Raw genomic sequence first — 109504 nt, 5'->3', positions numbered from 1 at the left:
CCTGCAGGCCTACGGTGAAGCGCCGCGCCTGCGCAATGAAGTGCTGCGTGACGAAAGTACCCTCGACGAGCTGGCCCTCGGCGTGCCGGGCTCGCTGAGCAACCGGCCGCCGCCCCAGCCCCAGGACCCGGCGCAGGCCACCGATCCGGCCCAGGCGCAGGTCGCACAGAACGACCCACTGGCGCCGCAGAACAAGGCGGCCACCTCGCTGCGCAAGGAATCCAACCGCCAGCTCGACTACGACCAGAGCGTCACCCACGTCAAGCACGCGCCCTACAGCCTGCGTCAGCAGAGTATTTCGGTGGTGCTCAACGAGGCGGCGGCGCCCGAGGGCGGCTGGACGCCGGCGGCGCGTGCCGAGCTGGAGCGCTCGATCAAGAGTGCGGCCGGCTTCAACGAGGCCCGCGGCGACGTGCTGAGCCTGAGCGTGTTCCCCTTTGTGGTCGAGGCGGCCGCGCCGTTGACGCCCGAGCCCTGGTGGGAAAGCAGCAAGGTGCATGAACTGGTGCGCATCGGTGTGTTCGGCTTCATCTGCCTGCTGCTGTTGCTGTTGGTGATCCGCCCGGCGGTACGCAACCTGACCCGTGGCCCGCAGGCCGAGCTGTTGCCGGTGGAGGAGGGGCCAACGCCCGCGCAACTGGAGCGCCAGGCCCACGACGAGCGTCTGCTCGCGCGCATGGCCGAAGAGTCGCGGGTGGCCGGGCTGTTCAGCGAGCTGAACCCGCTCTCGGAAATCCGCCTGCCGGCCCCCGGCTCGGGCCTGGAACACCAGATCGAACACCTGCAGATGCTGGCGCGCAACGACCCCGAGCGCGTCTCCGAAGTGATCAAGCAATGGATCGGACGAAATGAAAGAGCAGCCAACCCCGTCGCCTGACGAGCCGGGCGCCGCCGGCAGCAACCTGCCGGTGCGTAGCCAGTTGCGTTCGATAAGCTCCATGGAGCAGGCCGCGATCCTCATGCTGAGCATGGGTAACGAGGTCTCCGCCGGTGTGCTGCGGCACTTTTCGCGCGAGGAAATCATCGGCATCAGCCAGGCCATGGCGCGCCTGTCCAACGTCAAGCTGCCGATGGTTTCCGATGTGATCGGGCGTTTCTTCGACGATTACAAGGAGCAGAGCAGCATCAAGGGCGCCTCGCGCACTTACCTGTCGGGCATGCTGAGCAAGGCGCTGGGCAGCGAGATCACCCGCAACCTGCTGGACAGCATCTACGGCGAAGAGATTCGCGCGCAGATGGCCAAGCTGGAGTGGATCGACCCGCGCCAGTTCGCTGCGTTGCTGGCCAAGGAACACCTGCAGATGCAGGCTGTATTTCTCGCCTTTCTGCCGCCGGGCATGGCCAGTCAGGTGCTGGAGTGCATTCCGCGCGAGCACCAGGACGAACTGCTGTATCGCATCGCCAACCTCAGCGAGGTCAATGGCGATGTGATTGCCGAGCTGGGTGATCTGATCGAGCGCAGCCTGTCGGTGCTGTCCACCCAGGGCGCCCTGGTGCGCGGGGTCAAGCAGGCGGCGGACATCATGAACCGCTTCAAGGGCAACCGCGACCAGATGTTCGAGCTGCTGCGCGCCCACGACGAGGAGTTGGTGGGCAAGATCGAGGAGGAAATGTACGACTTCTTCATCCTCTCCAAGCAGAGCAACGAAGTGCTCGAGGCACTGCTCGAAGCCATCCCGCTGGACGAGTGGGTGGTCGCGCTCAAGGGCGCCGAGCCAGCCCTGGTCAAGGCCATTCAGGGCGCCATGCCCAAGCGCCAGGCGCAGCAGATGGACGCCATCAAGCGCCGTCAGGGGCCGGTGCCGATCAGCCGCATCGAGCAGGTGCGCAAGGACATCATGGTCGTGGTGCGCGATCTGGCGGCCCAGGGCGATATCCAGTTGCAGTTGTTCCGTGAACAGACGGTGGAGTGAGAGCGCCCATGGATAAAAAAATCATCAAGGGCGGTGATCGCAACTGGCGGCCGTACCACTTTCCGCCGCGCTGCCGCGAGCCGCGTGGCGAGGTGTGGGATGGCGATCCGGTCAGCCGTCAGCGGGCGATTGCCGATGGCTTCCAGCAGGGCATGGACAAGGGCTATCAGGAGGGTCTGCAGCAAGGCCGTTCCGCCGGTCGCGAGGGCGGCTTCGCCGAGGGGCGCGAAGAAGGCTTGCGCCTGGGCCGTGAAGAAGGTCGCCAGCAGGGCCGCGAGGCCTTTGATCGGGTCAGTCAGCCCATCGACGGCATGCTCGACGAATTGCGCCGCTTCAGGACCGAACTGGAAGACAAGCGTCGTCAGGAGCTGCTTGAGCTGGTGAGCAAAGTGGCCAAGCAGGTGATCCGCTGCGAGTTGACCCTCAACCCGACGCAGTTGCTGTCTCTGGCCGAGGAGGCCCTGGCCAGCATGCCGGGCGATCCGGGCGAGGTGCAGGTGCTGCTCAACCCCGAGGAGTACCAGCGCCTGCGCGATCTGGCACCGGAGCGTGCCGCGCAGTGGCGCTTGCTGCCGGACGAGCGCCTGGGTCTGGGCGAATGCCGGGTGGTGACGGCTCAGGCCGAGGCCGACATCGGCTGCCAGCAGCGCCTGGATTCGTGCATGGACGCCCTGGCTGACCATCTCAAGCTGCCCCAGGACTAAGCCATGGTCCGCTCATTCCAGCTCGACGAGGCACTGCGTTCGCTCGACAGCGTCAAGCTGGCCAAGGTCAGTGGGCGCCTGGTGCGGGTTTCCGGGCTGCTCCTGGAAAGCCTCGGCTGCCGGCGCATGACCGGCCAGCGCTGCCATATCGAACAGGCCGATGGCACCCTGCTGGAAGCCCAGGTGGTCGGTTTCGACCGCGACATCACCTACCTGATGCCGTTCAAGAAGCCGGTCGGCCTGACTGCCGGCTCGCGGGTGTTCCCGGCCAATGACGAGGCGCCGCTGCGCATCGACGAGTCCTGGCTGGGGCGGGTGGTCAACGGCCTGGGCGAGCCGCTGGATGATCGTGGCCGCCTGGAGGGGCGCGACACCCTGCCGACCGAGTTGCCGCTGGTCAATCCGCTCAAGCGCCGCCCGGTCGAGGAATCGCTGGATGTTGGCGTGCGCGCAATCAACGCCCTGCTGACCCTGGGCAAGGGCCAGCGGGTGGGCCTGTTCGCCGGCAGCGGGGTGGGCAAAAGCGTGCTGCTGGGCATGATCACCCGACAGACCAAGGCCGATGTGGTGGTGGTTGGCCTGATCGGCGAGCGCGGTCGCGAGGTGCAGGAATTCCTCCTCCATTCCCTCGGCGAGGAAGGCCTGCGCAAGGCCGTGGTGGTGGTGGCGCCGGCCAACGAGTCGCCACTGATGCGGCTCAAGGCCGCCGAGCTGTGCCACAGCATCGCCGCGTATTTTCGTGACCAGGGCCACGACGTGCTGCTGCTGGTCGATTCGCTGACACGCTACGCCATGGCCCAGCGCGAGATCGCCCTGGCCCTTGGCGAGCCGCCCGCGACCAAGGGTTATCCACCTTCGGTATTCGGCCTGTTGCCGGAACTGGTGGAAAGCGCCGGCAACGGCGAGAGCGAGCGGGGCAGCCTGAGCGCCATCTACACCGTGCTGGCCGAAGGTGACGACCACCAGGACCCGATTGTCGACTGTGCGCGGGCGATTCTCGACGGCCACATCGTGCTGTCGCGCCGGCTGGCCGATGTCGGCCATTACCCGGCGATCGACATTGCTGCCTCGGTGAGCCGCTGCATGAGCCAGGTCAGCACGCCCGAGCAGCGCGGTGCGGCGCGGCTGTTCAAGGAATACTCCAGCACCTACGAGAAGATCAAGGAGCTGATCCCCCTCGGCGGCTACACCCCCGGCATGGATGCCAAGACCGACCGCTCGGTGCAGCTGGCGCCGCGTCTGGAGCGCTTCCTGCGCCAGGAGGTGGGCGAGGGTGCCGATCTGGACGAATGTATTCAGCAATTGCGGGGGCTGATGCAGCCATGAGGCAACAACTCGATGTGCTCGGCCGCCTGGCCAGCCTGCGTGGCAGCCAGGTGCAGCAGATGCTCGGGCGGGTCAATTACCAGCAGAACCTCTGCCAGCGCTATCGCAACAACATTACCGGCCTGTCGCGCCTGCTCGGCTTCGAGGTGCCACTGGGTACCAGCCTGCAGCGCGATAACCAGCAGCGTTACAAGGTCATCCTGCACAAGATGGTCGAGCTGCAGCGCAAGGAGCTGGGCCTGGCCGAGCAGACGCTGGCGCGCATCCAGGGCGAGTTGCTGGCGGCCATGCGCAGCGAGAAGATCGTCAGCCAGTTCCTCGACGGCAAGCTGGCCGAGTGGCAGGTCCAGCTGGCCCAGCAGGAGCAGAAGATCCAGGACGGCCTGGCTGCCCAGGCCTGGTGGCGGGCACAGGGTGCTTGACCTGTTGCTGCTGGCCAGCCTAAAGAGGGTGGGCGCGGCAGCCTGTGCGGGGCCGGCGAAAAAATAATTTAAGTGCCGGGGGCAGTCGGTCGCCTATCACTGGTAAGCCCCCTTGTAATGGTGATTCCCATGGAAATCAGCCGTACTCAACAAAGCATCTTTACCGCTCCGGTGGAGACTCAGGCTGCGCCGCGTCAGGCGCAGCCAGCACCGACGGTTGATACGCGCTCGGCGCAGCAGTTGGCCGATGGCCTGCCCCTGGAAAAGCTGCAGGCGGTGCTCGACAGCCTGCCGGTGGTCGACTTTGCCAAGGTCGCCGAGCTCAAGGCGGCTCTGGCCGGCGGTGAAATCAAGCTGGACAGTGCCAGCCTGGCGCAGAGCATGCTGAGCTATCACCGCGGTAGCGACGCGTGACACAAGCCGAGCGGTTGCTGGCCATCCTGGCGCAGGACGTGCGTGACGACCTGCAGGATTATCAGCGCCTGGAAGGCTTGCTGCCGGAGTTGCACCAGGCGCTATTGCGCCGCGACAGCAGCCAGATCGATCCGCTCAATGAGCAAATCACCGCCTGTTGCGAGCTGGTGCGTGCGCGTGCCCAGCGTCGCAGCAAGGCGCTGGCTGCGCTTGGCCTGGGGCAGGGCGCCCAGGCCATGCATGGCCTGTTGCAGAGATTCTCCGGGGTTGCCCGCCAGCAGCTGGAAAGTTGCTGGGTCGCGCTTGGTGAGGCGGCAAGCCGCTGCGCCGGCTACAACGAGCGCAATGGCCGCTTGCTGGCCATGCACCACGAAATCATCGAACAGCTGCTGGCGGACTCCACGCGCAGCGAGCTGTATGCGCCGCACGGTCACGCCTACTGAGCTGTACCGCCCTGTCATCTCGCAAGCGCAGTTGGCCTTGCTCCTCTGTAGTGATCGCTGCGCCTGGAAGTGATCTGCGGGTGCGTCGTGCGCACCACAAGCCCGTGGATTGCTCCAGGTGCGCACGGCGCACCCTGCGGGGGTGTTCCTCCGCTAGAGCTTAAGTCCATACCTCGCCCTGTCGCCCTTATAGAGAACGGATTGGCCCATCGTGGGCGGAAGACGCTTTTCCGCTTTTGTCGCGTGCGGCGCCGAGGGGAAAGGGTTCTTCACCTTGTACCAGCCTGCAAGCCTAGAGAAATGGGACTTTCAGGCCTTGGCACCAGTCTTGCTAAATCATCCTTATAGGAAGGTACCGTACCATGGCGATCGACACCGATTACGCAAAAAACATGGCCAGCCAGTTGGCCAACTACCAGGTGCAGGGTGCCTGGACGCGCGCGCAAAACAGCGAGAAGGCCTACCAGAGCCAGCTCAAGGCGGTGGGCACGCTGGACAGCGCGCTGAAGTCCTTTCGCTCAGCCGTGACCGGGCTGCGCTCGGGTGGCAGCAGCATGCTGATCAACTCGGCCACCTTCAGCCAGACCGGTTACGCCAGCGCGACCGTTTCGGCCAGCGCGGCGCCAGGTAACTATCAGTTTTTCGTCGAGCAACTGGCCAGCTCTCATCAGTTGGGCTTCAGCGGTCTGGCCAGCGTGCCGGCCAGCGGTATCTTGAAATTCCAGCAGGGTAGCGATGCGGCGCGGGCGTTCGAGGTCGATCTGGCGGGCGTGAGTGATGCCGATGGCGATGGCACGGTCTCGCTGAGCGAGCTGGCCAGTGCGATCAATGCTGCCCCCGACAACACCGGCATGACTGCCAGTGTGGTACGCAGTACCGATGCCAACGGTGATCCGCTGTACACCCTGCTGCTGAGCAGCAATGAGAGCGGCGCGGCCAATGCCATTACCGTCACCGACGGCGCCGGATTCCTCGGTGCAGCGACGGAGCTGTCAGCTGCCAAGGATGCCAGGGTACGCCTGGGTGGCGAGACCGGCATGTTGCTGACCAATTCCAGCAACACCTTCAGCAACATGATCGATGGCGTCAGCCTGACTTTCACCAAGGCCCATGCGCCCGGTGAAACGCCGCTGAGCCTGACCGTAGGCCAGGACAAGACGGCCACCGAGGCGAAGATGAAGAGTTTCATCGACGCCTTCAACACCCTGATGTCGACGTTCGACAGCCTGACCGCCAGCGGCGGCAAGGATAGCGAACGCGGCAGCCTGGCCGGCGACTCGAGTATTCGCTCGGTCGAAAGCATGCTCAATCAGGTGGTGCGCACCGCCTTTGGTGGCAAGAGCCTGATCGACTTCGGCGTCGCCGCCGATCGCAATGGCAAGCTGGCGCTGAATGCCGAACGTTTCGCCAAGGCGCTGGCCGCCGACCCGGCCGGGCTGGACAAGCTGTTCAGCGAAAAAGACAACCTGATCGACAGCATCGACAAGAACATTGCCGTGTACACCGGCAGCGTCAACGGCGTGATGAAGAACCGCAAGGAGTTCATCAATGCGCAGATCGGCCGGGTTCAGGATCAGTACGAAGCGCTCGACCGGCAATACGAAATCTATTACGGCCGCTACCTGCGCCAGTACACCAACATGATGGAAATCATGTCGTCCATGCAGCAGACCCAGGGAATGTTCGGATGAGCAATTACAACCTGAATGAATCCTACGACAGCTACCGCTCGGTCGACCTCGAGGCCCGCGCCGCCGCGGCCTCGCCGTACCAGCTGGTGCTGGTGCTGTTCGACGGCCTGCTCGACGAGCTGGCCCGTGCCCGCGGGCATATCGAGGCCAAGCGTTTCGAGCAGAAGGGCCGTTCGCTGGAAAAGTGCCTGAACATCCTCAACGGCCTGAGCAGCGCCCTGGATTACGACAACGGCGGCGAGCTGGTGCATGAACTGGCGCGCCTGTACGACTACTGCATCTATCGCCTGTCCGATGTCAGCGTGAGCCTGTCGCTCGAGGGACTGGACGAGGTGGTGAAGCTGCTTGGCACCCTGCGCGAAGGCTGGGACGCGGTCAATGCCCAACGCGGTTGAGTTGCAGCGCTTGCAGGCGCTCCACGAGCGTCTGACGCAGGCCCTGCAGAGCAAGGATTGGGCGTCTTTCGGCAGTATCGACAGTGCCATCCGCGAAACCCTGAAACAGCTCGACGGCGTGCCGCCGAGCGCCGAACTGCAGGCGGCCAGGCAGCGCCTCAAGCAGCTGCATGGGCGCGCTCTGCAGGGCTGTGAAAACGAGTGTGAACGCCTGCGCAAGCTGTTGACGGCGCACCTGCAATACGCCGAAGGCAGCGCTGCCTACCGGCAACTGAACGACTGAGAAGAGCACTGCAGACCTATGTTGCAACTGACCCCTACTCCCGCGTTGCCGGCCATCGGCGGCCCGCTCTCCGAGGCGCCACGCAGCGCGGCCAGCGATGCCGTGGAGGCGGGCGAGACGGCATTCGTGCTGGATGCGCCGGTCGAGGCTGGCCAACTGCCGGATGGCAACGCCGAGGCCCTGGTCGCGGCCACGCAGGGTGATGCACCGGCAGAGCTATTGCTGCCTGCCGGCGAGCAGGTGCGCGAGCTGCCGGTCGACGAGGTCGAAGCCTTGCTCGGCAGCCTGCTGGCGCAGCGCGATACCCAGGTGCAGGCCCGTGGCGAGTCCGTCCAGGACGAGGCGGCCGGTGCTGCTGCGGCGTTGCTGGCGACGGTTCAGGCGGCAGTGCTCGGCTTGTCGCCAGCCGGCAGCCGCAGTCCGTTGCGGGCAGGCCAGGACAATGGCGCGTTCGACCTCGCGCCGGCCGCCGGCCGCGAGCCGGTCGAGGCGAGCGCAGCGGTGCGCTCGCAGGCCATGCCCGCTGCGGTCGCTTTGCCGGACAGCGCGGCGCGCCAGTTGGCCGACCTGGCCACTGGCGCCGAGAGCGCGCCAGGCGACGCCGTTGCCCCGGTACTGGACGTGGCTGCCAGCGAGGGCAGTCCTGCACGGCCGCAGGCCGATACGGCCTTGCGCGCCGATCCGGCCAGTGCGTTGTCGCGCCCGGCGGCGCTGGAGCAGCGCCTGCAGCTGCAGGGGCCGGAAGCCAAGTGGGGCGAGCAGATGCTCAATGCCTTGCGTGACAGCGTCGAGCTGCAGCTCAAGCAGAACAAGCAGCAGGCCACCATTCGTCTCGATCCGGCCGAGCTGGGCAGCCTGGAGATCCGTCTGAACCAGGAGGGCGGGCGCCTGCAGATCCACATCAATGCCGCCCAGGGCGACGTCGCACGCCTGTTGCAGCAGACCAGCGAACGCCTGCGTCAGGATCTGATCGGCCAGCACTTCGTGCAGGTCGATGTACAGGTCGGCGCCGACAGTCAGTCCGGCCAGCGGCAGGCTCGCGAGGGGGCGTCCCTGTTCGCTGAAGAGGCGCCGCGAGCGGCTCTCGACGAGCAGGCCGATGGCGAGCGCGGCGCGCAAGGTGTGCGCAGCGACGTCCTGGTCAGCGTATGAGTTGCTGCCGGCGCTCCTGCCGGCAGTCCTGAAGAATTACCCACGTGGAGCTAAACCCCGTCATGGCGATGCAGCGCATCATTATCATCATGCTGATCCTCAATACCCTGCTGGCAGTCGGGGGTATCGGTTTCACCTTCACCCTGTTCCAGAGCGTGCAGCAGTTGAGCGCTGGCTCATCCCAGCAGGCTGCCGGCAGTCCGGGAAAAGGCCAGGCTGAGGAAGAGCAGGAGCCAGCCGAGTACCTGTTCCATCCCGTCGACAAGGTAGTCGTCAGCCTGGCCGGCGAGGACCGCGAGCACTACCTGGTGTTCGACCTGGTGCTGCAGGCCAATGTCGAAACCGACAAGAAGAAGCTCGAACAGATCGACCCGATGGTACGCAATTCGGCCGTCGCCCACTTCACCAGCATGAAGTTCCAGGAGCTGCGCGGCCAGGCCATTCCTCAGCTGCAGGCGGCCCTTGAGGCTGCGGTTCTGCATGATTTCACTGCTCGCAACCTGCTGGTGCCGTTCGAGCATGTGCTGATCAGCAAGATGATCGTGCAGTAGGACATGCGCCCATGACTGGCCTGGCAGTGCTCGACCACGACTACGGCTCCCCTGCGCAAACCCAGGGGCTGGATGCGGCTGCCGAGCGCAAATGGCTGCTGCAATACCTGCCGCTGGTCAAGCGCATCGTCCGCCAGCTGTCGCTGCAGGCCAGCCAGGTGATGGACCGCGAAGACATGGAGCAGATCGGCCTGATGGGCCTGCTCGACTGCCTACGCCGCTATGGCGAGCCGGATGAGCAATTCGGTCGTTTTGCCGCGCTGCGCATCCGTGGCGCCATTCTCGACGAGCTGCGCCGCCAGGACTGGCGCCCGCGCCAGGTGCGCCAGCAGGTGCACAAGGTGCGTGACGCCATCCGCGCCCTGGCGCGACAGCTCGGCCGGGTGCCCAGCGAGGAAGAGATCCGCCAGCACGCCGGGCTGGATGCGGAGGCCTATCAGGACTACCTGTGGGCGGAGTCGTCGGAGGCCATCGAAAGTCTCGACGAACTGTTGCAGGTCGGCGTCGAGAGCTTCGCCGACAACGCCGCGGTGGTGGAGGAGCGGGTACTCAGCGAGCGCCTGCTGGCCCAGGCCCTGGAACGCCTGGATGAGCGCGAGCGGCTGGTGCTGACGCTGTATTACCAGCACGAATTGAGTCTCAAAGAAATTGCGCTGGTGCTCGAAGTGAGCGACGCGCGCGTGTGTCAACTGAGCAAGCAGGCGCTGGCCAAGGCCTGCCGCTTCCTGAAAGAGGAACGTTAATCGTGTTGAAGGTATTGGGAGCGCTGATCATCATCGGCTGCGTGCTGGGTGGCTATGTCATGGCCCACGGCGAGCTGGCCATGCTCTGGCAACCGGCCGAAGTCATCATCATCCTAGGTGCCGGTCTGGGCAGCCTGGTAGTCGGCAACCCCAAGGAAGTGCTGCTCGAAATGTGCGTGCAGATCAAGGGCGTGTTCGTCTACAAGCGCCGTGGCGAGGAGTTCCAGCGCCAGTTGCTGATGCTCCTGTATGAGCTGCTGGAAACCGTCGAGGAGGGCGGTCTCAAGGCCCTCGACGAGCACATCGAGGAGCCGGAGCAGAGCGAGCTGTTCAGCAAGTACCCGCTGATCCTCAAGGAAGACAACCTGATGTTCTTCATCGCCGACAACTTCCGCCTGATGGCCATGGGCAAGATCAGTGCCCATGAGCTGGAGGGTTTCCTCGAGCAGGAGCTGGAGGCCATGGACCACGCGCTGATGCAGCCGGCACGCTCGCTGCACAAGGTCGGCGAAGCCATGCCCGGTTTCGGCATTCTCGCGGCGATCCTCGGCATCGTCATCACCATGGGCAATATCGGCGGTTCGGTGGCCGAAGTCGGTGCCCACGTGGCCGCGGCCCTGGTCGGTACCTTCCTCGGCATTTTCATGTGCTACTGCCTGATGGAGCCACTGTCCAACGCCATGGGTCAGCGGGTCAAGACCGAACTGTCGGCTCTGGAGTGCGTGCGCACCACCCTGGTCGCCCATGTGGCCGGCAAGCCGACGCTGCTGGCGGTGGACGCCGGGCGCAAGCTGATCGAACAGGACGTCAAACCCGCCTTCAAGCAACTCGAAATCTGGGTCAACCAGTACGAGGAAACAAGGGAGGCGGCATGAGAAAGCGCGGCGCAGATCACCAGGAAATCATCATCAAGCGGCGTGCCAAGAAGGGGCACGACGACTCGCATGGTGGCGCCTGGAAGGTGGCCTTTGCCGACTTCACCATGGCCATGATGGCGCTGTTCATGGTGTTGTGGATCGTGCAGCCGCAAAGCAAGGAAGAAAGCCCGACTACTGCCGAGATGTTCGCCAACCCGCTGGTCGACGGCGGCGCCGGGGTATTCGACGGCAAGAGCCGTTCGCCGCTCGATCTTGACGGCATCCCGGTGCAGGTCAGCAAGGTTGAGACTCAGGACAACGCCGCCATGAGTCCGCAGGACCCGGCCAGCGAGCAGCCGGGCGCCGAGGCGCCGCGCAAGCTGTATGGCACCCCGGCCGAACTGCAGGCCCTGGCCCAGTTGATGCAAAGCGTCGCCAGCCAGTTGCAGGCCGATGCCAATATCGCCGTTGACGTAGTGCCCCAGGGCCTGCGCATTCTGTTGCGCGACGACCAGCAGCGCTTCATGTTCGAGCGTGGTAGCACAAGGCTGACGCCGCATTTCCGCCAGCTCATGTTCGGCCTGGCGCAGGTGCTGGGCAAGGTCGAGAACAAGCTGATCATCAGTGGCCATACCGATGCCACGCCGTTTCGCAGTGCCCGTGGCTACGACAACTGGAACCTCTCCGGCGATCGCGCCCTGAGCGCGCGCAATGCCCTGGTCGAGTCGGGTATGTCGGCCGATAGCGTGCTGCAGGTGACCGCCCATGCCGAGCGCATGCCGCTGCGTCCGGAAGCGCCGGAGGATGGCGTCAACCGCCGGGTTGAGGTGCTGTTGCTGACGCAGCAGGCCGAGCTGCTGTATCGCCAGCTGTTCGGCGACAGCTATGCCCAGGCCCGGCTCAGCCAGAGCGGTGCGCACTTCACCAAGGAGGCGGGCAAGCCCTTGTGAGGGCATCCCGCGCCGCTGCCGCTTGCTGCTTCGCAACCCGGCGCGCGACCTAACGTGCCATTGCCCGCTCGCCTTCCGCTGGCTTGGCTGACTGGCATCTGGATGGCGGACTAACCAGGCTGCCCCAAGGCTAAAACGGTGGCACGGTACGACTGGGGCCGCGCCACACCAATCTTCTACCCCGGGACTGCAACCCAAGATGACCTCCTTTCTATCTCCCCAGGCACAGGCCAGCAGCGCCGCGCAGGCGTCCTCTGCCCTGGCGTCGCGCATTGACCAAGCCCTGAGCGAGAGCACCCTGGCCCTGCACAGTCAGCTCGAGGACCTCGTCGATCGTGCCATCGGCGACCTGCATTTCGAGCACAGGCTTGAGCTGGAACTGGCCGAAGCCGAGTGCGCTGAGCGGGCCCTTGAGCTGGTCGAGGCCCGGCAGGTTGCGGCCGGCTTGCAGGGGGAGCTGGCCGCGGCGCACAACCTGTTTGAAAGCGAGCAGCGTGCCCATGGCCAGGCTCTGGTGCAGCGCGCTGCCCTCGAGACCCGCCTGGAGAAGAGCGATCGCGAGCTCGACGAACTGGGCGCGCGCCTGGCGGCGGCCGAGCACGAGGCCGAGCAACTGCGCCAGACGCTGGAGCTGCAGACTCAGGAAGCCGCCAGTCGGCAGCAGGTAGCCGAGGAAGAGGCACGGCAATTGCGCGACGCCTTGAGCGCTGCCCAGGCCGAGGGTGAGACGCTGGCGCGTGCCCTGGCCGAGGCAGAGCAGGCGGCACAGCGCTCGCTGGCTGACCTGAGTGTGGCCGAGCGTGAGGCCGGGCAACTGCGCCAGGCGCAGGAGTTGCAGGCCCAGGAAGCCGCCAGTCGGCAGCAGCTGGCCGAGGAAGAGGCACGGCAACTGCACGACGCCTTGAGCGCTGCCCAGGGCGAGGGTGAAACGCTGGCGCGTGCCCTGAGCGAGGCCGAGCAGGCCGCACAGCGCTCATTGGCTGAGCTGGACGCCGAGCGCAACCTGCTCGAGGCCGAGCGGCGTGCTCATGCCCAGTCGCTGGTGGACAACGCCGCCCTGGAGACCCGGCTGGGTAAGGGTGTTCGGGAGCTTGAGGAACTGGGCGAGCGTCTGGCAGCGGCTGAGCGTAACGCCGAGCAACTGCACCAGGCGCATGCGTCGCAGGCGCAGGACAGTGCCGAGCGCAGCGCCCAGCAGCAGGCCGCCGAGGCTGCCCTGGCCCTCGCCCAGCAAGAGGCCAGCGAGTTGCGTGAGCTGTTGGGCGAGACTCGCAGCGCCCTGGCCGGGATGGAAGCCTGTGCCACGCAGGCCGAGAGTGCCGCCGAACAGGCTCGCCAGCAGTTCGATCGCCAGCAGGCGCACGCTGCCGAGGAATTGCTGGGGCTCCAGCAGCGGCATGACGCGGACATTGGCGTTCTCCAGCAGGAACTGCGCGAGAAGCGCGACGCCCTGGCCGCGGCTGATGCCGGCCTGGATGACCTTCGCAAGCGCCTGGCGCAGGCCGGGGCCGAGGTCGAGACGCTGCGTCGACACGGCGCTGAGCTGGGCGAGCAGGCGGCCGACAAGGACCAGCGTTTGCTTGAGCTGGGGCGGGCGTTGGCGCAGGCCGGCGAACGCGAACGCAGATCCTCGGCGCTGATCAGCGATGCGAAGGGCGTGCTGGCTGAATCCAAGCAGAATATTGCCCTGCTGGAGGTCAAGTTGCGCGATGCCCGCGAGGAGGCCAACAGGCTGCGGGCGGAGCTTGCCTGCGCTCGGGCGATTCAGGACGATTACTGATCCGGCCCGAATCAAGTGGGAAAGCGGGTTAAGCAGCGCGGCTACTGTAGGAGCCAGCTTGCTGGCGGTTCGGGGCGTGAAGAGCGTCGCCAGCAAGCGGGCTCCTACATAAACAGCCTATTGGCGGGCCGAATCTATAAAGGCGCCTGTCGCGTGTTCGTCAGGGCAGGCATTGGCGCAGCTGGGAATCGCTCACCCGACCCAGTTGCGAGCGGGCGATGCTCAACCAGTGCCCGCCACGCCCGGCCTGCAGGCAGAGCAGGGCCAGGGCTTCATCGTTCATGCTGATGTACAGCTCGGTGGGGCTGTCGGCCAGCTGCGCCAGGCGCGCCTCGATGGCTTGCCCCAGATGTTGTGCGGTCTGGCGCTGGGCGTTGTCGTAGCCCAGGTAGGTCGTGTGCAGCTGGCCCAGGGTGCGGCCGGCCCGCTCATCGGTGCGCAGCAGCAGGGCAGCCAGCAGCGTGCCGACCAGCAGCAGGCCGGCGCAGGCCCAGAGGCAGGCGCTACGCAGCGGCCCAGGCTGGGATTGCGCTTGTGGCGGGGCTTCGCTACCCGGCGTTGCTGTCGGGCTTGCCACGGTTGCCGATGCTGCGGCCTGCGGGCTGTCGGCTGGCTGGCTCGGCGCGGGCATCGCTGCCGTGTTCAGCAGGTACTGCGGGTTGATCAGGTAGCCGCGGCGCGGCAGGGTCTGGATGATCTGCCGTTCCTTTTCGTCGCCGAGTACCTGGCGCAGTACATACACCTGCTGGTTCAGGCTGCCCTGGCCGACCACGCGGTCGGCCCAGGCGAACAGCAGCAGTTCCTCGCGGGTCACCACTTCGCCCGGTGTTTGCAGCAGGCGCTCCAGCAGGCGGCTGCCGGAATAGCCCAGGTCGATACGCTGTTCGCCACCGGCCAGCTGCAGCTGGAAGCGCGTCGGGTAGAAATACACCAGGCAGTCGGGCCGACCCGTCTTCAAGATCAGGCAGGGCACGGCATTATCGCTGGGGCTTGGAGGGCTGTTACTGCTGTCGGTCATGGACTGCGTGAGCTGTTCTGATTGTGCTTGTGGGCGCGCAGGGCTTTGAGGTGGTGGCATTTTGGCGTCATGAAATTGGTGATGCAAGTCTCGTTTGCTGGGTGGCGGTGTGCTAGGCCGGGCTGCGCTGTTGCACAGAATAGTGGCTGAACCCGGATGCTGCTCTCAGCCAATTGCTGGTTGCAGGCGGCGTGACTTTTGTGTGTTGTCCAGGCGAGGTGCCAGGGTGCGCCATGGCTCAACCCCGCGCCGCCCATGAGCGTTGCGCTACCCAGGTATTTTCCACACGCAAAAAACCACGGCTCTGCACTGCAGAGCCGTGGCGATGGAGTTGGCCGGTTAAGCGGCCAGGGGCGTGCTTAGCCCAGCAGGGACATGACCATGCCCGGCATCTGACCCGCTTGCTTGAGCATCGAGATGCCCGACTGCATCAGCATGCTGTTCTTCGACATGTTGGCGCTTTCCATGGCGAAGTCGGCATCCATGATGCGGCCCTTGGCCATCTCGGTGTTGTCGCGCATGTTGGCCAGGTTGTTAGAAGTGTGGTTCAGGCGGTTGATGTTGGCACCAAAGGATGCACGCAGTTCGCCGAGAGAGTTCAGAGCTGTTTCCAGCACAGTAATAGTGCCGTTGGCATTCGTGTTGGCGGCGGTGGTTGCAACCTGAGTGCTAGCAATTTCGACACCTGGAGTGCCGGGAGTGGCGTAAGTGTCAGCTGCGTTGGTCAGCGCAGTGCCCAGGGCGGTCAGCTTTGCGGACAGATCCACGCTCATGGTTTCGCCGGCGCTGCTACCGATTTGGAAAACCATTGCTGCGGACATGGTGCCGCCACTGCCGTCGACAGTGGTGCCGTTACTGAACAGGGTTTTGCCAGCGTAGCGAGTGTTCTTGACGATGTTGGCCATTTCCTTGCCCAGTTCGTCATATTCGTTTTGCAGAGCAATCAGATCGCTGCCGCTGTTGGTGGCGTTGGCACCCTGGGTTGCCAGGTCTTTCATGCGCTGGACGATGTTGGTCATTTCGCTGAATGCGCCTTCGGCGGTCTGCAGCATGGAGACCGAATCGCCTACGTTGCGCATGGCTACGGCCATACCGCGGGAACCAGCGTTCAGGCGGGTAGCGATCTGCAGGCCGGCGGCATCGTCGGCGGCGCTGTTGATGCGGAAGCCGGTGCCCAGGCGCTGCTGATTGGTGCCCAGGGCGTTATTGCTCTTGCTCAGGTTGGTTTGGGTGACCAGAGCGGAGTAGTTGGTATGGATTGACAGAGCCATGATGAATTCCTTCCTGCGGGTTGCCTTGAGAGAAAGCTGGCTTCGTTTGCCTGCTGAAGGGGTAGAGCGACAATCACCAGCAGAGGCTTAAGCGGAATTTCATAATTTTTCTGGCGCCCAGCTTTTGGCGGGTGCGCGGATAGCTCTGCAACGGGCGTGACGGGCTGTTTGTTTGCAGGTGAGGTCCGACTAGGTTGCCTGCCTTCGCGGCTAAAGCCGCTTCCACATAGGGGAAGCTGGGTCACTCGTAACGGCTGCTGACCACGCCTTCCTCCATCACCTTGGCCTTGATCACCTTCTCGCTGGCCAGGTTGCGCACGCGAATCACCTCGCCGCGCTGGCCGTTTTCCAGGGCTTCGCCCAGGGTGCTGGCGGAGATGCCGTACTGGCTGGCCTGGATCTTCACCTGCTGGCCGCGTTTGACCAGCAGGGCCTCGCCGAGCAGGGCGGGGGTGAGTAGCTGGTCGGCGCGGATGCGCCGTTTGGCGCCCAGGCCGATGACCTCTTCCTCGCGGTGGTAGAAGCCGCGCCCCAGCTTACCCAGCGCCGCCTCCTGGCGCTTGAGCTGGGCGGCCTGCAGGGTCTGGCCACGCTCCACGGTCTGGCTGGCAAACAGCACGGGCAGGTACAGCTGTACCTCGACCAGGTAATCGACACTCCATTCGGGGTCGGCGGGGCAGTGCAAGGTGATGCGCTGGCGGCCGAGCGGCGCCTCGCCGCTATCGGCGTGGCGGGCCTGCAGGGGTAGCGGGCAGGGTCGGCTGGGTGTGCTGCCGATCAGGCTGCCACGCTCGCGGACAAGGCGCAGGCCCAGCCAGCCCTGGCGCTGGGCGTGGGCGGCGACCTGCTCGGCGAGTGCCTGGTCGACGCTTTGCTCGATCTGCTGCAGGAGCGTCATGGCTTGGGCGAAGGTCGTCGCCTGCAGCAGCAGGCTGCCGAGCAGCAGGCGGAAGGAGGCGGAAGCAACGCTTCCCCTTGTCCGTGCCGATGGCCGTGAAAACGGAAGCGGGGCGGCGTCTGGGTCTTTGTGCTTCTCGGTAAAAGCCTTATTTATCAACATCTTATATTTATCTTTCAGGTGGGCACGATTCCTGCTGATAGGCATCGGCTGAACCCGCAGCAGGAGGAAGGTAAGCAATGAGTATAAAGATCGACGACGTCATTGGTACGCATGCCAATGCCCTGGAGCTGCGTTCGCTGCGCAGCGAGATTCTGGCGGCCAACCTGGCCAACGAGGATACCCCGGGGTTCAAGGCGCGCGATCTGGACTTTGCCAAGGAGATGCAGCGGCTGGATCGCGGTGATGCCTTCGACAGTTCGATTGCCAGCTCCAACCTGCAGTACCGCCTGCCGAACCAGGCCTCGCAGGACGGCAACAGCGTCGAGCTGGCTGTCGAACAGGCCGAGTTCGCCCGCAATGCCACCGATTTCCAGACCAGTCTGACCTTCCTCACCATGAAGTTCCGCGGTCTCAAACAAGCCATCGAGGGGCGCTAAGCCATGTCGTTCGACGCCATCTACCGCATCGCCGGTTCATCCATGAACGCGCAGACCGTGCGCCTCAATACCGTGGCCAGCAACTTGGCCAACGCCGACTCCGCCGCCGGCACGCCGGAGCAGGTGTACCAGGCGCGCAAGCCGGTGTTCGCCGCGGTCTATGGCAACGACCAGCTCAGCCAGTCGGCCGGTCTGGGTGGCGCCCATGTGCAGGTGCTCGATGTGGTGACGGCCGGGCGCGAAGCCCAGCGCCGCTATGAGCCGGACAATCCGCTGGCCAATGCCGAGGGCTATGTGTTCTACGCCGACATCAACCAGATCGAGGAGATGACCGACATGATGTCGGCCACCCGCAGTTTCGAAACCGGCGTGGAAGTGCTCAACCGGGTCAAGAGCATGCAGCAGTCCCTGCTGCGCCTGGGAGAAGTCTGATGGCGCTGGTCAATGGTTCCAACCTGGGCAGCCAGACCATCGCCGGGGCTGACGAGCAGATTCGCGCCGGGGTGAATGTCAGCGATGCCACGCAGATGGAGAACAACTTCATCGACCTGATGGTGGCGCAGATCCGCAACCAGGATCCGACCAAGCCGGTGGACAGTACCGAGTTCCTCAACCAGTTCTCGGCCATGAGCCAGGTCAAGAGCCTGGAAAACATGACCAAGCTCAGCCAGAGCAACCTGGTGCTGCTGGACAATCTGCAGACCCTGGCCGCCGCCGGCCTGGTCGGCCAGCAGGTCAAGGTCGGGGCCGACAGCGTGACCCTCGATGGCAGCAAGATTTCCGGACAGCTGACGCTGGCCCATACGGCCGGCAGCGCCACCCTGCGTCTGACCGGCGCCAATGGCGTGACCCACGAGGTGGCGCTGGGCGGGCATGCCGCCGGCGCCCTGAACTTCAGCCTCGACCCGCGCGAGCTGGGCCTGAGCCCCGGCCGCTACAGCATCGAGGCGGTCACCGACAGCGGTGAGTACCCGACCATCGAGCTGGCCGGCGAAGTGACCAACGTGCGCGTTGGCAGTGATGGCCCGGTGCTCGACGTGGCGGGCATCGGCAGCGTGCCGTTCTACACCCTTACCGAATTCGGTCGCGGCGCGACCGGCAGCCTGCTGCTGTGATCCAGCCGCTTCCTTCCCCTTTGCACAGGTGACTGACAGATGAGTTTCAACATTGCCCTGACCGGCCTCAATGCGGTCAACGAACAGCTCAACACCATCAGCAACAACATCGCCAACTCCGGCACCACCGGCTTCAAGTCCTCGCGCACCGAATTCGGCAGCGTGTATGCCGACAGCCAGGCCATGGGTGTGGAAGTGCTCGGCCTGACCCAGAGCATCAGCCAGGGGGGCGCCCTGGTGGCCACCGGGCGCAGCCTGGACCTGGCCATCTCAGGTGGTGGCTTCTTCACCACCCGCGCCAGTAACGGTTCGATCCAGTACACCCGTGCCGGGGTGTTCGGCACCGACAAGGACAACTTCATCACCAGCGTCGGCGGCCAACGTCTGCAGGGTTATCCGGTGGATGCCAATGGCAACCTGCTGGTCGGCGCCCTCGGCGACCTGCAGCTGCAGACCGCCAACCTGCCGGCCAAGGCCACCGACAGCCTGGCGTTCGTCGGCAACCTCGATGCCAACGAGGCGGTGCCGACTGTGGCGCCATTCGATCCGGCCAACGTCGGCACCTACAACTCCAGCTACACCACCAAGGTGTTCGACTCCCTGGGTCGCGAACACACCCTGACCCAGTATTTCGTCAAGACCGCGGCCAACACCTGGGACACCCATTACTACGCCGACGGCGCCCCGGTCACCGCGCCGGCCGGTGCGGTGGCCATGACCTTCGATACCACCGGCGCCCTGACCGCGCCGGCCGGCCCGGTTGCCGTGAGCTTCAACGCGCCGGGGGCCAACGCCCTGAACGTTGCCGTCGATTACACCGGCAGCAGTCAGTACGGCTCGGACTTCGTGGTCACCACCAACCTGGCCACCGGCTATTCGGCCGGTGAGCAGACCGGCCTGGCGGTGGAGAAGGACGGCCGCGTGTTCGCCAACTACAGCAATGGCCAGCGCATGCTGCAGGGCCAGGTGGTACTGGCCAACTTCATCAACGCCCAGGGTCTGCGCAACGAGAACGGTACCGCCTGGAGCGAAACCGGCGAGTCGGGGCAGCCGCTGTATGGTGTGGCCGGCGTCGGTTCGTTCGGCAACCTGGCGGCCGGCACCCTGGAAAACTCCAACGTCGACCTGACCCAGCAACTGGTCAGCCTGATGGAAGGCCAGCGCAACTACCAGGCCAACACCAAGGTGCTGACCACCAACAAGGAACTGATCCAGGTGTTGTTTGGCGCCATCTGAGGACTGATCGCATGGACCGTTTGGGCTTTACCGCAATGACCGCCGCCAGCCGCACCATGAGTTCGCTGCAGCTGCGTGCGAACAATCTGGCCAACGCCACCACGCCCGGTTTTCGCGCCGACATGGAGCAGGCCGAGGCCGTCGCCGTGCAGGGTTATGGCTATGACAGCCGGCACCTGGCGCGCCTGCGCGACAACGGGGTGAACATGCAGGCCGGGGCGCTGATGGCCACCGGGCGCGACCTGGACATGGCCGTGCAGGGCCAGGGCATGATTGCCCTGGAAGGGCCGGAGGGCGAGCTGTACACCCGTCACGGCAGCATCCAGGTGGATGCCGAGCTGCGCCTGACCATCAATGGCCGGCCGCTGCTGGGTGAGGGCGGGCCGATCACCCTGCCGGAGTACGACAGCCTGCACATCGGCAGCGACGGCACCGTGTCGGTGATTCCGCGTGGCGACTACCTGATGGCTGAAGTCGACCGCATCAAGCGCGTGGACATTCCGGCGGCCAACCTGACCAAGGACAGCAGCGGCCTGCTGGTGACCCGCGACGGTCAGCCGGCCGAGGCCAGCGAAGAGGTGCGCCTGGTCAGTGGCTACCTGGAAGCGAGCAACGTGTCGGCCGTCGGCGAACTGGTGGCGAGCATGAGCCTGAGCCGTCTGTTCGAGACCCAGGTGAAGATGATGAAAGCGGCCGAGGACCTGTCCGAGGCTGGCAACCGCATGATTCGCGGGTAACCGGAGGTAGTTATGAGTTCGGCACTTTGGGTCAGCAAGACCGGTCTGGCGGCGCAGGACACCGCGCTGTCGACCGTGGCCAACAACCTGGCCAACGTCAATACCGTCGGTTTCAAGAGCGATCGCGCGGTATTCGAGGACCTCTTCTACTCGGTCGAGGTGCAGCCCGGTGCCCAGGCGGATGCGGTCAACACCGTGCCTTCCGGCATCCAGCTGGGTAGCGGCGTGCGCGTGGTCGGCACGCAGAAGACCTTCACCGAAGGCAGCATGCAGCCCACCGGCCAGCCCATGGACCTGGCCATCGTCGGTCGTGGCTTCTTCCAGGTCGAGTCACCCAACGGCGACATCTATTACACCGAGAACGGCCAGTTCCAGCTCAATGCCGAAGGCATCGTGGTCAACGCCCAGGGCCTGCCGTTGTCGCCGGGCCTGGAAGTGCCTGAAGGCAGCAGCCGCTTCACCGTGGGCAGCGACGGTATCGTCACCGTGGTGCTGCCGGGCGACACTGCGCCGAGCGAGATTGGCCAGATCACCTTGGTCAACTTCGTCAACCCGGCCGGCCTCGAGGCCCTGGGCGGCAACCTGTACAAGGAAAGCGCGGCCAGCGGAGAGCCGGTGGAAGGCACGCCGGGCGCCGATGGCCTGGGCAATATCAAGCAAGGCGTGCTGGAAGGCTCCAACGTGCAGGTGGTCGAGGCCATGGTCAACATGATCGGCATCCAGCGCGCCTACGAGGCCAACGCCAAGGTGCTGGATGCCGCGTCCGGCATGCTGCAGTTCCTCAACCAGACCGTCTGATGCTTATGAAGCCGCTTCTGATCCTGCTTGGCGCCTTGTGGCTGACCGGCTGCGCCAGTTTCAACGAGATGCTGCCGGAAGAGGATTCCAGCGAGTACCAGCCGCTGGACCTGGACTACAGCCTGCCGCCGACCACCGGCGGCGGCTTGTTTCGTTCCGGCTACACCGGCGCCCTGACCCAGGATCAACGCGCCCTGCGCATCGGCGACATTCTCACCGTGGTGCTGGAGGAGCAGACCCAGTCGAGCAAGAGCGCCGGCACCAGCTTCGGCAAGAGTTCGGGTATTTCGGTGGGCATTCCCACTGTGCTCGGCGAGACCTACGACGAGCTGGAAACCTCTGCCGAGGCCGAGCGTGATTTCGACGGCTCGGCCGAGAGCTCGCAGCAGAACTCCCTGCGCGGCTCCATCGCCGTCACCGTGCACCGGGTGCTGCCCAACGGCTCGCTGCTGGTCAAGGGCGAGAAGAGCCTGCGCCTGAACCAGGGCGAGGAGTTCATCCGCCTGACCGGCCTGGTGCGGGTCGACGACATCAATCGCTTCAATCAGGTGTCGTCGCAGAACGTGGCCAACGCGAAGATTTCCTACGCCGGCCGCGGCGTGCTCAACGACAGCAACTCGGCTGGCTGGCTGACGCGCTTCTTCACCCATCCGATCTTCCCGCTGTAATCGAGGCAGGCCCATGCGCTGGATAGTGAAAACCCTGATGGGGCTGCCCCTGTTGCTGCAGGCCCTGAGCGTGCAGGCAGTACCGCTGATGGAGCTGGTGGATGTCGAAGGCATCCGCGACAACCAGCTGGTGGGCTATGGCCTGGTGGTCGGCCTGGACGGCTCCGGCGACAAGAACCAGGTGAAGTTCACCAGCCAGTCGGTGGCCAACCTGATCAAGCAGTTCGGCATCAACCTGCCGCCCAATGTCGACCCCAAGCTGAAAAACGTGGCGGCGGTGACCATCACCGCCAGCGTGCCGCCGTCCTACAGCCCGGGGCAGATGATCGATATCACCGTCTCTTCCCTCGGTGATGCCAAGAGCCTGCGTGGTGGCCAGTTGCTGATGACGCCACTGAGAGGCATTGATGGCGAGATCTATGCCCTGGCCCAGGGCGGGGTGGTGGTCGGCGGCCTGAATGCCCAGGGCCAGAGCGGCTCCAGCGTGGCGATCAACTCTGCCAACAGTGGCCGGATTCCCAATGGCGCGACCATCGAACGGATGATCCCCAGCGATTTCACCCAGCGCCCGGATGTCATGCTCAACCTGCGCCAGCCCAGTTTCCAGACCGCCACCAAGGTGGTCGGCGCGCTGGAGCGGGTGTTCGGCAGCGGCGTCGCCCAGGCCCTGGATGGCACCAAGATCAGTGTGCGTGCGCCCCAGGCCCCCAGCCAGCGCACCAGCTTCATGGCCCTGCTGGAAACCGTCGAGGTGGAGGAGGGGCGGCAGCGGCCCAAGGTGGTATTCAACAGCCGTACCGGCACCGTGGTGGTCGGCCAGGGCGTGCGGGTCAAGGCTGCCGCCGTGACCCACGGCAGCCTTACCGTGACCATCAGCGAGAACCCCCAGGTCAGCCAGCCGGGCGCCTTCAGCAATGGCACCACGGCGGTGACGCCGCAGTCGGCGATCGACGTGGCTCAGGAGGCCAAGCCGATGTTCAAGTGGCCGGACGGCGCCAGCCTGGAAAGCATCATCGATACGGTGAACAGCCTGGGCGCTACCCCGGACGATGTGATGAGCATTCTGCAGGCGCTGGAACAGGCCGGCGCGCTGAATGCCGAACTGATCGTGATTTGACGAGACCTCCCCATGAGCATTGTTTCTCTCAACTCGACCCTGTCTGCCCATGCCCTGCAGGGCAACCCGGCCGAGGCCACGCGCAGCCAGCTGGAAGTGGCCGCCGAACAGTTCGAGGCATTGTTCCTGCAGCAGATCCTCAAGCAGATGCGCAAGGCCGGTGATGTGCTGGCCGAGGGCAGCCCCATGCACAGCCGGGAACTGTCGACCATGCGCGACTTCCACGATGAAGTGCTGGCCGAAACCCTGGCCGGACAGAAGCAGGCCGGCATCGCCAGCCTGCTGGTGACCCAGCTGTCCGGTGGCCCGGCCGGGCCGGCAGAGCTGGCCAAGGCGCAGCTGGCGGCGCGCGAGGCGGCGCTGCCAGAGCGTCCGGCGGCGGTGCAGCCGATGCTGGCCGTGCCCAGCCTGGTTCAGCCGCTGCGCGATACCTGGCAGCGTGGCGTGGCCCAGGTCGACAGCCTGTGGGAGCGCGGCAAGGTCGGTTTCCAGGAGCTGGTCGAGCGGGTGATCAGGCAGGAGTCGGCCGGCAATGTCGCCGCGGTATCGCCCAAGGGCGCCCTGGGGTTGATGCAGCTGATGCCGGAAACCGCCCAGGACATGGCTCGCGAGCTGGGGCTGGCGTATGACGAACAGCGCCTGCGCAGCGACGCCGCTTACAACAAGCGCCTGGGCAGCGCCTACCTGGACAAGATGCTGGATCGCTACGACGGCCATCAGGCTCTCGCGCTGGCGGCCTACAACGCCGGCCCGGCAAGGGTCGACGAATGGCTGCAGAGCAACGGCGACCCGCGCAATGGCGAGCTCAGCACCCGTGAGTGGATCGAGCGCATTCCCTACCAGGAAACCCGCGACTACACCCGGCGCATTCTTGATCTGCAGGCGTCCGGCACACCGGCCCCGCGTGCCCCGGAGGCGTTGCCCTCGGCGGTGCTGCAGGCCCCGCTGGCGCAGCTTAAGCCGGCGCTGCAATCGGTCGCCTTGTCTATTGTGACGCCCGCTGCCGCCGAGCATCGCGTCCGGTCCGAGGCCTTTGCCCAGCCGATTCGCCCTGAGCGCAAGGAGATGTTGTCTTGAGTACCCTAAGCCAGATCGCCTACAGCGGCGTGCATGCCGCGCAGACGGCCCTCGCCAGTACCGGGCAGAACATCGCCAATATCAATACCCCCGGATTCAGCCGACTCAATCCGCTGTTCGCCTCGCGGGCCGGCAGCAGTGCGCTGAACGCCGGTGGCGGCGTCGAGGTCAGCAGTATCCGTCGGGTCTCCGACGAGTTTCTTTCCCAGCAGTTGTGGCGGGCCAACACCGAGCAGCGCTTCTTCGAGAGCAATCAGCAATACCTGAGCGCCCTGGAGGGCCTGATGGGCGGCGAAGGGTCGAGCATCAGTGTCGGCCTCGACCAGCTCTTCGCCGCGCTCAGCGAAGCCAGCCCGACGCCCAGCTCCCTGGCCCTGCGCCAGCAGGTGCTCAGCGAGGCGCGCAACCTGGCGCAGCGTTTCAACAGCCTGAACAGCAACATCCAGGCGCAGATCGATGCGCTCAAGGAACAGCGCCAGGCGATGGTCGATGAAACCAATGGGCTGATCGGCAATATCGCCGAACTCAACCGGCAGATCATCGAGACCGAATCGGTCAAGGGTGACAGCAATGCCCTGCGCGACCAGCGCGAGGCGCTGACCCAGCAGCTCAGTCGCTTTGCCAAGCTGCGCATCAATGAAGTGGCTGATGGTTCCTACACCATTGCCCTGGCCAACGGCCAGCCGCTGGTGGTCGGTGCTACGGCGGCGCGCCTCGACCTGACCCTGGATGCGAGCAACCAGCAGACGATTTCCCTGGCCTTCGCCGGCACCCAGTTCCCGCTGCGCCAGGACAGCTTCGGTGGTGCCCTGGGCGGCATCTACAGCAGTGAATACGACGCCCTGCGCCCGATGCAGGACGCCTTGCACCAGATGGCCGAGCAACTGGCGCAGATGGTCAACGGGGTCATGACGGGGGGCTTCGATCTGGCCGGCAACCCGGGCCAGGCGCTGTTCACCTATGACCCGAACAGCACCACGCAGATGCTCAAGGTGGAAAACCTCACGGCCGAGCAACTGGCGTTCTCGGGCGCTGCCGACGAGCAGGGCAACAACACCAACCTGCTGGCACTGCTGGGGTTGAAGAACCAGGGCATTACCCTCAATGGCAGCAGTTTTACTCTCAACGATGCCTACGCCAGCCTGCTCGGCCGGGTCGCCAGCGACAGCCGGCAGAGCAAGGCCGACCTGCAGGCCACCACCGCCGTGACCCAGCAGGCTCAGGCTCAGCGCGACAGCGTCAGCGCGGTGAACCTGGATGAAGAAGCGGTCAGTCTGATGACCTATCAGCAGGCCTATCAGGCCAACATGAAGGTCATCGCCACCGCCCGGGACATTTTCGAAGAGATGCTGGCTTCCTTCTAAGCGAAGCCTTCAAGGGGAATCAGGATGCGCATCACCAACTCGCAGATCGTCGCCACCATGCATGGCTCGATGAATCGCAATGCCGAGGAACTGGCCAAGCTGATGCAGCAGATGTCCAGCGGCAAGCGCATTCTGGTGCCCTCGGACGATCCGATCGCCAGTGTGCGCATCCTTCGCGTGCAGCGCGAGGAGGCCAGTCTGGCGCAGTACCACAGCAACATCCGCAACGTCTCGGGCAACCTGTCGACCCAGGAAGTCAACCTGACCTCCATCTCCGACACCCTGCTGCAGGTACGTGACCTGCTGCTGTGGGCGGCCAACGGCTCCAACGCCAGCGAAGACCTGGCGGCCATGGGCGGCGAGCTGGGCAGCCTGGAAGAGACCATCGCCAGTTTCATCAACGTGCAGGACGAGGAGGGGCGCTACCTGTTTTCCGGCACCTGGACCGAGCGCCCGGCGCTGACCTTCGATGCGCTGAGCGATACCTACCTGGCCACCGGTAACGCCAAGCATCGCCAGGCGGCTGTGGCCAATGGCGTACTGATGGACGAGAACGTCACGGCGCTGGAGATTTTCGGTGGCAACATGGACCTGCTCAACGCCCTGCATGGCCTGGTTGCAACCCTCAAGGCGCCTGGCCTGGTCGCCGGCGATCCGGCGGTGTTGCAGGAGATCCGCGACACCCTGGGCCACCTGGATGCGTCCCATGGCAAGCTGCTGGGAACCGTCAGCGAGCTGGGCGGTCGGCAGAACACCCTGAGCCTGCTCAACGACAGCAATGGCGAGGTGGCGCTGGTCAATCAGAAGATCGAAGGCGAGCTGTCGCGCCTCGACTACGCGGGCGCGACGATTGATCTGAACAACTACCAGCTCTCGTTGCAGGCCACGCAGAAGACCTATCTGAAGATTCATGAACTGTCGCTGTTCGGCCTGCTGTAAGGATTCGCGCGATGAAAGTAGACAAGCAGCTACCGGTCGTCACCGCCGTCAATCCGCAGGAGCGGCGGCAAACCCAGGCCCTGCCGGCTACCGCTCGCTCGCGCAAGGCGGACGTCGAGACCAAGCTGGCCGCCCCGGCGGTTGCTGAGCGCAGCGAACGCAGTGCCAGTTTCAGTCTGCAGCTCAACCAGCAGCTGACCTCCATGCAGTCGGCCGACGGCTACCTAGCCGATCTGGCGGCGCGTCTGGGCCTGCTCAAGCTGTCGCTCAGTCGACAACTGGGCGGCAGTCGGGTGGCCAAGGACAGCGGTGAGCTGCAAGCCGCCCTGGAATGTGCACGCAGCCTGTTGGAGGAGCGCGCGCAACGTTCCGGGCAGGCACTGGATGCGCGTTTCAAACTGCATCTGCATGAGCCGGTGCGCGCCCATTTCAGCCTCGAAGGCTTGGAGTCGATCGAGCGCGTGCAGCAGGCAGGGGCGGAAACGCTGCTGTTCAGCGCCGGACGCAAACTGGCCGAGCCGTTGGCGGTGGTGCTGGAGGAGGGCCTGTCGGAGCAGCAGGTGTTGGGCCGCTTCAATTCCAGTCTTGGTCAGGCCGGCATTCGTATCGAACTGGAAAACGGCGGTGCTCTCAAGTTCTCCGCGGCGGAAAGCCTGTGGAGTGAACTCAAGGGTGTGCTGGCGGTGCAGGGCGGCGGCAATCTGTTTGCCAAGGGGGGGCTCACTCGCCTGCAAAGCCATGAAGACGAGCAGTTGCGCTTGCCGGCCAGCGTCAATCCGGACGATCAGCGCGAGCTGCGCCGGGTGCTGGATTCGGTGGTGCAGTCACTGGACCGGATCGCCGCACTGCGCGAACAGATTGCCCATCGCCAGCAGGAGATCCGCGACTTTCTCCAGCGCCATGCCGACAAGGGGGAGAAACAGTGGGCCGCGGAATTTACCGGCAGCCTCTACAACTTACTACGCGGTGGCGGACCCAGTTATGCGGCGGTCAGCCATATGGTGCTGGCGCAATCCAACCTGAATCGTTTTGGCGTGGTCAGCCTGTTGTCCTGAGGGCGGGCCGAGGAACCACGGTCATTGCCGAGCATCAATATGGGCCTTGGCTTGTTTGGCGCAAACTTGCATAGTTGGGTAACTGGCGAAAGCGATATGAAAGGCAAGGATTCCATGGTGTATGTGCAGCGCGATGGCGAAGGGCGGATTCTGCGAGTCGAATACGATCCGTTCGAGGGCATGAGCGATTCCCTGGCGGTCGAGAGCCCCGAGCTGCAGCGCTGGCTGGGCGTGCGCATGGAGGTCAAAAGCAAGCTGGATCAGCTGCGCCAGTCCGATCTGGACATGATCCGCGTACTCGAGGATGTGCTGTACATCCTCATCGATCATGGCGTCATCCAGTACACCGAACTCCCGGAGGCTGCCCGCCACAAGCTCGACCAGCGCGCGCTGGTGCGCGCCGATCTGGAAGGCCTGATCGACCATCCGGAAGATCTCTGAAGTTCCACGCTTGCCTGCCTGCCCCGACTGTTTCAAGATCTTTACAGAATCTGCACTCGCCTGTCCGGTCTTTTTACAGCGCCCACTGGAACAGCCGGAAAGGTCTCCAGTAGAATCCGACGCCCGCACAGCGCGTGAGTTGCGCTTCCATCCGCTGTGGCGTGGCTCATCGCCAAGCACGGTTTTCTGGCGTTTGCTTTCTGACGTGGTTGCGCCAAGCTTCATGCGTTGCGCGTACGGCAGTGGGTTACAGCGAGGTGTCGCTTGATTAAGGTGCTGGTGGTCGATGACCACGATCTGGTTCGAATGGGCATTACCCGCATGCTGGCCGATATCGACGGCCTGCAGGTGATCGGGCAGGCGGACTCCGGTGAGGCGGCGCTGCAGAAAGTCCGCGAACTCAAGCCGGATGTCGTGCTGATGGACGTCAAGATGCCGGGCATCGGCGGCTTGGAAGCCACGCGCAAACTGCTGCGCAGTTACCCCGACCTGAAAGTCATCGCCGTGACCGCCTGCGACGACGACCTGTTTCCGACCCGCCTGCTGCAGGCCGGTGCCGCCGGCTACCTGACCAAGGGCGCGGCGCTGGAGGAGATGGTCCAGGCGATCCGCATGGGCTTTGCCGGGCAGCGCTACATCAGCTCGCAGATCGCCCAGCAGCTGGCCCTGAAGTCGTTCCAGCCGAACAGCAGCGGTTCGCCGTTCGACCTGCTGTCCGAGCGGGAAATCCAGATCGCCCTGATGATCGCCAACTGCCAGAAGGTGCAGACCATCTCCGACAAGCTGTGCCTGTCGCCGAAGACGGTGAACACCTATCGCTACCGCATCTACGAGAAGCTCGACATCGCCAGCGATGTGGAGCTGGCGCTGCTGGCCGTGCGTCACGGCATGGTCGATGCCATTAGCTGATCGCGTGCACGCAAAGGGCTTCGGCAAGGCGCGGCGCGGACGTAAACTGTCTCTCCCCAGCCATTGCCCCTGTCACTTCCGATGACCGCTTCCAGTTCCGCCGTGCCTTTCGATCCGAGTGCCTTCCTCGCCACCTGCAGTGGCCGCCCCGGCGTGTACCGGATGTTCGACGGCGAGGCCAAGCTGCTCTACGTCGGCAAGGCCTCCAACCTGAAGAAGCGCCTGGCCAGCTATTTCCGCAAGACCGGCCTGGCGCCGAAGACGGCGGCCCTGGTGGCGCGCATCGCGCAGGTCGAAACCACCATCACCGCCAACGAGACCGAGGCGCTGCTGCTTGAGCAGACGCTGATCAAGCAGTGGCGGCCGCCGTACAACATCCTCCTGCGCGACGACAAGTCCTATCCCTATGTGCTGCTGTCCGATGGCGAGTTCCCGCGCCTGGGCATTCATCGCGGGGCGAAGAAGGAGAAGGGCCGCTACTTCGGCCCGTACCCCAGCGCCGGGGCGATCCGCGAGAGCCTCAACCTGCTGCAGAAGACCTTTCTGGTGCGCCAGTGCGAGGACAGCTATTTCAAGAACCGCACCCGGCCCTGCCTGCAGTACCAGATCAAGCGCTGCAAGGGGCCCTGCGTCGGGTTGGTCGAGCCCGCGGAATATGCCGAGGACGTGCGCCATTCGGTGATGTTCCTCGAGGGGCGCAGCAGCGCGCTGACCGATGAGCTGTCGGCCGGCATGGAGAAGGCGGCGCTGAACCTGGAGTTCGAGCGCGCTGCCGAGCTGCGCGATCAGATCGCTCTGCTGCGCCGCGTGCAGGACCAGCAGAGCATGGAGGGCGGCACCGGCGATGTGGACGTGGTTGCCGCCATGGTCAACCCCGGCGGCGCCTGCGTGCACCTGATCAGCGTGCGCGGTGGGCGGGTGCTGGGCAGCAAGAACTTCTTCCCCCAGGTGGGCATCGAGGAGGAGGGCGGCGCCGTGCTGGCGGCCTTCCTCGCCCAGTACTACCTGTCCAGTCATGAGCGCGATCTGCCCAGTGAGCTGATCGTCAACGTGCTGCACGAGGACTTACCGACCCTGGCGGCGGCCCTGGGCGAGCTGCGCGGGCGCGAGCTGTCGATCAGCCATCGGGTGCGCGGCACGCGGGCGCGCTGGCAGCAGCTGGCGGTGACCAATGCCGAGCAGGCCCTGGGGGCGCGCCTGGCCAATCGGCAGCATGTGGCGGCGCGCTTCGAGGCCCTGGCCGAGGCGCTCGACCTGGATGAGCCGCCGCAGCGCCTGGAGTGCTACGACATCAGCCATTCCAGCGGCGAGGCGACCGTGGCCTCCTGCGTGGTGTTCGGCCCCGAGGGGCCGCTCAAGTCCGACTACCGACGCTACAACATCGAGGGGGTGACGGCCGGTGACGATTACGCGGCGATGCACCAGGCGCTGACCCGGCGCTTCAGCAAGCTCAAGGAGGGCGAGGGCAAGCTGCCGGACATCCTCCTGGTCGACGGCGGGAAGGGGCAGATGGCCATGGCCCGCGAGGTGCTGCAGGAGCTGGCGGTGCCCGAGCTGATCCTGCTCGGCGTGGCCAAGGGCGTGACGCGCAAGCCGGGCATGGAGCTTCTCTATCTCAACGACGCCGAGCACGAGTTCACCTTGCCGGCGGACTCCCCCGCGCTGCACCTGATCCAGCAGATCCGCGACGAGGCGCACCGCTTCGCCATCACCGGGCATCGCGCGCGGCGCGGCAAGGCGCGGCGTACTTCCAGCCTGGAAGATGTCGCGGGCATCGGGCCCAAGCGTCGGCGCGAACTGCTCAAGCACTTCGGCGGCCTGCAGGAACTGAACCGCGCCAGCATCGAGGAAATCGCCAAGGCGCCGGGGATCAGCAAAAAGCTCGCCGAGTCGATTTATGCGGCCCTGCACAGCGAGTAGAATGCCGCTTCAACTCGCTGGCCTGTGGTCCCGATGAATATCCCAAACCTGCTCACCGTTCTGCGTGTCCTGCTGATTCCGGTCATCATCCTGCTGTTCTATCTACCCTTCTCTTGGAGCTATCTGGCGGCCAGCGGTGTATTCGCCCTGGCGGCGATCACCGACTGGTTCGATGGCTACCTGGCGCGGCGCTGGGAGCAGAGCACGCCGTTCGGCGCCTTCCTCGACCCGGTGGCGGACAAACTGATGGTGGCCGTGGCGCTGGTGCTGCTGGTGGAGGAACACGCCAGCTTCTGGCTGACCCTGCCGGCGGTGATCATCATCGGTCGCGAGATCGTGGTCTCGGCGCTGCGCGAGTGGATGGCCGAGCTGGGTGCACGGGCGCATGTGGCGGTGTCCAACCTGGGCAAGTGGAAGACGGCGGCGCAGATGGTGGCGCTGGTCATCCTGCTGGCCAATCCGCCGCTGCTGACATTCTGGGTGGGCCTGGGCTTTGCGCTGCTGATCGTCGCGGCGGCCCTGACCCTGTGGTCGATGCTGCAGTACTTGCTGGCCGCCTGGCCGCATCTCAGCATCACTGCGGAAAAGAAATAAACTTTTTTGAATCAAGGGGTTGACGGCTCGTTCTGAAAGTATAGAATGGCGCCCGTCACCAAGACGCGGGAATAGCTCAGTTGGTAGAGCACGACCTTGCCAAGGTCGGGGTCGCGAGTTCGAGTCTCGTTTCCCGCTCCAGTTTGTTGACGTTGACGCCGCTTCTTGCGGCGTCTTCGTTTGAGGCCGATTAGCAGAGTGGTTATGCAGCGGATTGCAAATCCGCGTACATCGGTTCGATTCCGGTATCGGCCTCCAATCTTGAAAAGCCCCGTAGATCGCTGATCTACGGGGCTTTTTCTTTGCTGTCGATTGACTGCCAGCTGCCTTGCAGGGACTCTGAGGGCTGTATATAGTCCAGCCCTCGCTTCACAGCGCTACCGCCCGAATGGCGAAATCGGTAGACGCAGGGGACTTAAAATCCCTCGCCAGCAATGGCATGCCGGTTCGAGTCCGGCTTCGGGCACCATCGAATTTTCCCCACTACGCCCGCTTATGCGGGTGTAGTCGTTTCTGGCTCTGGTTCTTGCCCTGCGCTGGCATTCAGCGCATCGGCGTGAACTGCTTCACGATTGTGCGGGCAGAGAAGCTCGCGACCCACTGACTCGCTGTGCGTCACGCCGAATTGCGTCGTCATCCGCCGCAGGCTCGCTGGCTATAATCGGGCGCTGGATCATGAGGAGTCGGCATGTCGATCAATGCGCCTTATTTGCCGCACCTGCTGGCGGTGCTGTGGTTTCTGCTGTGCTGGGGCGGCTACACCCAGTATGCACTCTGGAAGGGTCGCGATACGCCCTGTCTGGCCAGCGTCCTGCACCTGTATCGGGAAGACTGGATGCGGCGTCTGTTGCTGCGCGATAACCGCATCGCCGATGCCAACGTGATCGGCAATCTGGAGCGCAATGCCTCCTTCTTCGCCTCCAGCACCCTGATCATCCTCGCCGGCATCCTCACCGTGCTGGGGGCTTCCGATCGGGCGGTCTCGTTGCTGGAGGATCTGCCGCTGGTGCAGCCGGTCAGTCGCGAGTGGTCGGAGATCAAGCTGCTGTGCCTGGCCGTGGTGTTCGTCTATGCCTTCTTCACCTTCAGCTGGTGCATGCGCCAGTACAACTTCGCCGCGATCCTGGTGGGGTCGGCGCCGATGCTGGGCGAGCGCGATGTCTCCGAGCCGGAACGCAAGGCATTTGCCTCGCGGGCGGCGCAGGTGGTGTCGATGGCTGCGAATCAGTTCAACCTGGGCTTGCGTGCCTACTATTTCGGCATGGCGATCCTGGCCTGGTTCATCAATCCCTGGTTTTTCATGCTGGTTACCGCGGGCGTGGTGCTGGTGCTGTATCACCGCGAGTTCCATTCCGACGTGCTGGAGGTGATGCTGTACACCCAGGCTCCGTTGCCGGAGCCGGTCAAGGAGAGAAGCGAATGACCCTGCCTTTCTGGTGTGTGCTGATCAGCGCGCTGCTGATCTTTCTGGCCAAGATCCCGGTGGCCAAGGCAATGAATGCCGCAGGCGGCTACGACAACCATCATCCGCGCGCCCAGCAGGCGCGGCTGACAGGCTTCGGGGCACGCGCACTGGCGGCGCACCAGAACAGCTTCGAGGCCTTTCCGCTGTTTGCCGTGGGCGTGCTGATGGCCCATGTCACCCAGACCCATGGCTCGCTGGTGAATATCCTGGCGGTGACCTTCGTGGTGGCGCGGGTACTCTATCTGCTGCTGTATTGGGCTGACCTGCACTGGCAGCGCAGCCTGGTCTGGGTGGTGGGCCTGCTCTGCAGCCTGCTGCTGATGCTCAGCCCGGCCCTGGCCTGAAACGAAAAAGCCCGCTTGCGCGGGCTTTTTCGTGGGGCGGGTTTACTGGTTGTCGACGGCGTCCTTGGCTTCGTTGCCGGCATCCTCAATGGCGTCGGCTGCATCGTCGGCCGCGTCCTGGATTTTCTCGCCGGTGGTGGGCTCGCTGCCCATCACCTGATCGGCTTTCTGTTCGATGGCCGCGCCAGTGTCCTTGGCCGCGTCACCCAGCGACTGCATGGCTTCGGATGCCGATTCCTTGGCCGACTCCATCTTGTCTTCCGGGGTCTTCTCGCAGGCGGCCAGGCCAAGCATGGCGGCAAGGAGCAGGGCATAGGTAAAGGGTTTCGACATGGTTGGGACTCCTTAGGGGCTTTCCTGGCGAGGGCTGTCCTCGTAACAGTGCTAAGACGGTGGTGGAGTGGCCAAAGTTCCGCGGGATCCGGCCAAACATACTCTGAATCCGCGTTCAATTGCTGTGTGCCCACGTCGGCGAGCGGGTATGATGCGCCCCTTTTCGAGCCATCGCCGGGAGTGCTGTCATGAGCGATAACCCTGTTCTAGAGCGCGCCCAGCGCTTTCTGTCTGCCTTGCGCCATTGCCAGGTGCTGGGCATCGCCGTGCATGCGGCCAAGCCCGAAGGCCTGACCTTGCACTTGCCCTACAGCACGCAGATCATCGGCAACCCGGAAACCGGAGTGATCCACGGTGGGGCCATCACCACGCTGATGGACACCACCTGCGGCATTTCCACCGTGTGCGTGCTGTCGGAGTTCGAAATCTGCCCGACCCTGGACCTGCGCATCGACTACATGCGCCCGGCCGAACCGCACAAGGATGTCTACGGCTTCGCCGAGTGCTACCGGGTCACCGAGAACATCATCTTCACCCGCGGCTATGCCTACCAGGACAGCCCCGAGGAGCCGATCGCCCACGTGGTGGGTGCGTTCATGCGCATGGGCAAGGGTGCCCAGGGCGACAGCGAACTCAAGCGCAATATCCAGGGAGGTGTCTGATGGCCGCCTTGAACCTCAATACCCTGGTGCGCCAGGCGCACGAGAAGAACGATTACGACAGCCTGATCAGCCTGATTCCCTATGCCAAGCTGATCGGCATCGAATGCCTGCGCCTGGGCGATGACATGGTGTTCCGCCTGCCGGCGAGCAAGGACAACATCGGCAACCCGATTCTGCCGGCGCTGCACGGCGGGGTGATCGCCGGTTTCATGGAACATGCCGCCATGCTGCATCTGCTGATGTTCATGGGCATCCCACATTTGCCGAAAATCATCGACTTCTCGATAGATTACCTGCGTGCCGGTCATTATCGTGACACCTACGTGCAATGCCAGGTCTGGCGGCAGGGGCGGCGGGTGGCCAACGTCGCGATCACGGCCTGGCAGACCAAACAAACCGAACCGATTGCCACCGCTCGTGCGCACTTCAAGGTCGACGAGCCCTGAATGGGGCGCGGGCGCCTAGCACAATAAGGAATCCTCAATGGATGCGTTGCTGATCCTCGGCGGCCTGCTGCTGATGCTCACCGGCCTGGTCTGGCTGGTCATGCGGGCCTTCGGCACCAGCCTGCTGTGGGGCTGGGGCAGCCTGTTGCCGCCGCTGACGCTGGTCTATGTGCTGCGTCACTGGCGGGCCGCCCGGGGCGCCGTGGGGCTGCTGGCCCTGGGCTGCATCCCGCTGGTGGTGGGCCTGGTGCTGCTGGCCAGCAAGGACCCGGCGCGGCTGGAGGCGATCCTCAGCCTCGACTGGCTAAAGGCCGAGCAGCGCGCGCCGGCCGAACTGGATATCCGCCTGCATGGCGAACTGAACGGCCAGCCGTTCCTGCCGCAACATGCCGAGCTGATCGATGGCGTGCTCAGCCTGCGCGAGGGCGAGGATTTCTTCGCCAGCCGCGAAGTGAAGATTCGCCTGCCGCAAGGGCTCGTGGCGCCCATTCGGCTGGATGTGTTGCCGGCGGACGAGGGCAACCTGCCCGAGGTCGAAGTCAGCTGGCTGCTGCCCGAGCAGGACCTGCCCGAGGCCCGGCGCCTGAGCAAGGGCTACACCCTGCACTTGGATCTGCAGGCACTGCCGCCGAACAAGCTCGCTGGCGATTTCCACCTGGTGCTGCCGCCGCAGTACGCCACCACCCTGAGTGGTCGCCTTGAGCTGTTCAGCGACCACCTGCGCTACCGCGATGGTCGGCTGGATACCTCGTACGATTCCCAGGAAACCCTGGCCCGGGTGATTGAGGACTACCTGCAGCGACGCTTCGTGACCCGCCTGGTGCAGCTGTCCGAGGTGCCGCCGGTGAGTTTTCCGCTCGAGCGTACGGTGCTGAGCCTGACGGCGAAGATCAATGGCCAGGAGCAGCGGCTCGAGCTGGTGCTGGTGAAGAGCGCACGGGGCTGGCGGGTCGACGGCGATCACTATCCGGCGCTGCCGCAGCCCAGTCCGGCGCAGGCCGCACCAGCCGCGGCGGCCGTGCCGCCTGCGGGCGAGCCGAGTCGGGTGCAGGTGGATCGGCGCCAGCGTTTCTCCCTGCTGCGTCTGCTGAGCACGCCGCAGCAGTACCAGAACCTCAACATGCGCGTCATCAAGCTCAGCGGTGGCTCAGCCGAAGGGCGCTTCGCCGGCCTGGGCGAGGATGGCAGCATCCGCCTGAGCCAGCAGCGCGGCGGTGCCGGGCAGGCCACCTTCACCCTGCATCCGGATGAAATCAGCCGGGTCGAGCTGCTCGAGCCCTGATCCGGTTTTACGCCAAGCCCTTGAAATCCATTCCGAAGTCCCCATCTGCAGGACATCCGCCGCGTTCGCGGCCTGTCCTGCATGTGGAGTTAGACGACCATGAGTGTGGAAACTCAAAAAGAAACCCTGGGCTTCCAGACCGAGGTGAAGCAGCTGCTGCACCTGATGATCCATTCGCTGTATTCGAACAAGGAAATCTTCCTCCGTGAGCTGATTTCCAACGCCTCGGATGCCGCCGACAAGCTGCGCTTCGAGGCGCTGGCCAAGCCGGAGCTGCTCGAAGGCGGCGATCCGCTGAAGATCCGCCTGACCTTCGACAAGGACGCCAAGACCGTCACCCTCGAAGACAACGGCATCGGTCTGAGCCGCGAGGAGGCCATCGCCCACCTCGGCACCATCGCCAAGTCCGGCACCGCCGACTTCATGAAAAACCTCACCGGCGACCAGAAGAAGGACTCGCATCTGATCGGTCAGTTCGGCGTGGGTTTCTACAGTGCCTTCATCGTCGCCGACAAGGTCGACGTGTTCAGTCGCCGTGCCGGCCTGGCCGCCAGCGAAGGCGTGCACTGGTCGAGCAAGGGTGAGGGTGACTTCGAAGTCGCCACCATCGACAAGGCCGAGCGCGGCACCCGCATCGTCCTGCACCTGAAGGCCGGCGAAGAAGAGTTCGCCGATGGCTGGCGCCTGCGCAACATCGTCAAGAAGTACTCCGACCATATCGCCCTGCCGATCGAGCTGCCCAAGGAATTCCACGGCGAGGAGAAGGACAAGCCGGCCGAGGCCGAATGGGAAACCGTCAACCGCGCCAGCGCGCTGTGGACCCGTGGCCGCACCGAGGTCAAGGACGAGGAATACCAGGAGTTCTACAAGCACGTCGCCCACGACTTCGAGAACCCGCTGTCCTGGAGCCACAACAAGGTCGAAGGCAAGCTGGAATACACATCCTTGCTCTATGTACCGGGCCGTGCGCCGTTCGACCTGTACCAGCGCGAAGCGCCGCGCGGCCTCAAGCTGTACGTGCAGCGCGTGTTCATCATGGACCAGGCCGACGAGTTCCTGCCGCTGTACCTGCGCTTCATCAAGGGCGTGGTCGACTCCAACGACCTGTCGCTCAACGTGTCCCGCGAGATCCTGCAGAAGGACCCGGTCATCGAGTCGATGAAGTCGGCACTGACCAAGCGCGTGCTGGACATGCTGGAGAAGCTGGCGAAGAACGAACCCGAGCAGTACAAGACCTTCTGGAAGAACTTCGGCCAGGTACTCAAGGAAGGCCCGGCGGAAGACTTCGCCAACAAGGAGAAGATCGCCAGCCTGCTGCGCTTCGCCTCCACCGGCGACGACTCCGGCGAGCAGTCCGTGGCCCTGGCCGATTACCTGGCCCGCGCCAAGGAAGGTCAGGACAAGATCTACTTCCTCACCGGCGAAACCTATGCCCAGGTGAAGAACAGCCCGCACCTGGAAGTGTTCCGCAAGAAAGGCATCGAAGTGCTGCTGCTCACCGACCGCATCGACGAGTGGCTGATGAGCTACCTCAGCGAATTCGACGGCAAGAGCTTCGTCGACGTGGCCCGCGGCGACCTCGACCTGGGCAAGCTGGACTCGGAAGAGGACAAGAAGGCCCAGGAAGAAATCGCCAAGACCAAGGAAGGCCTGGTCGAGCGCCTGAAAGGGGCGCTGGGCGAGCAGGTGGCGCAGGTGCGCGTATCCCACCGGCTGACCGACTCGCCGGCGATCCTCGCCATCGGCGAGCAGGACCTCGGCCTGCAGATGCGCCAGATCCTCGAAGCCAGCGGGCAGAAGGTGCCGGAATCCAAGCCGATCTTCGAGATCAACCCGGCCCACCCGCTGATCGAGAAGCTGGATGGCGAGCCGGACGAGGAACGCTTCGCCGACCTGTCGCACATCCTCTTCGACCAGGCCGCCCTGGCCGCCGGCGACAGCCTGAAGGACCCGGCCGCCTACGTGCAGCGCCTGAACAAGCTGCTGGTGGAACTCTCCGCCTGACGCTTGCCGCGTGAAGACAAGGCCCGCTGCTGCGGGCCTTGTCGTTTCTGCGCGCTGCGTCAGTGCGTCAGCTGGGCCTCGAAAAAGCTGGCGTAGGGCGTTTGCGCCTGCACTGCCTGCAGGGCCTTCTCGTAGCGGGGCAGATATCGGCTGCCGTTCTGGCGGGAAAACACCGAATACAGCGCCAGGCGTTGCTCTGGCATCGCCAGCACCTTGATCCGGGCCTGGCTGTCGAGCTTGTTCGTCTCGTATTGCAGGGCGTAGTTGTCGGGGAAGTAGAAGGCGTCGATGCGCCCGGCGGCGACCATCCTCAGGCCCTTGATCGTCACGTTATCGCCACTCAGGGTCTGCAGTTGTAGCCGCGGGTCGTTGAGCAGGGACGCGTGATAGCCGTTCTGCCAGACGCCAATGCGCAGCCGCAGCACATCCTCTACCGAGCGGATGGCGGCAAGCGGATTGCTGCTCTGCACGGCCAGCGCCGCCGAAGTGCTGAACAGCGCCTGGCGCGGGTAGAGAAAGCGCGTATCGCGCTCTGCGTCCTTGGCCAGCAGCAGGGCCATGTCCAGCTCGCCCCGTTCGAGCATGTGCAGCAGCCTGGGGAGCGGCAGCTTGCTGTAACGGATGTCGGTCAGCTCCATTCGCCTGGCGATCCGCTCGAAATATGCCGCGGCGATACCGCTGCCGGGGGCCGCGCCCTCGGCTTCGGTGTGCGGTGGCAGGTCGAAATAGCCGACCCGCAAGGGCTCGGCCAAGGCCGGGGGCGTGGTCGCGGCAAGGAGCAGGGCGCCGAGACCGAGGAGCAAGGTGTGGAGTGAGGGCATGGCGTGTCATCGCTGATGGCTGGTTGCGGCTAAGGGTGGCTTGCCTGCAGCTATCCTGGCAACTCGATGCGCGCCGTCTCGCCGGGCACCTGCGGCCAGTCGCCGCCGGCCCAGCGCTGCTTGGCCTGTTCCAGCAGCGCCGCTTCGCTGGCGATGAAGTTCCAGTACATGCGCCGTGGCCCCAGCGGTTCGCCGCCGATCAGGGCCAGGTGGCATTCGCCGCAGGCGCTGAGCAGCAGCTCCTCGCCCTCGGGCAGCACGGCCAGGCCGCGCAGGGGCAGGTCGTCATCTTCCAGCCTGGCCTCGCCGTCGATCAGGTACAGCGCGCGTTCGCGCTGCTCGGCCGGGATCAGCAGGCTGGCGCCGGCCTGCAGCTTGAGCTCGGCGTAGAGGGTGGGCGAGCGTACCGGGACCGGCGACTGCAGGCAGAAGCCGCTGCCGGCGATCAGGGTGATCTGCACGCCCATGGCGTCGCTGCGCGGCAGGCTGGCGGCGGGGTGGTGGCTGTAGCTCGGCTCGTCCTGTTCCTCGGCCTGTGGCAGGGCCAGCCACACCTGCAGGCCGTGCAGGCGCGAGCCCGTTTGGCGCAGCGCCTCGGGTGTGCGCTCGACATGGGCCACGGCGCGCCCGGCGCTCATCCAGCTGACATCGCCGGGTTGCACACGCTGGTCCGAGCCGAGGCTGTCCTTGTGCTGCAGCTCGCCTTCGAACAGGTAGGTCAGGGTGGACAGGCCGATGTGCGGGTGCTGGTTGATGTTCATCCCGCTGCCGGGCGCATAGGTTTGCTCCAGCATGTGGTCGAAGAACACGAAGGGCCCGACGCTGCGGCATCTGGCCGAGGGCAGGGGGCGCAGGATGGGTTGCCCGGCGATGTCTTCCGCGCGTGGCTGGATCAGCAGCAGGCCGGCCATCTCAGGCCTCACCGAGCTGGGTGGTGATCTGCACCTCGCTGCTGGTCACCAGCTTCTGCACCGGGCACTTGTCGGCGATGCGCAGCAGCTGCTGGCGCTGCGCATCATCCAGGGCGCCGTGCAGCTCCAGTTGCACGGCCAGGCGGTAGAGACCCTGGCGCTCCGCGCTGTCGTCGCGGCTGATGCGCAGATCCAGGCTCTCTAGCGGCAGGCCTTTCTGCCGGGCATAGAGCATCAGGGTCAGCGCCTTGCAGGCGCCGATGGCGGCATCGAACAGGTCGTGGGGCTCCGGGGCGGAGGCCTCGCCGCCAAACTCGACGGGAACGTCGCTATGCAGCAGGTGCTCACCGATTTCGATGCTGTGACGCAGGCCGTTCTCTGTACTGATGCGAATCATGGCTATTCCTGGGCTGGCGGGTCGAGAGCACCAGCCTAGCCCAGGCGGGCGCCGTCAGACCAGCACGGAAAGGCGCACGTCGGCACCGAGTACCCGCTGCAGGCGGCCATCCTGGCCGAGAATGGGCACCGACACGGTGAAGCAGAACTCGTCGGTGGCCGAGGAGCGATAGACCGGGGTGATATGGCTGCGCAGGTCGTCGGCCACCGCGCGGAACCAGGGGCGCTGGCTCCAGTTGCGGCCGCGGCAGGACGCCGTGTCCTGGTGCGGCACGTCGCTGGCGAAGATGTTCTCCGAGAGCTGCACGCCATTGCCGTCGACCAGGTAGAACAGCTCGAAGCGCGGATCGCGGCGCAGGGTGTCGGCGAGCAGGCGCTCCGCCGCGCCGATTTCGCCACCGAGCTGGCTATGGCCGGCCAGCTGCTCGACGCTGGCCTGCACCGCGCGGTGCAGTTCCAGGCGGAAGTCGCCGAGCCCCTGCAGCAGGCGGTCGCCATCCTCGCGCACGGCCTGGCTGTGGCGCAGCACCTGGCCGGCCTTGCCGAGCAGGTCGCCGGCGACCTGGGCGATCTGCTGCACGTCGCCGTTGATCGAGCGCACGGCCTGGCCGATCTGCTCGGTGCCGGTGGCAATATGGCCGACCCGCTCGTCGAGGCGGTCCATGGCCTGGCGCGTGCTGTCCAGGCCGGCGCCGACCTGCAGCATGCCCTGGCGGCCGTCGTCGACGGCCTGGTGCATGCGCTCGCCGGCATTGCTCAACTGCTGCATGCCGGCATGGAAGCGCTCGATGATGCTGCTGACCTGGCCGGTGGCCTCGGTGGTGTGGCCGGCCAGGCGCCGTACCTCTTCGGCCACCACGGCAAAACCGCGGCCGTGCTCGCCGGCGCGCGCGGCCTCGATGGCGGCATTGAGGGCGAGCAGGTTGGTCTGCTGGGAGATGCTGGCGATCACGCCGATGACCTTGCTGACTTCCTCCAGCTGCGCACCGAGGTTGCCGATCACCTGGCTCAGGTCGGTTTCGCACAGGCCGATGGCCTCGACCTGGCGCAGCACGTCCTGGCCGCTCTGCTGGCACTGGCGCAGGGTGCTGGAGACCTCGCCGGAGAGCCGGGCGACTTCCACGGTGCCGGGCACCAGTTCGGCATCCAGGGTGGTGGTGACCTGCTCGCTGGCGCTGGCGATCAGCTCCGACGATTGCGCCAGGCTCTGCCCGCTCTCCTGGTTGGCGCTGGCGATGCTGGCCAGCTGCGGGGCATGGGCGGCGATGCCGACGGCGGCACCGAGGCTGGTGCGGATGCGCTGGTGCAGGCCATCGCTGAAGCGATTGAGGCGGCCCATCCAGGCCTGGCTTTCCGCCAGGCGGCTGGTCAGGTCGTGCTGGTTGAACAGCGCGCTGAGGGCTTCTTCGTCGCGAAGGCGCTGGGCGGGTTTGCGCAGTAACTGCAGCATGGTGAGCTCCCTGAATGGTCTACAGGGAGCTGTGCAAGCACGGTGCCACTATCGGCGAGGTCTGCCATAAGGTTGGCGTCGAAAATCCGCATGATCGATTGCCCCGAGTAGGTGCAATTGATTGGTGTTGTTCTATTTTGGTGCGCCCAGCTGGTGCCTGCGTCACGACTCGGCTGGCAGCGGCAGTTGGCTGCGGAGTTGTCATCAGCCTGTCATGCATCCGTCATAGGCTCGCGCCATCCCAATCAAGGAGCGCGAAATGAAAGTGTTCAGCCTGACGGCATTGGCACTGGGCCTGGCTTCCAGCCTGGCGCTGGCCGATGTGCGTGTCGAAGGACCGATCGAGTACGGCGTGTTCGCCACCCAGTTCAAGGACCCGCAACCGGGGGAACGGGTGCTGACCCGGGCCAACCAGCAGATCGAACAGACCGATGAGGTGCCGGCCCGCCTCGGCACCAAGTTCGGCGTGCGTTATCGCCTGTCCGGCAAGACGGAAAGCGGCGAACCGCTGACGCTGATGTATTTCACCCCGGGCCTGATCGGGCCGGACGGGCGCCGCCAGGACAAGATCGAAGTGGTGCAGAAACTGGCCGCCGGTGCCGAGCAGGACGTGATGGCCTACGAATTCACCGAGCGCTACGAAGTGGTGCCCGGCGAGTGGCAGTTCATGGTGTTCCAGGGTGATCGCAAGCTGGTGGAGCAGCGTTTTCAGGTGCGCTGATTCGGTCAGGCCAGGCGGCTGTGCAATTGGGTGCCGTTGAGCAGGTTGTCGGCCAGCGGGCAGCACCGCTCGATTTCTTCGAGTAGCGCCTGCTTTTGTTCAGGGTCGAGGTCGGCGTCGATCTCCACCTTGACCCGGAGTGCCTGGAAGCCGGGGCGCACGTCATCGCGCCCGGCCCAGTAGTCCATCGGGGTCGTAGTCGGCCTCGATCTCGAAGCGCATGCCGCGCAGGTTGATCTTCTGCTGATGGGCGATGTAGCGGCCCAGGGTGCCGAAACAACCGGCGACCGCCGCCAGGACAATATCCAGCGGGGTGGGGCCCGGGCCCTGACCGCCAGCATGGACGGGCTGATCCATGACCACCCGATAGTCGCCGCATTGCACTTCGATACTCATGCCGGCCTGCATGTGCCCATGGGAGCCGATGGTCTTGATCGCCATGCATGCCCCTCGTCGTGCTGCCATTTGCGTTGCCAGAGCATAGGACGCGCCGAGACCGAGGCGTTGATTCTGGTCAAGCAAGGCGCAATGTCCGATTCGGCCGCTCGGTCAATACCCGGTCGCGGCGTGCGCTTGGCTGACTATGCTGTGAGGAACGGTGGGTCGGCGAGGGTGCGGGCGTGCAGGAGGGTAGACAGATCCTGGTGGTGGACGATGATGGCGAGGTGCGCCGGTTACTCGAGGACTACCTTGGCGGACATGGCTATCAGGTGCGCACCTGCGCCGACAGCACGGGCATGCGCCAGGCCCTGCAGGCTGGCCTCCCCGACCTGGTGTTGCTGGATGTCGGCCTGCCTGGTGAGGATGGCCTGAGCCTGGCGCGCTTTTTGCGCGAACACCATGACCTGCCGGTGATCATGATTTCCGGAGCCGGCAGTGCGCTCGATCGGATCATCGGTCTGGAGGTGGGAGCCGACGATTACCTGGGCAAGCCCTTCGACCCGCGTGAACTGCTGGCCCGGGTGAAAACCGTGTTGCGCCGCTATCTACGCCCGGGCGCCCGGGAAGCCGACGCCGAGGGTGAGGAGAGCATTCGCCTCGGTCGCTATCGTCTCGAACTGCAACGACGGCAGCTGTACGACGAGCAGGGCCATGAGGTCGAATTGACCGCCATGGAATTCGATCTGTTGCAGGCATTCGCCCAGCGGCCCAATCGCCCGCTGTCGCGTGATCAGTTGCTCAACCTGACGCAGAATCGCGACTGGAATCCTTATGACCGCTCCATCGATATCCGTATCGCCCGTCTGCGTCGCAAGCTGGAGGACGACCCGGAAAAGCCGCAGATCATTCGCACCCTGCGCGGCGTGGGCTACATGCTGGTAGTCGATCCGCCACATTGAACGGGCGCCGCTGAAGGTTTTCTGCCAGGCGCTCGCGGCAAGCTGCTCTGCCCGCGGTGATGGGTGTCGGTCGGATTTTTCACGATCGACAGCCCCTGTTTCAATTGTTTCAGTCTGGTTGTCGAGCGTCGTACCAGCAGCTGCGGTTCCTATACTCCGGACAGAGTATCAGTGCGGAGACGCAGCATGAACCAACCGGTTCCGGCGCTGGTGGCCAGCGCTCTGGATCATCCGTTACGGCAGATCGTCGATAACAGCAGCGCGGTGATCTACATCAAGGACCTGCAGGGCCGCTATCAGCTGGTCAATTGCGCCTTCGAGCGGTTCTTCCAGCTGAGCGCCGAGCAGGTACTGGGGCGCAGCGATCACGAGTTATTCCCCGCCACCGTCGCCGATGCCCTGCGCAACAATGACCTGTGTGTGACCAGTCTCGGTCATTCCATCGAGTTCGAGGAACAACTGATACTGCGGGATCGTTCCTGGGTCTATTTGTCGAGCAAGTTTCCCCTGTACGACGAGCAGGGCCGTGTAATCGCCGTATGTGGCATCTCCACCGACATCAGCGAGCGCAAGCGCGTCGAGGAGGCGTTGCGACATGTCGCCCTGGGCGTCAGTGCCGCCACCGGCGAGGCGGTGTTCGAAGCCATAGCGCGCTATATGGCACGTTCGCTGCTCGCCGATTTCGCCTTCGTCAGTCGCGTCAACGAGGGTTCGCCGTTGAGTTTGACGACCCTGGCGCTTTACCACGCGGGCAAGCTGCACGGCAATGTCACCTACGAGCTGCCGGGTACGCCTTGCGAGGCGGTGTTCAACAAGTCCTTCCACTTCATCGAAAGTGGCCTGCTCGAACGTTATCCGGATGACGGCGTGCTGACGGCCTTTGGCGTCGAAAGCTATGCCGGTTACCCGCTGTTCGCCAGCGATGGCAGGCCGCTGGGGCTGATCGCAGCCGGCCGTTGCGGGCCCATGCAGGATCGCAGCCGGGCAGAGTCGATCCTGCGCATCTTCTCGGTACGGGCTGCCGCCGAGTTGCAGCGTCTGGATGCCGAGGCCAGTTATCGCTCGATCTTCGAGGCGTCGGCGGATGCGATCTTCGTCCATGACCTGAACAGCTATGCGCTGGTGGACATCAATCCGCGGGCCTGCGAGATCTACGGTTACGCCCATGCGGACATGTTGCGTATGGACATTGAAGCGTTCAGTGCCGGCTATTCACCCTATACCGGCGCAGATGCCGTGCGTTGGTTGGCCCGGGCCCGCGATGAAGGACCGCAGCGTTTCGAGTGGCTCAGGCGCAACCGCGATGGCAGCCTGCACTGGGACGAGGTGTTTCTCAAGCGCGCGAGCATCGCCGGCGTCGACCGGATTCTCGCCTTTACCCGCGAGATCAGCCAACGCAAGGAGGCCGAGAGCGCCCTGCGTGCCAGCGAGCAGCAGTACCGCACCATCGTTAGCAGTGCGCTGGACTGCATCATCGGCATGGATGCCCAGGGGCGCATCACCACCTTCAACCTGGCAGCCGAACAGTGTTTCGGCTACACGGCTGGTGAAGTGCTGGGTCAGTCACTGGCCGAATTGCTGATCCCGCCGCGCCATAGAGATGCACATCTACTGGGCGTTCAGCGCTTTCTGGAGACGGGGCAGGGGGGATTTCTCGGTCGACGGGTGGAAGTCTGCGCGCAGCGTGCCGATGGCCAGGAGTTTCCTGCCGAGCTGGCTATCTCGGTGGTGCAAGGTGCCGAGGGCCCGCAGATTATCGGCTTTCTGCGTGATATCACCGAGCGCCAGCAGGCCGAATCCCGGCGTGCGGAATTGGAGCAACAGTTGCGCCAGGCCCAGCGCATGGAAGCCATAGGCCACCTGACCGGTGGCATCGCCCATGATTTCAACAATCTGCTGACCAGTATGCTCGGCTACACGGTGATGGCTGAGGAATTGGCCGAGAAGCAGGACGATGAGCGCTTGGGCCGTTATTTGAGCCGCGTGCAGCACTCGGCGGAAAAGGCCCGCGATCTGATCCAGCAGATGCTTACCTTCAGTCGTGGCAGTCGTGGCCAGCCGCAGCCGGTGGCGCTGGACAAGCTGATCGGCGAGTTCCGTCAGTTGCTGCAATCGACCCTGCCAACCAGCATGGAAATCGAGATGAGTCTGGCCCAGGATCTACCGCCAGCCCTGGTCGATCCGGTGCAGCTGGAGCAGGTGCTGATGAACCTGTGCATCAATGCCCGCGATGCCATGGGCAGCGTAGGCCGGCTGCAGATTGTCCTGCAACGGGTAGCCCAGCCGCGCAATACCTGCGCCTCCTGCCAGCAGTCGTTCAATGGCGATTACCTGATGCTGTCGGTGCAGGATAGCGGGCCCGGTATCAGCGGGCCGGTTCAATTGCGCATGTTTGAACCGTTTTTTACCACCAAGGCGCCCGGACAGGGCAGCGGCATGGGGCTGTCCATGGTGCACGGCATCGTCCATGAGTATGGCGGGCATATTCTGCTGGACAGTCGCGAGGGCGAGGGCGCCAGTTTCAAGGTGTTGATTCCGCCGCTGGTGCAAGCTGACACCCAGGCGTCTGCGGGCAGCCCGAGCCTGCTCCAGGACGGCCACCCGGCCCGTTGGCGCGGGCGGGTCGCGGTGGTCGACGACGAGAGCATGGTGGCCGAGTTCATGGCCGAACGCCTGAGCCAGTGGGGGCTCGACGTGTGCCTGTGGTGCGATGCCGAACAGGCCTCGGAGCAGTTGCTCAGCGATCCATACGCCTGGGATCTGGTGATTCTCGACCAGTGCATGCCCCGCCTGACGGGGCTGCAGTTGGCCCGCCGGCTGCTGGCCGCTCGTGCCGACCTGCCGATTGCCCTCTATACCGGTTTCAGCGAGCAACTCGATGAAGCCGAAGTGTTGGCCCAGGGTATCCGTGCGCTGCTGCGCAAGCCCCTGGACCAGGCCCGGCTGCATGCCTGGTTGCGCACGATCCTGCCCAGTGACACCGACTGAAACCATAGGCATACAAAGGCTGAACACGCCGCCATCGCGCAGATACATACGCGGCGCAACCTGACCTCAACTGCAGATGACTCTGCAGCTTCCCGAGACAGAGGCAGGAAACCCGCATGAAACGCTATGTGATCGAACGTCATATCCCCAACGCCGGGCAGATGAGCCCGAGCGAACTGAGCCTGGCCGCGCAGCACTCCCATCAGGTGCTCAAGGGCCTGGGTTGCGACATCCAGTGGCTGCACTCCTATGTCACCGCCGACAAGCTGTTCTGTGTCTATTTGGCGAAAAGCCCCGAGCTGATTCAGCGCCACGCACAGATCAGCGGTTTTCCGGCTGACCGCATCTGCGAAGTGCGCAGCGTACTCGATCCCAGTTGTGCAACTGCTTAAACCCGCGAGCCTGAACCGGCCCATAAGCGGCACGGTAGCCAAGAGGTCTAAACCATGAAACGCCTTGCGATCTTTCTCTATGGCGTCGGCAGTTATGCCGTATTTTTCGCCACCTTCCTGTATGCCATTGCCTTCGTTGGCAACTGCCCGCTACTGCCGCGCACGCTCGACGGCGCGCCCCAACTGCCGACGCTGCAGGCCCTGACCATCGATATTCTGCTGCTGGCGGCATTCGCCGTGCAGCACAGCCTGATGGCGCGGCCGGTGTTCAAACGTTGGTGGCTAGGGTTGGTGCCCGAGGCTGCGGAGCGCAGCACTTATGTGCTGTTTTCCAGCCTGGCGTTGATCCTGCTGTTCAGCTACTGGCAGCCGATCGGGGGCGTGTTGTGGGCGGTGGAAAATTCCGTCGGTCGCGGGCTGTTCTATGCGGCGTTCGCCTTTGGCTGGTTGTTGGTGCTCTACAGTACCTTCCTGATCAACCACTTCGACCTGTTTGGTCTGCGTCAGGTCTGGCTGCAACTGCTCGGCAAGCCCTATACGGTGCTGCCGTTTAAGACCCCGGCGCTCTATCGCATCGTGCGCCATCCGCTGTATGTCGGTTGGTTCTTCGCTTTCTGGGCGACGCCCGAGATGAGCATGACCCATGTACTGTTCGCGCTGATGATCACGGTCTATATCCTCTCGGCGATCCAGTTGGAGGAGCGCGATTTGTGCGAGGTGCACCCGGAGTACGAAGCCTATCGCCGCGAGGTGCCGATGCTGATACCGGGTTTCAACCGACGTCGCCGAGCCCAGGCCGATGATGAAGCAGCGGCCTGAGCACTAAGACCCATAAACGACAAGGGCGCCAATCGGCGCCCTTGTCGTTTATGCGGGAATGGCTTACTTGCCGATTCAGCGCTTGAGCACCAGGGTGGCGTTGGTGCCGGCAAGACCGGAGCTGTTGCTCAGCTCGGCATTGTTGCCGGGCTACAACAGTCGGCTGCGCAGTTGTCATCAGCCTGTCGTGCATCCGTCATAGGCTCGCGCCATCGCAGTCATGACGGCATGGCGCTGGGCCTGGCTTCTGGCCTGGCTGTGGCCGATGTGCGTGTCGAAGGACCGATCGAGTACGGCGTGTTCGCCACCTCGTTCAAGGACCCGCAGCCGGGGGAGCGGGTGCTGACCCGGGCCAACCAGCAGATCGAACAGACCGATGAGGTGCCGGCCCGCCTCGGTACCAAGTTTGGCGTGCGTTATCGCCTGTCCGGCAAGACGGAAAGCGGCGAACCGCTGACGCTGATGTATTTCACTCCGGGCCTGATCGGGCCGGACGGGCGTCGCCAGGACAAGATCGAAGTGGTGCAGAAACTGGCCGCCGGTGCCGAGCAGGACGTGATGGCCTACGAGTTCACCGAGCGCTACGAGGTGGTACCCGGGGAGTGGCAGTTCATGGTGTTCCAGGGCGACCGCAAGCTGGTCGAGCAGCGTTTTCAGGTGCGCTGAGACCGCCTGTGATGGGCCGAACCCGGGCATGGAGATGCCCGGGTTTTTTATGCCTGGCTCATTCAAGCCCCGTGCGCACTAGTCGATAAGTTGAATAGAAGCCGGGCGTGATTCCATTTAAGTTGCTCTTAAAAATTGACGCCAATCTTCCCTCACTCGTACATCGTCACAGGTGCAGCCCCATGTCTTTGAGAAATATGAAAATCGCAACTCGTTCCGGGTTAGGTTTCGCGGTACTGGCCTTGCTGGTTCTGGTTGTCGGTGGTTTCTCGCTGATGCAGATGAATCGCATGAACAAGCAGTCCAGCGAAGTCAACGAGATCTGGGTTCCCGCCATTCTGTCGCTGGATGAGATGAGCCAGGATTTCCTGCGGGTCCGTGCCATGACCCTGCGGTTGCTGCTGATCCGTGATGAGCAGGCCATTCATGCCAATGAGCAGCGCGTGGAGGAGATGAAGCGGGCTATGGATGCGGCGCAGGCCCGTTACGAAGCGCTGATCACCTTGCCGGAAGAGCGCGTGGCCTACGAGCAGTTCAAGAAGGCAAAGGATCTGTATATGCGCGAGCAGATGCGCATCATGGATTACTCGCGCAAGGACATGCTGGACGAAGCGCTGGCCGTCGCCGGCGGCGAGCTCAACCAGCATGCCGACCAGGTCACCCGCGAGCTGGTGACGCTGACCAAGCTGAACACCGAGGGCGTCACCGCCGCCGCCAAGCAGACCGAGACAGTCTTCAACAGCGCCACCCAGCTGGTGATCCTGCTGCTCGTGGCAGCGATTGCCGCCACCATCTTCCTGGCCCTGATGCTCACCCGCAGCATCGTCCGGCCGCTGACCCAGGCGGTGGAGGTGGCCAACGTGGTGGCCTCCGGCGACCTGAGCCAGACCATCCAGGTCGAGGGCGAGGATGAGCCCGCGCAGTTGCTGACCGCCCTGCGCAGCATGCAGCAGAGCCTGCGGACCACCATCCAGAGCATTTCCGATTCGTCCAACCAGCTGGCTTCGGCTTCGGAAGAGCTGCATGCGGTGACCGAGGACTCCACCCGCGGCCTGCACCAGCAGAACAACGAAATCGAACAGGCGGCGACTGCGGTCAACGAGATGACCGCAGCGGTGGAAGAGGTGGCGCGCAATGCGGTGAGCACCTCGGAAGCCTCCAAGGAAACCGATCAGACCGCCCAGCAGGGCCGCGAGCAGGTGCGCCAGACCGTCGATTCGATCAGCCATCTGGCCGCGGACGTGACGGCCACGGCCGACGAGGTCGAGCAGCTGGCCAGCCGGGTGCGCGACATCAGCCAGGTGCTCGACGTGATCCGCTCGATTGCCGAACAGACCAACCTGCTTGCCCTTAACGCGGCGATCGAGGCGGCGCGCGCCGGTGACGCCGGCCGTGGCTTTGCCGTGGTGGCCGACGAGGTGCGCGCGCTGGCCCATCGCACCCAGCAGTCGACCCAGGAAATCGAACAGATGATCGGCGGCATCCAGCAGGGCACCGAGCGTTCGGTTACCTCCATGCAGAACAGCAATCTGCGCGCTCGTTCGACCCTGGAAGTCGCCCGCGAAGCCGGGGTGGCGCTGGAGAACATCACCCAGGCCATCGCCTCGATCAACGAGCGCAACCTGGTGATCGCCAGCGCCTCGGAAGAGCAGGCCCAGGTCGCCCGCGAGGTCGACCGCAATCTGGTGAATATCCGCGACCTGTCGCTGCAGACCTCGGCCGGTGCCAACCAGACCAGCGCGGCCAGCCAGGAGCTGTCGCGGCTGGCGATCGACATGAACAACCTGGTGGCGCGCTTCCGCATCTGAAACCTGATAGGCGGCCTGCTGGCATCTGCCCGGCGGGCCGGCCGAAGCTGCTGCTGCGCGACCGAAGGGCGTGCTGCGTTTGCTGGAAGCGGCTTAAGCCGCGATCAGGCTGACAACGAAGCCCCTTTCGCGGCTAAAGCCGCTTCTGCGAGGTCTGGTCTGCGTCGAGAACCGGGGATACAGGGCTGTTTCACGGGGCTGCCGCTCGCTGCAGCAAGCCGGCGAATCGCCTGGTGTCAGTGCTAGCGAACCAATAAAAAACGGCGCCCTGGGGCGCCGTTTTCGTCTGCGCTGAATCACTCAGCCCTTGTAGCGCTGCATCACCAGGGTGGCGTTGGTGCCGCCAAAGCCGAAGCTGTTGCTCATCACGGTGTTCAGTTCGGCATTCTCGCGGGTCTGGCGCTGGATCGGCAGATCCGCCAGCTCCGGATCGATTTCCTCGATGTTGGCCGAGCCGGCGATGAAGTTGCCTTCCATCATCAGCAGGCAGTAGATCGCTTCCTGCACGCCGGCGGCGCCCAGGGAGTGGCCGGACAGGCTCTTGGTCGAGCTGATGGCCGGTGCCTTGGCACCGAACACTTCACGTACCGCGCGGGCTTCGGCGGTGTCGCCGACCGGAGTGGAGGTGCCGTGGGTGTTGAGGTAGTCGATCGGCGTGTTGACCGTGGCCAGGGCCTGCTGCATGCAGCGCACGGCACCTTCGCCGCTCGGGGCGACCATGTCGTAGCCGTCACTGGTGGCGCCGTAGCCGACGATTTCCGCATAGATCTTGGCGCCGCGCTTGAGCGCGTGCTCCAGTTCCTCGACCACCACCATGCCGCCGCCGCCGGCAATGACGAAACCGTCACGCTTGGCGTCGTAGGCGCGCGAGGCCTTCTCCGGCGTCTCGTTGTACTGGGTGGAGAGGGCGCCCATTGCGTCGAACAGGAAGCTCTGGCTCCAGTGCTCTTCTTCGCCGCCACCGGCGAAGACGATGTCCTGCTTGCCCATCTGGATCTGCTCCATGGCATTGCCGATGCAATGGGCGCTGGTGGCGCAGGCGGAGGAGATCGAGTAGTTCACGCCCTTGATCTTGAACGGCGTGGCCAGGCAGGCGGACACGGTGCTGCCCATGGTGCGCGGCACGCGGTACGGGCCGACGCGCTTGACGCCTTTCTCGCGCAGGATGTCCATGGCTTCCATCTGGTTGAAGGTGGAAGCACCACCGGAGCCGGCGATCAGGCCGACGCGCGGGTTGGAGATCTCTTCCTCGTTCAGGCCGGCATCCTTGATCGCCTGCTGCATGGACAGGTAGGCGAAGGCCGCGGCGTCACCCATGAAGCGATAGACCTTGCGGTCGATCAGTTCTTCCAGGTTCAGGTCGACCGAGCCGGATACCTGGCTACGCAGACCGTGTTCAGCGTAGGCCGGATTGAAGCGGATACCCGCCTTGCCGGCACGCAGGCTGGCGGAAACGGTGTCTTTGTCATTGCCCAGGCAGGAAACGATGCCCAGACCGGTGATCACGACGCGGCGCATGGCGAAAAGTCCTTCAGAAACTGTCGGTAGAGGTGAACAGGCCGACGCGCAAGCCTTCGGCACTGTAGATCTCGCGGCCATCGACGCTGACGGTGCCATCGGCGATGCCGAGGACCAGCGAGCGGCTGATGGTGCGCTTGATATGAATGTTGTAGGTGATCTTCTTGGCGGTGGGCAGTACCTGGCCGAAGAATTTCACTTCGCCGGAACCCAGGGCGCGACCGCGGCCCGGATTGCCCTGCCAGCCGAGGTAGAAGCCGACCAGCTGCCACATGGCGTCGAGGCCCAGGCAGCCCGGCATCACCGGGTCGCCCTCGAAATGGCAGGCGAAGAACCACAGGTCCGGGTTGATATCGAGCTCGGCGACGATTTCGCCCTTGCCATACTTGCCGCCGGTGTCGCTGATGTGAACGATGCGGTCGATCATCAGCATGTTGGGGGCGGGCAGTTGCGCATTACCCGGGCCGAACAGCTCGCCACGGCTACAGCGCAGCAGGTCTTCCCGGGTGAAGGCGTTTTGCTTGGTCATGCGAGCTCCTCATTGGCCCCGCCGCACGGGGCTAAGCGATACATCCTGGTTGCCGCAGGCCGTGGGCATCTGTCGGCAGCGTAGTCATAGACTGTTGCGTCGTGGTGAAAGTCACAGTTCGATGTGAACACTTGTAACCTCGATTGCCCGCCGGCGCCATGACGCCCGACAAGGTTGACATTAGCACTCTCGATGACTGTTTTTGTGTAGCCAGCGAAGCAATATGCGCTCCAGGTCGGCACGCTTGAACGGTTTGGCCAGGTAATCGTTCATTCCGGCCTGCAGACAGGCCTCGCGATCGCCCTGCAGGGCATTGGCCGTGAGGGCGATGATCGGCGTATTAGCATAGGCACGCAGCTGGCGAATCTGTCGGGTGGCTTCGTAACCATCCATGACCGGCAGGCGGCAATCCATCAGGATGGCCGCGTAGTGATGCTGGCTGGCGCTGTGCACGGCCTGCAGGCCATCGCCGACCAGGCTGACCTGATAACCGAGGCTGCGCAGCATGGCCTCGATCACGGTCTGGTTGACCGGGTTGTCTTCCACCAGCAGCACTTCCTCGCCTTCACCGCGGTAGCCGAGCGGCTGGTTGGCCTGCGGTTCGATGGTCGGGCGCAGGCTGAAGGGCAGGGGGATCTCCAGGGTGAAGACCGAGCCCACGCCTTCGCTGCTGTGGGCATGCAGCGTGCCGCCCATGCGTTCGGCCAGGGTGCGGGCGATCGACAGGCCCAGGCCAGTGCCGCCATAACGCCGGGAAATCGAGGTGTCGGCCTGCTGGAAGGCATCGAACATGCGTTCCAGGCGCTGCGGGGCGATGCCGATGCCGCTGTCGTGCACCGCGCAGGTGAACCACAGCACCTGCTCATCCAGCGGCTGCCAGCGGGTTTCGATGCGGATACCGCCTTCCTCGGTGAATTTCAGCGCGTTGCCCAGCAGGTTGACCAGGATCTGGCGGATGCGCGTGGGGTCGCCCTGTACCTCGAACTGCTCCAGGCCCGGCTGGCTCTCCAGGCGCAGGTGCAGACCATGCTGCTGGGCGCTGTGCTGGAACACCTGGATCGAGCCCTGCAGCAGCTCCAGCAGGTTGAACGGAATCCGCTCCAGTTCGAGGGCGTCGCGCTCGATGCGGGAGAAGTCGAGGATGTCGTTGATGACCTTGAGCAGGTGCTCCGTCGACTCGGTGGCCAGCGCCGCGTACTCCGCCTGCTCGTCGTTCAGCGGGGTGGTTTCCAGCAGCTGCAGCATGCCCAGCACGCCGTTCATCGGCGTGCGCAGCTCGTGGCTCATCATCGCCAGGAAGTCGGACTTGGCCCGATTGGCCTGCTCGGCCTCCTCGCGGGTCTTGATCAGTTGGGTCATGGCCAGCTGCTGCTCGTGGCTGGCGCTGGCCAGGCTGGCGGCCAGGTTGTTGATGTGGCGCGCCAGGGCGCCCAGTTCGCCGTTGGCGTTTTCCGCCAGCGGCGCCTGGTAGCGGCCTTGCTGCAAGGCTTCCAGGGCGCGGCCCATGTTGCTGATCGGGCGGGCCAGGCGCAGGGCCAGCTGGCGCGCCAGCAGGAACGTCAGCAGCAGGGCGATCAGGCTGAGTACGGCAGCCTTGAGCAGGATCGCCTGTTGCCGGCTGGAAAAGGCGTCGCCGGACATGCCGACCACCACCTGGCCGAGGTAGTCGGCGGCGTACTGCTCGCTCGGCAGCGGGCGACCGCTGGCCAGGGCGCTCTGCTGCGGGCGGATGGGCGCCTTGAACACCTCGACGGCGGCATCGCTCTCGCTGTCCTGGCGCTCGACATAGACCAGGATGTTCTCCGCACGGTCGCGCACCTCGAGAAAACGCACATTCGGGGTTTGCAGGGTGGCGCGCAGCAGGTTTTCGAGGATCGCCGGGTTTTCCGTGACGACGCCGTACTCGACCGCCGGAGCCAGCTGGCTGGCGATCAGCTGGCCGGTATGGTTCAGCTCCTCGCGCAGGTCCTGCAGGCGGGCCTGGGTGAACAGGCCGGCCAGCAGCAGGGTCAGCAGCAGGGCAGGGCCCACGCTGACCAGCTGGGTGCGGGTGTGGATGCTCCAGTTGCCGCGGTAGCTCATGGCGTGCCCGCCTTGCTGGCACAAGGCGCACCGGTCGGGTGGTCAGGGCGGCCACATTCGCGCACTGGGGCGCCGGTGTGGGGGGAGGACTCTGGGGGGAATGCTGCGCAGCGCACAAAACGGCCTTGTTCGGGGCGGGTTCCGAGCATGTTAACCGAGATGCGTTGCTTTGCCAGCGCACGGCGGCATCTGCAACAAGGGCTGGCCGGCTGCCCGAGGCTCCGCAATAATGCTGCACATTCGCCATCCAGATGGCTTCGTATGGATACATCATGACCGAGCAACAACCAGTCGCAGTGCTGGGCGGCGGCAGCTTTGGCACGGCCATCGCCAACCTGCTGGCCCAGAATGGCCAACACGTTCGCCAGTGGATGCGCGACCCGGAACAGGCGGCCGCCATGCGTAGCCAGCGGGAGAACCCGCGCTACCTGAAAGGCGTGAAGCTGCACCCCGGGGTTGAACCGGTAACCGACCTCGACGCGACCCTGGCCGCCTGCGAGCTGGTGTTCGTCGCCTTGCCATCCTCGGCGCTGCGCCAGGCCCTGCAGCCGGTGGCGGGGGCGCTGGCAGGCAAGCTGCTGGTCAGCACCACCAAGGGCATCGAGGCGCAGAGCTTCAAACTGATGAGCCAGATCCTCGAGGAAGTGGCGCCGCAGGCCCGCATCGGCGTGCTTTCCGGGCCCAACCTGGCTCGGGAAATCGCCGAGCAGGCACTGACCGCGACCGTGATCGCCAGCGAGGACGAAGAGCTGTGCACGCGCGTGCAGCAGGCCCTGCACGGGCGCACCTTCCGCGTCTATGCCAGCCGCGACCGCTTCGGCGTGGAGCTCGGCGGCGCGCTGAAGAACGTCTACGCAATCATCGCCGGCATGGCCGTGTCGCTGGGCATGGGCGAAAATACTAAAAGTATGCTGATCACCCGCGCGCTGGCGGAAATGACCCGTTTCGCGGTCAAGCTCGGCGCCAACCCGATGACCTTCCTCGGCCTGGCCGGGGTGGGCGACCTGATCGTCACCTGCTCCTCGCCCAAGAGCCGCAACTACCAGGTCGGCTTCGCCCTGGGCGAGGGCCTGAGCCTGGAAGAGGCCGTGGCCCGTCTGGGCGAAGTGGCCGAGGGGGTCAACACGATCAAGGTGCTCAAGAGCAAGGCCGAGGAACTGCAGGTCTACATGCCGCTGGTAGCCGGCTTGCACGCAATCCTGTTCGAAGGGCGTACCCTGGCCCAGGTGATCGAGGCCCTGATGCGCGGCGAACCGAAGACCGACGTCGACTTCATTTCCATCAGCGGTTTCTGATATCTAGCGAGATCGGGAGAACGACATGACTGAACCAAGCAAAGAGCTGGAACGGGAATCCATCCTGCTGCGCATCCTGTGGATGGCGATCTTCGTCATCGTCTGGCAGCTGGCGGAAATCGTCCTGGGTGGCGTGGTATTGCTGCAACTGGGGTATCGCCTGTTCTACGGCGCGCCCAACGGCAGCCTGCAGGGCTTTGGCGACAGCCTCAGCCAGTACCTGCAGCAGATCGGCCGCTTCGGCACTTTCAACACTGAAGAGAAACCCTGGCCCTTCGCCGACTGGCCGGCTCCGCGCGCGCCGCAGGACAACCAACCGCACAGCATTCCGCCCGCGGCGCACCCGGTGGTGGACGAAGAGCCCAAGCTGTGAAGCTGTGGCTGCTGCGCCACGGCGAGGCGGAGCCGCGTGCGCGCAGCGATGCCGAGCGCGCACTGACCGAGCACGGGCGCAAGGAGGTGCGCCACGCGGCCAAGCACCTGCGCGAGCGGCCGCTGACGCAGATCCTGGTCAGCCCCTATCGGCGTGCCCAGCAGACCGCCGAACTGGTGCGCGAGAAGCTCGGTCTGCAGCTGCCGCTGACCACCCTCGACTGGCTGACCCCCGATGACGACCCGCGCCAGGTGTTGCACCGGCTGGATGAATTCACCGCCGAGGAATTGCTCATCGTCAGCCACAACCCGCTGCTCGGCGCGCTGGCCGGGCTGCTGGTGCATGGCCACCTGCAACAGCCCTTCACCCTGCACACGGCCAGCCTCATCTGCCTGGGTGGCGAGTTCCCGCTGGCCGGCGCGATGACCGTCGACGCCCTGTATCACCCGCACTAGCAGCCCTGCGTGCGCTGAAACATTTCTTAACTTGCACTGCCTCCTTGCCCGTGGAATATTCAACCAAGCAAGTGCTTGGTTGCTCCCTGTGACAATAACAAAAAACAAGGAGGCCGCGTGGCCAGTGCAGTCCGTTTACCGCTCGAAGCGTTCTTCGCGCGTGAGTCGCTCCACCCGAACAAGGTCTACATGACCCAGCCCCTGGGCAATGGCCAGATCGAGCAGCTGACCTGGTCCGAGGTCGGCGAGCAGGCGCGGCGCGCCGCCAGCTGGCTGCGCAGCCTGGAGCTGGAACCGGGTAGTCGCATCGCCATCATCTCGAAGAACTGTGCCCACTGGATCGTCACCGACCTGGCCATCTGGATGGCCGGCCACGTGTCCGTGCCCCTGTACCCCAACCTCACCGCCGAGTCGGTACGCCAGGTCCTGGAGCATGCCGAGGTGCGTGCCGCCTTCATCGGCAAGCTGGATGACTGGCCGGCGATGGCGCCCGGCGTGCCCGAGGGGGTCGTCACCGTGAGCCTGCCGCTGCACCCGCACGGCCGCTTCGATCGCACCTGGCAGGACCTGCAGGCCTGCGCGCCGATCCAGGACACCCCGCGCCCGGCGGCCGAGCAGCTGGCGACCATCATCTACACCTCCGGCACCACCGGCATGCCCAAGGGCGTGATGCACAGCTTCGGTAACTTCGGCTTCACCGCCAGCCATGCCACCGAACTGTTCGGCGTCGACCAGAGCGACCGGGTGTTGTCCTACCTGCCGCTGTGCCACGTGGCCGAGCGCATGTTCGTCGAGCTGAATTCGCTGTACAGCGGCCTGAGCGTGTACTTCGCCGAGAGCCTCGACACCTTCCTTGCCGACTTGCGCCGCGCACGCCCCACGGTGCTGTTCGGCGTGCCGCGGATCTGGACCAAGTTCCAGATGGGCGTCTACTCGAAGATGCCGGCCAAGCGGCTGGATCTGCTCCTGTCCATCCCGCTGCTCGGTCGCCTGGTCGGGCGCAAGGTACTGCGCGGCCTGGGCCTGGATGCGGTGCGTTACGGCCTGTCCGGAGCCGCTCCGGTGCCGGAAACCCTGCTCAACTGGTATCGCCGCCTCGGCCTGGAGCTGCAGGAGGTCTATGGCATGACCGAGAACTGCGGTTATTCCCACGTCTGCCGGCCGGGCAAATTCAAGCAGGGCTGGATCGGCCAGAACAACCCCGGCGTCGAGGTGCGGATCAGCGAGGAGGGCGAGGTGCTGGTGCGCAGCGGCGCGACCATGCAGGGCTACTTCAAGGAGCCGGGCAAGACCGCCGAAGCGATGACCGCGGACGGCTTCCTGCGTACTGGCGACAAGGGCGAGCAAGATGGCGAAGGCAACCTGCGCCTGACCGGACGGATCAAGGAAATCTTCAAGACCAGCAAGGGCAAGTACGTCGCCCCGGCGCCGATCGAGAACCGCCTGGCGGTGCACTCGCATATCGAGCAGGTCTGCGTGGTCGGCGACGGCCTGCCGCAACCCATGGCCCTGTGCGTGCTTTCCGAGACCGGGCGCAAGCAGCCGCGCGAGCAGCTGGAAGGCAGCCTCAAGCGCCTGCTCGACGAGATCAACCAGGAACTCGACAAGCACGAACGCCTGCACAGCCTGGTGCTGGTGCCGGAGGTCTGGGCGGTCGACAACGGCTTCCTCACCCCGACCCTGAAGATCAAGCGCGCCATCGTCGAGGGCACCTACAGCCCGCACTTCCAGGCCTGGGGCAGTCGCTCCGGCGAGGTGTTCTGGCAGGAATAGGTGCCGGCGGAGGTCCTGCTGCAAGGCTCGCGGCTGTCTAGCGCCTCATTGCAGCGGGTCTTGCGCGGTTAATCAGGCATTTCTTTGACCGGGGCCATGATTCGGCAATCCGGCCATTGAAGCCCTGCACCCGCTTGGGCACCCTTGCGCCTTCTGCAAACTCCAGGAAGGAGGTTAGGGCGTGAGGGATGCCAATCAAGCGCATATTTCCCTGAGCATTCAGGGTATAGACAGCGATCTGCAGGTGCTGGCGTTCGAGGGCCGCGAGGCGCTCAACCAGCCATATCTGTTCAATATCGAGCTGGTCAGCCAGGACCCGCAGCTGGATCTGCAAGCGCTGCTCAATCAGCCAGCCTTTCTCGCCTTCGGCCCCGCTGCTGGCGGCGTGCATGGCCTGGTCTACGCCATCGAACAGGGCGACTCCGGCAAGCGCCTGACCCGCTACAGCATCAGCCTTAGGCCGCAGCTGGCCTACCTGCAACACCGCCACAACCAGCGCATCTTCCAGCAACTGAGCGTGCCGCAGATCATCGCGCAACTGCTTGAGGAACACGGCATCCAACAGGGCGCCTACAGGTTCCAGCTCGGCAGCGTCTACCCCGCGCGCGACTACTGCACCCAGTACGACGAGTCGGATCTGCACTTCATCCAGCGCCTGTGCGAAGAGGAGGGCATCAGCTTCCACTTCCAGCACAGCGAGAATGCCCATGCGCTGGTATTCGGCGACGACCAGACGGTGTTCCGCAAGCTGCCGGCACTCGACTACCAGCAGGATAGCGGCCTGGCCGCCGAGCAGGCGGTGGTGCGTGCGTTCAATGTGCGCCTGGCCACGCGCAGCACCCAGGCCAGCTTCCGCGATTACGATTTCGAGAAGCCGCGCCTGACTCTGCAAGCCACTCAGAGCAGCGCTTTCCAGCCGGCTCTGGAGGTCTACGACTTTCCCGGCCGTTTCACCGAGCGTGAACGCGGCAAACACCTGGCCAAGCGCGCCCTGGAGCGCCTGCGCAGCGACTACACCCAGGCCGAAGGCAAGAGCGATGCGCAACTGTCTTGCGGCCACTTCCTCAGCCTGCAGCAGCACCCCAGCGCAGCATTGAACGATCTGTGGCTGTTGCGTGAGGTCTGGCACCAAGGCAAGCAGCCCCAGGTGCTGGAAGAGTCGGTGACTGATTTTATCGGTGGCAGCCGGGCCGGCCAGGCGACCGACGGCGACGACTTCCAGCAGGGCTACCGCAACCGCTTCAGCGCCACCCCCTGGACCGATCCATTCCGCCCGGCCCTGCAACATGCCAAGCCCAAAGTACTCGGCAGCCAGACCGCCGTGGTCACCGGTCCGCAAAGCGAGGAAATTCACTGCGATCAGTACGGCCGGGTGAAAGTGCAGTTTCACTGGGACCGCGAAGGCCAGGCCGACGACAAGACCAGCTGCTGGCTGCGTGTGGCCAGCAGCTGGGCCGGCGACCGCTACGGCGGTATCGCTATCCCGCGGGTCGGCATGGAGGTACTGGTCAGCTTCCTCGAAGGCGATCCCGACCAACCACTGGTCACCGGCTGCCTGTACCACGCCGAGCACGTAGTGCCCTACGATCTGCCGGCGAACAAGACCCGCACGGTATTCAAGACCCTCAGCTCGCCCGGTGGTGGCGGTTACAACGAACTGCGCATCGAAGACCGCAAGGGCCAGGAACAGATCTACCTGCACGCCCAGAAAGACTGGGACGAAAACGTCGAAAACGACCAGAAGATCCGCATCGGCCATGAGCGCCACGATACGGTCGAGGCCAACAGCTACACCGAACTGAAAGCCGAGGAGCACCGCACCACCCACGCCGACCGCAAGGTCGAGGCACGCAGCAACGATCACCTCACAGTAGCAAGCACTCAGCACATCAAACTTGGCACGGCCCAGTTCACCGAGACCGGTAACGAAATCCACTACCACGCCGGCAGCAAGGTGGTGATCGAGGCCGGTATGGAACTCACCGCCAAGGGTGGCGGCAGCTGGCTCAAGCTCGATCCGGGGGGCGTGACCCTGAGTGGGGCGACGGTGAAGATCAACTCGGGTGGGGCGCCGGGCAGCGGCTCGGGCATTCAGATCCTCGGCCCGCTGATTCCGGGAGCGGCGGATGCGGACAAGGCGGGGAGTCTGCTGGATCTCGTGCAACCGCAGACGCTAGAGCGCCTGGCGCCGCCGCCAGGCATTTGCCTGGAGTGCCTGCGCAAGGCCATGCGCGAGAACCAGGCGACTCTGGCCGGAGACCGGCCATGAATGAGATCAACCTTGCGCAGCAGGACTGGGCCCTGGCTCGCAGCGAAGGGCTGACACTTGCGCTGGTGGTCGAGCAAGGGCAACTGGCGCCCGAGCAGCGCCTGCTGCTCGCCGACGGCCCGCCCATCTGGCCACTGATGAACCAGCCGCAAATCGGCCATTTGCGCGCTGAAGGTCCAGCATTGCTCGACCTGAGCAATCAGACCTTCGGCCAGCAGCAAGCGCTTGGCCAGAGCCTCGACGCCTGCGCCATGCACGGCTGGCTGAGCAGCCCGTTGGCCATCGCCGAGCTGACCCAGCACTTGGGCGACGCCCTGGCTTGCCGGGATAGCCGCGGCGAAGTGCTGCTGATCCGCAGCTATGCCCGCACCGTGTTGCCCAAGCTGCACGCACGCCAGGACCTGCCCTGGCATGCCTGGTTGTTCGGCCCGCTGACCTGCTGCTGGTTACCCCAGGCCCGGGGCTGGCAGCGTCTGGCCGGCAACGGCCTGCGCACAGCGCCGGGCTTCCAGCCCATCGAGCTGGACGAGTCCTTGGAGCAGGCCCTCGGTCGCGACCCCCATGCCCGGGCCCTGCTCGCCCAACTGCAGGCCGAGGCGCCCGAGGTGTTTGCCAGCACCTGCCACGACAAGCGCCTGGCACAGGTCGAAAGCACTCTGACCCTGGCCCGCGAGGCCGGCCTGCAAAGCACGGCGGACCAGTCCTATTTCACCCTGTACAGCCTGCTGGAGGGCCAGCCCATGCAACAACGAAAGGACTGGCCGGAAATCCGCCAGTTGGTCGAACAACAAGGCCACGGCCTTGCCCAGGCGCAGCACATGGTAGAAGAGAGAACCCAGCCGTGAACCCACTAAACAATCTCGCCGCCCGCTGGCAAGCTCTATCCCGCGGGCGCAAGACCTTGCTCGGCCTGCTCGGTGGGGGCCTGCTGCTCGCCGGCTATCTGGCTTGGGCCGCCACCCGCCTGCCCGGCGCCATCCTCTACAGCCACAATGAGACCGAGCGACCGATCTTCAGCTACTTCGTCAACGGCAACTGGGGCGGCAATGCCTTCGCCCATGGCGGCGGCGGGGCTACCTGTTGCTGGCGCATCGAAGGCGAGACGCTCAAGGTCGAGTGGATCAAGAGCCGCACCGGCGAACAACTGCGCCAGGGCGTACAGAAGGAAACCCTTTCGCTTGAGCTACCCAATCCGCCGCGCACGCGCAGCGACCGCTACCTGCATGTGCATTTCTTCCCTGGCGATCAGGTACGCCTGGCCTGGAGCGCCAACCTCGACAGCCCCTACGAACACCTCAAGGAAGCACCCGCAGCGGAGGCCAACAAACCGTGAACACTCGAGCCTCCGATCTGGCCGCCGCCCTGGCTGCGCGTTGCACTGAGCCCTTCGGCCAGGCCCATGTCGCGCCCTGCGAACGCACCCTGCGCATAGGTTTCTTCTTCGACGGCTTCGCCCGCCATTTGCTCAAGGATATGCAGAGCGGCCGGGTCAGCAATGTTGGCAAGCTGTATATGGCCCACCCACACGCAGAAAAGGATGACGCCTATATCAACTACAGACGAGCCTATATTTCCGGCCTGGGCGAAGACTACTCCGCGGACCTGACCACTGCGGCCAATGGCGCGCTGGACAGCTTTGGCGGCGAGGCCAGCGAGGCGCCCCAGGAAGTGGCCGCAGAACAGGCGGTGAAGGGCTTCCCCGAGCTGCTCGACGGCGGACGCAGCTGGTGGGAACGTGTCAGCCGCGACCTCGGCGAACTGCTGCACAAACCGTACAAGGCCGGGGGCGTGCTCAAGGATGCCGCCATCGAAGCGACTGTCGAGGCCATGGCGCCGCTGCGCGACAACGGCTTCAGCGCCCAGCTGCTGAAAAGCGGCGCCAACACCCGCATCGAGGGCGCCATCGACCACCTTAACCAAGAAATCGGGAAAATCGAGAGGGCCGGCGGTGTACGACTGAAACGCATCGAACTGTCGGTCTATGGCTTCGACTATGGTGCGACCCTGGCCCGGGCCTTTCTCCAGCAGTTGCTGGGTCGCTGTCTGGGTGAAGACGACCAGGCCGAATATCAGGGCGCGCGCCTGGTCGTGCTATTCGCCGGGCTGTTCGACGGCGTCGACCGCAGCCATGGTGAAATCCCCCTGGTGGAAGACTTCCTGCCCGTGCCAGTGCGCACCGTGCTGGACGATGGCGGCACCCTGCCCGCGGCGGTGCGCCAGGCGCTGCATCTGGTGGCCGCCCACGAGCGGCGCTTCTACCGGCGCGCGCGCCTGCTGGGTGAAGGCAACCCCGCCTGGCGCGAGGAGCTGCTGCCCGGGGTCAGCGAGGACGTGGGTGGCAGCCTGCTGCCCGGCGAACAGAAGCCCAGCGCCGAGCTGGCACGGGTCAGCCTGCAGCGCATGTACCGCGCGGCCTATAGCGCCGGGGTGCCGTTTCCGCCGTTTGAAGAGCTGCATGAGAAGGACGCGGATACGGCCCAACTCTTTGCCTTCAACGATCATCTCGATGGCGTCAGCGCCTGGGGCCTGGCGCGCCACTATCGGCGCGCCGCCCAGGCCAGCATCGCCGAGCTGGCCCGTGTCCGGGCCGCCAACGGCGATCTCATGTTCAGCCCGCAACAACAGCAGTTTGCCGGCCATATCCGCCTGTATATCCGCTGGCTGGCCGCGCTCTGGCGGCCCTATGCACAACGCCTGCGGACGATCGGCACAGAGGAAGAGCGCCTGCACGCCAGCCAGTTCCAGAGCGGCAACAGTCGCGGCATGCTCGGCTTCCCCGTGGCTAGCGGCGCCCAGCAGCAAACTCGCCAGCAAGACCTGCAAACCCTGCGCGACGAGCGCGAGGCCCTGAGGGCGCAGCTGGGCTGGCTGGAGACGGTCGACAGCGAGGCGCGGGCACTGCGCAACCGGCTTGAACACCTCGACGGCTGGCGCGCCGCCGGCACCCCCCAGCAGGCGCAACTGTGCCATGTGCTGCTAGCCGAGTGGTTCAACGATGCCCCTGCGCCGTTGCCGCAACCGCTCCAGCGCCTGTTCGGTCACTTCATCCACGACCAACTGGTGCAGAGCACCGTCCAGCGCTCGGCCCGATCCTTGGGTGGTCAGCATTACTTCGATATCCGCGACTACGACCGCCCCGAGGCCCAGACATGAACTCGCTGCATTCCCTCGCCGCCCGCTGGCAAGCCCTGTCCCGCGGGCGCAAGGCCTTGCTCGTCGTGCTCGGCTGCGGTTTGTTGCTCTCCGGCTACCTGGCCTGGGCCGCCATCCGCCTGCCCGGCGCCGGCCTGTACAGCCACAACCACACCGAGCGGCCGATCTTCAGCTACTTCGTCAACGGCAACTGGGGCGGCAATGCCTTCGCCTATGGCGGCGGCAAGGCTACCTGCTGCTGGCGCATCGAAGGCGAGACGCTCAAGGTCGAGTGGATCAAGAGCCGCACCGGCGAACAACTGCGCCAGGGCGTACAGAAGGAAACCCTTTCGCTTGAGCTGCCCAATCCGCCGCGCACGCGCAGCGACCGCTACCTGCATGTGCATTTCTTTCCCGGCGATCAGGTGCGCCTGGCCTGGAGCGTCAACCTCGACAGCCCCTACGAACAGCTCAAGGAAGCACCCGCAGCGGAGGCCAACAAACCGTGAGCACTTGCACCTCCGATCTGGCCGCCGCCCTGGCTGCACGTTGCACCGAGCCCTTCGGCCAGGCCCATGTCGCGCCCTGCGCATTGGTTTCCTCTTCGACGGTTTCGCTCGCCAGCTGTTCAGGGAATTGAGTCGAAGAGGGGAGCAGATTTATATATTGCCGATGCCTCCATATGGTGTGGCGCTAGAAAATAGATCTGTCTCCTTTCTTGCCCAAGCTACTGGTGGTGGACGACGTGTTCAGCCTGGTCAGCTCCGCCAACATCAACGCCCGCAGCATGCATACCGACTCGGAACTTGGCGTGTGCTCGCCTGATCCCAAGCTGGCCAGACATTTTCGCGAGGAGCTTTGGAGGCTGCATGCGAAGAAAACGCCCGATGACTCTTCCGGTCACTGTGACGCCGCCACGAACTTCTCGATATGGACCGAAGTGATGAATGAGAACTGGAGAAATAAAAACCGAAGCATACCTCTTATGGCTCATTTAACCCGCCTCTGGGATGTGGAGACGCCCTATGCGACTGCAGCTGACTAGAACGCTAACGATTTTTTTCTTCATCCTTGTTGCCATACATGGAGTACCGGCCATGGCCTATCCCACATTCACCTGTGCCTACGAAAAAGACCATAACCCGCCGTTGGATGCCGAGGCCGATACATGGTTTCAGGAAGCCAGAAGCCTTGAAAAAGAGCTACGCGACTGGCCTCGCGTCGTAGAACTCTATGAAAAAGCCAGCGCCAAGGATCACTGGAAGGCCATGCACAACCTGGCACGCCTATACCGAACAGGCTGGCCGGGCAGGCCAGGGGTGGAGAAAGACACCCAGAAAATGCTCGACCTTTACGAGCAAATGGTCGAACTCAAGGTGCCGCTGGGCTACTACAACTGGGCGGTCGCTGCCGAGCGCGGTAAAGGCATGCTGCGCGACGATCGCATGGCCAGCTCCTACATGTTTCAGGCAGCACAATTGGGGAACCCTCAAGCCCAAGTGGCACTGGGTAATTACTTCGCCTTTTCATTGCCTCGTGAAAAACAGGATTATCAGATGGCTGAAACGTACTTCCGCTGTGCGGGAGCTCAAAACAACCCAGAAGCGCTGATCGAGACCGCCGCTTTCTACAAAATCGCTAGAGATAACAAGCCACGCGCCCTGTTCTACTACCAGCGCGCCGCTTCTTTAGGAAGCACCGAAGGATTCATGCATCTGAACTGGGTGTTCGATCCAGAGTCTGGACCGGGCTTCACATTGGGCTACAAGCCCGACAAGCAGCTCGCCGAGTTCTACAAGGCTTACATGTATCAAGTTGAGGAAAAACCGGATTTGCGCTTCCCCAATCTGGCCAAGGAACATCCGCTTCCCCCTCATCCAGAACAGGGCCTCGATGCCGAACATCCGGATCGCCGTTTCGCGCTTTGACCCGTTTGGGGGCGTTGAGACGCTCTATGCAACTACCGCCGATTAAAGTCTTGGTGCGAGGCCTTTTCTTTTGCTGTGTCTGGGTAGAGTGCCTGCCATGGCTTATCCGGCATTCACCTGCACCCACGAGAAAGACCATAACCCGCCGCTGGATGCAGAGGCCGATGCCTGGTTTCAGTGAAAATAGAGGGTGAAAATAGGGGGCAGACCACGGTTACGCACAGAAAACGTGGTGTGACCCCTATTACTCTCTATTGCTCTAGGCACCGTTGCTTGCCGCAGCCCGCGCCTCCGCGCGGGCTGAACTGATCTGCTATTGTGCGCGCGGCCTACAGAGCGGGTGGAAGAGCATGAACCGGCGCAAGAAGATCAATCAGTTGTTGAAGGCTCACGCCAAAAAAACCAGTGCCAAGCTGGCCCCCAAAAGTAACAAGCCCAAGTACATCAGCAAGGCGGATCGCTTGAAGCTGGCTGCCGAGTCTACTGAGGATCTGGGCACTCCTGCTGAAAGCTGACAGGTTCGGCCCTGGCGATTACCTTTCTCTTCCTTCATTGCCAGGACGGCGGTCTAACCATTCATTCACACGTTGGTTCTGAGGATATGGATATGCGACCTCATTCTGCTCTGCTACTACTCTGCCTGGCCGTTGGTATCGTCCATGCAGAAACCTCTCAGCCAGAAAGCGCTGCCCCAGCAGGCGTGCCGGGCAAGTTGACGCTGCCCAGTCAGCAGGACGCGACCGAGGCCATCGTCAAGATGCTCGATCTGGGCGATCAGTATGGGCCGGTCACGACCAAGCTGGGGACGTGCATAGCGGCGATGGAGGCGGAACATGCCGGGCAGGTCGCCTGCACCGTCGCCATCATTATCGGCGCGGGCACCTCGGAGACCCAGGCGGACTTCTACCGCAGTGGCTCCACCTGGCTCGCTCAGCCAAGCAGTTCGCAAGAGAAACTGCCGTTTCCTGATCCGGCATTGTGAGCCCAAGAGCGCATAGCGCTGCAGAATCCACCCGCTCCAGCCAGGCAAAAAAAGCCCGGCCATAAGGCCGGGCAAAGCATTTCTCCGCAGGAGCGAAGGGGATCAGGCAATCTCTGCCAAAGCGTGAATCTGTTGCTGCGCGGCCACTTCGCCGATCACCAGAATCGCCGGGCTTTTCAGCTGGAAGTCGTGGGCATCCTGTTGCATGGCCGCCAGGGTGCTGCGGCACTCGCGCTGGTGGGGCAGCGAGGCGTTTTCGATCATCGCCACCGGCATGTCGGCGCGCATGCCGCCGGCCAGCAGGCTGTCGCGCACCTCTGGGAGTTTTGCCACGCCCATATACACCACCAGGGTGGTGCCGCTCTGCGCCAGGGCCGGCCAGTTGAGGCTGCTGTCGTCCTGGGTGTGGGCGGTGACCAGGGTCACCCCACGGGCGATGCCGCGCAGGGTCAGGGGGATGCCGCAGTGGGTGGCGCCGGCCAGGCCGGCGGTGATGCCATTGACCATTTCCACTTCGATGCCGTGTGTGGTGAGCCAGTCGGCTTCCTCGCTGCCGCGACCGAAGATGCACGGGTCGCCGCCTTTCAGGCGCACCACGCACTTGCCCTGGCGCGCGTAGCGCAGCATCAGGCGGTGGATGAACGCCTGCGGGGTGGAGCGGCAGCCGCCGCGCTTGCCCACCGGGACGACGCGGGCGGCAGGGCAGTGCTCCAGCACGGCCGGGTTGACCAGGTCGTCGATCATCACGATGTCGGCCTGATTGAGGGCTTTCACCGCCTTGAGGGTCAGCAGTTCCGGATCACCCGGGCCTGCGCCTACCAGCCAGACTTTTGCGCTCATGTCGATCTCCTCAGGCGTTCGCCGCGGCGGACAGGGTTTGTGTCGCCAGCAGGCGTTTGATTTCCGGGACGCAGGAGCCGCAGCTGGTGCCGCATTTCAGCTCCTGCTTGAGGCCGTCGAGGTCGAGGCCGCGGGCGATGCCGGCGCACACCGCGTCTTCGCCGACGTTCAGGCAGTTGCACAGGGTCTTGCCGGCCTTCTTGCCGCTGCTGCCCGGCGGGGTGGACAGCGGCGCGAGCAGCCAGCGGCGCAGGTCGGCGTCGGCCTGGCCTTCGCTCCACAGGCCCTTGAGCCAGTCGCGGGCGGCGGTTTCGCCGGCCAGGCGGATGCTGACGATGCGCCCGTCCTCGATGCGCACGCGCTTGCCCACGGTCCGGCGCGGGTCGTCGTAGGCCAGCACCGGGCCTTCGTCGACGCCGAGCAGGGCGTCGATCTGCGCCAGCAGCCCGGCTTCGGGGGCCAGCGCACTGGCGGCGCGGATCAGCAGGGCGGGGCGCTCGCGACCGGTGAGGGTCAGGTTGGCGTAGGCGAATTCCTCGAACAGCGGGCGCAGGGCGTTGAAGCGCTGCTGCACGTTGCCTTCGACCAGGGCGAACAGCTGCCAGGGCAGTTCGACTTTCTCCACCTCGACCCCGGCCTGTTTCAGTTCCGGCTGCTTGGACAGCGGATCGAACGCCGGCTGGGTCAGCACGTTGGTGCCCAGACCTTTGAGGAAGCGGTTGCCCCAGTGCATCGGCAGGTAGGCCTGGCCGGAGCGCACGCCGTCGTCGGCCTGCACCGGCACGATCAGGCTGCCGCGGCGGCTGCGCACCTTGACCAGGTCGCCGGCCTGCAGGCGGCGCCGGCGCAGCTCGTCCGGGTGCAGGCTGAGCACGGCTTCCTCGGCATGGCCGAACAGCCGGGCGGCGGTGCCGGTGCGGCTCATGCCATGCCACTGGTCGCGCAGGCGGCCGGTGTTGAGGGTCAGCGGGAAGCGCGCCTCGCGCTTTTCCTGGGGCGCGCGGTAGGGATCGGCGAGGAACTGCGCGCGACCGTTGGCGGTGGGGAAGCGGCCGTTGCCATACAGGCGCGGAGTGCCCCGGCTAGCGCCGGCCGGGAACGGCCATTGCTGGGGACCTTGGTCATCCAGCAGGGCGTAGCTCAGACCGGAGAGGTCGAGGTCGCGGTTGCTGGTCAGGTGTTTGTATTCCTCGAACAGCGACTCGCTGTCGAGGAAGGTGAACAGGCTGGGCAGGCCGGGGCGGAGCAGTTGTTCCAGGCGGCGGGCGAAATCACAGGTGATCGCCCAGTCCGGCCGCGCCTCTGCGGGCGCTGGCACGGCACGGCGCACATGGCTGATGCGCCGCTCGGAGTTGGTCACGCTGCCTTCCTTTTCGCCCCAGCTGGCGGCCGGGAGCAGAAGGTCGGCGTAATGGCAGGTCTCGGTGGTGAAGAAGGCTTCCTGCACCACCACGAACGGGCAGGCGGCCAGGGCCTCGTGCACCTTGTTCTGGTTGGGCAGCGATTGCGCCGGGTTGGTGCAGGCGATCCACAGGGCCTTGATCTTGCCCTCGCGCACCGCATCGAACAGTTCGATGGCGGTCAGCCCGGGAGTTTCCGGCAGGCTGTCGACGCCCCAGTAGCGGGCTACCTCGGCACGGTGCTCGGCATTGCCGGCCTCACGGTGGCCCGGCAGCAGGTTGCTCAGGCTGCCGGTTTCGCGACCGCCCATGGCGTTGGGCTGGCCGGTGAGGGAGAAAGGACCGGCGCCGGGCTTGCCGATCTGCCCGGTGGCCAGGTGCAGGTTGATCAGCGCGCTGTTCTTGGCGCTGCCGGCACTGGACTGGTTGAGGCCCATGCACCACAGCGAGAGGAAGCTCGGCGCCCTAAGCTGTCCGCTGACTGCTGCGCTCGGCGCTGCGTCGTTAAAACCCGGCTCGGACTGCTCATTTACGTCTTGTAAACTCCGCGTCCTCGCCGTGTTTTGCCTAGCATCGCCTTTGCTCGCAACGTGATCGAACAACTTAGGTTTGCCGATCAGCTCGGCGCAGGCCTGCAGGTTTTCCACCGAGATGCCGCAGGTGTCGGCGACTATCCCCGGAGTGAAGTCGCGCACCAGGGTCTTCAGGGCGTCGAAGCCCTCGGTGTGGGCATCGATGTAGGCGCGGTCGATCCAGCCTTCCCACATGAGGATGTGCAGGATGCCGTGGAACAGGGCGACGTCGGTACCCGGCAGGATCGCCAGGTGCAGGTCGGCCAGCTCGCAGGTGTCGGTGCGCCGCGGGTCGACCACTATGACCTTCATCTCTGGCCGGCGCGCCTTGGCTTCTTCCAGGCGGCGGAACAGCACCGGATGGGCGTAGGCCATGTTGGAACCGGCGATCAGCAGGCAGTCGCTCTGCTCGATGTCCTCGTAACTGCACGGCGGCGCGTCGGCACCCAGGCTGCGCTTGTAGCCGACCACGGCCGAGCTCATGCACAGGCGCGAGTTGCTGTCGATATTGTTGGTGCCGACCAGGGCGCGGGCCAGCTTGTTGAAGGCGTAGTAGTCCTCGGTCAGCAGCTGGCCGGAGATGTAGAAGGCCACGCTGTCCGGGCCGTGTTCGCGGATGGTCTCGGCGAACCGATTGGCGGCGTGGTCGAGGGCGCTGTCCCAGTCGCTGCGCGAGCGCGCCAGGCCCTTGCCCAGGCGCAGCTCGGGGTACAGGCCGCGGGCGTCGAGGTCGCCGGTCAGGTGCAGGGTCGAACCCTTGCTGCACAGCTTGCCGAAGTTCGCCGGGTGGCTGGGGTCGCCTTGCACGCCGGTGATCTTCTCGCCGTCATGCTCGATCAGCACGCCGCAACCCACGCCGCAGTAGCAGCAGGTCGAGGCGGTGACTGTTGTTTCAGCGGTTAGAGACATGGCGTGTGATTTCCGTAGGGGCGAAGGGCTGGCTTCAAACGCAGGCGGCCGCGGTGGCCGCGTTGTGCAGGGCGAGCAGCACGCGGCCATCGACCACTTTCACGTCGTGACGGTGCGCGCAGCCTTCGTCCGGGGCCACGGCCACGCCGCTTTCCAGTTCGATCTGCCAGTTGTGCAGCGGGCAGGCCACGCGCTTGCCGTAGATCAGTCCCTGGGACAGCGGCCCGCCCTTGTGCGGGCAGCGGTCGTCGAGGGCGAACACCTCGTCATCTGAGGTGCGGAAGATCGCGATATCGCCTTTCGGCCCGCTGACGATTCGGGAACCCAGCACGTTGATCTCTTCCAGGGCACAGATATCCAGCCAGTTCATGCGGTGGCCTCCTCAACGGCTACGACGGGGATACGGTCGAATTCTTTCTTCAGTTGCGGGGTTTCGATGCGTTCTTTCCACGGGTCCTGCTCGAACGACAGGGCGTACTGCAGGCGCGCGTTGAGCGCCTTGCGGTTGCCTTCGTCCTCCAGCACGGCCTTCTTGATGTGCTCCATGCCGACGCGCTGCATGTAGTGCACGGTGCGCTCCAGGTAGAAGGCTTCCTCGCGGTACAGCTGAAGGAAGGCACCGTTGTATTCGCGCACTTCCTCGGCGGTTTTCACCTTGACGAAGAACTCGGCGACCTCGGTCTTGATCCCGCCGTTGCCGCCGATGTACATCTCGAAGCCGGAATCCACGCCGATGATGCCGACGTCCTTGATCCCCGCCTCGGCGCAGTTGCGCGGGCAGCCGGAGACGGCCAGCTTGACCTTGTGCGGCGACCACATGTTGAACAGGTCGTGCTCCAGGTCGATGCCCAGCTGGGTCGAGTTCTGCGTGCCGAAGCGGCAAAATTCGCTGCCGACGCAGGTCTTCACGGTGCGGATGGACTTGCCGTAGGCGTGGCCGGAGGCCATGTCCAGATCCTTCCACACGGCCGGCAGGTCTTCCTTCTTGATCCCCAGCAGGTCGATGCGCTGGCCGCCGGTGACCTTGACCATCGGCACGTTGTACTTGTCGGCCACGTCGGCGATACGGCGCAGCTCGGACGGGTTGGTCACGCCGCCCCACATGCGCGGAACAACCGAGTAGGTGCCGTCCTTCTGGATGTTGGCGTGGGCGCGTTCGTTGATCAGGCGCGACTGCGGGTCGTCCTTGGCCTCGCCCGGCCAGGTGGAGATCAGGTAGTAGTTGAGTGCCGGGCGGCAGGTGGCGCAGCCGTTGGGCGTCATCCAGTTCAGGTACTCCATGGTCTGCGCCATGCTGGTCAGATGCTGCTCGCGGATCGCCTTGCGGATCTGCCCGTGGTTCATCTCGCTGCAGCCGCAGATGGCCTTCTCGCTCTTCGGCTTGACGTCGGCGGCGCCGCCGACGGTGCTGATCAGGATCTGCTCGACCAGGCCGGCGCAGGAGCCGCAGGAGCTGGCGGCCTTGGTGTGCTTCTTCACGTCGTCGACGCTGAACAGGCCGTTTTCCTGGATCGCCTTGACGATGGTGCCCTTGCACACGCCGTTGCAGCCGCACACTTCCATGCTGTCGGGCATGCTCGCCGCGCTGCTCTGGCCCTGGTGGCCGACGTCGCCCAGGGCGCTCTCGCCGAACATCAGGTGATCGCGGATCTCGCTGATGTTGGCGTTCTCCTTGACCTGGCGGAAGTACCAGCCGCCGTCGGCCGTGTCGCCATACAGGCAGGCGCCGACCAGCACGTCGTCCTTGATCACCAGCTTCTTGTACACGCCGCCGATGGGGTCGGAGAGGGTGATGGTCTCGGTGCCGTCGCTGCCCATGAAGTCGCCGGCGGAGAACAGGTCGATGCCGGTGACCTTGAGCTTGGTCGAGGTCACCGAGCCCTGGTAACGGGCGAAGCCGAGCTGGGCCAGGTGGTTGGCGCAGACCTTGGCCTGCTCGAACAGCGGCGCGACCAGGCCGTAGGCGGTGCCGCGGTGGTTGGCGCATTCGCCGATCGAGTACACGCGCGGGTCGTAGGTCTGCATGGTGTCGTTGACCAGGATGCCGCGGTTGCACGGGATGCCGGCCTTCTCCGCCAGTTCGGTGTTGGGGCGGATGCCGGCGGCCATCACCACCAGGTCGGCGGGGATCACGTCGCCACCCTTGAACTGCACGGCGCAGACCCGGCCTTCGCCGTTGTCCATCAGTTCTTCGGTCTGCTCGTTGAGGCGGAAGTGGATGCCGCGGGCCTCCAGGGCGCTCTGCAGCAGCTTGCCGGCGGTCTTGTCGAGCTGGCGTTCGAGCAGCCAGTCGGACAGGTGCACCACGGTCACGTCCATGCCGCGCAGCTTGAGGCCGTTGGCCGCTTCCAGGCCGAGCAGGCCGCCGCCGATCACCACCGCGTGGCTGTGGGTCTTGGCGGTGGCCATCATCATTTCGGTGTCGGCGATGTCGCGGTAGCCGATCACGCCCTGCAGCTTGTTGCCGGGAATCGGCAGGATGAACGGGTTGGATCCGGTGGCGATGAGCAGGCGGTCGTATTCGGCGCTGCTGCCGTCGGAGGCGATGACAATGCGCTTCTTGCGGTCGATGTCGACCACCTTGCGGTTGAGCATCAGCTTGATGTTGTTCTCGGCGTACCAGTTGAGGTCGTTGAGGACGATTTCCTCGAAGGTCTGCTCGCCCGCCAGCACCGGCGACAGCAGGATGCGGTTGTAGTTGGGGTGCGGTTCGGCACCGAAGACGGTGATGTCATACAGGTCGGGGGCGAGCTTGAGCAGCTCTTCCAGGGTTCTGACCCCGGCCATGCCGTTGCCGACCATTACCAGTTTGAGTTTTTTCATGGTTCCTCTCCGTCACGGATACCGAAAGTCGGAAAACAAAAAAGGCGTCCCGCTAGTTACCTAGCGAGGACGCCTTTGTCCTTGTCCCGATCTGCCGGGAGGCACTGCGCTCGTCGTTGAGGGCGATGCCTTTATGTAATGTCGATGTCTCTAAAGCAGGCAGCGTGCCAACTTTGCGAAAGACTTGTCTTTAGCGGCTTGGCGCGGGTTTTTGCGGGTTTATCACGGGCCGTCGACGCACCTGTTTAAGGCTTGTTGCGCCGTTGTGGTGCGCGCTGCCCTTACTTGAGCAGCGCCACCAGCAGGGCCAGGTTGAGCAGCAGGGAGGCCAGGGCCACGCCGCGCCAGACTTTCAGCGGCTCGCGTTCCAGCAGCGGGCGCGGGCGCAGCACCAGAGCCTGGCGCTCGCCCTGTTCGAGGGCCAGCAGCCATTCCTCGGCGGTCTCGAAGCGCTCGGTCGGGTTGACCGCCACCGCGCGCAGCAGGCAGTCGTCGAGCCAGCCGGGCAGGTCGGGGCGGTAGCGGCTGGGCGCGGTCGGCTTGCCGAAGCGCGGATGCTGGAAGGCCTCGATCTCGCCGTAGGGGTAGTGCCCGGTGAGCAGGTGATAGAGGGTCACGCCGGCGGCGTAGAGGTCCTGCTGGGCGCTGGGCTTGCCGCCGCTGAAGGCCTCCGGGGCGATATAGCTGGGCGTGCCGGGCAGGGCATGGGCCTCGTCGCGGGACAGACCGGGGCAGTAGGCCAGGCCGAAATCCAGCACGCGCAACTCGCCGTCGTCGCACCACAGCAGGTTTTCCGGCTTGATGTCGCGGTGCAGCAGGTTGCGCCGATGCAGCATGCCGAGGGCCTTGAGCAGGCGTGGCGCCAGCTCCAGCCACTCCGGCAGGCCCAGCGGGCCGGACAGGCGCAGGTGTTCGGCCAGCGTCTGGCCCTGATGCTCGCGCTGCACGTAGTACAGGTGCTGGCGCTGCGGCAGCGGGTGGACTTCGGCGAAGTGGCGCCCGGCCACCCGGCGCAGGAACCATTCCTCGAGCAGCAGGGCCGGGCCGGCCTGTTCCTCGTCATGGCGGCTGGCCGGCAGGGTTTTCAGCAGCCAGCGCCGCGACTGGTTGTCGCGCACCCGGTAGACCAGCGACTGGCGCGACTCGGCGAGCAGGCGCTCGACCTGCCAGCCCTCGAAGCTCTGCCCGTCGCGCAGCTTGGGCGGCAGCGGCCAGTGCTGGATCTGCGCCAGGGTGTCGGCCAGGTCGTTGTCCGGCAGGCCCTGCACCTGCACCAGCAGGGCGCTGGCATTGTCCTGGCTGCCGGCCAGGTGGGCGGCGCTGACCAGGGCGCGGCAGGCTGCGGCGGGGTCGCTCTCGTCCTTGAGCATGCTGTGCACGCCGTGGTCGCCGAGGGTCGACCAGACGCCGTCGCTGACCAGCAGGAAACTCTCGCCTTCGCGCAGTTCGCCTTCCAGGTAGTCCACCACCAGGTGCTGATCCAGGCCCATGGCGCGCTTGAGTACGTGCTGCATGCCCGGCTGCTCCCACACGTGGTCTTCGCTGAGGCGCTCGATCTGCCCGTCCAGCCAGCGGTAGGCGCGGCAGTCGCCGACATGCGCGAGGGTGAAGCGCCGCCCGCGCAGGACCAGGGCGGTGAGGGTGGTCAGCAGCGGCTGGCCGCCGCCGTTGGCCTGCAGCCAGCGGTTGTGGGCGACCAGCAGGCGATCCAGCGATTGCGCCACGGCCCAGGTTTCCGGGGTGGCGTAGTAGTCGAGGGCCAGGGCCTGCAGGGTGGCGCGGGCGGCCAGGCCGCCGTCGGCGCACTGGCTGACGCCATCGGCCAGGGCGAACAGGAAGCCCTTGCTCGCCGCCAGGGCCGGTGTCGGGGTGACCACGCGGATGGCGTCCTGGTTTTCCGCCCGGGGGCCGGTGGCGGTGGCTTCACCGAAGGTCAGTTGCAGGGCCATCTGGCGTTCTCGTGTGGGAAGGATTGAGGCAAAGGCGAGACCGGGACAGGGTTGCACGAGTTTGTCGTTGCCGACTTCACCCGCCTTTCCTGACCAGTGCAATGCAACTCTGCCGGTCAGTCCCGCCTTTGCCTCAACCCTCCATCGATTCGTCTTCTACTGCTAGAGCGAAACCCGCCATCGCTGGCGGGTCTCACCCGATCCTTATGGGGCTGCGCAGTTACACCCGCGCCGCGGTGACGGCGGCCGAGCCCCAGGTGGTGCGCCAGCGCTGCTTGACGCCGTACAGGCCGAACCAGGCGAGGATGCCCAGGCTGGCGAACAGCCACAGGCCGAGCTGGTAGGAGCCGGTGGACTGCTTGATCGCGCCAAGCCCGGCGGTCAGGCAGAAGCCGCCGATGCCGCCGGCCATGCCGATCAGCCCGGTCATCACGCCGATTTCCTTGCGAAAGCGCTGCGGTACCAGCTGGAACACCGCGCCGTTGCCGGCGCCCAGGCTGAGCATGGCGACCACGAACAGGGCCAGGGCGGCCAGCGAGCTGGGCAGGTTGAAACCGACCACGGCGATGCAGATCGAGGCGCAGGTGTACATCACCAGCAGCGAGCGGATGCCGCCGATGCGGTCGGCCAGGGCGCCGCCCAGCGGGCGCATCAGGCTGCCGGCGAACACGCAGGCGGCGGTGTAGTAGCCGGCCTTGACCGGGTCGAAGCCGTACTGGTCGTGGAAGTAGCCGGGCAGGGTGCTGGCCAGGCCGAGGAAGCCGCCGAAGGTCACGCTGTAGAAGAACATGAACCACCAGCTGTCGCGGTCGCCGAGGGCCTTGAGGTAGTCGGCCATCGATTTAACCGGCGGACGTTCCGGGGCGTTGCGCGCCACCGTGGCGAAGATGACCAGCACCAGCACCAGCGGGATCAGCGCCAGGCCGAACACGTTGCTCCAGCCGAACAGGGCGGCCAGGCCCGGGGCGAACAGGGCGGCCAGCACGGTGCCGGAGTTGCCGGCGCCAGCGATGCCCATGGCCTTGCCCTGGTGCTGCGGCGGGTACCACTGCGAGGCCAGCGGCAGGGCGACGGCGAAGGAGGCGCCGGCGAAGCCGAGGAACAGGCCGAGCAGCAGCGCCTGTTCGTAGTTGTGCACACCGTGCAGCCAGGCCACCGCGAGGGCGCCGATGACGATCACCTGGCCGATCAGGCCGGCGGCTTTCGGCGAGGTGCGGTCGGCCAGCAGGCCCATCAGAAAGCGCAGCACGGCGCCGGCCAGAATCGGCGTGGCGACCATCATGGCGCGTTGCTGGGTGGTCAGGCCCAGGTCGCTGGCGATCTGCACGCCCAGCGGGCCGAGCACGTACCAGACCATGAAGCTCAGGTCGAAATAGAGGAAGGCGGCGAACAGCGTCGGTGCGTGGCCGGCTTTCCAGAAACTTGTATTCATCCAACACCTCGTCAGCAAATGAGAGTCCCGGTCGGCTGTCGGTCGATGTGATCGTGGGCACATCGCCGGCAGCCGCCGGGCGAAGCCGGGCGCTTGTGACGCCCGGCCCTGAGGCCGAAGCCGCAGCCAGATTGAGAGAGTTACCGGTCGACGTCCGGATCGCGGCCCGTCGACCCACCCCAGGCGTTGGGGCTGAAACGCAAAAGGCGCCGCACCACCTGATCGCCGGAAGCGGGGTGGTGCGACGCCTTTGTCGTAAGTAGGGCAGCCGCCGTTGGTTGCCTATGGCAGTCCTACAGCAAGAGCTGGGCCAAGCTGGCGAAACGCCCTGAAACAGGGGCTTGCGAGGGAGGGCGCGCTGCCGCCTGGCTCAATCCGGTGCGGATTGCCTGTGCTGCGCACCTTATTGAGGCGAGGGCCGGGTTCTTGCCGCCAGCCCCGTGCCGGGCGCCGTCGAAGCGCCTGCCGTCGCCAGCGGCGCGATGCAGGCCGCGCCCGGGTTATTGCGCCGGCGGCATGGGGAACTGCACCACCGGCCCCGCGGCGGCCTGCCCGGGTGGCAGGGCGGCCGGTGCAGGTTGACCGGCTTCACCGAGCTGCTTGGCGAAGCGATGGATGCTGCGCAGATCGTCTTCCTCCATGATGCGCAGGGCGTGGCTGGGCATCGGCGGGCGGTAGTTGGCATTGCGCGCCAGCTGCAGCCACTGTTCTTCCGAGAGCTTGGGCAGCACAAGGCGCAGGTTGCTGGCGTAGGTGGTGCCCCAGGGGCCGCTCCAGCCCAGGCTGTCACCCAGTAGCCAGGCGCTTTCCGGCACCTTGTCTGGCGCCAGGATGTAGCCGGAGGTATGGCAATCGTTGCAGCCGGATACCTGCACCAGGTAGCGGCCACGCTCGGCGGAGGGCTCTGCCTGGCTGGCCAGGGGCAGGCCGGTCAGGCAGCAGAGCAGCAGGGTACGGGCTGGGGAAAGGTTGGGCACGGTCGGGCTCCTCGGTGAATGCCTCTAGGCGGGCAGTGCGGTTTTAACCCTAGAGCGTTCACCAAAGGTTCGCCAGCTTCAGGCCAGCCAGTTGACCGTGGGAAAGGTCGCGCGAAAATCCGCGGGCATCTCGACCACCTTGCCCAGGCTGTAGTCGAAGAACACGAAGCCGGATTTGGCCAGGGCGATCAGCGTGCCATCGGCCGGGCGCGTGATGCGGAAGATGATGTCGCCGCCGTAGCGGTTGAAATCCATCACGCCGACCTCGAACAGCAGCTGGTCGCGGGCATGGGCTTCGGCGCGGTACATGGTGGCCAGATCGGTGACGATGATGCCGGGGCCGCTGGCGGAGGTTTCGCGGATGCCGAAGTCGAACAGGAAACGCGCCCGTGCCTCGGAAATCATCGAGATCATCGAGTCGTTGCTGAGGTGGTTGGCGGCGTTGATATCGGTGCTGCGCACGGTCATGTGGCTGCTGTAGCAGAAGCTCTGCCGGGAAAAGTCGAGTGTGAGACGGGCCATGGGGCATGCTGCGCGGGAACGGGGCGCACAGTCTAACCCCGTACGGCTGATCTGGCGCAGTGCCAGGTGCAGCCGCCAGGGTTAAGCTGGCCGAGCAGTGAAGGGAGCAGGACGTGGCAACAAGCATAACGATGCAAGCCGGCCTGTGGGGGCTGGTGGCGGCCAGCAGCCTGTTGCTCGGCGCGCTGTTCGGGGTTTACCTGAACCTGTCGAAACGCGTGGTGGCGACCATCATGGCTTATGGCAGTGGCGTGCTGATCGGCGCCATGTGCTTCGAACAGATCCCCGAGGCGCGCCGTCTGGGTGGGCTCACGGCGACCCTGCTGGGCCTGCTCTGCGGTGGCGCGCTGTTCGTGGTGATCGACGAGTGGCTGGACCGCATCGAATACCAGCACCGCCGCCGGGTGGGCCGGCGCACCTCCATGCTCGGCCTGCTGATTGCCGCCGGGGCCTTTCTCGACGGCATTCCGGAATCCCTCGGCCTGGGCCTGGGTCTGATCGATGGCGGCTCGGTGAGCCAGATGCTGCTGGTGGCGATCTTCCTCTCCAACCTGCCGGAAAGCCTGGCCAGCGCCAACGGCCTGCGCGCCGAAGGGCATAGCAAGGCCTATATCTTTGGCCTGTGGGGCGTGATCGTGCTGCTTTCCGGGCTGGCGGCCATGGCCGGTCCGGCGCTGTTCGCCGAGCTGCCGCCGCTGTGGCTGGGGGTGGCCCTGAGCTTCTCCGCCGGGGCGGTCATGTGCATGCTGGTCGATACGCTGATTCCCGAGGCCTTTTCCAGCACCCATGCGCTGACCGGGCTGATCACCCTGGCCGGCTTCATGACCGCCCTGGCCCTGGATGGCTAGTCCGCTCTGACGCTGCCGGCGGCCTGCGCTACAATGCGCCGCGTTCCGATTTGCCAGCGAGCCCGTCATGTCCTGCCAGTCCCCGATTATCGTTGCCCTCGACTTCCCCTCCCGCGATGCCGCCCTGGCCCTGGCCGAACGGCTCGACCCGGCGCAGTGCCGGCTCAAGGTGGGCAAGGAACTGTTCACCCGTAGCGGCCCGGCGGTGGTCGAGACCCTGCAGAGCAAGGGTTTCGAAGTGTTCCTCGACCTGAAATTCCACGATATCCCCAACACCACGGCCATGGCGGTCAAGGCCGCCGCCGAGCTGGGCGTGTGGATGGTCAACGTGCATTGCTCCGGTGGCCTGCGCATGATGGCGGCCTGCCGCAACGAGCTGGACAAGCTGAGCGGCGCCAAACCGCTGCTGATCGGCGTGACCGTGCTGACCAGCATGGAACGCGAGGACCTGGCCGGCATCGGCCTGGACATCGAGCCGCAGCAGCAGGTGCTGCGCCTGGCCGGTCTGGCGGCCCAGGCCGGGATGGACGGCCTGGTCTGCTCGGCCCAGGAGGCGCCGGCGCTGAAGGCTGCGCAGCCGGCCCTGCAGCTGGTCACCCCGGGCATCCGTCCGGCGGGCAGTGCGGCCGACGACCAGCGCCGCATCCTCACCCCGGCCGACGCCATCAAGGCCGGCTCCGACTACCTGGTGATCGGCCGGCCGATCAGCCAGGCCGCCGACCCGGCCCAGGCGCTGGCTGCCGTGGTGGCCGAGCTGCAGGGCGCCTGATCGATCAGGCGGGTAGGCGCTTCTTCAGGTAGAAGCGCTGGTGCCCCGGCGGACAATCCTCCAGTACGCCCATCTGCTCATAACCCTGTTTCTGGTAGAAGCCGGGCGCCTGGAAACTGTAGGTATAGAGAAATACGCCGGTGCAGCCGCGCCGGCGCGCTTCGTCCTCGGCCAGGCCCAGCAGGTGGGCGCCCAGGCCACTGCCGCGCTGGCTGTCGGCCAGCCACAGGTAGTCGATGTACAGCCAGCCCATGCCGGAGTGGCCGAACAGGCCGCCAACCACCTGATTCTCGCTGTCGCGGGCATAGAGTTCGAAGTCGCGATAGGCGTAGTCGCCGATCTGCGCCTGGTTGAAGGCTTCCAGGCCGGCACGCACCTGCGCCATGGCCGTTGCGTCGGCCCCCAGGGTGAATCGATAGTTCGTCAGTGTCATGTCGCCTCCCGAGATGAGCGCGCAGTCTAGCGCCATCATTTGCCTGCATGGCAGCCCCTACGGCTTTCTGATAGTGCTGCTCGGCGCCGTCCGGGCTGGCTAGACTCCGCTCAATTTCAACGCCTTGCGAGGACGCAGCAATGAGCATGAGTTTTTCCGGCAAAGTAGCCTTGGTCACCGGCGGTGCCGCCGGTATCGGTCGTGCCACCGCCCTGGCCTTCGCGGCCGAGGGCCTGCAGGTGGTGGTTTCCGATGTGGATGTGGCCGGCGGTGAAGGCACCGTTGCGCTGATCCGCGAGGCCGGCGGCGAGGCCATCTTCGTGCGCTGCGACGTGGCCCGCGAGGCCGAGGTCAAGACGCTGGTGGAGCGCACTCTGGCCGCTTATGGTCGGCTGGACTACGCCTTCAACAACGCCGGCATCGAGATCGAGAAGGGCCGCCTGGCCGAGGGCAGCGAGGCCGAGTTCGACGCCATCATGGGCGTCAACGTCAAGGGCGTGTGGCTGTGCATGAAGCACCAGTTGCCGGTGATGCTGGCCCAGGGCGGCGGCGCGATCGTCAACACCGCCTCGGTGGCCGGCGTGCTGGCGGCGCCGAAGATGAGCATCTACGCCGCTTCCAAGCATGCGGTGATCGGCCTGACCAAGTCCGCCGCGATCGAATACGCGAAGAAGAAAATCCGCGTCAACGCCGTCTGCCCGGCGGTGATCGACACCGACATGTTCCGCCGCGCCGCCGAGGCCGACCCGAAGAAGGCCGAGTTCGTCGCCGCCATGCACCCGGTCGGGCGCATCGGCAAGGTCGAGGAAATCGCCGGCGCCGTGCTCTACCTGTGCAGTGACGCGGCCGGCTTCACCACGGGGCATTCCCTGGTGGTGGATGGCGGTGCCACCGTCATCTGATCCGCAACGCAAAGGCGCCGAGAGGCGCCTTTTTCATGTCTGCCTGCTACTACCCGCGTCTGGCCGGGGTAGTAGCTCAGCGCAAGCTGCCCCGTTCATCTTCGGTTACAACACTGCAACAGTCTTGGCCCATAAAGCCAGTTACAACGCTGTTGCGCGTCGTGAAGAATCGGCGCCCCGTTACGGAGAACAATAACAATGACCGCATCGCCCTTGCTGACCGCTTTCCTCCCCATCGCCCTGGGCATCATCATGCTCGGCCTGGGGCTGTCCCTGACCCTGGCCGACTTCGCCCGGGTGGCCAAGTTTCCCAAGCCGGTGCTGATCGGCCTGGGCTGCCAGATCGTCCTGCTGCCGCTGCTGTGCTTCCTCATCGCCAAGGGCTTCGGCCTGGCGCCGGCCCTGGCGGTGGGCCTGATGCTGCTGGCGGCCTCGCCAGGCGGCACCTCGGCCAATCTCTACAGCCACCTGGCGCACGGCGACGTGGCGCTGAACATCACCCTGACCGCGGTGAATTCGGTGATCGCGGTGCTGACCATGCCGTTCATCGTCAACCTGTCGCTGCAGTACTTCATGACCGCCGACCAGGCTCTGCCGCTGCAGTTCGGCAAGGTGGTGCAGGTGTTCGCCATCGTCCTCGGCCCGGTAGTCATCGGCATGTTCCTGCGCAGCCGCTTCCCCGGTTTTGCCGCGCGCATGGACAAGCCGGTGAAGCTCGGTTCGGCCCTGTTCCTGGTGCTGGTGATCCTGCTGGCGTTCGTCAAGGACTGGCAGACCGTGGTCGACTACGCCCCGGTGGTGGGCATGGCGGCCCTGGTCTTCAACCTGGTCAGCCTCGGCGTCGGCTACTTCGTGCCGCGCCTGCTCAAGCTGCCGCTGCGCCAGGCGGTGGCAATCGGCATGGAAATCGGCATCCACAACGGCACCCTGGCGATTGCCCTGGCGCTCAGCCCGATGCTACTGAACAACTCGACCATGGCCATCCCGGCGGCGATCTACAGCTTCATCATGTTCTTCACCGCGGCCGCATTCGGCTGGTGGGTCAACTTCGCCCACGGCAAGCAGCTAGCGGCGGAAGAAGTCCAGGCGGCCTGAAGCGACGGCCTTCGGTAGAAATGCCCGGGCAGTCCCGGGCTTTTTTCTGCCTGTGGATCGCCGCTAGCGGCCCTTGCGCCAGTTGAGGATACCCAGGGTCAGGGCGCCGGCGATCAGGCCCCAGAAGGCCGAGCCGATGCCCAGCAGGGTCATGCCCGAGGCGGTGGTCATGAAGGTGACCAGAGCCGCGTCGCGCTGGCCGGGCTCGTGCATGGCCTGGGCCAGGCCGTTGCCGATCGAGCCGAGCAGCGCCAGGGCGGCGATCGACAGCACCAGCGCCGCCGGCAGGGCGGCGAACAGCGCGGCCAGGGTGGCGGCGAAGATCCCGGCGGTGAGGTTGAACACGCCGTTCCACAGTGCCGCGGTGTAGCGCTTGCGCTTGTCCTCGTGAGCCTCGGCGCCGGTGCAGATGGCGGCGCTGATGGCGGCCAGGTTGATGCCGTGGGAGCCGAACGGTGCCAGCAGCAGCGAGGCGAGGCCGGTGCTGGCGATCAGCGGCGAGGGCGGTACGTCGTAGCCGTCGGCGCGCAGCACGGCAAGGCCGGGGATGTTCTGAGAGGCCATGGCCACCACGAACAGCGGCAGGCCGATACTGATGGCGGCGCCGAAGGAGAAGCTCGGCGTGGTCCATAGCGGCAGCGTCACCTCCAGCCGGATCTGGCTGAAATCGAGCAGGCCCTGCGCCGCGGCCGTCACCCCGCCCACCAGCAGTGCGGTGAGCACCGCATAGCGCGGTGCCAGGCGCTTGCCGAGCAGAAAGCTGAAGAACATCGCCAGCACCAGCGCCGTGCTGCTCTGCGCGGCGACGAAGATCTCGCTGCCGATGCGCAACAGGATGCCGGCCAGCAGCGCCGCCGCCAGCGAGGACGGCAGGTGGCGCATGACCCGCGCGAAGGTGCCGGAGAGGCCGAGCAGGCTGAGCAGCACGGCGCAGATGACGAAGGCACCGATGGCCTCGGGGTAGCTCACCCCCGGCAGGCTGGTGATCAGCAGTGCGGCGCCCGGCGTCGACCAGGCCACCACCACCGGCGCGCGGTAGCGCAGCGACAGGCCGATGGTGCAGAGGCCCATGCCGACCGCCAGGGCCCACAGCCAGGAGGCGATTTGCGCGGCGCTCAGGCCCGCAGCCTGGCCGGCCTGGAACATCAGCACCAGCGAGCTGGTGTGGCCGGTGAGCATGGCGACGAAGCCGGCCACCACGGCGGAGGGCGAGGAGTCGGCCAGCGGACGCAGGCGTGTGGAAGTGTCCATGGCTTCCAGGGTCATCACAGGCTTCCCTTGACGTCGATCAGGATAGGGTAGAGCGAGGCTACCAGCAGCAGCGCCATGCCGATATTGAAGGCGCGCAGCACGCGCGGCTCATCCAGCCAGCGGCGCAGCAGGCTGCCGGCCACGGTCCAGAGGCCGACGCTGGGGCAGTTGACCGCGGCGAACAGGGCGGCGATCAGCAGCACGTTGACCAGGAAACCGTCCTGCGGGGTGTAGGTGGTGATGGCGCCGATGGCCATGATCCAGGCCTTGGGGTTGACCCACTGGAAGGCCGCCGCCTGGATAAAGGTGAAGGGCTTGCCGTGCGCCCGGCCGCTGGTGTCCGGCGCCCCGGAACCGGCGATCTTCCAGGCCAGGTACAGCAGGTAGGCGCCGCCGGCGTAGCGCAGCGCCGTGTACAGCGGCGGGAAGCGCTCGAACAGCTGCCCCAGGCCGAGGCCCACGGCGATCACCAGGACCATGAAGCCCAGGCTGATGCCGAGCATGTGCGGCACGCTGCGGCGTACGCCGAAGTTCACCCCGGAGGCCAGCAGCATCATGTTGTTCGGGCCCGGGGTCACCGAGGTGACGAAGGCAAAGGCGATAAAGGCGATCAGCAGTTCGGCGGTCATGGCGGCTCTCCGGGCTTGCTGGCAGCCTATGCGCTGTTAGGCTGGGCGTCGCGGTACAGCGAACGCGTCAATGGGCGGTACAGTTTTCGCCTAGCCGTGGATCGCTCGTCACTGTTCCATCCATCAAGGACGTCCCATGCAACCGGAAAATCCCTATGCCGCGCCGCAGGTGGCGCTGCTCGATACGCCGGCGCCCCGGCCGCTGAGCGGCTGGAGTGTCGGCCAGCTGCAATTGCTCGGCTGGCTGTCGCTGGTTTCGCTGCTCGGCAGCCTGGTGGTCACCGTGCTGGTGCTGCTGGTCGATGAGCAGGCCGCCGTGGCGCTGCGGCGCGGCATGGATGCCCTGAGCCTGGCCACCGTGCTGCTCGGCAGCTACCTGTTGCTGCGCCTGAAGGTCTTTGCCGAACAACGCTTCGAGGCCCGCGGTCTGGCCTTTCCTGTGTGGGCCATGGTGCTGCTCGGCCTGTTGCTGGAGGGCCTGGACCTGCTCTGGGGCGAGGGCCTGTTCAACCGGATCGACTGGAGATCCATCCTCTACTTCGCCGTGCTGGTGCTGCTCGGCATCGCCACCCTGTGGCTGGGCATCCGCCTGCTGCAGGTGCCCGACGTCTACCCGGTATTCCGCGTGATGGCCTGGATGGACATAGTCGGTGGCGGCATGCTGGCCTCGGTGCTGCTGATGGTGCTGGCCATCCTGCCGCTGCTGGGCGGCTCGCTGTGCATGATGCTGGTGTTCTTCCGCGCCGCCGCCGAGCTGCGCGGCCAGTCGGCCTGAACCGGGGCCTCTCAGTCCTCGGCGCCGGTCTGGCGGGTCTTGCCGAGCAGCTGGTTGACCGCCAGCCAGTTGTTCATGCTGGCTTCCCCGGCCTCGTGCAAGACCCGTTCGAGCAGCCTGGTCTGCTCGCGGCGCAGGGCCTGTTCCAGCTTGGCACCGTCGGCGGTCAGCGCCAGCAGGCGTTTGCGCTTGTCGTCCTGCGCCGCCACGCTCTCCACCAGGTGCATTTCCAGCAGTTGGCGCAGCGGCGTGTTGAGCGCCTGCTTGCTCACCCCGAGGTAGCCGAACAGCTGCTTGACGCTCAGCCCCGGATAGCGGGCGATGAAGAACAGGATGCGGTGATGCACCCGCGACAGGCCGCGGCGGGCGAGGATTTCGTCCGGCTTGGTGGTGAAGGCCTGGTAGCCGAAGAAGAAGGCTTCCATGGCGGTTAGCTGGCCGGTCGGCTTTTTCAGGTCAAACATATTGACGTATCTGTTCGAGGCGGCGTAGTTTCGGTCAACGAGTTTGACCCAATTTGTCCTGCCTTTGCTACTGGTGATTTGTCATGGCCTTCTCCGAACGCGTTGCCCGCCTGAAAAGCTCCCTGATCCGTGAAATCCTCGCTGCGGCGCAGCGTCCGGAGGTGATGTCCTTCGCCGGCGGCCTGCCGGCCGAGCCGATGCTGCCGAAGGTGGACTGGAGCGGGATGCCGGCCGGCATCAGTCAGTACGGCATGAGCGAAGGCGAGCCGGAACTGCGCGAGCGCATCGCCGCCGAGGCGCGCCTGCTCGGCGTGCCGTGCGAGGCCAGCCAGGTGCTGGTGGTCAGCGGTTCGCAGCAGACCCTCGACCTGGCCAGCAAGCTGTTCATCGATCCGGGCACGGAAATTCTCGTTGAGGCGCCGACCTACCTGGCCGCGCTGCAGTCCTTCCAGCTGTTCGGTGCCGACTGCATCACCGTGCCCCAGGAGGCAGACGGCCCGGACCTGGAGGCCCTGCGCGAGCGCCTGCAGCAGCACAAGCCGGCCTTCGCCTACCTGATTCCGACCTTCCAGAACCCTTCGGCGGTGCGCTACAGCGAGGCCAAGCGCGATGCGGTGGCGACCCTGCTCGACGAGTTCAACGTCACCCTGATCGAGGACGAACCCTACCGCGACCTGGTGTTCGACGCCGGCAGCGCCACGCCCATCGTCAGCCGCCTCAAGCGCGCCAGCTGGATCTACACCGGGACCATGTCCAAGACCCTGCTGCCGGGCCTGCGCGTCGGCTACCTGATCGCCACGCCCGACCTGTTCCCGCACCTGCTGCGCCTGAAGCAGTCGGCCGACCTGCACACCAACCGCATCGGCCAGTGGCAGGCCCTGCAGTGGCTGGGCACCGAGCAGTACCACGCGCACCTGGCCGAACTGCGCGACTTCTACCGCCAGCGCCGCGATGCCATGCAGGCGGCCCTGGAGGAACACTTCAGCGACCTGGCCGACTGGCAGGTGCCGCAGGGCGGCCTGTTCTTCTGGCTGACCCTCAAGCAGCCGCTGGACACCCGCAGCCTGCTGCAGCCGGCCATGGCGCAGAACGTGGCGTTCATGCCGGGCGAGCCGTTCTTCACCGAGCCGGATGCCAACCCGGGCTACCTGCGCCTGAACTTCAGCCACGTCGAGCCGGCCCGCCTGGGCGAAGGCCTGCGCCGCCTGGCCGCAGTGGTGCGCGAGGCCCAGGGGAGTAAATAGACATGCTCAAGGTTTACGGCGATTACCGTTCCGGCAACTGCTACAAGGTCAAACTGATGCTGCACCTGCTCGGCCGCGAGTACGAGTGGGTCCCGGTCGACATCCTCAAGGGCGAGACGCAGACCCCGGAGTTCCTGGCCAAGAACCCGAACGGCAAGATCCCGGTGCTGGAGCTGGACGACGGCACCTGCCTGTGGGAGTCCAATGCCATCCTCAATTTCCTCGCCGAGGGCAGCGAGTTCCTCCCCGGCGAGCCGCGCCTGCGCACCCAGGTGCTGCAGTGGCAGTTCTTCGAGCAGTACAGCCATGAGCCGTACATTGCCGTGGCGCGCTTCATCCAGCTGTACCAGGGCCGCCCGGCCGAGCGCGAGGAAGAGTTCAAGGTCTGCCAGGTGCGCGGCTACAAGGCGCTCAAGGTGATGGAGCAGCAGCTCAACCGCACGCCGTACCTGGTCGGCGAGCACTATTCGATCGCCGACATCGCCCTGTATGCCTACACCCACGTGGCCCACGAAGGCGGCTTCGACCTGTCCGGCTTCCCGGCGATCAACGCCTGGCTGGCGCGGGTGGCCAGCCAGCCACGGCATGTCGGCATGCTCGACTGAGAGTGAGCAAGCCAGGGCCAAAGCGGCCCTGGCCCGAGCCTCACTGGGCGGCGAAGCGCTCGTTCAGGTAGGCGCTGATCGCCTTGGACTCGTACAGCCAGCGGCTCTCGCCCTGTTCCTCGATGCGCAGGCAGGGCACCTGCAGCTTGCCGCCTTGCTCCAGCAGGGCCTGGCGGTGGCTGCTGTCGTTCTTCGCATCGCGCAGCGCCAGCGGCACATTCAGGCGGTGCAGGGTGCGCCGGGTCTTCACGCAGAACGGGCAGGCATGGAACTGGTACAGCGCCAGGCCGGCGGCTTCCCGCTCGACTTGGGCTTGCGCCTCGGCGCTGCGCTTGAGCTGGCGCGGGCGGGTGAGGAAATCGATGAGGATGATGAGCTGGCCGAGGCCGATTCGCAGCGCTTTGAGCAGCATCGCCGAAAATTCCTGAAGGGGTGACTGAACGGGCCGGCAGGGTACCCGAGTAGACCGGGTTTGGCTGCAGCGAATAGCGCCTCGGGCTGAAACACCGCCCATGAAAAACCGGCCCGCAGGCCGGTTTCTTATTGCCGCGGCAATCAGCGGATCAGGCTGAGGAACTCGCTGCGGGTGGCAGCGTTCTCGCGGAACTCGCCGAGCATCACCGAGGTGACCATGGACGAGTTCTGCTTCTCCACGCCGCGCATCATCATGCACATGTGCTGGGCTTCGATGACCACGGCCACGCCCAGCGCCCCGGTGACCTGCTGGATCGCCTCGGCGATCTGCCGGCTGAGGTTTTCCTGGATCTGCAGGCGCCGCGCGTACATGTCGACGATGCGCGCCACCTTGGACAGGCCGAGCACCTTGCCGTTGGGAATGTAGGCCACATGGGCCTTGCCGATGAACGGCAGCAGGTGGTGTTCGCACAGCGAATACAGCTCGATGTTCTTCACCAGCACCATTTCGCTGTTGTCGGAGCTGAACAGGGCGTCGTTGGTGACTTCCTCCAGCGTCTGCTGGTAGCCCTTGCAGAGGTACTGCATGGCCTTGGCGGCACGTTTCGGCGTGTCGAGCAGGCCTTCGCGGGAGGCGTCCTCGCCGAGCTGGCCGAGAATCGCGGTGTAATGCTGTTCCAGGGACATGGATCTTCCTGTGGGGCTATCAAAAATTCGCAGAGGCGCAGGGTAGGGCGCAGCTGCGGGGCTGGCAAGGGCGTCTTGCGCCAGAATGGCTGGCGCCGCACCCCATGGGTTACTCGTCGCGGCCTTCCATCATGGTGCGCTTGAGCAGCACATAAACCGCGCCGGTGCCGCCGTGCCTGGGCAGGCAGGAGGTGAAGCCGAGCACCTGCGGGTGCTGGCGCAGCCAGGTGTTGACGTGGCTTTTGATCAACGGGCGCTTGCCGTCCAGGCGGGCGGCCTTGCCGTGGGTCACCCGCACGCAGCGCACTTCCATGCGCGCGGCTTCGGCGAAAAAGTCCCAGAGGGTGTCGCGGGCCTTTTCCACGCTCATGCCGTGCAGGTCGAGGCTGCCTTCGAAGGGCACCTGACCGGCCTTGAGTTTGCGCAGCTGGCCATCCTGCACGCCGTCGCGGGCCCAGTACAGCTCATCCTCGGCGCCGACATCGATGACGAACAGGTCGGACAGGCCGTCGACCTTGACGCTATCGGTCTTCAGCGTGGCGGCCTGGCGCAGGGTGCTGATGCGCTGGCGGTCGGCCTTGGGTTTGCCGGTTTCGGCGCGGTCATGGCGGATCGGCTTGACGCCACGTACCGCGGATTGGAACAGGGAGAAATCGTCGTCTTGCATAGGGTCTGTTCCCGTTTTGTTCACGGCCGCGACGGAGCCCGTTTTTGCACGGAGCTAGGCGCGAGACGCGAGGTTTGGTCGTCCAAATGAGCCGTCGAGTAACGACGTTCCGCGCAAAAACGGGCCCGTCCCTGCGGGTTGCGCGCAAAATCGCGCCATGCGTCGTTGCGGGGCTTGCCAAGGGAATGACCATTGCCTGCGTCCCACGCCTAGCCTGGCGCGATTTTGCGCAGCAACGCGGTTCGCGAACGAAACGGGAACAGACCCTGGCGCCTCCACTCAGGAGGGCAGTTTACCGGGATCGGCCGCGTTTTTTCAGCAGGCGCGGCGACAGGCTCAGCGCGTTGCCCGTGCGGCGGCTCAGGCGCCGGCGGCAGCGACGCCAGGCGTCGACCCCGCCCCAGAGCAGGAACAGGCCGAGCAGCAGCAGGCTGATGGCCGCGCCGAGGCTGTCGTTCAACGGCCCCAGCGCCGGCGGGCGGCCGAGCAGGGAGGCGCTGCCGGCGAGGAACAGCAGCACGCCGAGGCCGGCAAGCAGGGCGGCCAGTGCCGCGAGAAAACGCCAGCGCCAGCTCGCCGGGCCTCTAGGGCGCAGGCGGCGGGCATCAAATCCAGCGGAGTGCTTCATGCCGACTTCCTCATCAGGTATCGGCGCTATGACCGGCGGCTGGCGCCAGGGTTCCGGTCATTGGGCGGGGAGGCCTAAATCAGTGCCTGGGCCTGCGGCACGACAATCGCGTAGTTGTCGGCCAGGGCCGCCATCTCGATGCGGTGCAGCTGGCGGGCGTCGATCAGCTCGCCGGCATAGGGCAGGTCGCGGGTGGCGCAGGCGCTGTCGACCAGGGTGCAGCGGTAGCCGTAGTCCTTGGCGGCGCGCACGGTGGTGCTGATGCTCGAATGGGTCATGAAGCCGCAGACGATCAGGTCGAGGTGGCCGAGTTGCTGTAGGCCGTCGTGCAGCTCGGTGCCGGCGAAGGCGTTGGGCAGGCGCTTCTCGATCACCAGCTCGCCGGGCTGCGGTTCCAGGCCGGCGATGAAGTGCCCGCGCGGGCCCTGCGGGTCGAGCAGGCCGCCGGGAATGCCGAGGTGGCGCACATGCACCACCGGGGTGCCGAGGTGGCGCGCGGCGTGCAGCAGGGTGCCGATCTGGGTGCAGGTCGCGTCGACGTCCGGCAGCTGCAGGACGCCGCTGCGGTATTCCTCCTGGGCGTCGATGATCAGCAGGGTCGCCTTGCTCAAGGTGGCTGGGGCGTAACCACGGCCAGTCAGCTGGAACAGGGTCTTGGGATCGGACATGGCGCGGGCTCCTGATGCGGCGATGCCTCTATTCTCTGCCTGCCGGGCGCATCTGTGAACCTCCTGCGCGGTTTTCCTTGTGCGCCAAAGGGCGCCCGCCCGGTAAAATGCCGCACTTGCGGCTAGAATCGCGCACCCGTCCTGGAGGTCTGTCCCGTGTCCCAATCCCGCCTGCGCACCCTGCGCGACCATATTCGCTGGGCTGTCAGCCGTTTCCACGCCGAGCAGCTGTTCTTCGGCCACGGCACCGACAATGCCTGGGACGAGGCCCGCCAGCTGGTGCTCGGCGCCCTGCACCTGCCCTGGGAAATCGCCGACGGCTACCTCGACTGCCGCCTGGAGGATGATGAGCAGCAGCACCTGCTGGCGCTGCTCAAGCGGCGCATCGAGGAGCGCGTGCCGACCGCCTACCTGCTGGGCGAGGCCTGGTTCTGCGGCTTGCCCTTCATCGTCGACGAGCGCGTGCTGGTGCCGCGCTCGCCGATCGCCGAGCTGATCGGCCAGCACTTCGCGCCCTGGCTGAGTGGCGAACCGGCGCGCATCCTCGATCTGTGCACCGGCTCCGGCTGCATCGGCATCGCCTGCGCCTATGCCTTCCCGCAGGCCGAAGTGGTGCTGGCCGACCTATCCTTCGAGGCCCTGGAAGTGGCCAACCAGAACATCGAGCGGCATGCCCTGGAAGAGCGCGTGTACACCGTGCAGGGCGACGGATTCGCCGGTCTGCCGGGGCAGCGTTTCGACCTGATAGTGTCCAACCCGCCCTATGTGGATGCCGAGGACTTCGCCGACATGCCGGCCGAATACCAGCACGAACCGGAGCTGGGCCTGGCCTGCGGCGACGATGGCCTGGACCTGGTGCGGCGCATGCTGGCCGAAGCGGCCGACCACCTGAACGAGCAGGGCATCCTGATCGTTGAAGTGGGCAACAGCCAGGTGCATGTCGAGGCGCTGTACCCGGAAGTCGACTTCACCTGGCTGGAGTTCGAGCAGGGCGGCCATGGCGTGTTCCTGCTGGCGGCCAGGCAGTGCCGCGAGCACCAGGCGCTGTTCCGCTCGCGGCTGAAGGGCTGATCTGAGCTCAGGTTTGTCGATCTAGCGAGCTAGAGTCGGGCAAGGCGAAAGCGGGCGAGGGCGCGGAGTTTACTGAGTGTAAATGAGCAGCCCGAGCCCGCTTTCAACACAGCCCGGCCGACGCGCAGCAGATCACCGCACAATCAGCGGGTGGCGATCCAGATCAGCAGACCGGCCTGGAACAGGGCCAGTGCCACCAGGCACATGATGGTGAAGCGCAGGCTGCTGTCCTCGTGCCTGAGCAGCTTGTTCTTCTGCTCCAGCTTGCGCAGCGCGACTTCCTGCTCGTGCAGCTTCTGGTCGGCCTGCTGCAGCATGGCGGCGGCCTCGATGATCTGCACCGGCTGCAGGCGTTCGTTGTTCCACTCGCCGAGCAGGGCGCTGACGCTTGGCGCCCCGTAGCTGGCCTTCATCTGCAGCAGGTCCTGGTACTCGACCTCGAAGCCCTGGGCGCGCAGGAAGTGGTCGCGGCGCTGGCGGGCCTCTTCGCTCGGGATGTCCTTGAGCGCCAGGGCGCCGCCCTCGACCTGGTAGTTGGCCCAGCGCTGGCGGGCCCAGAGTACGCCCTGGGCGACCAGGAAGCGGCCGATGCCGCGGTTGGCCGGTTCGATCTGCAGGCCCTGGTCGGTGCCGAAGCGCACCTCGCGGCTGCGGTGGTCGGCCCACACCTCCAGCACGTTCTGTTCGCGCCGCACGCGCTGGCCGGGCAACTCGATGCTCAGGCGCAGCAGGCTCTGTTCCGGGCTGTGGCGTTCGACGCGGCCGAGCTGGACGAAGCGCAGCGGGCGGGCGCCGGTGTGCCGGTCGGTGGGCAGCGGGGCCAGGCGCAACAGGCGAAACTGTTCCGCCGGCAGGTCCTGCCAGGGGTGCGGTTGCGCGGCGGCGGCTTGGTTTTCGGGTTGAGGGGCGTCGGTATCGGTCATCTCGGGCGTCCTTGGGCCAGGCTGGCGGCGCACTGGCATCCGGATTATCGACCGTTTTGCGCAATTCTGGAGGCTGGCAGTCTGCCAGCGGCGCTCCGCAGGTGAACTGGCCGGACACCGCGGGTATACTGGCGCCCCCTCGTTCAGGCCCTCGCGGAGCTTTCTGCATGTCCGGCAATACCTACGGCAAGCTGTTCACCGTCACCACCGCAGGCGAAAGCCATGGTCCGGCGCTGGTCGCCATCGTCGACGGTTGCCCGCCGGGCATCGAGCTGTCGCTGGAGGACCTGCAGCGCGACCTGGACCGGCGCAAGCCCGGCACCAGCCGCCACACTACCCAGCGCCAGGAAGACGACATCGTCGAGATCCTCGCCGGCGTATTCGAGGGCAAGACCACCGGCTGCGCCATCGGCCTGCTGATCCGCAACACCGACCAGAAGTCCAAGGACTACTCGGCGATCAAGGATCTGTTCCGCCCGGCCCACGCCGACTACACCTATCACCACAAGTACGGCATCCGCGACTACCGTGGCGGTGGCCGCAGCTCGGCGCGCGAAACCGCCATGCGGGTTGCCGCCGGCGCCATCGCCAAGAAGGTGCTGGCCGCTCAAGGCATCGTCATTCGCGGCTATATGAGCCAGCTCGGGCCGATCGAGATCCCGTTCAAGACCTGGGACAGCGTCGAGCAGAACGCCTTCTTCAGCCCCGACCCGGACAAGGTCCCGGAACTGGAGGCCTATATGGACCAGCTGCGCCGCGACCAGGATTCGGTCGGGGCGAAGATCACCGTGGTCGCCGAAGGGGTGATGCCGGGCCTCGGCGAGCCGATCTTCGACCGCCTGGACGCCGAGCTGGCCCACGCGCTGATGAGCATCAACGCGGTCAAGGGCGTGGAGATCGGCGCCGGCTTCGCCGCGGTGGCCCAGCGCGGCACCGAGCACCGCGACGAGCTGACCCCGGAAGGCTTCCTGTCCAACAACGCCGGCGGCATCCTCGGCGGCATCTCCAGCGGCCAGCCGATCGTCGCCCACCTTGCCCTCAAGCCGACCTCCAGCATCACCACCCCGGGCCGCTCCATCGACGTCGATGGCAACCCGGTGGAAGTGATCACCAAGGGCCGCCACGACCCCTGCGTGGGCATCCGCGCCACGCCGATCGCCGAGGCGATGATGGCCATCGTCCTGCTCGACCACCTGCTGCGCCACCGCGCGCAGAACGCCGGGGTCAGCGTCGGCACGCCGGTACTCGGCCAGCTGTGACGACAGCCGCGCTGCCGTACTGGCGCCTGTCCGGCTTCTACCTGTTCTACTTCGCCCTGCTCGGCGCCACGGCGCCGTTCCTCGGCCTGTACTTCGCCCACCTGGGCTTCTCCCCGGCGCGCATCGGCGAGCTGGTGGCGATTCCCATGCTGATGCGCTGCGTGGCGCCCAACCTGTGGGGCTGGCTGGGCGACCACACGGGCCGACGCCTGCTGATCGTGCGCCTCGGCGCGCTGTGCACCCTGTTCAGCCTGAGCCTGATCTTCGTCAGCCAGAGCTACGCCTGGCTGGCCCTGGTGATGGCCCTGCATGCCTTCTTCTGGCATGCGGTGCTGCCGCAGTTCGAGGTGATCACCCTGGCTCACCTGCGCGAGCAGGCGGCGCGCTACACGCAGATCCGCCTGTGGGGCTCGATCGGCTTCATCCTCGCCGTGGTCGCCTTGGGCAAGCTGTTCGATCTGTTCAGCCTGGATGCCTATCCCTGGGCGCTGCTGTTGATCATCGGCGCGATTGCTCTGAGCAGCTTCTGGGTGCCGGATGCCACGCCCCATGTCGCCAGCGCGGTAGCGCCCGGGGCGGGCTTCCTGTTCCAGTTGCGCCAGCCCGGCGTGCTGGCCTTCTACCTGTGCGTGGGGCTGATGCAGCTGTCCCACGGGCCGTACTACACCTTTCTCAGCATCCACCTGGAAGCACTGGGCTATTCGCGCGGGGTAATCGGCGTGCTGTGGGCCCTGGGGGTGATCGCCGAGGTGCTGCTGTTCATGTTCATGGCCCGCCTGCTGCAGCGCTTCAGCCTGCGCCAGGTGCTGCTGGCCAGCTTCCTGATCGCCGCCGGGCGCTGGCTGCTGCTCGGCTACCTGGCCGACAGCCTGGCCGTGCTGCTGTTCGCCCAGCTGCTGCATGCGGCCACTTTCGGCAGCTTCCACGCCGCCGCCATCCATTTCGTCCAGCGCAGCTTCGGCGCCCGCCAGCAGGGCCAGGGCCAGGCGCTGTATGCCGCCCTGGCCGGGGTCGGCGGCGCGCTGGGGGCGTTGTATGCCGGTTACAGCTGGAAGGCCCTGGGCCCCGGCTGGACTTTCGCCCTGGCCAGTCTGGCGGCGCTCGCCGCAGCCGTTATCATGGCCACCCACGTACAGGAGGAGCGGCCATGAACCGCGAACAACTGGCCCGGCAGATCGTCGAAGCCGGGCAATTTCTCTACGGCCGTGGCTGGTCGCCGGCCACCAGCAGCAACTATTCGGTGCGTCTGAGCGCCGATCAGGCGCTGCTCACCGTCTCCGGCAAGCACAAGGGCCAGCTGGGGCTGGACGACGTGCTGGCCACCGACCTGGACGGCAACAGCCTGGAACCGGGCAAGAAGCCCTCGGCCGAGACCCTGCTGCACAGCCAACTGTATCGCTGGCAGGCCGGGATCGGCGCGGTGCTGCACACCCATTCGGTCAACGCCACGGTGCTCTCGCGCCTGGCCCTGAGCGATTCGCTGGTGTTCGCCGACTACGAGCTGCAGAAGGCCTTCGCCGGCATCAGCACCCACGAATGCCAGGTCGAGGTGCCGATCTTCGACAACGACCAGGACATCGCCCGCCTGGCCGCGCGCATCCAGCCCTGGCTGGACGCGCATCCGGACTGCGTCGGCTACCTGATCCGCGGCCACGGCCTGTATACCTGGGGCGCGCAGATGAGCGACGCCCTGCGTCAGATCGAAGCCTTCGAGTTCCTCTTCGAGTGCGAGCTGAAGGTGCGCGCCCTGCAACGCTGAGGCGCATCCCACGCAACATGAGAGCCCGACGGGGCCGGAGATCGACCATGAGCAGCCTGACCGTCTACCACCAGTCCAGCCCGGACCTGCCGAACAAGCTACTGACCCATGCCGAGGATATCGCCAGTACCCTGGCCGCGGTCGGTGTGCGCTTCGAGCGCTGGCAGGCCGGCGCGCCGCTCCAGCCGGGTGCAGGCCAGGACGAGGTGATCGCCGCCTACCGACCGCAGATCGACCAGCTGATGGCCGAGCAAGGCTATGTCACCGTGGATGTGGTCAGCCTGAACAAGGACCACCCGCAGAAGGACGAGCTGCGCGCCAAGTTCCTTGACGAGCACCGCCATGGCGAGGACGAGGTGCGCTTCTTCGTCGCCGGCCGCGGCCTGTTCTGCCTGCATATCGACGATTACGTGTATGCCGTGCTGTGCGAGAAGGGCGACCTGATCTCGGTGCCCGCCGGCACCCGCCACTGGTTCGACATGGGCGAGTTCCCGCACTTCGTGGCGATCCGCCTGTTCAACAACCCCGAGGGCTGGGTGGCCACTTTCACCGGCGACCAGATCGCCAGCCGTTTCCCGCGCCTGGAAGACTGACGCCATGCCGATCAAAGCCATCCTCACCGATATCGAAGGCACCACCAGTTCGGTGAGCTTCGTCTTCGACGTGCTGTTCCCCTATGCCGCCCGGCATCTGCCGGACTTCGTGCTCAAGCATGCCGACGAGCCGCTGTTGATCGAGCAGCTGGACGCGGTGCGGGCGCAAAGCGGCGAGGCCGATGCCGACCTGATCCGGGTCATCGAGATCCTCCTCGGTTGGATCGCCGAGGACCGCAAGGCCACGCCGCTCAAGGCGCTGCAGGGGATGATCTGGGCCGAGGGCTACCAGGCCGGCCAGCTCAAGGGGCATGTCTACCCGGATGCGGTGGAAGCACTCAAGCGCTGGAAGGCCGAGGGCTACGGGCTGTACGTCTACTCGTCCGGCTCGATCCAGGCGCAGCAGCTGATTTTCGGCTGCTCCGAAGCCGGCGACCTGACGCCCTTGTTCAGCGGCTATTTCGATACCACCAGCGGGCCCAAGCGCGAGGTGGATTCCTACCGATGCATCGCCGAAAGCATTGGCCTACCGGCAGACGAGATCCTGTTCCTCTCCGATATCGTTGAGGAACTGGACGCCGCCCAGCAGGCCGGCCTGCAGACCATCGGCCTGGCCCGCGAGGGCGGTACCCTGCCGGGCCACGAAACGGTGGCCAGTTTCGCGGTGATCGATCTGGCTCGGGTCTGAGCCCGGAAGCGGATCAAGCCTGTACAGACGAGCAAGGCCGCCCGCGGGCGGCCTTGCTGTTTCAGTGCGCCTGCGGCGCGTCGTTGCGCTGCTGCCGGTATACGCTGACCGCCTCGTACACCGCCTTGCGCAGGCGGTTGATGCCGCCGATGGGGCGGTGTGCGGGCAGGGCGTGCCAGGGGTTGAACGACAGGTTGTCGCAGAACAGGTTCTGCTCGCGGCTATCGAAGTCCTGGGCCGGCACCTTGATCGTCGCCACCGTCTCGAACGGGGCGATGTCCTCGCTCCACTCCACGCTGGTGTCCTCAATGGGCATGTAGTACTCGGGATTCTGCCGCTGCACCTGCAGGGCGAAGCAGGCCGGCACCCGGTCCAGCGACAGCTGCTGGTACAGGGCGTTGCGCAGGAAGTTGGGCAGCGCGCTGTTCTGCTCCGGCAGCTGGTAGGGCGGGCAGCTGGCCGGGTCGGGGATGACCCGGTACTTGATGTTGTGCGGGCCGAGCTTGAACGGTGCGACCGAGCTGTAGGTGGTGGCCACCGGGCTGTCCGGCGCCGGCGCCAGGGTCTGCAGGGCGATGATCAGGTGGCGGATCTCCCAGCTGCGCGGGTCCCAGCCTGGGAAGAAGGCCAGTACCTTCTGGCCGCTGGCCTGGGCGGCGAAGTTCTGCTGGTACTCGGCCACGTCGCGGACGAAGAACAGCGGATGGTTGAACATCACGAAGTCCTGGTTGGCGGCCGTGGCCGGGCTGCTGAGCAGCTTGTCGCCGGGTACGTCGAGCAGCTTGAGGCCCATGCCGCGGGCGTCGCGGACGCTGTCGAACTGTGGGTAGGCGTTGCCGTTGGACAGGCGCATCCAGGCCTGCCAGGTCTTGCCCGGCTCACTGAGCACGCCGTGGCGCAGGGCCGGGTCCAGCTCGGGCAGCACGCGGAACTGCGCCTTGACGCAGCCGTGGGCCTTGGCATGGGCGTCGCGCAGCACCCGGGTGTTGTCGCGGTGCTGCTCGACGATGCGGATGGCGTCCTCGATGATACCCTGGGTCAGGGCCGCTTCGTTGGCCGGAACCTGTTCCTCGGCCGATACCGGGCCGGAGAACTTCCAGGCGTAGTACGCCGTGCCGATGCCCCAGCCGAGCAGGCCGACGGCCGCCAGCAGCAGGAACAGTTTGCCGAGCAGGCCGCCCAGCCACAGCCAGAATCGTTTGAGCATGGCTTCTTCCTTGTCAGAGCTGGCAGTTGGGGCCGGGCGTCCAGGCCTTGGCTTCGACGGGTTGCAGCTGGCTTTCCAGCGGCGCGTCACCCATCACCTTGAGGTACTCGATCAGCGCCCAGCGTTCCTCGGGCGCCAGGGCGCGGCCGATCACCCCGTCGACCCGGCAGCCGTCGCGGAACTCGTGGCCGCGGTTGCCGTTGCCGGTGACCGTGGTATCGAACAGGAAACCGCCCTCGAACGGCTCGGTGAGGAAGCCGGCGCGCTTGGGGTCGTATTCGAAGCTGCCGACCCAGAACTGCTTGTCGCGCTCGGGAACCGGCGACAGCAACTGGAACAGGTTGGGCACCGAGCCGTTGTGCAGGAAGGGTGGGGTGGCCCAGATGCCGTGCAGCGGGCGCGCCTTGTAGCCGCGCTTTTCCTGCACGCCGATGGCCAGGCCGTAGCCGTCCATGCGCCAGCGCTCGCGCGGCTGGATGCCGGCGTCCTGGTAGGCCCGGTCTTCCACGTAGGCGGTGACATAGGCCAGGCCCTTGGCGCTGGAGATGCTGGCGAAGTCGACCTCGTCCAGGCTGGTGCCGAACAGCTTGACGTCCAGCTTGCCCAGCTCACTCTTGTTCCAGCCCAGCTTGCGGATGTCGAAGCGGTGGTCGGCGATGTTGTCGGCGGTGGTCGGGTCGGTGCCGATGATCCGCGTCGGCACGATGCGCATGCGCCACTCAGGGTCGCGGGCGGCGGCCAGGCGCTCGTCGCGCGGCTTGGGATCGGGGGCATGGCAGTAGGCGCAGTTCTCGCTGAACAGGGCGCGGCCCTGGCTGGCCAGTTCGAGATCGACTTTGCCCAGCACCGCCTGCGGCCAGGTCGGCGGCTTGAGCTGCTTGAGGGTTTCTTCCAGGGTGTGGAGGTCGCGCAGGCGCACGCTGGATGGATAGCGCTGCTCGGCGGTGAGCGGGCCGCCATTCTCGTCGAACAGGTGCAGGGTGGCGCCGACGCCGAGGGCCTCGCCGATATTGCGCGCCATCGGTTGCATGGCCGAGCCGTTCCACTGCACCCAGTCGAACTTCCAGATGTCCCACACCTGGGGGTAGCTGACCGGGGCGTTGGCCACCCGGTAGTTGCTCACGTCGATGGCGTCGCCGAACACGCTGTTGGCGATGCGGCCGAAGGCGTCGGTACGGCCGAAGCCTTCTTCGGTGGGGTAGAGGCCGCGGTGCCAGTCGTTCATCGCGGTGCCGAGCAGGCGGTCGAGCACGCCCTTGAAGTCCGCGCGCAGCTGTTCTTTGCCCTGCTCGTAGTTGTCACCCAGTACCGTCTTGGCGAAACGGCGGAACTTGATCGGGTTGTAGTAGGTAAACGCCATGCTCATGCCCAGGGCCTGGCCAAAGCTGCCGCCCTTGAGCGTGGGCACGGTGGAGGCCAGGGAGTGCAGGGCGGCGCCGCCGTCGATGCGGATGGCCTGGCCACGGTAGCGCAGCTCGCCGGTGTGGCAGGCGGCGCAGGTGATATCGAGGAACTGCGCGCCGCTTTCCACGTCCTGGTGGCGGGCGAAGCCGACCGGCAGGTTGCCCGGGTTGCGCGCGCTGGCCTGCTGCTGCGGGTCGGTGAGGAAACCGAAGCGCGCCAGGTAGTCCGGGGCGGCGAACTTGTCGCTGGAGAAGGGCAGCTCCAGGGCGGTGAACCAGTCGTAGCGCAGGCCTTTGACCTGGGTGCCCTGGGGTGTGTAGTAGTAGGTCTGGCGCGCCTGCTCGTCCCACTGGCCGAGGTAGTGCACCTGGCTGGGCTTGGCGAACGGCGGCAGATTAGGGTTGGCGATGTAGTAGAGCAGCACCGCGCCGGCGCTCAGGGCCAGCAGCACGATCAGGTACAGGGCGCGGCGCAGGATTCGCATGGCGGGAACTTCCGTGTGGCGGTGTTGTTATGGGGTACGTTTATGCCAATAGCCGAGGCCGACAGCAAGTGTTCATTCCAGACCTGAGTGGCTGGCGGTCGATGCACGGTTCTCGGCCTGCCGATCATGGCGTTGCCCGTCGAGGGCGCCATGCGTGGCAAAAAACCGTGGATGGCCGGGTGCGCCCGTGAATCTGCGACAAATCCTGCTAATTTGCCTGTCAATGCAGCAGAGGATCGTCCCATGCACGCTTTCGACTCGCCCCGGCCACCGCGCCTTGCCAGCCTGCTCGGCTATGCCGGCTTGCTGCCCTTCGTCTGCGCCGCTCTCGGCGTCTGGCTGACGCCGCCGGGCTGGCGGCCGCAGGTGCTCGATGCGTTGCTCGACTATGCGGCGGTGATCCTGGCGTTCATGGGGGCGATCCACTGGGGTCTGGCCATGCGCGCGCAGGAGGGGGACGAGCAGGCCCTGCTGCAACTGGGGCTGTCGGTCATTCCGGCGCTGCTGGGCTGGCTGGTGATTGCCGCCGACCTGCCCTATGCGCTGGCCTTGCCGATTCTGCTCGGCTGCTTCGTCGGCCTCTATCTGGCTGATCTGCGGGCGGTGGCGCGGGGCCTGGCGCCGCGCTGGTACCCGGCATTGCGTCTGCCGCTGACCCTGCTGGTAGGCCTGAGCCTGCTGCTGGCCTGGTTGGGGGTGCTGCTCGCCTGAATCCGGCGTCTCAGCAACCCAGGCTGTCCGCTTGGCGGTAGAGGGCGAGCAGCTTGCGGGTGATGGTTAGCTGGATGTCGTCGCGCTCGAAGCTCGACAGTCGGGTGAGCTTCTGCACCTGCAGGCGGTGCAGGTGGATGTAGGGCATCTGCTGGTCGAACTCGCGCAGGTCGCCCTTCATCATGATCGGCAGGAACACGTCGCCGATCTTCTTCTGGTTGCTGATGATCTGCGCCAGGGCCTGCTTGAACGGCATGGTCTTGGGCGCCGGGCCGCCGTCCTTCATCTGCGTGGCCAGCAACAGCCCGGGCTTGCCCAGGACCACGCCAGGCAGCACGCACAGGCCGGTCTGGCGCACGGCGGCAATCTCGATGCCGTGCAGGGTGTCGTGGAAGGCGTAGGGGTTGGGCAGCACGACCATCTTGCGCCCCTGGTCGCTGGGAAAGTGCAGGTTGTAGTTGGTGTACAGCTGGCGCACGGACTCGGAATAGACGCACAGGCGATTCTCGAACAGCTTGATGAAGCGCTCGGCCAGCTCGCGCCGGGCGATGCTGTTCATGTCCCAGATCAGATCCTGGTTTTGCGGTCGATTCAGATCGACTTCCTGATGTTCCATGCCGCTCATTCAGTCCTCATACACGAAATTGCCCCAGCAACTGGCTCAGTTGCCCTGCCAGCTGACCCAGATGCTGGCTGGCCTGGCTGGATTGATCGGCGGCCAGGGCATTTTCATGCGCCAGCGAGGCCGCCTGGGTGACATTGTGGTTGATATCTTCGACCACGTGCGATTGTTGCAGGGTGGCACTAGCAATCGAAGCATTCAAGCCCGTGAGGTTACGTAATGAGCTGGCGATCTGGCTCAGGCTCTCGCCGGCCTGGCGCGCCTGCTCGACCGTTTGCAGCGAGGCCTGGCTGCTGGCATTGATTACCTTGACTGCGGCTTCCGAATTGCCCTGCAGGCGCTCGATCATGCCCTGGATCTCGGCGGTGGATTGCTGGGTGCGCTGGGCCAGCAGGCGCACCTCGTCGGCGACCACGGCAAAACCGCGGCCCTGCTCGCCGGCGCGGGCGGCCTCGATGGCGGCGTTGAGGGCCAGCAGGTTGGTCTGCTCGGCAATCGAGCGGATGACTTCCAGCACGCTGCCGATCTGCGTGCTCTCGGCGGCGAGGGTACTGATCACCTCGACCGCTTGGTCGATGGTGGTGGACAGCTGGTCGATCTGGCGCAGGCTGCTGTCGATATTCTGCTGGCCCTGATGGGCCTGCTCCTCGGCCAGGCGCACTTCGCCGGCCGCGTGCTCGGCGTTCTTCGCCACGTCCTGCACGGCGTAGGACACCTCGTTGATGGCGGTCGCCACCAGCTCCATCTGCTGCGACTGCTGCTGGCTGTGCTGCTGGGCCGTGCTGGCCACTTCGCCCAGCGACTGCGAAGCCTGGTCGAGGGCGCCGGCGGCCTGCAGCGACTGGCTGATGACGCCGCGCAGCTTGCCGGTGAAGGCGTTGAAGTGGCTGCCCAGGGCGGTCAGTTCGTCGCCGCCGCTGTGGTCCAGGCTGCGGGTCAGGTCGGCTTCGCCGCTGGCGATGTTGGCCATGGCGTCGACCGCTTCCTCCAGCGGCCGGGCGATGCTGCGCACGATGAGGATGACCAGGGCGCCGAGCAGCACGCTGATCAGCAGCAGCACGCCCAAGGCGCGCAGGGTCTGCTGGCGGAACTCGGCCTGCATGTCGTCTAGGTAGATGCCGGAGCCGATGATCCAGCCCCAGGGCTCGAACAGCTGGACATAGGACACCTTGGGCAGCGGCTCCGCGGCACCCGGCTTGGGCCAGCGGTAGTCGACCAGGCCGGCGCCCTGGCGTTTCGCCACGGCGACCATGTCGTTGAACAGGAACTTGCCGTCCGGGTCCTTCATGTTCGCCAGGTTCTGCCCTTCAAGCTTGGGGTTGGCCGGGTGCATGATCATCTGCGGGGTCAGGTCGTTGATCCAGAAATAATCGTCCTGGTCATAGCGCAGGCCGCGCACCAGTTGCATGGCCTGTTGCTGCGCCTCGGCCCGCGGCAGGCTGCCGGCACTTTCCAGGGCCTGGAAATGGCGCAGGATGCCGCTGGCGGTTTCCACCACCTCGCGGGTTTTCAGGGCCTTGGCCGCGTACAGGTCGTCGTAGGTCTGCTTCAGCATCAGCGCCGTCAGGGCCAGCAGCATGAGGATGGAACTGAGCAGGATCAGCCACAGGCGGCGATTGATCGGCAGGCGGCGCAGACTGTTCATGGGCAAGGTGACTCCACTTCTTATGGCAGGCTTCGGGGCGCAGCAGACACTGAGTCTAGAAGCTGTTCAATTAGCTGTTGGCAAGGGCGGCGCACCCGGGGCGCCTCTGGTAGGATGCGCTGCCTTTTTTTCGGCCGATTGTTCGGCAACATTAATTTGTCTCGCCTGCCATGCCGGCGGGTATTGCGAGGATTTCATGGATTTATGGGTCGCCTTTCAGGCATTGATTCTGGGCATTGTCGAAGGCCTGACCGAGTTCCTGCCGATTTCCAGCACCGGCCACCAGATCATCGTCGCCGATCTGATCGGTTTCGGCGGCGATCGGGCCAAGGCCTTCAACATCATCATCCAGCTCGGCGCTATCCTCGCGGTGGTCTGGGAGTACCGCCGCAAGATCCTCGAGGTGGTGTTCAATGTGCCCAGGCAGGCGCAGGCGCAGCGCTTCACCGCCAACCTGCTGATCGCCTTCATGCCGGCGGTGGTGCTTGGCGTGGCCTTTTCCGACCAGATCCACCACTACCTGTTCAACCCGATCACGGTGGCGGCGGCCCTGGTGGTCGGTGGCGTGATCATTCTCTGGGCCGAGCAGCGCCAGCATGAGGTGACGGTCGAGGAAGTCGACGACATGACCTGGAAGGAGGCCCTGAAGATCGGCTGCGCCCAGTGCCTGGCGATGATCCCCGGCACCTCGCGCTCGGCCTCGACCATCATCGGCGGCCTGCTGTTTGGCCTGTCGCGCCGCGCCGCCACCGAGTTTTCCTTCTTCCTGGCCATGCCGACCATGGTCGGCGCGGCGGTCTATTCCGGCTACAAGTACCGCGAGCTGTTCCAGCCCGGCGACCTGCCGGTGTTCGCCCTGGGCTTCGTGGTGTCCTTCGTGTTCGCCATGATCGCCGTGCGCGCGCTGCTCAAGTTCATCGCCAACCACAGCTACGCGGTGTTTGCCTGGTACCGCATCGGCTTCGGCCTGCTGATCCTGGCCACCTGGCTGTTCGGCCTGATCGACTGGTCCACGGTACAGGCCAACTGACGGCATGCTGGCGACGGAGCGGCGCGGCACCCTGAAAAGCTGGAACGATGCCAAGGGTTTCGGTTTCATCCAGGCGCAGCAGGGTGGCGAGCAGTGGTTCGTGCATATCTCGGCGCTGCGTGGCGAGCGCCGCCCGCAGCCCGGCGAGACGGTGCTGTTCGTGCCGGGCAAGGATGCCCAGGGGCGCCTGCGCGCCGAGCACATGCGCTGCGAGGGGCTCAGTCTGGATCGCCCGGCCATCCGCCGCAAACCGCGCCAGCCGGCTGCCAGTCCCCGTCCTGCGGCGCGCAAGCACCAGCCAGCCATCCGTCAGTTGCCGCTCAAGCTGCTGCTGTTCATCGTCCTGTGCGGCCTGCCGGCCATCGGCGCCCTGCAGCTGTTCGTCGGCTCCGGCGCCTTCTGGGCGCTGGGCGCCTACCCGCTGCTCAGCCTGATCAGCTTCGCCCAGTACTGGCACGACAAGCGCAGTGCGCAGACGGGGCGCTGGCGCACTGCGGAGAACAGCCTGCATGTCACCGAACTGCTTGGCGGCTGGCCGGGCGCCCTGCTGGCGCAGCAGCTGTTGCGCCACAAGACGCGCAAACTCTCGTTCCAGCTGGTGTTCTGGGCGATCGTCCTGCTGCACCAGGCGTTCTGGTTCGACCGGCTGGTGCTGGGCGGGCGCTTCCTGGCTGCCCACCTGCAGGCCTGGCTGCCGCTGCTGCGCTAGCCAGGCGACTGGCACGAGTGGCGAGTCCGCAGCTAACCTGGCAGGGCAGACTCAACCGCTGGCTCAGGAGCACCCTCGATGTCTCTTTCCATGTATCAGGCTTCAATTCCGGTATTCGTGCGCATGTTCGGCAATCTTGCGGCCATCCTCGACAAGGCGGCCGTGTATGCCGACGCCAGGAAAATCGACCCGGCGGTACTGCTCAATGCCCGCCTGGCGCCGGACATGCACCCGCTGACCCGCCAGGTGCAGATCGCCAGCGATGCGGCCAAGGGCTGCGCGGCGCGGCTGGCCGGGGTGGAGATTCCCAGCTTCGCCGATTCCGAGAGCAGCTTTGCCGAGCTGCAGGCGCGGATCCAGAAGACCCTGGACTTCCTCCAGGGCTTCAGTCCCGCACAGATCGACGGCAGCGAGGGGCGCGAGGTGGTGATCAAGTTTCCCGGCGCCGAGCTGAAGTTCAGCGGCCAGGACTACCTGCTGCATTTTGTCCTGCCGAACTTCTATTTCCACCTGACCACCGCCTACGCCATCCTGCGCCACAATGGCCTGGAGATCGGCAAGATGGATTTCCTCGGGCGTACCTGAAGGCCAGTCGCCGTGGCGGCTGGCAGGCGAAGGTGTTTGGCGGCTGTCGATTGCTGGTGCGGCTGGGTGGATTCGCCGCACTGAAATTGGGCGACCAGGCGCGGCGCCAGGCAGCGTTACCGAAAGTAAAGCGCGGCCCCGGCGAAATGGCGGCCGCACGCTCCCCGAAAGCTCAAGCGCTGACAGCGCTGCGAAATTTTTTTCATAAAGCCCTGCTTGTTTATTAACGTTTCTCCGAATTTTCTGCTTGGATTTTTGAGGGCGGCGCTGGCACACGCCTTGCTGTCGCAGGTTGCCACTACCTAAAACCTCAGGAGTTACCATGTCGCAGAAGATTTTCAGAAAAGGCTTTCTGGCTCTCGCTGTCAGCACCGCGATGGGCGCTTCTTCCTTCACCCTGGCCGATGTGGTCATCGGCGTGGCGGGTCCGCACACCGGTCCCAACGCCTCGTTCGGCGAGCAGTACTGGCGCGGTGCGACCCAGGCCGCGGAAGACATCAACGCCGCCGGCGGGGTGAACGGCGAGATGATCAAGCTGGTCAAGGCCGACGACGCCTGCGAGCCGAAGCAGGCCGTGGCGGTGGCCAACCGTCTGGTGGACTCGGACAAGGCGGCCGGCGTGATCGGCCACTTCTGCTCCTCCTCGACCATGCCGGCCTCCGAGGTTTACGACGAGGCCGGCATCATCGCCATCACCCCGGCCTCGACCAACCCGCAGGTTACCGAGCGCGGCCTGCCCGGCATGTTCCGCATGTGCGGTCGCGACGACCAGCAGGGCGTGGTGGCCGCCGACTACCTGGTGGACAAGCTCAAGGCCAAGAAGATCGCGGTGATCCACGACAAGGATACCTACGGCCAGGGCCTGGCCGATGCGACCAAGGCGCAGCTGGCCAAGCGCGGCATCGAGCCGGTGCTGTACGAGGGCCTGACCCGCGGCGAGAAGGACTTCAATGCCCTGGTCACCAAGATCCGCTCGGCGGGTGCCGAAGTGGTCTATTTCGGCGGTTGCCACCCGGAAGCCGGCCCGCTGGTGCGGCAGATGCGCGAGCAGGGCGTCACCGCCGCTTTCGTTTCCGGCGACTGCGTGGTGACCGACGAGATGGTCACCACCGCCGGCGGCCCGCAGTACACCAAGGGCGTGCTGATGACCTTCGGTGCCGACCCGCGCCAGCTGCCGGAAGGCAAGGCGGTGATCGAGAAGTTCCGCGCCAATGGCTTCGAGCCCGAGGGTTACACCCTGTATGCCTATGCCTCGGTTCAGGCCCTGGCGGCGGCCTTCAAGGGCGCCGGCGGCACCGAGGGCGGCAAGGCCAGCGAGTGGCTGAAGGCCAACCCCGTCGATACCGTGATGGGCAAGAAGTCCTGGGATGGCAAGGGCGACCTGCAAGTCTCCGACTACGTGATGTACGAGTGGGACGACAAGGGCAAGTACCACCAGCAGTGATCCTTGCGCACGCCCCGGCCCGTCAGACGGGCCGGGCGCTGTGCCTGCCCGGCCGCGGCCCCGCGAGGCGGTCGCCCTTGTCCACGCCTATGAGACTTATTCATGGACGGCATCTTCCTGCAGCAAATGATCAACGGCCTGACCCTCGGCGCGGTCTATGGCCTGATCGCCATCGGCTACACCATGGTCTATGGCATCATCGGCATGATCAACTTCGCCCATGGCGAGGTGTACATGATCTCCGCCTACCTGTCGGCCATCACCCTGGCCCTGCTGGCCTTCTTCGGCCTGGAATCCTTTCCGCTGCTGATCCTCGGCACGCTGCTGTTCACCATCTTCGTCACCGGCATGTATGGCTGGGTGATCGAGCGCATCGCCTACAAGCCGCTGCGCAATTCCACCCGCCTGGCGCCGCTGATCAGCGCCATCGGCATGTCGCTGATCCTGCAGAACTACGTGCAGATCAGCCAGGGCGCCCGCCAGCAGGGCGTGCCGACCCTGCTCGACGGCGCGTTCCGCTTCCATGTCGGTGAGGGCTTCGTCCAGCTCACCTACACCAAGGTGTTCATCCTCATCGCCGCCTTCGTCGGCATGGGCGTGCTCACCTATGTGATCCAGCACACCAGGCTCGGCCGCATGTGCCGGGCCACCCAGCAGGATCGCAAGATGGCCTCGATCCTCGGCATCAACACCGACCGGGTGATCTCCTACGTGTTTGTCATCGGCGCGGCCATGGCCGCGCTGGCCGGCGTGCTGATCACCATGAACTACGGCACCTTCGACTTCTATGCCGGCTTCGTCATCGGCATCAAGGCCTTCACCGCAGCGGTGCTCGGCGGCATCGGCTCGCTGCCGGGGGCGATGCTCGGCGGGCTGATTCTCGGCGTGGCCGAGGCGCAGTTCTCCGGCATGGTCAACACCGACTACAAGGATGTGTTCAGCTTCGCGCTGCTGGTGCTGATCCTGATTTTCCGCCCGCAAGGACTCCTGGGGCGCCCCCAGGTGGCGAAGGTGTGAGCATGGCTGCAGTCAAACAAGGCCTGGATCTGAAGAAGAGTCTGCTGGATGCCGTGCTGGCCGGGTTGATCGCCCTGATCGTGTTCGGCCCCATAGTCGGGGTGGTGCTCGACGGCTACAGCTTCAACCTGCAACCCCAGCGCCTCGGCGCAGTGATCGGCGTGGTCATGCTCGGCCGCCTGCTGCTCAGCCTGTACCTGCAGAGCGGCAGCGGGGTGGCGCTGCTGGCGCGTTTCGAGAGCAATGGTTCGGGCGTGCATGTGCGGCCGCCGGACTACCAGTCGCGGCTGCGCTGGATCATCCCGTTGCTGCTGGTGGTGGCGCTGATCTTCCCGTTCTTCGCCAGCAAGTACCTGCTCACCGTGGTCATCCTCGGCCTGATCTACGTGCTGCTGGGCCTGGGCCTGAACATCGTGGTCGGCCTGGCCGGCCTGCTCGACCTCGGCTACGTGGCGTTCTACGCCATCGGCGCCTACGGCCTGGCGCTGGGCTACCAGTACCTCGGTCTGGGCTTCTGGACGGTGCTGCCGCTGGCGGCCTTGCTGGCCGCGCTGGCGGGGGCGTTGCTGGGCTTCCCGGTGCTGCGCATGCATGGCGACTACCTGGCCATCGTTACCCTCGGCTTCGGCGAGATCATCCGCCTGGTGCTCAACAACTGGCTGAGCTTCACCGGCGGGCCGAACGGCATGTCGGTGCCGGCGCCGACCTTCTTCGGCCTGGAGTTCGGTCGCCGCGCCAAGGATGGCGGAGTGCCGTTCCACGAGTTCTTCGGCGTGGCCTACAACCCCAACCTGAAGTTCCTGTTCATCTACGCGGTGCTGTTTTTGGTGGTAATGCTGGTGCTGTACATCAAGCACCGCCTGACGCGCATGCCGGTCGGCCGCGCCTGGGAAGCGCTGCGCGAAGACGAGATCGCCTGCCGCGCCATGGGCCTCAACCACGTGCTGGTGAAGCTCTCGGCGTTCATGATCGGTGCCTCCACGGCCGGCCTGGCCGGGGTGTTCTTCGCCAGTTACCAGGGCTTCGTCAACCCGTCGTCCTTTACCTTCTTCGAGTCGGCGCTGATCCTCGCCATCGTCGTGCTCGGCGGCATGGGTTCGACGGTGGGGGTGGTGATCGCCGCCTTCGTGCTGACTGTGGCGCCGGAGCTGCTGCGCAGCTTCGCCGACTACCGGGTGCTGCTGTTCGGCATGCTCATGGTGCTGATGATGATCTGGCGCCCGCGCGGGCTGATCCGCATCAGCCGCAGCGGTGTCACGCCGCGCAAGGGGGTGGCGCCATGAACGACGAGATGATTCTCACGGTCGACCACCTGATGATGCACTTCGGCGGCATCAAGGCGCTCAACGACGTCAGCCTGCAGGTCAGGCGCCACTCGATCTCGGCGCTGATCGGCCCCAACGGCGCCGGCAAGACCACGGTGTTCAACTGCCTGACCGGCTTCTACCAGGCCACCGGCGGCAGCATCCGCCTGCATGCCCGCGGCACTGTCACCGACGTGATCCAGGTGCTCGGCGAGCCGTTCCAGCCCAGCGACTTCGTGGCCCCGGCCAAGCTGGCCAGCCGTACCTGGTACAAGATGTTCGGCGGTACCCACCTGGTCAACCGCGCCGGCCTGGCACGCACCTTCCAGAACATCCGCCTGTTCAAGGAAATGTCGGTGGTGGAGAACCTGCTGGTGGCCCAGCACATGTGGGTCAACCGCAGCCTGCTGGCCGGGGTGTTCAACACCCGCGGCTATCGCCAGGCCGAGGAGAACGCCCTCAACCACGCCTTCTACTGGCTGGAGGTGGTGGACCTGGTGGACTGCGCCAACCGCCTGGCCGGCGAGCTGTCCTACGGCCAGCAGCGCCGCCTGGAAATCGCCCGGGCCATGTGCACGCGGCCGCAGTTGATCTGCCTGGACGAGCCGGCTGCCGGCCTCAACCCGGCGGAAACCGAGGCGCTTTCGCGGATCATCCGCAAGCTGCGCGACGAGCACGAGATGACCGTACTGCTGATCGAACACGACATGGGCATGGTGATGAGCATTTCCGACCACATCGTCGTGCTCGACCACGGCGTGGTGATCGCCGAGGGCGGGCCGGCGCAGATCCGCCACGACCCGAAAGTGATCGCCGCCTACCTGGGCGCGGACGAGGAGGAGCTGGCATGAGCGAGCCGATCCTCGAACTGAAGGAAGTCGACGTCCACTACGGGGTGATACAGGCGCTGAAGAAGGTCAGCCTGCATATCGACGAGGGTGAAACGGTGAGCCTGATCGGCTCCAACGGCGCGGGCAAGTCC

112 protein-coding genes, 3 tRNA genes and 2 pseudogenes (2 of these 117 cut by a window edge) are annotated in these 109504 nt (G+C 65.4%); 83 read left to right on the top strand and 34 right to left on the bottom strand.

The window, feature by feature from the left end; genetic code table 11:
• The 16 genes from fliF to GV001_RS13680 form a co-directional block, all read left to right on the top strand.
• Positions 1-877: the 3' portion of a flagellar basal-body MS-ring/collar protein FliF gene (gene fliF, locus GV001_RS13755; protein WP_160080755.1), read on the top strand. 824 nt of this gene lie to the left of the window's left edge; only the last 877 of its 1701 coding nucleotides appear in the window; its start codon lies off the left edge, out of view; its stop codon occupies positions 875-877.
• Positions 849-1913: a FliG C-terminal domain-containing protein gene (locus tag GV001_RS13750; RefSeq protein ID WP_160080753.1), complete on the top strand. Its 1065-nt coding sequence runs from the start codon at positions 849-851 to the stop codon at positions 1911-1913. The genes fliF and GV001_RS13750 overlap by 29 nt, the downstream gene beginning before the upstream one ends.
• 8 nt (positions 1914-1921) lie before the next feature.
• Complete coding sequence (fliH, locus tag GV001_RS13745; RefSeq protein WP_160080751.1) at positions 1922-2617, top strand: flagellar assembly protein FliH; 696 nt, start codon at positions 1922-1924, stop codon at positions 2615-2617.
• A gap of 3 nt (positions 2618-2620) precedes the next feature.
• Positions 2621-3943: a flagellar protein export ATPase FliI gene (fliI, locus tag GV001_RS13740; RefSeq protein WP_160080749.1), complete on the top strand. Its 1323-nt coding sequence runs from the start codon at positions 2621-2623 to the stop codon at positions 3941-3943.
• The gene (locus tag GV001_RS13735) at positions 3940-4365 is read left to right on the top strand and encodes a flagellar FliJ family protein (RefSeq protein ID WP_160080747.1); all 426 of its coding nucleotides are present in this window, start codon (positions 3940-3942) and stop codon (positions 4363-4365) included. Before fliI ends, GV001_RS13735 begins: the two co-directional genes overlap by 4 nt.
• 129 nt (positions 4366-4494) lie before the next feature.
• Positions 4495-4779, top strand: coding sequence for a flagellar biosynthesis anti-sigma factor FlgM (gene flgM / locus GV001_RS13730; protein WP_160080745.1), 285 nt, complete (start codon positions 4495-4497; stop codon positions 4777-4779).
• Positions 4776-5222 carry a flagellar protein FlgN gene (flgN, locus tag GV001_RS13725; protein ID WP_256664924.1) on the top strand — a complete coding sequence of 149 codons (447 nt, stop codon included), beginning with the start codon at positions 4776-4778 and terminating at the stop codon, positions 5220-5222. Before flgM ends, flgN begins: the two co-directional genes overlap by 4 nt.
• A gap of 362 nt (positions 5223-5584) precedes the next feature.
• The gene (gene fliD, locus GV001_RS13720) at positions 5585-6913 is read left to right on the top strand and encodes a flagellar filament capping protein FliD (RefSeq protein WP_160080743.1); all 1329 of its coding nucleotides are present in this window, start codon (positions 5585-5587) and stop codon (positions 6911-6913) included.
• Entirely contained in the window at positions 6910-7308 is a 399-nt protein-coding gene (gene fliS, locus GV001_RS13715; RefSeq protein ID WP_160080741.1) for a flagellar export chaperone FliS, read from the top strand. Before fliD ends, fliS begins: the two co-directional genes overlap by 4 nt.
• Positions 7292-7591 (top strand): hypothetical protein, encoded by a 300-nt coding sequence (locus tag GV001_RS13710; RefSeq protein ID WP_160080739.1) that lies wholly within the window; start codon positions 7292-7294, stop codon positions 7589-7591. Before fliS ends, GV001_RS13710 begins: the two co-directional genes overlap by 17 nt.
• A gap of 18 nt (positions 7592-7609) precedes the next feature.
• Entirely contained in the window at positions 7610-8743 is a 1134-nt protein-coding gene (locus tag GV001_RS13705; protein WP_160080737.1) for a flagellar hook-length control protein FliK, read from the top strand.
• Between the two features lie 68 nt (positions 8744-8811).
• Positions 8812-9294 (top strand): flagellar basal body-associated protein FliL, encoded by a 483-nt coding sequence (gene fliL / locus GV001_RS13700; protein ID WP_256664923.1) that lies wholly within the window; start codon positions 8812-8814, stop codon positions 9292-9294.
• Between the two features lie 11 nt (positions 9295-9305).
• Positions 9306-10037: a FliA/WhiG family RNA polymerase sigma factor gene (locus tag GV001_RS13695; RefSeq protein ID WP_160080735.1), complete on the top strand. Its 732-nt coding sequence runs from the start codon at positions 9306-9308 to the stop codon at positions 10035-10037.
• 2 nt (positions 10038-10039) lie between these two features.
• Positions 10040-10912: a flagellar motor stator protein MotA gene (motA, locus tag GV001_RS13690; protein ID WP_160080733.1), complete on the top strand. Its 873-nt coding sequence runs from the start codon at positions 10040-10042 to the stop codon at positions 10910-10912.
• A complete protein-coding gene (locus GV001_RS13685; RefSeq protein WP_160080731.1) occupies positions 10909-11844 on the top strand; it encodes an OmpA family protein in 936 nt (311 codons plus the stop codon). The genes motA and GV001_RS13685 overlap by 4 nt, the downstream gene beginning before the upstream one ends.
• Before the next feature lie 199 nt (positions 11845-12043).
• Positions 12044-13624 (top strand): hypothetical protein, encoded by a 1581-nt coding sequence (locus GV001_RS13680; RefSeq protein ID WP_160080729.1) that lies wholly within the window; start codon positions 12044-12046, stop codon positions 13622-13624.
• A 160-nt stretch (positions 13625-13784) separates the two neighbouring features.
• Here GV001_RS13680 and GV001_RS13675 read toward each other — a convergent pair whose 3' ends face one another.
• The 3 genes from GV001_RS13675 to flgA all read right to left on the bottom strand — a co-directional run bounded on the left by GV001_RS13675 (position 13785) and on the right by flgA (position 16811).
• Positions 13785-14597: a winged helix-turn-helix domain-containing protein gene (locus GV001_RS13675; RefSeq protein WP_256664922.1), complete on the bottom strand. Its 813-nt coding sequence runs from the start codon at positions 14595-14597 to the stop codon at positions 13785-13787.
• A gap of 404 nt (positions 14598-15001) precedes the next feature.
• Complete coding sequence (lafA, locus tag GV001_RS13670) at positions 15002-15913, bottom strand: lateral flagellin LafA (protein ID WP_160080725.1); 912 nt, start codon at positions 15911-15913, stop codon at positions 15002-15004.
• Between the two features lie 241 nt (positions 15914-16154).
• Entirely contained in the window at positions 16155-16811 is a 657-nt protein-coding gene (gene flgA, locus GV001_RS13665) for a flagellar basal body P-ring formation chaperone FlgA (RefSeq protein ID WP_160080723.1), read from the bottom strand.
• Positions 16812-17050: 239 nt separating this feature from the next.
• On the opposite strand from flgA, the gene flgB reads away from it, so the two are divergent.
• The 21 genes from flgB to GV001_RS13560 all read left to right on the top strand — a co-directional run bounded on the left by flgB (position 17051) and on the right by GV001_RS13560 (position 33189).
• A complete protein-coding gene (gene flgB, locus GV001_RS13660) occupies positions 17051-17410 on the top strand; it encodes a flagellar basal body rod protein FlgB (protein ID WP_160080721.1) in 360 nt (119 codons plus the stop codon).
• Positions 17411-17413: 3 nt separating this feature from the next.
• Positions 17414-17842 (top strand): flagellar basal body rod protein FlgC, encoded by a 429-nt coding sequence (flgC, locus tag GV001_RS13655; RefSeq protein ID WP_160080719.1) that lies wholly within the window; start codon positions 17414-17416, stop codon positions 17840-17842.
• A complete protein-coding gene (locus GV001_RS13650) occupies positions 17842-18525 on the top strand; it encodes a flagellar hook capping FlgD N-terminal domain-containing protein (protein ID WP_160080717.1) in 684 nt (227 codons plus the stop codon). Before flgC ends, GV001_RS13650 begins: the two co-directional genes overlap by 1 nt.
• Before the next feature lie 39 nt (positions 18526-18564).
• Positions 18565-19761, top strand: a complete 1197-nt coding sequence (gene flgE / locus GV001_RS13645) for a flagellar hook protein FlgE (RefSeq protein ID WP_160080715.1) — start codon at positions 18565-18567, stop codon at positions 19759-19761.
• Positions 19762-19772: 11 nt separating this feature from the next.
• A complete protein-coding gene (locus tag GV001_RS13640) occupies positions 19773-20498 on the top strand; it encodes a flagellar basal body rod protein FlgF (protein WP_160080713.1) in 726 nt (241 codons plus the stop codon).
• Between the two features lie 12 nt (positions 20499-20510).
• Complete coding sequence (gene flgG, locus GV001_RS13635) at positions 20511-21296, top strand: flagellar basal-body rod protein FlgG (protein ID WP_160080711.1); 786 nt, start codon at positions 20511-20513, stop codon at positions 21294-21296.
• Positions 21296-21964 (top strand): flagellar basal body L-ring protein FlgH, encoded by a 669-nt coding sequence (flgH, locus tag GV001_RS13630; RefSeq protein WP_160080709.1) that lies wholly within the window; start codon positions 21296-21298, stop codon positions 21962-21964. Before flgG ends, flgH begins: the two co-directional genes overlap by 1 nt.
• A gap of 13 nt (positions 21965-21977) precedes the next feature.
• Positions 21978-23081, top strand: coding sequence for a flagellar basal body P-ring protein FlgI (locus tag GV001_RS13625; RefSeq protein WP_160080707.1), 1104 nt, complete (start codon positions 21978-21980; stop codon positions 23079-23081).
• Positions 23082-23093: 12 nt separating this feature from the next.
• Complete coding sequence (locus GV001_RS13620) at positions 23094-24158, top strand: transglycosylase SLT domain-containing protein (RefSeq protein WP_160080705.1); 1065 nt, start codon at positions 23094-23096, stop codon at positions 24156-24158.
• Positions 24155-25522 (top strand): flagellar hook-associated protein FlgK, encoded by a 1368-nt coding sequence (gene flgK, locus GV001_RS13615; protein ID WP_160080703.1) that lies wholly within the window; start codon positions 24155-24157, stop codon positions 25520-25522. The genes GV001_RS13620 and flgK overlap by 4 nt, the downstream gene beginning before the upstream one ends.
• 24 nt (positions 25523-25546) lie before the next feature.
• Entirely contained in the window at positions 25547-26461 is a 915-nt protein-coding gene (flgL, locus tag GV001_RS13610; protein ID WP_160080701.1) for a flagellar hook-associated protein FlgL, read from the top strand.
• Between the two features lie 11 nt (positions 26462-26472).
• Positions 26473-27516 (top strand): hypothetical protein, encoded by a 1044-nt coding sequence (locus tag GV001_RS13605; RefSeq protein WP_160080699.1) that lies wholly within the window; start codon positions 26473-26475, stop codon positions 27514-27516.
• Positions 27517-27612: 96 nt separating this feature from the next.
• The gene (locus tag GV001_RS13600) at positions 27613-27957 is read left to right on the top strand and encodes a tryptophan synthase subunit beta (RefSeq protein ID WP_372238538.1); all 345 of its coding nucleotides are present in this window, start codon (positions 27613-27615) and stop codon (positions 27955-27957) included.
• Between the two features lie 264 nt (positions 27958-28221).
• Positions 28222-28866: a UvrY/SirA/GacA family response regulator transcription factor gene (gene uvrY / locus GV001_RS13595; protein ID WP_160080697.1), complete on the top strand. Its 645-nt coding sequence runs from the start codon at positions 28222-28224 to the stop codon at positions 28864-28866.
• Between the two features lie 81 nt (positions 28867-28947).
• A complete protein-coding gene (gene uvrC / locus GV001_RS13590; RefSeq protein WP_160080695.1) occupies positions 28948-30786 on the top strand; it encodes an excinuclease ABC subunit UvrC in 1839 nt (612 codons plus the stop codon).
• Positions 30787-30819: 33 nt separating this feature from the next.
• Entirely contained in the window at positions 30820-31380 is a 561-nt protein-coding gene (gene pgsA, locus GV001_RS13585) for a CDP-diacylglycerol--glycerol-3-phosphate 3-phosphatidyltransferase (protein WP_160080693.1), read from the top strand.
• Between the two features lie 65 nt (positions 31381-31445).
• Positions 31446-31521, top strand: a tRNA-Gly gene (locus tag GV001_RS13580).
• Positions 31522-31564: 43 nt separating this feature from the next.
• A tRNA-Cys gene (locus tag GV001_RS13575) sits at positions 31565-31638 on the top strand.
• Between the two features lie 124 nt (positions 31639-31762).
• A tRNA-Leu gene (locus GV001_RS13570) sits at positions 31763-31849 on the top strand.
• 219 nt (positions 31850-32068) lie between these two features.
• On the top strand, positions 32069-32803 hold the full coding sequence (locus GV001_RS13565) for a DUF599 domain-containing protein (protein ID WP_160080691.1): 735 nt from the start codon (positions 32069-32071) through the stop codon (positions 32801-32803).
• Complete coding sequence (locus tag GV001_RS13560) at positions 32800-33189, top strand: MAPEG family protein (RefSeq protein WP_160080689.1); 390 nt, start codon at positions 32800-32802, stop codon at positions 33187-33189. Before GV001_RS13565 ends, GV001_RS13560 begins: the two co-directional genes overlap by 4 nt.
• A gap of 42 nt (positions 33190-33231) precedes the next feature.
• On the opposite strand, the gene GV001_RS13555 is transcribed toward GV001_RS13560, so the two are convergent.
• Positions 33232-33522, bottom strand: a complete 291-nt coding sequence (locus GV001_RS13555; protein WP_160080687.1) for a hypothetical protein — start codon at positions 33520-33522, stop codon at positions 33232-33234.
• 188 nt (positions 33523-33710) lie between these two features.
• Between GV001_RS13555 and GV001_RS13550 the strand changes: the two genes are divergently transcribed.
• The 4 genes from GV001_RS13550 (at position 33711) to htpG (ending at position 37916) form a co-directional block, all read left to right on the top strand.
• Entirely contained in the window at positions 33711-34184 is a 474-nt protein-coding gene (locus tag GV001_RS13550; protein WP_160080685.1) for a PaaI family thioesterase, read from the top strand.
• Positions 34184-34630, top strand: coding sequence for a PaaI family thioesterase (locus tag GV001_RS13545; RefSeq protein WP_160080683.1), 447 nt, complete (start codon positions 34184-34186; stop codon positions 34628-34630). Before GV001_RS13550 ends, GV001_RS13545 begins: the two co-directional genes overlap by 1 nt.
• Positions 34631-34667: 37 nt before the next feature.
• Positions 34668-35912, top strand: coding sequence for an MFS transporter (locus GV001_RS13540; protein WP_160080681.1), 1245 nt, complete (start codon positions 34668-34670; stop codon positions 35910-35912).
• 99 nt (positions 35913-36011) lie between these two features.
• Positions 36012-37916 carry a molecular chaperone HtpG gene (htpG, locus tag GV001_RS13535; RefSeq protein ID WP_160080679.1) on the top strand — a complete coding sequence of 635 codons (1905 nt, stop codon included), beginning with the start codon at positions 36012-36014 and terminating at the stop codon, positions 37914-37916.
• A gap of 59 nt (positions 37917-37975) precedes the next feature.
• Here the strand turns inward: htpG and GV001_RS13530 are convergent, their stop codons facing one another.
• From GV001_RS13530 to GV001_RS20390, 4 genes and pseudogenes are all read right to left on the bottom strand, one after another.
• A complete protein-coding gene (locus GV001_RS13530) occupies positions 37976-38737 on the bottom strand; it encodes an ABC transporter substrate-binding protein (protein WP_160080677.1) in 762 nt (253 codons plus the stop codon).
• 50 nt (positions 38738-38787) lie between these two features.
• Positions 38788-39648 carry a pirin family protein gene (locus GV001_RS13525; RefSeq protein ID WP_160080675.1) on the bottom strand — a complete coding sequence of 287 codons (861 nt, stop codon included), beginning with the start codon at positions 39646-39648 and terminating at the stop codon, positions 38788-38790.
• 1 nt (position 39649) lies between these two features.
• Positions 39650-40045: an OsmC family protein gene (locus tag GV001_RS13520; RefSeq protein ID WP_160080673.1), complete on the bottom strand. Its 396-nt coding sequence runs from the start codon at positions 40043-40045 to the stop codon at positions 39650-39652.
• 54 nt (positions 40046-40099) lie between these two features.
• Positions 40100-40984 (bottom strand): annotated as a pseudogene (locus GV001_RS20390) (methyl-accepting chemotaxis protein); the annotation flags it as partial.
• Between the two features lie 769 nt (positions 40985-41753).
• On the opposite strand from GV001_RS20390, the gene GV001_RS13510 reads away from it, so the two are divergent.
• Positions 41754-42215, top strand: a complete 462-nt coding sequence (locus GV001_RS13510; protein WP_160080669.1) for a DUF3859 domain-containing protein — start codon at positions 41754-41756, stop codon at positions 42213-42215.
• A 5-nt stretch (positions 42216-42220) separates the two neighbouring features.
• On the opposite strand, the pseudogene GV001_RS20265 reads toward GV001_RS13510, so the two are convergent.
• Positions 42221-42656 (bottom strand): annotated as a pseudogene (locus GV001_RS20265) (OsmC family protein).
• A gap of 179 nt (positions 42657-42835) precedes the next feature.
• Between GV001_RS20265 and GV001_RS13500 the strand changes: the two are divergent.
• From GV001_RS13500 to GV001_RS13475, 6 genes are all read left to right on the top strand, one after another.
• Complete coding sequence (locus tag GV001_RS13500; RefSeq protein ID WP_160080667.1) at positions 42836-43555, top strand: response regulator; 720 nt, start codon at positions 42836-42838, stop codon at positions 43553-43555.
• Between the two features lie 186 nt (positions 43556-43741).
• Positions 43742-46543, top strand: coding sequence for a PAS domain S-box protein (locus GV001_RS13495; protein WP_160080665.1), 2802 nt, complete (start codon positions 43742-43744; stop codon positions 46541-46543).
• 116 nt (positions 46544-46659) lie between these two features.
• Complete coding sequence (locus GV001_RS13490; RefSeq protein ID WP_160080663.1) at positions 46660-46935, top strand: DUF4242 domain-containing protein; 276 nt, start codon at positions 46660-46662, stop codon at positions 46933-46935.
• Positions 46936-46989: 54 nt separating this feature from the next.
• Positions 46990-47754 (top strand): methanethiol S-methyltransferase, encoded by a 765-nt coding sequence (gene mddA, locus GV001_RS13485; protein WP_160080661.1) that lies wholly within the window; start codon positions 46990-46992, stop codon positions 47752-47754.
• Between the two features lie 228 nt (positions 47755-47982).
• On the top strand, positions 47983-48420 hold the full coding sequence (locus tag GV001_RS13480; RefSeq protein WP_160080659.1) for a DUF3859 domain-containing protein: 438 nt from the start codon (positions 47983-47985) through the stop codon (positions 48418-48420).
• 182 nt (positions 48421-48602) lie between these two features.
• A complete protein-coding gene (locus GV001_RS13475; RefSeq protein ID WP_160080657.1) occupies positions 48603-50228 on the top strand; it encodes a methyl-accepting chemotaxis protein in 1626 nt (541 codons plus the stop codon).
• A 300-nt stretch (positions 50229-50528) separates the two neighbouring features.
• On the opposite strand, the gene fabB is transcribed toward GV001_RS13475, so the two are convergent.
• The 3 genes from fabB to GV001_RS13460 all read right to left on the bottom strand — a co-directional run bounded on the left by fabB (position 50529) and on the right by GV001_RS13460 (position 54357).
• Positions 50529-51746, bottom strand: a complete 1218-nt coding sequence (gene fabB, locus GV001_RS13470) for a beta-ketoacyl-ACP synthase I (protein ID WP_160080655.1) — start codon at positions 51744-51746, stop codon at positions 50529-50531.
• A gap of 13 nt (positions 51747-51759) precedes the next feature.
• Positions 51760-52275 (bottom strand): 3-hydroxyacyl-[acyl-carrier-protein] dehydratase FabA, encoded by a 516-nt coding sequence (fabA, locus tag GV001_RS13465; RefSeq protein ID WP_160080653.1) that lies wholly within the window; start codon positions 52273-52275, stop codon positions 51760-51762.
• 180 nt (positions 52276-52455) lie between these two features.
• Complete coding sequence (locus tag GV001_RS13460; protein ID WP_160080651.1) at positions 52456-54357, bottom strand: ATP-binding protein; 1902 nt, start codon at positions 54355-54357, stop codon at positions 52456-52458.
• A gap of 272 nt (positions 54358-54629) precedes the next feature.
• On the opposite strand from GV001_RS13460, the gene GV001_RS13455 reads away from it, so the two are divergent.
• From GV001_RS13455 to GV001_RS13395, 13 genes are all read left to right on the top strand, one after another.
• Positions 54630-55652, top strand: coding sequence for an NAD(P)H-dependent glycerol-3-phosphate dehydrogenase (locus tag GV001_RS13455; RefSeq protein ID WP_160080649.1), 1023 nt, complete (start codon positions 54630-54632; stop codon positions 55650-55652).
• 25 nt (positions 55653-55677) lie between these two features.
• Positions 55678-56025 (top strand): DUF4389 domain-containing protein, encoded by a 348-nt coding sequence (locus GV001_RS13450; protein ID WP_160080647.1) that lies wholly within the window; start codon positions 55678-55680, stop codon positions 56023-56025.
• Positions 56022-56480 carry a phosphohistidine phosphatase SixA gene (gene sixA / locus GV001_RS13445; RefSeq protein WP_160080645.1) on the top strand — a complete coding sequence of 153 codons (459 nt, stop codon included), beginning with the start codon at positions 56022-56024 and terminating at the stop codon, positions 56478-56480. Before GV001_RS13450 ends, sixA begins: the two co-directional genes overlap by 4 nt.
• Positions 56481-56597: 117 nt before the next feature.
• Entirely contained in the window at positions 56598-58253 is a 1656-nt protein-coding gene (locus tag GV001_RS13440; protein ID WP_160080643.1) for an AMP-binding protein, read from the top strand.
• A 181-nt stretch (positions 58254-58434) separates the two neighbouring features.
• On the top strand, positions 58435-60522 hold the full coding sequence (locus GV001_RS13435) for a type VI secretion system tip protein VgrG (protein ID WP_160080641.1): 2088 nt from the start codon (positions 58435-58437) through the stop codon (positions 60520-60522).
• Complete coding sequence (locus tag GV001_RS13430; RefSeq protein ID WP_160080639.1) at positions 60519-61367, top strand: DUF4123 domain-containing protein; 849 nt, start codon at positions 60519-60521, stop codon at positions 61365-61367. Before GV001_RS13435 ends, GV001_RS13430 begins: the two co-directional genes overlap by 4 nt.
• Complete coding sequence (locus GV001_RS13425; protein ID WP_160080637.1) at positions 61364-61855, top strand: DUF3304 domain-containing protein; 492 nt, start codon at positions 61364-61366, stop codon at positions 61853-61855. The genes GV001_RS13430 and GV001_RS13425 overlap by 4 nt, the downstream gene beginning before the upstream one ends.
• The gene (locus tag GV001_RS13420) at positions 61852-63675 is read left to right on the top strand and encodes a DUF2235 domain-containing protein (protein WP_256664919.1); all 1824 of its coding nucleotides are present in this window, start codon (positions 61852-61854) and stop codon (positions 63673-63675) included. The genes GV001_RS13425 and GV001_RS13420 overlap by 4 nt, the downstream gene beginning before the upstream one ends.
• Positions 63672-64163 carry a DUF3304 domain-containing protein gene (locus GV001_RS13415; RefSeq protein ID WP_160080635.1) on the top strand — a complete coding sequence of 164 codons (492 nt, stop codon included), beginning with the start codon at positions 63672-63674 and terminating at the stop codon, positions 64161-64163. The genes GV001_RS13420 and GV001_RS13415 overlap by 4 nt, the downstream gene beginning before the upstream one ends.
• A gap of 236 nt (positions 64164-64399) precedes the next feature.
• Positions 64400-64699 (top strand): hypothetical protein, encoded by a 300-nt coding sequence (locus tag GV001_RS13410; protein ID WP_160080633.1) that lies wholly within the window; start codon positions 64400-64402, stop codon positions 64697-64699.
• Positions 64700-64751: 52 nt separating this feature from the next.
• Positions 64752-65582, top strand: coding sequence for a tetratricopeptide repeat protein (locus GV001_RS13405; RefSeq protein ID WP_160080631.1), 831 nt, complete (start codon positions 64752-64754; stop codon positions 65580-65582).
• Positions 65583-65932: 350 nt separating this feature from the next.
• Complete coding sequence (locus GV001_RS13400; protein ID WP_160080629.1) at positions 65933-66097, top strand: DUF2986 domain-containing protein; 165 nt, start codon at positions 65933-65935, stop codon at positions 66095-66097.
• 92 nt (positions 66098-66189) lie between these two features.
• Entirely contained in the window at positions 66190-66564 is a 375-nt protein-coding gene (locus GV001_RS13395; RefSeq protein WP_218583030.1) for a hypothetical protein, read from the top strand.
• Positions 66565-66666: 102 nt separating this feature from the next.
• Here GV001_RS13395 and cobA read toward each other — a convergent pair whose 3' ends face one another.
• The 8 genes from cobA to GV001_RS13355 form a co-directional block, all read right to left on the bottom strand.
• Positions 66667-67404, bottom strand: coding sequence for a uroporphyrinogen-III C-methyltransferase (gene cobA, locus GV001_RS13390; protein WP_160080625.1), 738 nt, complete (start codon positions 67402-67404; stop codon positions 66667-66669).
• 10 nt (positions 67405-67414) lie between these two features.
• Positions 67415-70285: a nitrate reductase gene (locus GV001_RS13385; RefSeq protein ID WP_160080623.1), complete on the bottom strand. Its 2871-nt coding sequence runs from the start codon at positions 70283-70285 to the stop codon at positions 67415-67417.
• A gap of 34 nt (positions 70286-70319) precedes the next feature.
• Positions 70320-70655 carry a nitrite reductase small subunit NirD gene (nirD, locus tag GV001_RS13380; RefSeq protein ID WP_160080621.1) on the bottom strand — a complete coding sequence of 112 codons (336 nt, stop codon included), beginning with the start codon at positions 70653-70655 and terminating at the stop codon, positions 70320-70322.
• Positions 70652-73108: a nitrite reductase large subunit NirB gene (nirB, locus tag GV001_RS13375; RefSeq protein WP_160080619.1), complete on the bottom strand. Its 2457-nt coding sequence runs from the start codon at positions 73106-73108 to the stop codon at positions 70652-70654. Before nirB ends, nirD begins: the two co-directional genes overlap by 4 nt.
• Positions 73109-73389: 281 nt before the next feature.
• Positions 73390-75057 carry a bifunctional protein-serine/threonine kinase/phosphatase gene (locus GV001_RS13370; protein WP_160080617.1) on the bottom strand — a complete coding sequence of 556 codons (1668 nt, stop codon included), beginning with the start codon at positions 75055-75057 and terminating at the stop codon, positions 73390-73392.
• 220 nt (positions 75058-75277) lie between these two features.
• A complete protein-coding gene (locus GV001_RS13365) occupies positions 75278-76489 on the bottom strand; it encodes a nitrate/nitrite transporter (RefSeq protein ID WP_160080615.1) in 1212 nt (403 codons plus the stop codon).
• Positions 76490-76989: 500 nt separating this feature from the next.
• A complete protein-coding gene (locus tag GV001_RS13360; RefSeq protein ID WP_160080613.1) occupies positions 76990-77466 on the bottom strand; it encodes a cytochrome C in 477 nt (158 codons plus the stop codon).
• Between the two features lie 78 nt (positions 77467-77544).
• A complete protein-coding gene (locus GV001_RS13355; RefSeq protein WP_160080611.1) occupies positions 77545-77988 on the bottom strand; it encodes a thioesterase family protein in 444 nt (147 codons plus the stop codon).
• A gap of 131 nt (positions 77989-78119) precedes the next feature.
• Between GV001_RS13355 and GV001_RS13350 the strand changes: the two genes are divergently transcribed.
• Entirely contained in the window at positions 78120-78836 is a 717-nt protein-coding gene (locus GV001_RS13350) for a ZIP family metal transporter (protein WP_256664917.1), read from the top strand.
• Positions 78837-78903: 67 nt separating this feature from the next.
• A complete protein-coding gene (pyrF, locus tag GV001_RS13345; protein WP_160080607.1) occupies positions 78904-79605 on the top strand; it encodes an orotidine-5'-phosphate decarboxylase in 702 nt (233 codons plus the stop codon).
• Between the two features lie 4 nt (positions 79606-79609).
• On the opposite strand, the gene GV001_RS13340 is transcribed toward pyrF, so the two are convergent.
• Positions 79610-80038: a GNAT family N-acetyltransferase gene (locus GV001_RS13340; protein WP_160080605.1), complete on the bottom strand. Its 429-nt coding sequence runs from the start codon at positions 80036-80038 to the stop codon at positions 79610-79612.
• Positions 80039-80178: 140 nt separating this feature from the next.
• Here GV001_RS13340 and GV001_RS13335 point away from each other — a divergent pair, with 140 nt between their 5' ends.
• Positions 80179-80940: an SDR family oxidoreductase gene (locus GV001_RS13335; RefSeq protein ID WP_160080603.1), complete on the top strand. Its 762-nt coding sequence runs from the start codon at positions 80179-80181 to the stop codon at positions 80938-80940.
• A 198-nt stretch (positions 80941-81138) separates the two neighbouring features.
• Entirely contained in the window at positions 81139-82035 is an 897-nt protein-coding gene (locus tag GV001_RS13330; protein ID WP_160080601.1) for a bile acid:sodium symporter family protein, read from the top strand.
• A 63-nt stretch (positions 82036-82098) separates the two neighbouring features.
• Here the strand turns inward: GV001_RS13330 and GV001_RS13325 are convergent, their stop codons facing one another.
• Positions 82099-83301 carry a benzoate/H(+) symporter BenE family transporter gene (locus tag GV001_RS13325; protein WP_160080599.1) on the bottom strand — a complete coding sequence of 401 codons (1203 nt, stop codon included), beginning with the start codon at positions 83299-83301 and terminating at the stop codon, positions 82099-82101.
• Positions 83301-83915, bottom strand: coding sequence for a LysE family translocator (locus GV001_RS13320; RefSeq protein ID WP_160080597.1), 615 nt, complete (start codon positions 83913-83915; stop codon positions 83301-83303). The genes GV001_RS13325 and GV001_RS13320 overlap by 1 nt, the downstream gene beginning before the upstream one ends.
• A gap of 136 nt (positions 83916-84051) precedes the next feature.
• Between GV001_RS13320 and GV001_RS13315 the strand changes: the two genes are divergently transcribed.
• The gene (locus tag GV001_RS13315; RefSeq protein ID WP_160080595.1) at positions 84052-84690 is read left to right on the top strand and encodes a hypothetical protein; all 639 of its coding nucleotides are present in this window, start codon (positions 84052-84054) and stop codon (positions 84688-84690) included.
• Between the two features lie 11 nt (positions 84691-84701).
• On the opposite strand, the gene GV001_RS13310 is transcribed toward GV001_RS13315, so the two are convergent.
• The gene (locus tag GV001_RS13310) at positions 84702-85154 is read right to left on the bottom strand and encodes a MarR family winged helix-turn-helix transcriptional regulator (RefSeq protein ID WP_160080593.1); all 453 of its coding nucleotides are present in this window, start codon (positions 85152-85154) and stop codon (positions 84702-84704) included.
• Positions 85155-85237: 83 nt separating this feature from the next.
• Between GV001_RS13310 and GV001_RS13305 the strand changes: the two genes are divergently transcribed.
• Positions 85238-86398, top strand: coding sequence for a PLP-dependent aminotransferase family protein (locus GV001_RS13305; RefSeq protein WP_160080591.1), 1161 nt, complete (start codon positions 85238-85240; stop codon positions 86396-86398).
• Between the two features lie 2 nt (positions 86399-86400).
• Complete coding sequence (locus GV001_RS13300) at positions 86401-87003, top strand: glutathione S-transferase family protein (protein ID WP_160080589.1); 603 nt, start codon at positions 86401-86403, stop codon at positions 87001-87003.
• A 40-nt stretch (positions 87004-87043) separates the two neighbouring features.
• On the opposite strand, the gene GV001_RS13295 is transcribed toward GV001_RS13300, so the two are convergent.
• The 5 genes from GV001_RS13295 to GV001_RS13275 form a co-directional block, all read right to left on the bottom strand.
• Positions 87044-87415 (bottom strand): glutaredoxin, encoded by a 372-nt coding sequence (locus GV001_RS13295; protein ID WP_160080587.1) that lies wholly within the window; start codon positions 87413-87415, stop codon positions 87044-87046.
• Between the two features lie 143 nt (positions 87416-87558).
• Positions 87559-88104 carry a GTP cyclohydrolase I FolE gene (gene folE, locus GV001_RS13290; RefSeq protein WP_160080584.1) on the bottom strand — a complete coding sequence of 182 codons (546 nt, stop codon included), beginning with the start codon at positions 88102-88104 and terminating at the stop codon, positions 87559-87561.
• Between the two features lie 109 nt (positions 88105-88213).
• Complete coding sequence (locus GV001_RS13285; protein WP_160080582.1) at positions 88214-88771, bottom strand: Smr/MutS family protein; 558 nt, start codon at positions 88769-88771, stop codon at positions 88214-88216.
• A 292-nt stretch (positions 88772-89063) separates the two neighbouring features.
• Entirely contained in the window at positions 89064-89399 is a 336-nt protein-coding gene (locus GV001_RS13280) for a hypothetical protein (RefSeq protein ID WP_160080580.1), read from the bottom strand.
• A gap of 74 nt (positions 89400-89473) precedes the next feature.
• Positions 89474-90067: a cysteine hydrolase family protein gene (locus GV001_RS13275; protein ID WP_160080578.1), complete on the bottom strand. Its 594-nt coding sequence runs from the start codon at positions 90065-90067 to the stop codon at positions 89474-89476.
• A gap of 156 nt (positions 90068-90223) precedes the next feature.
• Between GV001_RS13275 and prmB the strand changes: the two genes are divergently transcribed.
• A complete protein-coding gene (prmB, locus tag GV001_RS13270; RefSeq protein ID WP_160080576.1) occupies positions 90224-91138 on the top strand; it encodes a 50S ribosomal protein L3 N(5)-glutamine methyltransferase in 915 nt (304 codons plus the stop codon).
• A gap of 143 nt (positions 91139-91281) precedes the next feature.
• On the opposite strand, the gene GV001_RS13265 is transcribed toward prmB, so the two are convergent.
• The gene (locus tag GV001_RS13265; protein ID WP_160080574.1) at positions 91282-92061 is read right to left on the bottom strand and encodes a hypothetical protein; all 780 of its coding nucleotides are present in this window, start codon (positions 92059-92061) and stop codon (positions 91282-91284) included.
• Between the two features lie 167 nt (positions 92062-92228).
• Here GV001_RS13265 and aroC point away from each other — a divergent pair, with 167 nt between their 5' ends.
• From aroC to mtnC, 5 genes are read left to right on the top strand one after another with little or no spacing between them, the layout of a single operon-like run.
• Positions 92229-93320: a chorismate synthase gene (gene aroC / locus GV001_RS13260; protein ID WP_160080572.1), complete on the top strand. Its 1092-nt coding sequence runs from the start codon at positions 92229-92231 to the stop codon at positions 93318-93320.
• Complete coding sequence (locus GV001_RS13255; RefSeq protein WP_160080570.1) at positions 93317-94471, top strand: MFS transporter; 1155 nt, start codon at positions 93317-93319, stop codon at positions 94469-94471. Before aroC ends, GV001_RS13255 begins: the two co-directional genes overlap by 4 nt.
• Positions 94468-95079, top strand: a complete 612-nt coding sequence (locus tag GV001_RS13250; protein WP_160080568.1) for a methylthioribulose 1-phosphate dehydratase — start codon at positions 94468-94470, stop codon at positions 95077-95079. The genes GV001_RS13255 and GV001_RS13250 overlap by 4 nt, the downstream gene beginning before the upstream one ends.
• 47 nt (positions 95080-95126) lie before the next feature.
• On the top strand, positions 95127-95672 hold the full coding sequence (locus tag GV001_RS13245; RefSeq protein ID WP_160080566.1) for an acireductone dioxygenase: 546 nt from the start codon (positions 95127-95129) through the stop codon (positions 95670-95672).
• Between the two features lie 4 nt (positions 95673-95676).
• Positions 95677-96360: an acireductone synthase gene (gene mtnC / locus GV001_RS13240; protein WP_160080564.1), complete on the top strand. Its 684-nt coding sequence runs from the start codon at positions 95677-95679 to the stop codon at positions 96358-96360.
• 61 nt (positions 96361-96421) lie between these two features.
• On the opposite strand, the gene GV001_RS13235 is transcribed toward mtnC, so the two are convergent.
• The gene (locus GV001_RS13235; RefSeq protein WP_160080562.1) at positions 96422-97567 is read right to left on the bottom strand and encodes a catalase family protein; all 1146 of its coding nucleotides are present in this window, start codon (positions 97565-97567) and stop codon (positions 96422-96424) included.
• A 13-nt stretch (positions 97568-97580) separates the two neighbouring features.
• Positions 97581-99455, bottom strand: a complete 1875-nt coding sequence (locus GV001_RS13230; protein WP_160080560.1) for a di-heme-cytochrome C peroxidase — start codon at positions 99453-99455, stop codon at positions 97581-97583.
• Positions 99456-99698: 243 nt separating this feature from the next.
• Here GV001_RS13230 and GV001_RS13225 point away from each other — a divergent pair, with 243 nt between their 5' ends.
• The gene (locus GV001_RS13225; RefSeq protein WP_160080558.1) at positions 99699-100166 is read left to right on the top strand and encodes a DUF3429 domain-containing protein; all 468 of its coding nucleotides are present in this window, start codon (positions 99699-99701) and stop codon (positions 100164-100166) included.
• A gap of 10 nt (positions 100167-100176) precedes the next feature.
• On the opposite strand, the gene GV001_RS13220 is transcribed toward GV001_RS13225, so the two are convergent.
• Together GV001_RS13220 and GV001_RS13215 are read right to left on the bottom strand one after the other, a co-directional pair.
• Complete coding sequence (locus GV001_RS13220) at positions 100177-100791, bottom strand: hypothetical protein (RefSeq protein WP_160080556.1); 615 nt, start codon at positions 100789-100791, stop codon at positions 100177-100179.
• A gap of 7 nt (positions 100792-100798) precedes the next feature.
• Positions 100799-102433 carry a methyl-accepting chemotaxis protein gene (locus GV001_RS13215; RefSeq protein WP_160080554.1) on the bottom strand — a complete coding sequence of 545 codons (1635 nt, stop codon included), beginning with the start codon at positions 102431-102433 and terminating at the stop codon, positions 100799-100801.
• Positions 102434-102629: 196 nt separating this feature from the next.
• Between GV001_RS13215 and GV001_RS13210 the strand changes: the two genes are divergently transcribed.
• From GV001_RS13210 to GV001_RS13175, 8 genes are all read left to right on the top strand, one after another.
• Complete coding sequence (locus GV001_RS13210) at positions 102630-103463, top strand: undecaprenyl-diphosphate phosphatase (protein WP_160080552.1); 834 nt, start codon at positions 102630-102632, stop codon at positions 103461-103463.
• Positions 103464-103467: 4 nt separating this feature from the next.
• Positions 103468-104172: a DUF1294 domain-containing protein gene (locus GV001_RS13205; RefSeq protein WP_160080550.1), complete on the top strand. Its 705-nt coding sequence runs from the start codon at positions 103468-103470 to the stop codon at positions 104170-104172.
• A 78-nt stretch (positions 104173-104250) separates the two neighbouring features.
• A complete protein-coding gene (locus GV001_RS13200) occupies positions 104251-104757 on the top strand; it encodes a DUF1993 family protein (protein WP_160080548.1) in 507 nt (168 codons plus the stop codon).
• A gap of 322 nt (positions 104758-105079) precedes the next feature.
• On the top strand, positions 105080-106201 hold the full coding sequence (locus GV001_RS13195) for a branched-chain amino acid ABC transporter substrate-binding protein (RefSeq protein ID WP_160080546.1): 1122 nt from the start codon (positions 105080-105082) through the stop codon (positions 106199-106201).
• Between the two features lie 102 nt (positions 106202-106303).
• Positions 106304-107218, top strand: a complete 915-nt coding sequence (locus tag GV001_RS13190) for a branched-chain amino acid ABC transporter permease LivH (RefSeq protein WP_160080544.1) — start codon at positions 106304-106306, stop codon at positions 107216-107218.
• Positions 107219-107220: 2 nt separating this feature from the next.
• Entirely contained in the window at positions 107221-108501 is a 1281-nt protein-coding gene (livM, locus tag GV001_RS13185; RefSeq protein WP_160080542.1) for a high-affinity branched-chain amino acid ABC transporter permease LivM, read from the top strand.
• Complete coding sequence (locus GV001_RS13180) at positions 108498-109373, top strand: ABC transporter ATP-binding protein (protein WP_160080540.1); 876 nt, start codon at positions 108498-108500, stop codon at positions 109371-109373. Before livM ends, GV001_RS13180 begins: the two co-directional genes overlap by 4 nt.
• Positions 109370-109504, top strand: partial view of an ABC transporter ATP-binding protein gene (locus GV001_RS13175; RefSeq protein WP_160080538.1) — the 5' portion only. The gene runs 582 nt beyond the window's last position; 135 of the gene's 717 nt are visible here — the first part of the coding sequence; its start codon is at positions 109370-109372; the stop codon falls past the right edge of the window. Before GV001_RS13180 ends, GV001_RS13175 begins: the two co-directional genes overlap by 4 nt.

This window comes from Pseudomonas sp. 8AS (assembly GCF_902506505.1).
Lineage (GTDB): Bacteria > Pseudomonadota > Gammaproteobacteria > Pseudomonadales > Pseudomonadaceae > Aquipseudomonas.
This window is presented reverse-complemented; position numbering and strand designations above follow the sequence as displayed.

What these genes read in the sequence shown, in the direction of transcription:
- GV001_RS13750 (WP_160080753.1), top strand. Translation starts at nt 849, where the DNA reads ATGAAAGAGCAGCCAACCCCGTCGCCTGACGAGCCGGGCGCCGCCGGC.
- fliH (WP_160080751.1), top strand. Translation starts at nt 1,922, where the DNA reads ATGGATAAAAAAATCATCAAGGGCGGTGATCGCAACTGGCGGCCGTAC.
- fliI (WP_160080749.1), top strand. Translation starts at nt 2,621, where the DNA reads ATGGTCCGCTCATTCCAGCTCGACGAGGCACTGCGTTCGCTCGACAGC.
- GV001_RS13735 (WP_160080747.1), top strand. Translation starts at nt 3,940, where the DNA reads ATGAGGCAACAACTCGATGTGCTCGGCCGCCTGGCCAGCCTGCGTGGC.
- flgM (WP_160080745.1), top strand. Translation starts at nt 4,495, where the DNA reads ATGGAAATCAGCCGTACTCAACAAAGCATCTTTACCGCTCCGGTGGAG.
- fliD (WP_160080743.1), top strand. Translation starts at nt 5,585, where the DNA reads ATGGCGATCGACACCGATTACGCAAAAAACATGGCCAGCCAGTTGGCC.
- fliS (WP_160080741.1), top strand. Translation starts at nt 6,910, where the DNA reads ATGAGCAATTACAACCTGAATGAATCCTACGACAGCTACCGCTCGGTC.
- GV001_RS13710 (WP_160080739.1), top strand. Translation starts at nt 7,292, where the DNA reads ATGCCCAACGCGGTTGAGTTGCAGCGCTTGCAGGCGCTCCACGAGCGT.
- GV001_RS13705 (WP_160080737.1), top strand. Translation starts at nt 7,610, where the DNA reads ATGTTGCAACTGACCCCTACTCCCGCGTTGCCGGCCATCGGCGGCCCG.
- fliL (WP_256664923.1), top strand. Translation starts at nt 8,812, where the DNA reads ATGCAGCGCATCATTATCATCATGCTGATCCTCAATACCCTGCTGGCA.
- GV001_RS13695 (WP_160080735.1), top strand. Translation starts at nt 9,306, where the DNA reads ATGACTGGCCTGGCAGTGCTCGACCACGACTACGGCTCCCCTGCGCAA.
- GV001_RS13685 (WP_160080731.1), top strand. Translation starts at nt 10,909, where the DNA reads ATGAGAAAGCGCGGCGCAGATCACCAGGAAATCATCATCAAGCGGCGT.
- GV001_RS13680 (WP_160080729.1), top strand. Translation starts at nt 12,044, where the DNA reads ATGACCTCCTTTCTATCTCCCCAGGCACAGGCCAGCAGCGCCGCGCAG.
- lafA (WP_160080725.1), bottom strand. Translation starts at nt 15,913, where the DNA reads ATGGCTCTGTCAATCCATACCAACTACTCCGCTCTGGTCACCCAAACC.
- flgA (WP_160080723.1), bottom strand. Translation starts at nt 16,811, where the DNA reads ATGACGCTCCTGCAGCAGATCGAGCAAAGCGTCGACCAGGCACTCGCC.
- flgB (WP_160080721.1), top strand. Translation starts at nt 17,051, where the DNA reads ATGAGTATAAAGATCGACGACGTCATTGGTACGCATGCCAATGCCCTG.
- flgC (WP_160080719.1), top strand. Translation starts at nt 17,414, where the DNA reads ATGTCGTTCGACGCCATCTACCGCATCGCCGGTTCATCCATGAACGCG.
- GV001_RS13650 (WP_160080717.1), top strand. Translation starts at nt 17,842, where the DNA reads ATGGCGCTGGTCAATGGTTCCAACCTGGGCAGCCAGACCATCGCCGGG.
- flgE (WP_160080715.1), top strand. Translation starts at nt 18,565, where the DNA reads ATGAGTTTCAACATTGCCCTGACCGGCCTCAATGCGGTCAACGAACAG.
- GV001_RS13640 (WP_160080713.1), top strand. Translation starts at nt 19,773, where the DNA reads ATGGACCGTTTGGGCTTTACCGCAATGACCGCCGCCAGCCGCACCATG.
- flgG (WP_160080711.1), top strand. Translation starts at nt 20,511, where the DNA reads ATGAGTTCGGCACTTTGGGTCAGCAAGACCGGTCTGGCGGCGCAGGAC.
- flgH (WP_160080709.1), top strand. Translation starts at nt 21,296, where the DNA reads ATGCTTATGAAGCCGCTTCTGATCCTGCTTGGCGCCTTGTGGCTGACC.
- GV001_RS13625 (WP_160080707.1), top strand. Translation starts at nt 21,978, where the DNA reads ATGCGCTGGATAGTGAAAACCCTGATGGGGCTGCCCCTGTTGCTGCAG.
- GV001_RS13620 (WP_160080705.1), top strand. Translation starts at nt 23,094, where the DNA reads ATGAGCATTGTTTCTCTCAACTCGACCCTGTCTGCCCATGCCCTGCAG.
- flgL (WP_160080701.1), top strand. Translation starts at nt 25,547, where the DNA reads ATGCGCATCACCAACTCGCAGATCGTCGCCACCATGCATGGCTCGATG.
- GV001_RS13605 (WP_160080699.1), top strand. Translation starts at nt 26,473, where the DNA reads ATGAAAGTAGACAAGCAGCTACCGGTCGTCACCGCCGTCAATCCGCAG.
- GV001_RS13600 (WP_372238538.1), top strand. Translation starts at nt 27,613, where the DNA reads ATGAAAGGCAAGGATTCCATGGTGTATGTGCAGCGCGATGGCGAAGGG.
- uvrC (WP_160080695.1), top strand. Translation starts at nt 28,948, where the DNA reads ATGACCGCTTCCAGTTCCGCCGTGCCTTTCGATCCGAGTGCCTTCCTC.
- pgsA (WP_160080693.1), top strand. Translation starts at nt 30,820, where the DNA reads ATGAATATCCCAAACCTGCTCACCGTTCTGCGTGTCCTGCTGATTCCG.
- GV001_RS13565 (WP_160080691.1), top strand. Translation starts at nt 32,069, where the DNA reads ATGTCGATCAATGCGCCTTATTTGCCGCACCTGCTGGCGGTGCTGTGG.
- GV001_RS13560 (WP_160080689.1), top strand. Translation starts at nt 32,800, where the DNA reads ATGACCCTGCCTTTCTGGTGTGTGCTGATCAGCGCGCTGCTGATCTTT.
- GV001_RS13555 (WP_160080687.1), bottom strand. Translation starts at nt 33,522, where the DNA reads ATGTCGAAACCCTTTACCTATGCCCTGCTCCTTGCCGCCATGCTTGGC.
- GV001_RS13550 (WP_160080685.1), top strand. Translation starts at nt 33,711, where the DNA reads ATGAGCGATAACCCTGTTCTAGAGCGCGCCCAGCGCTTTCTGTCTGCC.
- GV001_RS13545 (WP_160080683.1), top strand. Translation starts at nt 34,184, where the DNA reads ATGGCCGCCTTGAACCTCAATACCCTGGTGCGCCAGGCGCACGAGAAG.
- GV001_RS13540 (WP_160080681.1), top strand. Translation starts at nt 34,668, where the DNA reads ATGGATGCGTTGCTGATCCTCGGCGGCCTGCTGCTGATGCTCACCGGC.
- htpG (WP_160080679.1), top strand. Translation starts at nt 36,012, where the DNA reads ATGAGTGTGGAAACTCAAAAAGAAACCCTGGGCTTCCAGACCGAGGTG.
- GV001_RS13530 (WP_160080677.1), bottom strand. Translation starts at nt 38,737, where the DNA reads ATGCCCTCACTCCACACCTTGCTCCTCGGTCTCGGCGCCCTGCTCCTT.
- GV001_RS13525 (WP_160080675.1), bottom strand. Translation starts at nt 39,648, where the DNA reads ATGGCCGGCCTGCTGCTGATCCAGCCACGCGCGGAAGACATCGCCGGG.
- GV001_RS13520 (WP_160080673.1), bottom strand. Translation starts at nt 40,045, where the DNA reads ATGATTCGCATCAGTACAGAGAACGGCCTGCGTCACAGCATCGAAATC.
- GV001_RS13510 (WP_160080669.1), top strand. Translation starts at nt 41,754, where the DNA reads ATGAAAGTGTTCAGCCTGACGGCATTGGCACTGGGCCTGGCTTCCAGC.
- GV001_RS13495 (WP_160080665.1), top strand. Translation starts at nt 43,742, where the DNA reads ATGAACCAACCGGTTCCGGCGCTGGTGGCCAGCGCTCTGGATCATCCG.
- GV001_RS13490 (WP_160080663.1), top strand. Translation starts at nt 46,660, where the DNA reads ATGAAACGCTATGTGATCGAACGTCATATCCCCAACGCCGGGCAGATG.
- mddA (WP_160080661.1), top strand. Translation starts at nt 46,990, where the DNA reads ATGAAACGCCTTGCGATCTTTCTCTATGGCGTCGGCAGTTATGCCGTA.
- GV001_RS13480 (WP_160080659.1), top strand. Translation starts at nt 47,983, where the DNA reads ATGGCGCTGGGCCTGGCTTCTGGCCTGGCTGTGGCCGATGTGCGTGTC.
- GV001_RS13475 (WP_160080657.1), top strand. Translation starts at nt 48,603, where the DNA reads ATGTCTTTGAGAAATATGAAAATCGCAACTCGTTCCGGGTTAGGTTTC.
- fabB (WP_160080655.1), bottom strand. Translation starts at nt 51,746, where the DNA reads ATGCGCCGCGTCGTGATCACCGGTCTGGGCATCGTTTCCTGCCTGGGC.
- fabA (WP_160080653.1), bottom strand. Translation starts at nt 52,275, where the DNA reads ATGACCAAGCAAAACGCCTTCACCCGGGAAGACCTGCTGCGCTGTAGC.
- GV001_RS13460 (WP_160080651.1), bottom strand. Translation starts at nt 54,357, where the DNA reads ATGAGCTACCGCGGCAACTGGAGCATCCACACCCGCACCCAGCTGGTC.
- GV001_RS13455 (WP_160080649.1), top strand. Translation starts at nt 54,630, where the DNA reads ATGACCGAGCAACAACCAGTCGCAGTGCTGGGCGGCGGCAGCTTTGGC.
- GV001_RS13450 (WP_160080647.1), top strand. Translation starts at nt 55,678, where the DNA reads ATGACTGAACCAAGCAAAGAGCTGGAACGGGAATCCATCCTGCTGCGC.
- GV001_RS13430 (WP_160080639.1), top strand. Translation starts at nt 60,519, where the DNA reads ATGAATGAGATCAACCTTGCGCAGCAGGACTGGGCCCTGGCTCGCAGC.
- GV001_RS13415 (WP_160080635.1), top strand. Translation starts at nt 63,672, where the DNA reads ATGAACTCGCTGCATTCCCTCGCCGCCCGCTGGCAAGCCCTGTCCCGC.
- GV001_RS13405 (WP_160080631.1), top strand. Translation starts at nt 64,752, where the DNA reads ATGGCCTATCCCACATTCACCTGTGCCTACGAAAAAGACCATAACCCG.
- GV001_RS13400 (WP_160080629.1), top strand. Translation starts at nt 65,933, where the DNA reads ATGAACCGGCGCAAGAAGATCAATCAGTTGTTGAAGGCTCACGCCAAA.
- GV001_RS13395 (WP_218583030.1), top strand. Translation starts at nt 66,190, where the DNA reads ATGCGACCTCATTCTGCTCTGCTACTACTCTGCCTGGCCGTTGGTATC.
- cobA (WP_160080625.1), bottom strand. Translation starts at nt 67,404, where the DNA reads ATGAGCGCAAAAGTCTGGCTGGTAGGCGCAGGCCCGGGTGATCCGGAA.
- GV001_RS13385 (WP_160080623.1), bottom strand. Translation starts at nt 70,285, where the DNA reads ATGTCTCTAACCGCTGAAACAACAGTCACCGCCTCGACCTGCTGCTAC.
- nirD (WP_160080621.1), bottom strand. Translation starts at nt 70,655, where the DNA reads ATGAACTGGCTGGATATCTGTGCCCTGGAAGAGATCAACGTGCTGGGT.
- nirB (WP_160080619.1), bottom strand. Translation starts at nt 73,108, where the DNA reads ATGAAAAAACTCAAACTGGTAATGGTCGGCAACGGCATGGCCGGGGTC.
- GV001_RS13370 (WP_160080617.1), bottom strand. Translation starts at nt 75,057, where the DNA reads ATGGCCCTGCAACTGACCTTCGGTGAAGCCACCGCCACCGGCCCCCGG.
- GV001_RS13365 (WP_160080615.1), bottom strand. Translation starts at nt 76,489, where the DNA reads ATGAATACAAGTTTCTGGAAAGCCGGCCACGCACCGACGCTGTTCGCC.
- GV001_RS13355 (WP_160080611.1), bottom strand. Translation starts at nt 77,988, where the DNA reads ATGGCCCGTCTCACACTCGACTTTTCCCGGCAGAGCTTCTGCTACAGC.
- GV001_RS13350 (WP_256664917.1), top strand. Translation starts at nt 78,120, where the DNA reads ATGCAAGCCGGCCTGTGGGGGCTGGTGGCGGCCAGCAGCCTGTTGCTC.
- pyrF (WP_160080607.1), top strand. Translation starts at nt 78,904, where the DNA reads ATGTCCTGCCAGTCCCCGATTATCGTTGCCCTCGACTTCCCCTCCCGC.
- GV001_RS13340 (WP_160080605.1), bottom strand. Translation starts at nt 80,038, where the DNA reads ATGACACTGACGAACTATCGATTCACCCTGGGGGCCGACGCAACGGCC.
- GV001_RS13335 (WP_160080603.1), top strand. Translation starts at nt 80,179, where the DNA reads ATGAGCATGAGTTTTTCCGGCAAAGTAGCCTTGGTCACCGGCGGTGCC.
- GV001_RS13330 (WP_160080601.1), top strand. Translation starts at nt 81,139, where the DNA reads ATGACCGCATCGCCCTTGCTGACCGCTTTCCTCCCCATCGCCCTGGGC.
- GV001_RS13325 (WP_160080599.1), bottom strand. Translation starts at nt 83,301, where the DNA reads ATGACCCTGGAAGCCATGGACACTTCCACACGCCTGCGTCCGCTGGCC.
- GV001_RS13320 (WP_160080597.1), bottom strand. Translation starts at nt 83,915, where the DNA reads ATGACCGCCGAACTGCTGATCGCCTTTATCGCCTTTGCCTTCGTCACC.
- GV001_RS13315 (WP_160080595.1), top strand. Translation starts at nt 84,052, where the DNA reads ATGCAACCGGAAAATCCCTATGCCGCGCCGCAGGTGGCGCTGCTCGAT.
- GV001_RS13310 (WP_160080593.1), bottom strand. Translation starts at nt 85,154, where the DNA reads ATGTTTGACCTGAAAAAGCCGACCGGCCAGCTAACCGCCATGGAAGCC.
- GV001_RS13305 (WP_160080591.1), top strand. Translation starts at nt 85,238, where the DNA reads ATGGCCTTCTCCGAACGCGTTGCCCGCCTGAAAAGCTCCCTGATCCGT.
- GV001_RS13300 (WP_160080589.1), top strand. Translation starts at nt 86,401, where the DNA reads ATGCTCAAGGTTTACGGCGATTACCGTTCCGGCAACTGCTACAAGGTC.
- GV001_RS13295 (WP_160080587.1), bottom strand. Translation starts at nt 87,415, where the DNA reads ATGCTGCTCAAAGCGCTGCGAATCGGCCTCGGCCAGCTCATCATCCTC.
- folE (WP_160080584.1), bottom strand. Translation starts at nt 88,104, where the DNA reads ATGTCCCTGGAACAGCATTACACCGCGATTCTCGGCCAGCTCGGCGAG.
- GV001_RS13285 (WP_160080582.1), bottom strand. Translation starts at nt 88,771, where the DNA reads ATGCAAGACGACGATTTCTCCCTGTTCCAATCCGCGGTACGTGGCGTC.
- GV001_RS13280 (WP_160080580.1), bottom strand. Translation starts at nt 89,399, where the DNA reads ATGAAGCACTCCGCTGGATTTGATGCCCGCCGCCTGCGCCCTAGAGGC.
- GV001_RS13275 (WP_160080578.1), bottom strand. Translation starts at nt 90,067, where the DNA reads ATGTCCGATCCCAAGACCCTGTTCCAGCTGACTGGCCGTGGTTACGCC.
- GV001_RS13265 (WP_160080574.1), bottom strand. Translation starts at nt 92,061, where the DNA reads ATGACCGATACCGACGCCCCTCAACCCGAAAACCAAGCCGCCGCCGCG.
- aroC (WP_160080572.1), top strand. Translation starts at nt 92,229, where the DNA reads ATGTCCGGCAATACCTACGGCAAGCTGTTCACCGTCACCACCGCAGGC.
- GV001_RS13250 (WP_160080568.1), top strand. Translation starts at nt 94,468, where the DNA reads ATGAACCGCGAACAACTGGCCCGGCAGATCGTCGAAGCCGGGCAATTT.
- GV001_RS13245 (WP_160080566.1), top strand. Translation starts at nt 95,127, where the DNA reads ATGAGCAGCCTGACCGTCTACCACCAGTCCAGCCCGGACCTGCCGAAC.
- mtnC (WP_160080564.1), top strand. Translation starts at nt 95,677, where the DNA reads ATGCCGATCAAAGCCATCCTCACCGATATCGAAGGCACCACCAGTTCG.
- GV001_RS13235 (WP_160080562.1), bottom strand. Translation starts at nt 97,567, where the DNA reads ATGCTCAAACGATTCTGGCTGTGGCTGGGCGGCCTGCTCGGCAAACTG.
- GV001_RS13230 (WP_160080560.1), bottom strand. Translation starts at nt 99,455, where the DNA reads ATGCGAATCCTGCGCCGCGCCCTGTACCTGATCGTGCTGCTGGCCCTG.
- GV001_RS13225 (WP_160080558.1), top strand. Translation starts at nt 99,699, where the DNA reads ATGCACGCTTTCGACTCGCCCCGGCCACCGCGCCTTGCCAGCCTGCTC.
- GV001_RS13220 (WP_160080556.1), bottom strand. Translation starts at nt 100,791, where the DNA reads ATGAGCGGCATGGAACATCAGGAAGTCGATCTGAATCGACCGCAAAAC.
- GV001_RS13215 (WP_160080554.1), bottom strand. Translation starts at nt 102,433, where the DNA reads ATGAACAGTCTGCGCCGCCTGCCGATCAATCGCCGCCTGTGGCTGATC.
- GV001_RS13210 (WP_160080552.1), top strand. Translation starts at nt 102,630, where the DNA reads ATGGATTTATGGGTCGCCTTTCAGGCATTGATTCTGGGCATTGTCGAA.
- GV001_RS13205 (WP_160080550.1), top strand. Translation starts at nt 103,468, where the DNA reads ATGCTGGCGACGGAGCGGCGCGGCACCCTGAAAAGCTGGAACGATGCC.
- GV001_RS13200 (WP_160080548.1), top strand. Translation starts at nt 104,251, where the DNA reads ATGTCTCTTTCCATGTATCAGGCTTCAATTCCGGTATTCGTGCGCATG.
- GV001_RS13195 (WP_160080546.1), top strand. Translation starts at nt 105,080, where the DNA reads ATGTCGCAGAAGATTTTCAGAAAAGGCTTTCTGGCTCTCGCTGTCAGC.
- GV001_RS13190 (WP_160080544.1), top strand. Translation starts at nt 106,304, where the DNA reads ATGGACGGCATCTTCCTGCAGCAAATGATCAACGGCCTGACCCTCGGC.
- livM (WP_160080542.1), top strand. Translation starts at nt 107,221, where the DNA reads ATGGCTGCAGTCAAACAAGGCCTGGATCTGAAGAAGAGTCTGCTGGAT.
- GV001_RS13180 (WP_160080540.1), top strand. Translation starts at nt 108,498, where the DNA reads ATGAACGACGAGATGATTCTCACGGTCGACCACCTGATGATGCACTTC.